Annotated in this window: 107 protein-coding genes and 2 tRNA genes (1 of these 109 cut by a window edge); 57 read left to right on the top strand and 52 right to left on the bottom strand. The window is 65.4% G+C overall.

Annotated features, from left to right (window positions below; translation table 11 throughout):
* Both ACY9XZ_RS06520 and ACY9XZ_RS06515 read left to right on the top strand, forming a co-directional pair.
* On the top strand, window positions 1-148 hold the 3' portion of the coding sequence (locus ACY9XZ_RS06520) for a hypothetical protein (protein ID WP_463456243.1). It extends 143 nt beyond the left edge of the window; only the last 148 of its 291 coding nucleotides appear in the window; the start codon falls outside the window, past its left edge; its stop codon occupies window positions 146-148.
* A gap of 8 nt (window positions 149-156) precedes the next feature.
* Window positions 157-606, top strand: coding sequence for a GIY-YIG nuclease family protein (locus ACY9XZ_RS06515; protein WP_463456242.1), 450 nt, complete (start codon window positions 157-159; stop codon window positions 604-606).
* Here ACY9XZ_RS06515 and leuS read toward each other — a convergent pair whose 3' ends face one another.
* From leuS to ACY9XZ_RS06490, 5 genes are all read right to left on the bottom strand, one after another.
* The gene (leuS, locus tag ACY9XZ_RS06510; protein ID WP_463456241.1) at window positions 607-3,291 is read right to left on the bottom strand and encodes a leucine--tRNA ligase; all 2,685 of its coding nucleotides are present in this window, start codon (window positions 3,289-3,291) and stop codon (window positions 607-609) included.
* Window positions 3,292-3,595: 304 nt separating this feature from the next.
* Window positions 3,596-4,642: an ABC transporter permease gene (locus tag ACY9XZ_RS06505; protein WP_463456832.1), complete on the bottom strand. Its 1,047-nt coding sequence runs from the start codon at window positions 4,640-4,642 to the stop codon at window positions 3,596-3,598.
* A 10-nt stretch (window positions 4,643-4,652) separates the two neighbouring features.
* Window positions 4,653-5,948, bottom strand: coding sequence for an ABC transporter permease (locus ACY9XZ_RS06500; protein WP_463456240.1), 1,296 nt, complete (start codon window positions 5,946-5,948; stop codon window positions 4,653-4,655).
* A complete protein-coding gene (locus ACY9XZ_RS06495; RefSeq protein WP_463456239.1) occupies window positions 5,945-7,501 on the bottom strand; it encodes an ABC transporter ATP-binding protein in 1,557 nt (518 codons plus the stop codon). Before ACY9XZ_RS06495 ends, ACY9XZ_RS06500 begins: the two co-directional genes overlap by 4 nt.
* 170 nt (window positions 7,502-7,671) lie before the next feature.
* Window positions 7,672-8,859: a BMP family lipoprotein gene (locus ACY9XZ_RS06490; RefSeq protein ID WP_463456238.1), complete on the bottom strand. Its 1,188-nt coding sequence runs from the start codon at window positions 8,857-8,859 to the stop codon at window positions 7,672-7,674.
* Window positions 8,860-9,017: 158 nt separating this feature from the next.
* Here ACY9XZ_RS06490 and ACY9XZ_RS06485 point away from each other — a divergent pair, with 158 nt between their 5' ends.
* A complete protein-coding gene (locus ACY9XZ_RS06485; protein WP_463456237.1) occupies window positions 9,018-10,211 on the top strand; it encodes an anion permease in 1,194 nt (397 codons plus the stop codon).
* A gap of 350 nt (window positions 10,212-10,561) precedes the next feature.
* Here ACY9XZ_RS06485 and ACY9XZ_RS06480 read toward each other — a convergent pair whose 3' ends face one another.
* Window positions 10,562-10,993 (bottom strand): universal stress protein, encoded by a 432-nt coding sequence (locus tag ACY9XZ_RS06480; RefSeq protein ID WP_463456236.1) that lies wholly within the window; start codon window positions 10,991-10,993, stop codon window positions 10,562-10,564.
* Between the two features lie 468 nt (window positions 10,994-11,461).
* On the opposite strand from ACY9XZ_RS06480, the gene ACY9XZ_RS06475 reads away from it, so the two are divergent.
* The 3 genes from ACY9XZ_RS06475 (at window position 11,462) to fer (ending at window position 13,603) form a co-directional block, all read left to right on the top strand.
* Entirely contained in the window at window positions 11,462-12,070 is a 609-nt protein-coding gene (locus ACY9XZ_RS06475; RefSeq protein WP_463456235.1) for an IMP cyclohydrolase, read from the top strand.
* An 82-nt stretch (window positions 12,071-12,152) separates the two neighbouring features.
* Window positions 12,153-12,851, top strand: coding sequence for a metallophosphoesterase family protein (locus tag ACY9XZ_RS06470; protein ID WP_463456234.1), 699 nt, complete (start codon window positions 12,153-12,155; stop codon window positions 12,849-12,851).
* Window positions 12,852-12,940: 89 nt separating this feature from the next.
* On the top strand, window positions 12,941-13,603 hold the full coding sequence (gene fer, locus ACY9XZ_RS06465) for a ferredoxin Fer (protein ID WP_463456233.1): 663 nt from the start codon (window positions 12,941-12,943) through the stop codon (window positions 13,601-13,603).
* A 4-nt stretch (window positions 13,604-13,607) separates the two neighbouring features.
* Here the strand turns inward: fer and ACY9XZ_RS06460 are convergent, their stop codons facing one another.
* On the bottom strand, window positions 13,608-14,783 hold the full coding sequence (locus tag ACY9XZ_RS06460; RefSeq protein ID WP_463456232.1) for an aspartate kinase: 1,176 nt from the start codon (window positions 14,781-14,783) through the stop codon (window positions 13,608-13,610).
* A 211-nt stretch (window positions 14,784-14,994) separates the two neighbouring features.
* Here ACY9XZ_RS06460 and ACY9XZ_RS06455 point away from each other — a divergent pair, with 211 nt between their 5' ends.
* Window positions 14,995-15,393, top strand: coding sequence for a hypothetical protein (locus ACY9XZ_RS06455; RefSeq protein ID WP_463456231.1), 399 nt, complete (start codon window positions 14,995-14,997; stop codon window positions 15,391-15,393).
* 52 nt (window positions 15,394-15,445) lie between these two features.
* On the opposite strand, the gene ACY9XZ_RS06450 is transcribed toward ACY9XZ_RS06455, so the two are convergent.
* The 3 genes from ACY9XZ_RS06450 to ACY9XZ_RS06440 all read right to left on the bottom strand — a co-directional run bounded on the left by ACY9XZ_RS06450 (window position 15,446) and on the right by ACY9XZ_RS06440 (window position 18,119).
* Window positions 15,446-16,120, bottom strand: a complete 675-nt coding sequence (locus tag ACY9XZ_RS06450) for a DUF4166 domain-containing protein (RefSeq protein ID WP_463456230.1) — start codon at window positions 16,118-16,120, stop codon at window positions 15,446-15,448.
* Window positions 16,121-16,279: 159 nt separating this feature from the next.
* Window positions 16,280-17,671 (bottom strand): threonine synthase, encoded by a 1,392-nt coding sequence (gene thrC / locus ACY9XZ_RS06445; protein ID WP_463456229.1) that lies wholly within the window; start codon window positions 17,669-17,671, stop codon window positions 16,280-16,282.
* Window positions 17,672-17,729: 58 nt separating this feature from the next.
* Window positions 17,730-18,119, bottom strand: a complete 390-nt coding sequence (locus tag ACY9XZ_RS06440; RefSeq protein WP_463456228.1) for a helix-turn-helix domain-containing protein — start codon at window positions 18,117-18,119, stop codon at window positions 17,730-17,732.
* 433 nt (window positions 18,120-18,552) lie between these two features.
* On the opposite strand from ACY9XZ_RS06440, the gene ACY9XZ_RS06435 reads away from it, so the two are divergent.
* Window positions 18,553-19,530: a phosphoribosyltransferase gene (locus ACY9XZ_RS06435; RefSeq protein ID WP_463456227.1), complete on the top strand. Its 978-nt coding sequence runs from the start codon at window positions 18,553-18,555 to the stop codon at window positions 19,528-19,530.
* Between the two features lie 77 nt (window positions 19,531-19,607).
* Entirely contained in the window at window positions 19,608-20,351 is a 744-nt protein-coding gene (locus ACY9XZ_RS06430) for an SDR family oxidoreductase (protein ID WP_463456226.1), read from the top strand.
* Between the two features lie 154 nt (window positions 20,352-20,505).
* Here ACY9XZ_RS06430 and argF read toward each other — a convergent pair whose 3' ends face one another.
* The 11 genes from argF to ACY9XZ_RS06375 all read right to left on the bottom strand — a co-directional run bounded on the left by argF (window position 20,506) and on the right by ACY9XZ_RS06375 (window position 31,980).
* The gene (argF, locus tag ACY9XZ_RS06425; RefSeq protein WP_463456225.1) at window positions 20,506-21,402 is read right to left on the bottom strand and encodes an ornithine carbamoyltransferase; all 897 of its coding nucleotides are present in this window, start codon (window positions 21,400-21,402) and stop codon (window positions 20,506-20,508) included.
* A gap of 1 nt (window position 21,403) precedes the next feature.
* A complete protein-coding gene (locus ACY9XZ_RS06420) occupies window positions 21,404-22,465 on the bottom strand; it encodes a [LysW]-lysine hydrolase (protein WP_463456224.1) in 1,062 nt (353 codons plus the stop codon).
* Window positions 22,462-23,589, bottom strand: coding sequence for an aspartate aminotransferase family protein (locus ACY9XZ_RS06415; protein WP_463456223.1), 1,128 nt, complete (start codon window positions 23,587-23,589; stop codon window positions 22,462-22,464). The genes ACY9XZ_RS06420 and ACY9XZ_RS06415 overlap by 4 nt, the downstream gene beginning before the upstream one ends.
* Window positions 23,586-24,446: an acetylglutamate/acetylaminoadipate kinase gene (locus tag ACY9XZ_RS06410; protein WP_463456222.1), complete on the bottom strand. Its 861-nt coding sequence runs from the start codon at window positions 24,444-24,446 to the stop codon at window positions 23,586-23,588. Before ACY9XZ_RS06410 ends, ACY9XZ_RS06415 begins: the two co-directional genes overlap by 4 nt.
* An 18-nt stretch (window positions 24,447-24,464) precedes the next feature.
* Window positions 24,465-25,502, bottom strand: a complete 1,038-nt coding sequence (gene argC / locus ACY9XZ_RS06405; protein ID WP_463456221.1) for an N-acetyl-gamma-glutamyl-phosphate reductase — start codon at window positions 25,500-25,502, stop codon at window positions 24,465-24,467.
* Window positions 25,499-26,395, bottom strand: coding sequence for a lysine biosynthesis protein LysX (gene lysX / locus ACY9XZ_RS06400; RefSeq protein WP_463456220.1), 897 nt, complete (start codon window positions 26,393-26,395; stop codon window positions 25,499-25,501). Before lysX ends, argC begins: the two co-directional genes overlap by 4 nt.
* An 84-nt stretch (window positions 26,396-26,479) precedes the next feature.
* Window positions 26,480-26,644, bottom strand: a complete 165-nt coding sequence (gene lysW / locus ACY9XZ_RS06395; protein ID WP_004517613.1) for a lysine biosynthesis protein LysW — start codon at window positions 26,642-26,644, stop codon at window positions 26,480-26,482.
* A 165-nt stretch (window positions 26,645-26,809) separates the two neighbouring features.
* Entirely contained in the window at window positions 26,810-28,309 is a 1,500-nt protein-coding gene (gene argH, locus ACY9XZ_RS06390) for an argininosuccinate lyase (RefSeq protein ID WP_463456219.1), read from the bottom strand.
* Between the two features lie 4 nt (window positions 28,310-28,313).
* Window positions 28,314-29,567 (bottom strand): argininosuccinate synthase, encoded by a 1,254-nt coding sequence (locus tag ACY9XZ_RS06385; protein ID WP_463456218.1) that lies wholly within the window; start codon window positions 29,565-29,567, stop codon window positions 28,314-28,316.
* Between the two features lie 392 nt (window positions 29,568-29,959).
* Window positions 29,960-30,751, bottom strand: coding sequence for a hypothetical protein (locus ACY9XZ_RS06380; RefSeq protein WP_463456217.1), 792 nt, complete (start codon window positions 30,749-30,751; stop codon window positions 29,960-29,962).
* Window positions 30,752-30,888: 137 nt separating this feature from the next.
* Window positions 30,889-31,980 (bottom strand): helix-turn-helix transcriptional regulator, encoded by a 1,092-nt coding sequence (locus ACY9XZ_RS06375; protein WP_463456216.1) that lies wholly within the window; start codon window positions 31,978-31,980, stop codon window positions 30,889-30,891.
* 158 nt (window positions 31,981-32,138) lie between these two features.
* Between ACY9XZ_RS06375 and ACY9XZ_RS06370 the strand changes: the two genes are divergently transcribed.
* The 7 genes from ACY9XZ_RS06370 to ACY9XZ_RS06340 all read left to right on the top strand — a co-directional run bounded on the left by ACY9XZ_RS06370 (window position 32,139) and on the right by ACY9XZ_RS06340 (window position 41,154).
* Window positions 32,139-32,327 carry a DUF7554 family protein gene (locus ACY9XZ_RS06370; protein WP_463456215.1) on the top strand — a complete coding sequence of 63 codons (189 nt, stop codon included), beginning with the start codon at window positions 32,139-32,141 and terminating at the stop codon, window positions 32,325-32,327.
* Window positions 32,328-32,367: 40 nt separating this feature from the next.
* A complete protein-coding gene (locus tag ACY9XZ_RS06365; protein WP_463456214.1) occupies window positions 32,368-32,877 on the top strand; it encodes a 2'-5' RNA ligase family protein in 510 nt (169 codons plus the stop codon).
* Between the two features lie 188 nt (window positions 32,878-33,065).
* Complete coding sequence (locus tag ACY9XZ_RS06360) at window positions 33,066-33,488, top strand: PPC domain-containing DNA-binding protein (RefSeq protein ID WP_463456213.1); 423 nt, start codon at window positions 33,066-33,068, stop codon at window positions 33,486-33,488.
* A gap of 1 nt (window position 33,489) precedes the next feature.
* The gene (locus ACY9XZ_RS06355; protein ID WP_463456212.1) at window positions 33,490-37,677 is read left to right on the top strand and encodes a DNA-directed DNA polymerase II large subunit; all 4,188 of its coding nucleotides are present in this window, start codon (window positions 33,490-33,492) and stop codon (window positions 37,675-37,677) included.
* A gap of 119 nt (window positions 37,678-37,796) precedes the next feature.
* The gene (locus ACY9XZ_RS06350; RefSeq protein WP_463456211.1) at window positions 37,797-39,845 is read left to right on the top strand and encodes a sensor histidine kinase; all 2,049 of its coding nucleotides are present in this window, start codon (window positions 37,797-37,799) and stop codon (window positions 39,843-39,845) included.
* Entirely contained in the window at window positions 39,838-40,881 is a 1,044-nt protein-coding gene (locus tag ACY9XZ_RS06345; RefSeq protein ID WP_463456210.1) for an ATP-binding protein, read from the top strand. Before ACY9XZ_RS06350 ends, ACY9XZ_RS06345 begins: the two co-directional genes overlap by 8 nt.
* Window positions 40,882-40,938: 57 nt before the next feature.
* Window positions 40,939-41,154 carry a hypothetical protein gene (locus ACY9XZ_RS06340; RefSeq protein ID WP_463456209.1) on the top strand — a complete coding sequence of 72 codons (216 nt, stop codon included), beginning with the start codon at window positions 40,939-40,941 and terminating at the stop codon, window positions 41,152-41,154.
* A gap of 35 nt (window positions 41,155-41,189) precedes the next feature.
* Here ACY9XZ_RS06340 and serA read toward each other — a convergent pair whose 3' ends face one another.
* The 3 genes from serA to ACY9XZ_RS06325 form a co-directional block, all read right to left on the bottom strand.
* A complete protein-coding gene (gene serA / locus ACY9XZ_RS06335; RefSeq protein WP_463456208.1) occupies window positions 41,190-42,776 on the bottom strand; it encodes a phosphoglycerate dehydrogenase in 1,587 nt (528 codons plus the stop codon).
* A gap of 112 nt (window positions 42,777-42,888) precedes the next feature.
* Window positions 42,889-43,482, bottom strand: coding sequence for an amphi-Trp domain-containing protein (locus tag ACY9XZ_RS06330; protein WP_463456207.1), 594 nt, complete (start codon window positions 43,480-43,482; stop codon window positions 42,889-42,891).
* A gap of 146 nt (window positions 43,483-43,628) precedes the next feature.
* Window positions 43,629-43,796, bottom strand: a complete 168-nt coding sequence (locus ACY9XZ_RS06325; RefSeq protein ID WP_463456206.1) for a DUF7556 family protein — start codon at window positions 43,794-43,796, stop codon at window positions 43,629-43,631.
* Window positions 43,797-44,169: 373 nt separating this feature from the next.
* Here ACY9XZ_RS06325 and ACY9XZ_RS06320 point away from each other — a divergent pair, with 373 nt between their 5' ends.
* From ACY9XZ_RS06320 to ACY9XZ_RS06305, 4 genes are all read left to right on the top strand, one after another.
* Window positions 44,170-45,015, top strand: coding sequence for a CBS domain-containing protein (locus tag ACY9XZ_RS06320; protein WP_463456205.1), 846 nt, complete (start codon window positions 44,170-44,172; stop codon window positions 45,013-45,015).
* Complete coding sequence (gene glyS, locus ACY9XZ_RS06315) at window positions 45,012-46,748, top strand: glycine--tRNA ligase (protein ID WP_463456204.1); 1,737 nt, start codon at window positions 45,012-45,014, stop codon at window positions 46,746-46,748. Before ACY9XZ_RS06320 ends, glyS begins: the two co-directional genes overlap by 4 nt.
* On the top strand, window positions 46,749-47,348 hold the full coding sequence (locus ACY9XZ_RS06310) for a dolichol kinase (RefSeq protein WP_463456203.1): 600 nt from the start codon (window positions 46,749-46,751) through the stop codon (window positions 47,346-47,348).
* Window positions 47,349-47,414: 66 nt separating this feature from the next.
* Entirely contained in the window at window positions 47,415-49,940 is a 2,526-nt protein-coding gene (locus ACY9XZ_RS06305) for a DEAD/DEAH box helicase (protein ID WP_463456202.1), read from the top strand.
* An 8-nt stretch (window positions 49,941-49,948) separates the two neighbouring features.
* Here the strand turns inward: ACY9XZ_RS06305 and ACY9XZ_RS06300 are convergent, their stop codons facing one another.
* Window positions 49,949-50,770 (bottom strand): Sjogren's syndrome/scleroderma autoantigen 1 family protein, encoded by an 822-nt coding sequence (locus ACY9XZ_RS06300; RefSeq protein ID WP_463456201.1) that lies wholly within the window; start codon window positions 50,768-50,770, stop codon window positions 49,949-49,951.
* A 128-nt stretch (window positions 50,771-50,898) separates the two neighbouring features.
* Here ACY9XZ_RS06300 and mdh point away from each other — a divergent pair, with 128 nt between their 5' ends.
* A complete protein-coding gene (mdh, locus tag ACY9XZ_RS06295) occupies window positions 50,899-51,813 on the top strand; it encodes a malate dehydrogenase (RefSeq protein ID WP_463456200.1) in 915 nt (304 codons plus the stop codon).
* Window positions 51,814-51,929: 116 nt separating this feature from the next.
* On the opposite strand, the gene ACY9XZ_RS06290 is transcribed toward mdh, so the two are convergent.
* From ACY9XZ_RS06290 to ACY9XZ_RS06275, 4 genes are all read right to left on the bottom strand, one after another.
* Window positions 51,930-52,055 (bottom strand): hypothetical protein, encoded by a 126-nt coding sequence (locus tag ACY9XZ_RS06290; protein ID WP_463456199.1) that lies wholly within the window; start codon window positions 52,053-52,055, stop codon window positions 51,930-51,932.
* A 123-nt stretch (window positions 52,056-52,178) separates the two neighbouring features.
* Window positions 52,179-52,865, bottom strand: coding sequence for a Zn-ribbon domain-containing protein (locus tag ACY9XZ_RS06285; protein WP_463456198.1), 687 nt, complete (start codon window positions 52,863-52,865; stop codon window positions 52,179-52,181).
* A complete protein-coding gene (locus ACY9XZ_RS06280; protein WP_004517591.1) occupies window positions 52,865-53,248 on the bottom strand; it encodes a DUF2073 domain-containing protein in 384 nt (127 codons plus the stop codon). The genes ACY9XZ_RS06285 and ACY9XZ_RS06280 overlap by 1 nt, the downstream gene beginning before the upstream one ends.
* A 4-nt stretch (window positions 53,249-53,252) precedes the next feature.
* On the bottom strand, window positions 53,253-53,894 hold the full coding sequence (locus ACY9XZ_RS06275; RefSeq protein ID WP_004590329.1) for an Era-like GTP-binding protein: 642 nt from the start codon (window positions 53,892-53,894) through the stop codon (window positions 53,253-53,255).
* 926 nt (window positions 53,895-54,820) lie between these two features.
* Here ACY9XZ_RS06275 and ACY9XZ_RS06270 point away from each other — a divergent pair.
* On the top strand, window positions 54,821-56,395 hold the full coding sequence (locus tag ACY9XZ_RS06270; protein ID WP_463456197.1) for a Cdc6/Cdc18 family protein: 1,575 nt from the start codon (window positions 54,821-54,823) through the stop codon (window positions 56,393-56,395).
* A 72-nt stretch (window positions 56,396-56,467) separates the two neighbouring features.
* Here ACY9XZ_RS06270 and ACY9XZ_RS06265 read toward each other — a convergent pair whose 3' ends face one another.
* On the bottom strand, window positions 56,468-57,121 hold the full coding sequence (locus tag ACY9XZ_RS06265; protein WP_463456831.1) for a S24/S26 family peptidase: 654 nt from the start codon (window positions 57,119-57,121) through the stop codon (window positions 56,468-56,470).
* A 122-nt stretch (window positions 57,122-57,243) separates the two neighbouring features.
* Complete coding sequence (locus ACY9XZ_RS06260; RefSeq protein ID WP_463456196.1) at window positions 57,244-57,948, bottom strand: S24/S26 family peptidase; 705 nt, start codon at window positions 57,946-57,948, stop codon at window positions 57,244-57,246.
* 88 nt (window positions 57,949-58,036) lie between these two features.
* Between ACY9XZ_RS06260 and ACY9XZ_RS06255 the strand changes: the two genes are divergently transcribed.
* Both ACY9XZ_RS06255 and ACY9XZ_RS06250 read left to right on the top strand, forming a co-directional pair.
* Entirely contained in the window at window positions 58,037-59,605 is a 1,569-nt protein-coding gene (locus ACY9XZ_RS06255) for a DNA-directed DNA polymerase II small subunit (RefSeq protein ID WP_463456195.1), read from the top strand.
* Window positions 59,606-60,002: 397 nt separating this feature from the next.
* Window positions 60,003-61,301: an O-acetylhomoserine aminocarboxypropyltransferase/cysteine synthase family protein gene (locus ACY9XZ_RS06250; protein ID WP_463456194.1), complete on the top strand. Its 1,299-nt coding sequence runs from the start codon at window positions 60,003-60,005 to the stop codon at window positions 61,299-61,301.
* 264 nt (window positions 61,302-61,565) lie between these two features.
* Here ACY9XZ_RS06250 and serB read toward each other — a convergent pair whose 3' ends face one another.
* Together serB and ACY9XZ_RS06240 are read right to left on the bottom strand one after the other, a co-directional pair.
* The gene (serB, locus tag ACY9XZ_RS06245; RefSeq protein ID WP_463456193.1) at window positions 61,566-62,198 is read right to left on the bottom strand and encodes a phosphoserine phosphatase SerB; all 633 of its coding nucleotides are present in this window, start codon (window positions 62,196-62,198) and stop codon (window positions 61,566-61,568) included.
* A 212-nt stretch (window positions 62,199-62,410) separates the two neighbouring features.
* The gene (locus ACY9XZ_RS06240) at window positions 62,411-64,588 is read right to left on the bottom strand and encodes an ATP-dependent DNA helicase (RefSeq protein WP_463456192.1); all 2,178 of its coding nucleotides are present in this window, start codon (window positions 64,586-64,588) and stop codon (window positions 62,411-62,413) included.
* A 76-nt stretch (window positions 64,589-64,664) separates the two neighbouring features.
* Here ACY9XZ_RS06240 and ACY9XZ_RS06235 point away from each other — a divergent pair, with 76 nt between their 5' ends.
* Window positions 64,665-65,414: a hypothetical protein gene (locus ACY9XZ_RS06235; RefSeq protein WP_463456191.1), complete on the top strand. Its 750-nt coding sequence runs from the start codon at window positions 64,665-64,667 to the stop codon at window positions 65,412-65,414.
* Here the strand turns inward: ACY9XZ_RS06235 and ACY9XZ_RS06230 are convergent.
* A complete protein-coding gene (locus tag ACY9XZ_RS06230) occupies window positions 65,393-66,364 on the bottom strand; it encodes a cation diffusion facilitator family transporter (RefSeq protein ID WP_463456190.1) in 972 nt (323 codons plus the stop codon). The genes ACY9XZ_RS06235 and ACY9XZ_RS06230 overlap by 22 nt on opposite strands.
* Window positions 66,365-66,430: 66 nt before the next feature.
* Between ACY9XZ_RS06230 and ACY9XZ_RS06225 the strand changes: the two genes are divergently transcribed.
* Window positions 66,431-66,940 (top strand): metallophosphoesterase, encoded by a 510-nt coding sequence (locus ACY9XZ_RS06225; protein ID WP_463456189.1) that lies wholly within the window; start codon window positions 66,431-66,433, stop codon window positions 66,938-66,940.
* A 63-nt stretch (window positions 66,941-67,003) separates the two neighbouring features.
* On the opposite strand, the gene ACY9XZ_RS06220 is transcribed toward ACY9XZ_RS06225, so the two are convergent.
* Window positions 67,004-67,687, bottom strand: a complete 684-nt coding sequence (locus ACY9XZ_RS06220) for an ArsR/SmtB family transcription factor (RefSeq protein ID WP_463456188.1) — start codon at window positions 67,685-67,687, stop codon at window positions 67,004-67,006.
* A 159-nt stretch (window positions 67,688-67,846) separates the two neighbouring features.
* On the opposite strand from ACY9XZ_RS06220, the gene ACY9XZ_RS06215 reads away from it, so the two are divergent.
* Both ACY9XZ_RS06215 and ACY9XZ_RS06210 read left to right on the top strand, forming a co-directional pair.
* Window positions 67,847-67,972, top strand: coding sequence for a DUF7859 family protein (locus ACY9XZ_RS06215; protein ID WP_463456187.1), 126 nt, complete (start codon window positions 67,847-67,849; stop codon window positions 67,970-67,972).
* Window positions 67,973-68,015: 43 nt separating this feature from the next.
* Entirely contained in the window at window positions 68,016-69,107 is a 1,092-nt protein-coding gene (locus ACY9XZ_RS06210) for an aminopeptidase (protein ID WP_463456186.1), read from the top strand.
* A gap of 261 nt (window positions 69,108-69,368) precedes the next feature.
* On the opposite strand, the gene ACY9XZ_RS06205 is transcribed toward ACY9XZ_RS06210, so the two are convergent.
* Entirely contained in the window at window positions 69,369-71,705 is a 2,337-nt protein-coding gene (locus tag ACY9XZ_RS06205; RefSeq protein WP_463456185.1) for a methyl-accepting chemotaxis protein, read from the bottom strand.
* Between the two features lie 143 nt (window positions 71,706-71,848).
* Between ACY9XZ_RS06205 and ACY9XZ_RS06200 the strand changes: the two genes are divergently transcribed.
* Window positions 71,849-72,223 (top strand): YccF domain-containing protein, encoded by a 375-nt coding sequence (locus tag ACY9XZ_RS06200; protein WP_463456184.1) that lies wholly within the window; start codon window positions 71,849-71,851, stop codon window positions 72,221-72,223.
* Window positions 72,224-72,244: 21 nt separating this feature from the next.
* On the opposite strand, the gene ACY9XZ_RS06195 is transcribed toward ACY9XZ_RS06200, so the two are convergent.
* Window positions 72,245-72,760, bottom strand: a complete 516-nt coding sequence (locus ACY9XZ_RS06195) for a CNNM domain-containing protein (protein ID WP_463456183.1) — start codon at window positions 72,758-72,760, stop codon at window positions 72,245-72,247.
* A gap of 107 nt (window positions 72,761-72,867) precedes the next feature.
* Between ACY9XZ_RS06195 and ACY9XZ_RS06190 the strand changes: the two genes are divergently transcribed.
* Window positions 72,868-73,191: a DUF7577 domain-containing protein gene (locus ACY9XZ_RS06190; protein ID WP_463456182.1), complete on the top strand. Its 324-nt coding sequence runs from the start codon at window positions 72,868-72,870 to the stop codon at window positions 73,189-73,191.
* On the opposite strand, the gene ACY9XZ_RS06185 is transcribed toward ACY9XZ_RS06190, so the two are convergent.
* The gene (locus tag ACY9XZ_RS06185; RefSeq protein ID WP_463456181.1) at window positions 73,192-74,031 is read right to left on the bottom strand and encodes a DUF1109 domain-containing protein; all 840 of its coding nucleotides are present in this window, start codon (window positions 74,029-74,031) and stop codon (window positions 73,192-73,194) included.
* 169 nt (window positions 74,032-74,200) lie between these two features.
* Window positions 74,201-75,232: a radical SAM protein gene (locus ACY9XZ_RS06180; RefSeq protein WP_463456180.1), complete on the bottom strand. Its 1,032-nt coding sequence runs from the start codon at window positions 75,230-75,232 to the stop codon at window positions 74,201-74,203.
* A gap of 134 nt (window positions 75,233-75,366) precedes the next feature.
* Between ACY9XZ_RS06180 and ACY9XZ_RS06175 the strand changes: the two genes are divergently transcribed.
* The 5 genes from ACY9XZ_RS06175 (at window position 75,367) to ACY9XZ_RS06155 (ending at window position 79,318) form a co-directional block, all read left to right on the top strand.
* Window positions 75,367-76,713 (top strand): MFS transporter, encoded by a 1,347-nt coding sequence (locus ACY9XZ_RS06175; protein WP_463456179.1) that lies wholly within the window; start codon window positions 75,367-75,369, stop codon window positions 76,711-76,713.
* Window positions 76,714-76,750: 37 nt separating this feature from the next.
* Window positions 76,751-77,251, top strand: coding sequence for a phosphate-starvation-inducible PsiE family protein (locus ACY9XZ_RS06170; RefSeq protein WP_463456178.1), 501 nt, complete (start codon window positions 76,751-76,753; stop codon window positions 77,249-77,251).
* Window positions 77,252-77,765: 514 nt separating this feature from the next.
* Window positions 77,766-78,863: a DUF373 family protein gene (locus ACY9XZ_RS06165; protein ID WP_463456177.1), complete on the top strand. Its 1,098-nt coding sequence runs from the start codon at window positions 77,766-77,768 to the stop codon at window positions 78,861-78,863.
* Complete coding sequence (locus ACY9XZ_RS06160; RefSeq protein ID WP_463456176.1) at window positions 78,863-79,159, top strand: hypothetical protein; 297 nt, start codon at window positions 78,863-78,865, stop codon at window positions 79,157-79,159. Before ACY9XZ_RS06165 ends, ACY9XZ_RS06160 begins: the two co-directional genes overlap by 1 nt.
* Before the next feature lie 54 nt (window positions 79,160-79,213).
* A tRNA-Arg gene (locus ACY9XZ_RS06155) sits at window positions 79,214-79,318 on the top strand.
* Between the two features lie 699 nt (window positions 79,319-80,017).
* Here the strand turns inward: ACY9XZ_RS06155 and ACY9XZ_RS06150 are convergent.
* Window positions 80,018-80,380 carry a group I truncated hemoglobin gene (locus tag ACY9XZ_RS06150; RefSeq protein ID WP_463456175.1) on the bottom strand — a complete coding sequence of 121 codons (363 nt, stop codon included), beginning with the start codon at window positions 80,378-80,380 and terminating at the stop codon, window positions 80,018-80,020.
* 129 nt (window positions 80,381-80,509) lie between these two features.
* Window positions 80,510-81,970 (bottom strand): M61 metallopeptidase family protein, encoded by a 1,461-nt coding sequence (locus tag ACY9XZ_RS06145; protein ID WP_463456174.1) that lies wholly within the window; start codon window positions 81,968-81,970, stop codon window positions 80,510-80,512.
* 145 nt (window positions 81,971-82,115) lie between these two features.
* On the opposite strand from ACY9XZ_RS06145, the gene ACY9XZ_RS06140 reads away from it, so the two are divergent.
* Window positions 82,116-82,568: a TRAM domain-containing protein gene (locus tag ACY9XZ_RS06140; protein ID WP_463456173.1), complete on the top strand. Its 453-nt coding sequence runs from the start codon at window positions 82,116-82,118 to the stop codon at window positions 82,566-82,568.
* A gap of 76 nt (window positions 82,569-82,644) precedes the next feature.
* Window positions 82,645-83,427 carry an SDR family oxidoreductase gene (locus ACY9XZ_RS06135; RefSeq protein ID WP_463456172.1) on the top strand — a complete coding sequence of 261 codons (783 nt, stop codon included), beginning with the start codon at window positions 82,645-82,647 and terminating at the stop codon, window positions 83,425-83,427.
* Between the two features lie 21 nt (window positions 83,428-83,448).
* On the opposite strand, the gene ACY9XZ_RS06130 is transcribed toward ACY9XZ_RS06135, so the two are convergent.
* Window positions 83,449-84,441, bottom strand: a complete 993-nt coding sequence (locus tag ACY9XZ_RS06130) for a mannose-1-phosphate guanylyltransferase (RefSeq protein WP_463456171.1) — start codon at window positions 84,439-84,441, stop codon at window positions 83,449-83,451.
* A gap of 82 nt (window positions 84,442-84,523) precedes the next feature.
* Window positions 84,524-84,808 carry a DUF7091 family protein gene (locus ACY9XZ_RS06125; RefSeq protein WP_463456170.1) on the bottom strand — a complete coding sequence of 95 codons (285 nt, stop codon included), beginning with the start codon at window positions 84,806-84,808 and terminating at the stop codon, window positions 84,524-84,526.
* Between the two features lie 177 nt (window positions 84,809-84,985).
* Between ACY9XZ_RS06125 and ACY9XZ_RS06120 the strand changes: the two genes are divergently transcribed.
* Window positions 84,986-85,930: a replication factor A gene (locus ACY9XZ_RS06120; protein ID WP_463456169.1), complete on the top strand. Its 945-nt coding sequence runs from the start codon at window positions 84,986-84,988 to the stop codon at window positions 85,928-85,930.
* Window positions 85,931-86,545, top strand: a complete 615-nt coding sequence (locus ACY9XZ_RS06115) for an RPA family protein (RefSeq protein ID WP_004590293.1) — start codon at window positions 85,931-85,933, stop codon at window positions 86,543-86,545.
* Window positions 86,546-86,591: 46 nt separating this feature from the next.
* On the opposite strand, the gene ACY9XZ_RS06110 is transcribed toward ACY9XZ_RS06115, so the two are convergent.
* Window positions 86,592-87,020 (bottom strand): VOC family protein, encoded by a 429-nt coding sequence (locus ACY9XZ_RS06110; protein ID WP_463456168.1) that lies wholly within the window; start codon window positions 87,018-87,020, stop codon window positions 86,592-86,594.
* Between the two features lie 135 nt (window positions 87,021-87,155).
* Here ACY9XZ_RS06110 and ACY9XZ_RS06105 point away from each other — a divergent pair, with 135 nt between their 5' ends.
* Window positions 87,156-87,590 (top strand): CopG family transcriptional regulator, encoded by a 435-nt coding sequence (locus ACY9XZ_RS06105; protein WP_004515935.1) that lies wholly within the window; start codon window positions 87,156-87,158, stop codon window positions 87,588-87,590.
* Here ACY9XZ_RS06105 and ACY9XZ_RS06100 read toward each other — a convergent pair.
* Window positions 87,582-88,034: a DUF5814 domain-containing protein gene (locus tag ACY9XZ_RS06100; RefSeq protein WP_306710074.1), complete on the bottom strand. Its 453-nt coding sequence runs from the start codon at window positions 88,032-88,034 to the stop codon at window positions 87,582-87,584. The two genes, ACY9XZ_RS06105 and ACY9XZ_RS06100, sit on opposite strands and share 9 nt — an antisense overlap.
* A 533-nt stretch (window positions 88,035-88,567) precedes the next feature.
* Between ACY9XZ_RS06100 and ACY9XZ_RS06095 the strand changes: the two genes are divergently transcribed.
* The 3 genes from ACY9XZ_RS06095 (at window position 88,568) to ACY9XZ_RS06085 (ending at window position 90,296) form a co-directional block, all read left to right on the top strand.
* Window positions 88,568-89,236: an HNH endonuclease gene (locus ACY9XZ_RS06095; protein ID WP_463456167.1), complete on the top strand. Its 669-nt coding sequence runs from the start codon at window positions 88,568-88,570 to the stop codon at window positions 89,234-89,236.
* 43 nt (window positions 89,237-89,279) lie between these two features.
* Window positions 89,280-89,558, top strand: a complete 279-nt coding sequence (locus ACY9XZ_RS06090; protein ID WP_463456166.1) for a hypothetical protein — start codon at window positions 89,280-89,282, stop codon at window positions 89,556-89,558.
* A 90-nt stretch (window positions 89,559-89,648) separates the two neighbouring features.
* A complete protein-coding gene (locus tag ACY9XZ_RS06085) occupies window positions 89,649-90,296 on the top strand; it encodes a phosphoribosyltransferase (protein WP_463456165.1) in 648 nt (215 codons plus the stop codon).
* A gap of 2 nt (window positions 90,297-90,298) precedes the next feature.
* Here the strand turns inward: ACY9XZ_RS06085 and ACY9XZ_RS06080 are convergent, their stop codons facing one another.
* Entirely contained in the window at window positions 90,299-91,504 is a 1,206-nt protein-coding gene (locus tag ACY9XZ_RS06080; protein WP_463456164.1) for a CBS domain-containing protein, read from the bottom strand.
* A gap of 100 nt (window positions 91,505-91,604) precedes the next feature.
* Here ACY9XZ_RS06080 and ACY9XZ_RS06075 point away from each other — a divergent pair, with 100 nt between their 5' ends.
* The 3 genes from ACY9XZ_RS06075 to ACY9XZ_RS06065 all read left to right on the top strand — a co-directional run bounded on the left by ACY9XZ_RS06075 (window position 91,605) and on the right by ACY9XZ_RS06065 (window position 96,520).
* Window positions 91,605-91,970, top strand: a complete 366-nt coding sequence (locus ACY9XZ_RS06075) for a cupin domain-containing protein (RefSeq protein WP_463456163.1) — start codon at window positions 91,605-91,607, stop codon at window positions 91,968-91,970.
* Between the two features lie 336 nt (window positions 91,971-92,306).
* Window positions 92,307-94,352, top strand: a complete 2,046-nt coding sequence (locus ACY9XZ_RS06070; RefSeq protein WP_463456162.1) for a DEAD/DEAH box helicase — start codon at window positions 92,307-92,309, stop codon at window positions 94,350-94,352.
* 80 nt (window positions 94,353-94,432) lie between these two features.
* The gene (locus tag ACY9XZ_RS06065; protein ID WP_463456161.1) at window positions 94,433-96,520 is read left to right on the top strand and encodes an MSCRAMM family adhesin; all 2,088 of its coding nucleotides are present in this window, start codon (window positions 94,433-94,435) and stop codon (window positions 96,518-96,520) included.
* Window positions 96,521-96,555: 35 nt separating this feature from the next.
* Here ACY9XZ_RS06065 and ACY9XZ_RS06060 read toward each other — a convergent pair whose 3' ends face one another.
* Complete coding sequence (locus ACY9XZ_RS06060; RefSeq protein ID WP_463456160.1) at window positions 96,556-96,729, bottom strand: hypothetical protein; 174 nt, start codon at window positions 96,727-96,729, stop codon at window positions 96,556-96,558.
* A 140-nt stretch (window positions 96,730-96,869) separates the two neighbouring features.
* Between ACY9XZ_RS06060 and ACY9XZ_RS06055 the strand changes: the two genes are divergently transcribed.
* Together ACY9XZ_RS06055 and ACY9XZ_RS06050 are read left to right on the top strand one after the other, a co-directional pair.
* Window positions 96,870-98,744, top strand: a complete 1,875-nt coding sequence (locus tag ACY9XZ_RS06055; protein ID WP_463456830.1) for an SLC13 family permease — start codon at window positions 96,870-96,872, stop codon at window positions 98,742-98,744.
* A 55-nt stretch (window positions 98,745-98,799) separates the two neighbouring features.
* Window positions 98,800-98,872, top strand: a tRNA-Pro gene (locus ACY9XZ_RS06050).
* Window positions 98,873-99,076: 204 nt separating this feature from the next.
* Here ACY9XZ_RS06050 and ACY9XZ_RS06045 read toward each other — a convergent pair.
* Window positions 99,077-99,463, bottom strand: a complete 387-nt coding sequence (locus ACY9XZ_RS06045; RefSeq protein ID WP_463456159.1) for a hypothetical protein — start codon at window positions 99,461-99,463, stop codon at window positions 99,077-99,079.
* Between the two features lie 199 nt (window positions 99,464-99,662).
* Between ACY9XZ_RS06045 and ACY9XZ_RS06040 the strand changes: the two genes are divergently transcribed.
* From ACY9XZ_RS06040 to ACY9XZ_RS06015, 6 genes are all read left to right on the top strand, one after another.
* On the top strand, window positions 99,663-101,759 hold the full coding sequence (locus ACY9XZ_RS06040) for a minichromosome maintenance protein MCM (protein WP_463456158.1): 2,097 nt from the start codon (window positions 99,663-99,665) through the stop codon (window positions 101,757-101,759).
* Between the two features lies 1 nt (window position 101,760).
* Window positions 101,761-102,033: a DUF7854 family protein gene (locus ACY9XZ_RS06035; protein ID WP_463456157.1), complete on the top strand. Its 273-nt coding sequence runs from the start codon at window positions 101,761-101,763 to the stop codon at window positions 102,031-102,033.
* 171 nt (window positions 102,034-102,204) lie between these two features.
* Complete coding sequence (locus ACY9XZ_RS06030) at window positions 102,205-102,540, top strand: DUF7855 family protein (protein WP_463456156.1); 336 nt, start codon at window positions 102,205-102,207, stop codon at window positions 102,538-102,540.
* The gene (locus ACY9XZ_RS06025) at window positions 102,537-103,346 is read left to right on the top strand and encodes a DUF7856 family protein (RefSeq protein WP_463456155.1); all 810 of its coding nucleotides are present in this window, start codon (window positions 102,537-102,539) and stop codon (window positions 103,344-103,346) included. Before ACY9XZ_RS06030 ends, ACY9XZ_RS06025 begins: the two co-directional genes overlap by 4 nt.
* Before the next feature lie 32 nt (window positions 103,347-103,378).
* On the top strand, window positions 103,379-104,143 hold the full coding sequence (locus ACY9XZ_RS06020; RefSeq protein WP_463456154.1) for a DUF7857 domain-containing protein: 765 nt from the start codon (window positions 103,379-103,381) through the stop codon (window positions 104,141-104,143).
* A complete protein-coding gene (locus tag ACY9XZ_RS06015; RefSeq protein WP_463456153.1) occupies window positions 104,140-104,856 on the top strand; it encodes a MinD/ParA family ATP-binding protein in 717 nt (238 codons plus the stop codon). Before ACY9XZ_RS06020 ends, ACY9XZ_RS06015 begins: the two co-directional genes overlap by 4 nt.
* Here the strand turns inward: ACY9XZ_RS06015 and ACY9XZ_RS06010 are convergent.
* Window positions 104,835-105,695 (bottom strand): transcription initiation factor IIB, encoded by an 861-nt coding sequence (locus tag ACY9XZ_RS06010; RefSeq protein WP_463456152.1) that lies wholly within the window; start codon window positions 105,693-105,695, stop codon window positions 104,835-104,837. The genes ACY9XZ_RS06015 and ACY9XZ_RS06010 overlap by 22 nt on opposite strands.
* Before the next feature lie 170 nt (window positions 105,696-105,865).
* Between ACY9XZ_RS06010 and ACY9XZ_RS06005 the strand changes: the two genes are divergently transcribed.
* Window positions 105,866-106,360 (top strand): DUF7858 family protein, encoded by a 495-nt coding sequence (locus tag ACY9XZ_RS06005; protein ID WP_463456151.1) that lies wholly within the window; start codon window positions 105,866-105,868, stop codon window positions 106,358-106,360.
* Window positions 106,361-106,539: 179 nt separating this feature from the next.
* Here ACY9XZ_RS06005 and ACY9XZ_RS06000 read toward each other — a convergent pair whose 3' ends face one another.
* On the bottom strand, window positions 106,540-106,884 hold the full coding sequence (locus ACY9XZ_RS06000) for a hypothetical protein (RefSeq protein WP_463456829.1): 345 nt from the start codon (window positions 106,882-106,884) through the stop codon (window positions 106,540-106,542).
* Between the two features lie 89 nt (window positions 106,885-106,973).
* On the bottom strand, window positions 106,974-107,492 hold the full coding sequence (locus ACY9XZ_RS05995) for a DUF7342 family protein (RefSeq protein WP_463456150.1): 519 nt from the start codon (window positions 107,490-107,492) through the stop codon (window positions 106,974-106,976).
* A gap of 203 nt (window positions 107,493-107,695) precedes the next feature.
* On the opposite strand from ACY9XZ_RS05995, the gene ACY9XZ_RS05990 reads away from it, so the two are divergent.
* On the top strand, window positions 107,696-109,216 hold the full coding sequence (locus tag ACY9XZ_RS05990; protein ID WP_463456149.1) for a hypothetical protein: 1,521 nt from the start codon (window positions 107,696-107,698) through the stop codon (window positions 109,214-109,216).
* Window positions 109,217-109,218: 2 nt separating this feature from the next.
* Here ACY9XZ_RS05990 and ACY9XZ_RS05985 read toward each other — a convergent pair whose 3' ends face one another.
* Entirely contained in the window at window positions 109,219-109,803 is a 585-nt protein-coding gene (locus ACY9XZ_RS05985) for an NADPH-dependent FMN reductase (protein WP_463456148.1), read from the bottom strand.
* Window positions 109,804-109,931: 128 nt separating this feature from the next.
* On the opposite strand from ACY9XZ_RS05985, the gene ACY9XZ_RS05980 reads away from it, so the two are divergent.
* Window positions 109,932-110,849: a DUF7351 domain-containing protein gene (locus ACY9XZ_RS05980; RefSeq protein ID WP_463456147.1), complete on the top strand. Its 918-nt coding sequence runs from the start codon at window positions 109,932-109,934 to the stop codon at window positions 110,847-110,849.
* The last annotated feature ends 14 nt before the right edge of the window (window positions 110,850-110,863 follow it).

Here is a 110,863-nt window from a genome sequence, read left to right as displayed (position 1 = left end):
CGCCGACGCGCCCTACGACGGGTTCGACCGCCGGTTCAACTGGGTCGTCGGCGAACTCGCCGCCGAAAACGAGGACTGCACCGATTCCCGGGAGTTCCGCATCGACGGGTTCGGCGACCTCGCGGCCGACCCCGATATCGGGACCTGAGCGGGCGCATGCCTGGCGGCACCTACACGCTGGTGCTCGAACGGGACGCCGGCGGGCCGATTACGGTCGGTGCGCTGGGCGAACTCGAATTCCCGGCAGGCTGGTATGCCTACACCGGGAGCGCGCTGGGTAGCGGCGGCTTCGGCCGTATCGACCGCCACCGCGCCGTCGCCGCCGGCGACAACGACACCCGCCACTGGCACATCGACTACCTGCTCGGCGACGCGGCGACGACCGTCGAGCGGGTCGTCACGACCGAGGCCGACATCGAATGTGCCGTCGCCCGGCGGATCGACGGACCGACAGCTGAGGGATTCGGCCGCGTCGACGACTTCGGCTGTTCTGACTGTGACTGCCGCTCGCACCTGATACACCACGAACAGCGGGACCGGCTACTTGAGGCAGTGACCGACGCCCACGAGGCCGCAGAAGACGAATCCGCAGCCGCGACCGAGTAGTCAGGAGATGTGAATCGCGGGCTTGTTCGGCCGCGCTTTAGCCGACAGATCGTCGTCAGGTGCGGCCCGCCGGACGACCACGTCGCAGTCGAACTCGTCCTCGAACAGCCAGGCGGCCTGCCGGAGCGTGTCGAGTTCGCGCGTGCCGTCGATGATCGGTTCGAGTCCCGCCCCGCGGTCGGCCAGTCGGTCGGCGAAGTCGGCAGCGTCGTCGCCGTGCCGTTTGATCTCCTCGTCGGTCATGATCTCGCCGACGATGGCGTCGTCGGGATCGGACTCGCGGGCGATCTCGTAGGCCCGGTACTTCCAGTCGGCGGCGACGACGAGTTCGATCTCGTTCGGGGCCTCGATGTCGACGACCTCCGTGATCTCGCGCACGTCGTCGAGGGTCCGGCGGACGACCTGGCGCTCGATGCGGTAGTCCTCCACGTCCCGCAGCGGTTCGGGCCAACGGCTCTCGGCGACGAGGCCGCCCTCGTCGAGTAGCTGCCACATCTCCTCGGCGAGGAACGGCGCGATGGGCGCGACCAGCGCGGCAAGCACCCGCAGGCCGCGGCCGTAGGCGAACTGGTAGGGGTCGTCGTAGCTGGCGTAGCGCCCCAGAAGGCGGGCAAAGCGCTGGAGTTCGCTGACGACGCGGTGGAAGCGGAAGCGGTTGTACTCCTCGGTGACGGCCGCGATGGTCCGGTCGATCTCCCGCTCCAGATAGGCGTCGTGGTCGGTGCTCTCGGTCCGGGTCTCGGTCCGGTCGGTGTACTCCGTGACCAGCCGGTACAGCGTCTGCTGGAACTCATACGCCGTCGAGACGTCCTTGACGGTCCACTCGAAGTCCTGTGATGGGTGGGCCGCCGAGAGAACGAACAGCCGCGTCGTCTCGGCCCCGTACTCGTGGGGTGCGATGTCGTTGCCCTTCGACTTGGACATCTTCTCGCCGCTGTGGAGCACCGTCCCCTGATTGATGAGTCGCTCGACCGGTTCCTCGCGGTCCAGCAGGCCGATATCCGACAGGGCACGAGTGAAGAAGCGAATATAGAGGAGGTGGAGCACGGCGTGTTCCTCGCCGCCGACGTACACGTCGACCGGGAGCCACTCGTCGGCCGTTTCCTGGTCGAACGGTGCGTCTTCGAAGTGTGGCGACAGATAGCGCAGGAAGTACCACGAGGAGTCGACGAACGTGTCCATCGTGTCCGTCTCCCGCACCGCGTCGGCCCCACAGTCCGGGCAGGTCGTCTGCTTCCACTCCTCGGCCGCATCAAGTGGGTTCCCGGTCGTCTGGACGTAATCGGGCAGTTCCACCGGCAGGTCCTCCTCGGGAACCGGGACGTGGCCGCAGTCGTCGCAGTGGACGATGGGGATCGGCGTCCCCCAGTAGCGCTGCCGGGAGATGAGCCAGTCCCGCAGGCGGTAGGTCACCGCGGATTCGGCGGCCTCGTGCTCGCGCAGGCGCTCGCGGGCAGCGGAGCTGGCGAGGCCGTCGTACTCGCCGCTGTTCGTCAGCATTCCGTCGTCGGTGTAGGGCGCGTGTGGCAGGTCCGTCCCGCTGCCGTCGACCGGTTCGACGGCTTGCTCGACGGGGAGGTCCTGTTCCGCGGCGAAGGCATGGTCCTGCTCGTTGTGGGCCGGCACGCCCATGACCGCGCCCGTGCCCACGTCGTCCAGTACGTACGCCGCGACGTAGACGGGCAGGGCCTCGCCGGTGTAGGGGTGGGTCGCAGTGATGCCCGTCTCCACGCCGCTCATCCCGGCGTCGTCCGTGCTCGCTACCGACTCTACGTATTCGGCCACGGCGTCGTCCTCGTCGGCCAGTCCTCGGGCGAGGTCGTGTCCCGGCGACAGCGCCAGATACGTCGCGCCGTAGGCCGTGTCGAGTCGCGTCGTGAACGCCTCGACGGTTTCGTGACCGTCGTGGTCGACCTCGAAGGTGACCCGCGCGCCCTCCTGGCGGCCGATCCAGTTTCGCTGGCTGTCCCGGACGCCGTCGGGCCACCCCTCCAGGTCGTCCAGCCCGTGATACAACTCCTCCGCGTAGTCGGTGATGGCGAAGAACCACTGGTCGAGGTCCCGTTGCTCGACGCCGGTCCCGCAACGCCAGCAGACGCCGCCACCGTGGGTGTGGCTGTGGTCGGCTTCGGTGGTCGTCTCGCCCGCATCCGCCGTCAGATCCGGCGGCGTTTCGACCTGTGCGTCTGCCAGCACCGTCTCACAGTCCGGACACCAGTTCACCGTCGCCGCGCCGTAATCGACCAGCCCCTCCTCGTAGAACTGGGTGAACAGCCACTGGTTCCACTGGTAGTATTCGGGATCGCAGGTGGTGATCTCCCGGGACCAGTCGTAGCCAAAGCCCATCTCCCGGAGGTCGTCTCGCATCTGGTCGATACACGTCCGGGTCCAGGACTCGGGGTCGGTGTCTCGTTCGTAGGCCGCGTTCTCCGCCGGCAGGCCGAACGCGTCCCACCCCATCGGGTGGAGTACCTCCTCGCCGGCCATCCGTCGGTACCGGGCGTACGCGTCGGTGATGGCGTAGTTCCGGATGTGTCCCATGTGCAACGAGCCGGAAGTGTAGGGGAACATCCCCAGCACGTACGTCGGGTCGTCGGCGTCGGTCGGGCACTCGAAGACGCCCTCCCGCTCCCAGGCCTGCTGCCAGTACTCCTGGACCCTCGCGTGGTCGTATCGGCGCGACATTTGCTACCTCGTCCTGTGCCTGCCGCGCACATGAGTGTTCGGCTAGGAGAGGTAGCTGATCGTGACGGGAGCGCCCTTGTGTACCGCCAGAAAGTCTCACCCAAAGCCGGTTGGACAATCCAGATTGGATGGGATTGAAAGGGGCCGCACTCTCAACGAACCTCGACGACGTAAGCACTGGATGAGCGACCAGAGGGAGCGAAGAAGCGCGCAGCGAGTCGCGGGAGTTGAGAGTGCGGGGGCTTTCTGACTGGTCGGACCGTCAATGGAAACTGCGGTCAGACAACAGCCACCAGTTCCTCGCTCATTCCTCGCCCGATTCGTAGTGCTCGCCGGCGGCTTCTGGCAGGCGGGTCTTGCCAACCAGGGCGAGGACGACGATGACGGCGACGAACGGGATAGTCTGGACCAGCGAGTCCGGGACGGCGATCACGTCGGCCGTCTGGAGGCGCAGTTGGACGGCGTCGAGGCCGGCAAACAGCGTGGTCGACAGCAGCGCGCCGACCGGATTGTAGTTGCCGAACAGATAGGCGACGATGGCGATGAACCCCTTGCCGTTGACCATCGTCGGGCCGTTGCCGGTGAACTGGCCGATGTTGATCGCCAGCGCGGCGCCGCCCATCCCCGAGAGCACACCGGAAAGCAGGACGGCGGCGTAGCGGACGCGGGACACGTCGACACCGGCGGTGTCGAGCGCCTTCGGATTCTCACCGGCGGCCCGGACCCAGCGGCCGAAGGTCGTGCGGTTCAGCACGTACCACGACGCCGCCACGGCGGCGAACATGATGTACACCGCGGGCGAGGCGTCGAACAGCGCGCCGAAGAAGGGGATGTCGGCCAGTCCCGGGATCGTTATCGTGTCGAAGGTGCCGACGCTGCTGGTGTTTGGCCCGCCGTAGAACACCTGCGAGGCGAACGGTGCGAGGCCGAGCGCGATGAGCCAGACGGCCAAGCCGGCGATGATCTGGTCGGCGCGGAACTCGATACAGACGGCGGCGAACACCCCCGCGAGCAGCGTCGAGGCGACGATCCCGACGAGGAAGCCGGCCCACAGCGAGCCGGTAGCGTCAGCCCCGAAGATGGCCGCGAAGGCCGAGATTATGAGCAGGCCTTCGAGCCCGATATTGATGATACCGCTCTTCTCGGCGAAGATGCCACCGAGGGCGGCCAGTACGATCGGGACCGAGAGCCGCAACGTCGAGGACAGCGTGGACTTCGAGGCCAACACCCAGAAGATCTGGCCGGGCGTCGACCCCGGCGCGAGCAGGCCGAAGCCGGCCAACACGACCAGCGTGAGGACTGCCACGCCGGCGATGAACAGCCGGCCCGAGGCCGAGTGGAGGCGGTCCATGGCGCTGTCGTTAGTCATCGGCACCACCTCCCGCGGTCACGGTGGCCTGTCTGTCGCTCTGTCCCCTTGCGAGCCGTCGGCCGATGATGCGGAAGAACTCCGGCATCGCGACGAACAGAATGATGAGCCCCCGGAGGACGCCGACGAGCTGTGGCGGCACGTCGGTGGCGAACGCCACCACGTTCGACCCGGACTTGAGAACGCCGAAGAGGAACGCGGCGAAGACAGCGCCGATGGGGTTGTTGCCGGCGAGGATAGAGACGGTGATCCCGTCGAAGCCGTAGCTCGGGATGCCGGTCTGGAACTTCCCGAGCGTCATCATCACGAACACGGCCCCGCCGATGCCGCCGAGCGCGCCCGACAGCGTCAGCGATGTCAGGATGGTCCAGGCGGAGTCGACGCCGCCGTACTCCGCGGCAGCAGGCTGAATGCCGGCGGTCCGGAGGTCGTAGCCGAAGGCCGTGTGTTCGAGGAGGTAGTAGACGCCGCCGACGAACACGAGCGCGAGCAACAGCGCGAGCAGCGAGAAGTCCGTCCGCGGGTCGAACAGGACCGAGGGGAACTGCCCTTCGATGGGCAGCGTGCGGGTCTGTGTCGCCTGGCTCGTCGGGTCGGCGAAGTGGTTCCGGACGAGATACAGCGTCACCCGCACGGCGACGAAGTTGAGCATGATGGTGGTGATGACCTCGTTTGCGTCGGCATACGCCTTCAGCGCGCCGGGAATCGCGCCGTAGAAGCCGCCACCGACCGCGCCGGCGAGCAGGCCAAGCGGAATAAACAGGACGAGCGCGAGCGTCCCCGAGACCAGCGAACCGGCCCACAGCACCGTCAGTGCGGCGGCCAGCGCACCGACGATGAGCTGGCCCTGTGTCCCGATGTTGAAGATACCCGCGCGGAACGCTAAGGCCACCGACAGGCCGGTGAACACCAGAATCGTCGTCTCCCGGAGCGTCGCTGCGAACTGCGCGTTTAGCGGCGACCAGCCGCCGGCGAAGGGGTCACCCAGCGCGCCGAGGAACAGCCGGTTGAACACGTAAAAGGGGTCGTAACACAGCGTCGTGGAGCCGAAGGTGAGCACCGGGGACCGACAGGTCGCCATCAGCCCCGCGACGGTGACGATGACCGTCCCGACGACGATAGAGAGTACCAGCGCCGAGAGGGCGATGAGAATCCGCTCGCCGACCGAGGTCTGCCCCAGTCTGATGAGTCGCTGTCGGTACTGTGACCAGCGGTCATCCGGGTCCGGCGTCGGCGGGTCGTCGCTTCCCGGCGGGTCGCCGTTTTGCGACGGGCTGTCGTCGCTCATCGGCGGCCCTCCCCGTCCGCCGCGATAGTCGGGACGGCGTCGGGTTGCTGCCCGGCCATCAACAGGCCGAGCTGTTCCTCGGTCACGCGCTCGGGGTCGACGATATCGATGAACTCGCCCTCGTAGATGACGGCGAGACGATCCGAGAGCGACTGGACCTCATCGAGGTTCGAGGAGATGAGCAACACGGCCCGGCCCGCCTCGCGGAGCGCGTTGATGCGGTCGTGGATGAATTCCATCGACCCCACGTCGACGCCGCGGGTGGGGTGGGAGGCGACGACGAGGCGCGGGTCCCGCGCGAACTCCCGGCCGACGACGAACTTCTGTTGGTTGCCCCCGGACAGCGATTTCGCGTGGGCGTCGGCGTCCGGCGGTCGGACGTCGTACTCCTCGATGATCTCCTCGGCGTGGTCGCGCGTATGGTCCCAGTCGATGCGCCCGTTCGAGGTGTAATCGGGCGCGTGCTGGCTGCCCAGCAGCCCGTTCTCGACGAGGTCGAAGTCCATCACCAGCCCCCGCTCCTGTCGGTCCTCGGGGATGTAGGCCATCCCAGCCTCAATGCGTTCCCGGCGGCTGTCGGTGGTCCGGTCGACGCCGTCGTACGTGATCGTCCCCTCGTCGGGCATCTGCAGCCCGGTGATCGCCTCGACCAGCTCCGACTGGCCGTTCCCGTCGACGCCGGCGATACCGAGCACTTCGCCGGCCCGGACGTCGAGCGAGATGCCATCGACCGCACGAACACCCCGGTCGTCCTCCACAACGAGGTCCTCCACATCGAGGACGGGCCGGCCCGGTTCGGCCGGTTCGCGGTCTACGTCCAGCAGCACCTCACGGCCGACCATCATCTCGGCCAGTTCCTCGCGGGTGATGTCGTCGGCCGGCACCGTCCCGACGTTTTTCCCCTCGCGCAGGACGGTGATCTCGTCGGCGGCTTCCATCGCCTCGCCGAGCTTGTGCGTGATGAAAATGATCGTCTTGCCCTGGTCGGTCAGCTCTTCGAGGACTCGAAAGAGGTCGTCGACTTCCTGTGGCGTGAGCACGGCCGTCGGTTCGTCCAGAATCAGGACGTCCGCGCCGCGATACAGGGCTTTGAGGATCTCGACGCGCTGCTGGACGCCGACGCCGACGTCTTCGATACGTGCGTCGGGGTCGACGTCGAAGCCGTACCGTTCGGACAGTTCGCGGACCTGTTGCCGGGACTGTTCGCGGTCGACAGTGAGCCCGAGCCACTTCCGGGGCTCGTTGCCCAGCGTGATGTTCTCGGTGACGGTCATCGGATCGACCAGCATGAAGTGCTGGTGGATCATGCCAACGCCTTCGTCGATAGCGTCGCGCGGCGAGTCGAACTGCTGGACCTCGCCGTGTACGTTGACCGTCCCCTCGGTGGGCTGGTAGAGCCCGTAGAGGACGTTCATCAGGGTGGTCTTGCCCGCACCGTTCTCGCCGAGCAGTGCGTGGACCGTCCCCTTCTCGACCGCCAGATCAACATCGTCGTTCGCGACGACCCCCGGGAACCGCTTCGTGATACCATCGAGGTGGACGGCCTGTTCCATACTCAGAGCGGTTAACTGCCCGTAGTTTTAACTTCACGGTTCCACACGTCTGGCAAAGATATGCGGTAACTGCGTGTGGCTGACACGGTGACCCGTCCTGGTGGACGTGCCGTCAGACGGATATTCGCTACCCCGGGGCCGAATTTTCGAAGGGGTTCCGTCCGACAGTATCAGGCGTTGTCGGGGTCAGTCGGCACGCTGATGTCGCCGTCGATGATGCTCTGGCGGACCTCGGACACCTCGTCTTTGACGTCCTGCGGGATCTCCGACCCGAGCTGCTGGCCGTACACCGCTTCGACACCGTTCTGTTCGAGACCGAGCGTGTTCACAGCGCCGCCCTCGAAGTTGTCGTTGGTTGTAGACTCGATTGCGGTGTAGACAGCGTTGTCGACGCGCTTGACCATGCTCGCGAGGATGACGTCGCTGAAGTTCTCTTTCGTGACCGACTGGTCGCGGTCGACGCCGATTGCGAAGCGCCCCGCCTCCTGGGCCGCCCGGAACACGCCGGTCCCGGTGTTGCCGGCCGCGTGGTAGACGATGTCCGCGCCGGATTCGTACATCGAGAGGGCCGCCTCCTGCCCGCCGGAGGGGTCGTTGAAATCGCCGACGTAGGCCGTCTGGATATCGATGTCCTCGTTCGCGTGCTTGACGCCGGCCTTGTAGCCGGCTTCGAAGCGCCCGATGAGGTCGCCCTCGACGCCGCCGACGAAGCCGACGTTCGTGGAGTCGCCCTGCGTGGAGCCGGCCCCGGCCGAGAAGTCCTGGCTGGACAGCCGAGCAGCCATCAGGCCAACGAGGAACGAGCCCTGGTGCTCGCCGAACACGTACGAACCGACGTTGTCCGCCTCGACGACGGAGTCGACGATCATGAAGTCCTGCTCCGGGTACTGTTCGGCGTTCTCCGTGAGGGCGTCGGCCTGCAGGAAGCCGATACAACAGACCAGATCGTAGTCCGGGTTCGACGACTGTGCGTACTGCTGCTGGAGGCTACCGAAGTCCTGGACCGCCTCTGGCTGGGACTCGTCGTATTCGATGTTCAGTTCGTCCGCTGCCCGGATAGCGCCGGTCTGGGCCTGGTCGTTGAACGACCCGTCGCCGAGTCCGCCCGTCGCGTACACCATGCCGATACGAGCGGCCGGGCCGCTGTCACCGTCGCCGCTGTCGCCGTCACCGCCGTCGCCGCCATCGCCGTCAGTGTCTCCACCGTCGCCGTCGCTGCCGTCACCGCCGTCGCCACCGAGGCACCCGGCTAACCCGATTGCGGTTGCGGTACCGACACTACTGATGAACGTGCGTCTCCGTTGTGACATGTCCCACCAGCGGTGTCGATAGGCGTTAAAGACTTCGGTGTCGCACATCGGCCACATCGGCGACAAACCGTGGCAAGGCGGAGTCAGCCGGACTCCGACACCGACGCCGCGGACATTTTATGTACTGGGTGTGAACGGCTGCCAATGACAGTCTGGTCGCGTTCACACAGCAGCAACTGGCAGGCCCTGGCGGGGCCCAGCACGCGGTGACCACCGTCGTCTTCTGGGCGCTGGTCGCCCTCGCGACGATCACCGGCCTGGTGACGGCCTGGACGCTCGGTGCGAACAGCAACTCACCGCCGTTCGCCCCGGCTATCGGCGCCAACGCCATCTCGACGATGCGCGCCGCCTTCCTGATCGGGATCCTCGCCGCGCTGGGCGCGCTGACCCAGGGCGGGAGCATCTCGGAGACGGTCGGCGCTGGCCTCATCGACGGCGTCGCCATCACGTCGCTCGCGGCCGTCGCCGGTCTGCTGACCGCGACGGGGTTCATGGCCTTCGGTATCTACTCCGGCTACCCCGTGCCGGCGGCGTTCGCGACGACCGGCGCGATGGTCGGCGTCGGTCTCTCGCTGGGCGGCCAGCCGGTTTTTGACACCTACCGCCGCATCATCACCTTCTGGCTGCTCGTCCCGCCTGTTTCCGGTGGCCTGGCCTACCTGACTGCGACGGTCCTCCGGCGGGACGACATCCCCGAGACGGTCGGGGTGCCGCTGCTCGCCGGCGTCGTCGGCGGGATCGTCGCCAACGTCCAGTTGAGCATCATCCCGTCGCCGGCCGGTACCGACCAGGGGTCGCTGGCCGGCTTCGCCGCGATGGTTACCGGCACGGATATCGCCGCCGTCGCCGCGACGCTGCTGGTCGCCACCGGGAGCTTCTACTACATCCGCCTGCAGACCCAGGCGTCCGTCGACAAGGGCATCAAGACCTTTCTGGTCGTTCTCGGCAGCGTCGTCGCCTTCTCCAGCGGCGGGAGCCAGGTCGGCCTCGCGACCGGGCCACTGGAGAACCTCTACCGCGCCGAACTGGGCCTGCCCGGGTTTGTGTTGCTGGCCCTCGGGGCGGTGGGCATCCTCGGCGGTGCGTGGATGGGCGCGCCCCGCCTGCTACAGGCGACCTCCCGCGAGTACGCGCAACTCGGCGTCCGCCGGTCCATCGCGGCGCTGGTCCCCGGCTTCATCATCGCGCAGGCCGCCATCGCGCTTGGCATCCCCATCTCGTTCAACAACATCATCATCTCCGGGGTCATCGGCGGCGGTCTGGCCGGCGGCTCCGCCGGCGTCTCCCGCCGGAAGATAGGCGTGACTGTCGGGTTCTGGCTCATCACGCTCGTCACCAGCGTCGTCATCGGCTACGGCGTGTATCAGGTGCTGGAGGCCGCCCTCGGCAGCCAGGCCTGATACGCAGCGGTGTCGCGATGTACCGGCCTCCACCGACCGCGAATGGTCTGCACAGGGTTTGAATGTCCTGCTGCAGGGGACGAACCCAGTCTGGAAGCCCCGACGGTTTGATTCGCACCCACGTGGCTTGATTCGCCAGCCGAGTTGGGCGGGAACGAAAGGGGCCGCTGGCTCGCGTTTATACAGTCGACTGAGCGGGCTACTATCCGAGCAGAGCGAGGATATCCCGGTCAGCGACCGCGAGCCAGCGGGGCTTTCTGGCTGTCTACGGTGTCCAGTACTCAGAAGTTGCGCTGATCACTCGGGATCAGTGGAAACCCGAAATAATCTACGACAATCCGTACGCGCCGCTACCGGACGACCGTCACTGTCACCGGCGCTTCGCTGACGACCGCCGTCGCAACGGTCCCCAGCAACCGCCGGGCGATCTCGTTTCGTGTCCCGCCGTGACCGCCCATCACCACCTGCTCGACGTCGGACTCCGCGACGTAGTCCAGAATCGTCTCCGCCGGATTACCGGTCTCGACTGCCGTCTCGACCTGTCGGCCGGCCTCGTCGGCCTGCCGTGATGCCCGATCGACGAGGTTCGCGGCCCGCTCGTCGGCCGCCTCCCGGCGGTCCGCGTCCGGTTCGAGCATCCCGCCTTCGCTCATCCCCGTATCGAGCGGCGCGACGACGTTCAGAACTGTAATCCGACAGTCGAACGTCTCCAGCGCGTACGCCAGCGCCTCGTCAGCCAGCGGTGACCCGTCCAGCGGGACGAGGACGTGCGTCGGTGCCATATGTTCTCTCTGGAAGGGAACTATAAGTAGCCAGTGGCGAGGCAAGCGGCCGGCAACCGCGCTCGGAATCGGTAATCACGGTTCTCTCGCTCACGGATTTGCTCGCCACAAAAATAGTCCATCCTGGATTCGAACCGGAGCCAGACGTGCTCGCTTCGCTGCGCGCGACTGGCGGGGTTCGAATCAGTAATTACGATTTCGCGGCTCGCGAGTTTGCTCGCCGCAGAAATAGTCCATCCTGGATTCGAACCAGGGTCGAAGCCCCCAGAAGGCTTCAGGATTGGCCTCTACCCCAATGGACTGTGCGCACTCTACAGTATCGGGTGCCCCTTTGTAAGCGTTGCGCGATTCATCGCCGCATGGCCTGTGCCACCAGCTCTCAAATGCTCGGCCTGATTCCACAGCAGGTGGCACCACGCGGCGCCGAACATCGACAGCGCTTTTTCGTGGTGCCGTGCACACTCGCGTATGTACGTCGGACGATTCGTCGTCGTCAGTCCCGAGGTCGGCGCGTACCGCGTCTCCTCGCGCTCGTTCCCCAACCGCCAGGCAGTACAGCGCGACGGCACGGTCACCGTCGAACCGACGCCGGACGCGCCGGAGACGGACAATCCCTACATCTCCTACAACGGCGTGCGCGTCACCGAGCGCGGCGCGGTCGTCGGGAACGGCTCGCACGTCGATCCCATCGCCGAAAAGCTCGAACTGGGCTATCCGGCGCGGGACGCCATCGCCGAGCCGCTCCTGTCGCTTGACTTCGAGAAGGACGACTACGACACGCCGCGGGTCGCCGGCATCGTCGGCGTCGACGCGGCGGACCCGACGACGAACGCCGACGGGCCGGGTGCAGTCATCGGCACCGTCCGCCGGGACGCGCTGCTCGTCGAGGAGGTCACCGAGCCGACGCTGGTGGCGACCTACGAGGAGAACAGTCCAACGGCGTTCGACCTGGCCGCGACCGACGCGGGCGAAGCGGCCCGCGAGGTGTACGACCACGAGTACGAACACGCCGTCTGTTCGGCCGGCGTCGCTGGGTCGGCGGACGAGTTCGACGTGGCAGTGTACAACGGGGAGTGAGCAACTGGCCGCAAGCACACAGCGGACACAAATACTGAGCCAGTACCGACACTCAAGACCCCACAGGGGGTAGACACTAGCAATGAGGCTCGGCATACTCTCTGATATCCACGGCAACCGGGTGGCGTTAGCGGCGGTGTTAGCGGACATGCCGGCGGTCGACGGACTGATCTGTGCGGGCGACGTGGTCGGCTACAACCCCTGGCACGGTGACTGTGTCGACGCGATGCGCGGGCACGCCGACGCGCTCCCGGACGACGTTCCCTGGCCGACCGAGGAAGTCCCGACGGTGATGGGCAACCACGACAGAGCCGTCGCTGTCGAGACGCCGTTCGCGTTCAACGGAATGGCCCAGGCCGGCGTCGAACACGCCACAGAACAGTTATCCGGCGAACAGATGGCGTGGCTGGCGGCGCTGCCCGACGAGCGCCGCGTGTGTGACGGCCGGGTGAAAGTTGTCCACGGCCATCCGGACGACCCGGACCACTACACGTTCCCCGAGGAGTTCGGCCCGGGCCTGCTGGGCGAGGAGGACGTGTTGGTGATGGGCCACACACACCAGCAACACCACGAGGTGTACGACGACGGGATCGTGATGAACCCCGGCAGCGTGGGCCAGCCCCGCGACAGGGACCACCGGGCCGCCTACGCCGTGCTCGACCTCGCTGACCTGGCTGTCGAGGAGCACCGCGTGGAATACGACACGAGCGCGGTGATCGACGCGGTTGAGGACGCCGGCCTCCCGCGGGAAATCGGTTTTCGGCTGACGCAGGGCCGGTAATGACACAGGTCGCAGGTCGCCCGCGCCGGCAGCCTGCAGATACTGCAGCGGGACGAGGGAATTTATGTCCGTGACCGCTACTATAGCGTGTGGATTCCCCATTCGAGGTCCTCGGAATCACGCCGGACGCCGACGACGGGGAGATCGTCGACGCGTACCGCGAGCGGGTGAAGGAGGCCCATCCGGACCAGGGCGGTTCGACGGCCGAGTTCCAGGCGGTGAAAACGGCCTACGAGCGGCTGCAGAACGGCTACGAGCCCGGCGACCCGCTGCCGGACGAGACGCCCGAATCCGAGCCCGAGGCCGAGGAGGCTCCACCGGAACCGGACGATCCACTGGTGGAGTTTCTCAACTTCGAGGTGCTTGAGGACCACGGCTGGGCGCTCGGCGACGAGGACCTGTTCGAGAAAGCCGCCGATGCGGGCCTGCGTTCGACCGACTTCGGCCGCTTCTACGTCGACCCGAACGACACGCTGCTGGAGGCGGCCGAGAAGAACGGCTTCGCGTGGCCCTTCGCCTGCCGCGGCGGCGCGTGTACGAACTGCGCGGTCGCGGTGGTCGAGGGCGAGATGCCGTCGCCGGCGAGTCACATCCTCCCGCCGGACCTCACCGAGAAGGGGATTCGGCTGTCCTGTATCGCCGCACCGATCTCTGCCGACGCGAAGATCGTCTACAATCTCAAACACCTCCCCGAAGTCAGCGAACTCCTGCTGCCCGCGAGCCGGTTCGAACAGGCCTCCTCGACCGATTAAAAACTCAGAACACGTCCTGGACGAGCGAGAGGGCCTGTTCGCGGTCCTCCCACGGGACGAACACGGAGACCGATGTCGCGGACGTAATCACGTCGTAGAGGTGGATGTGGGCGTCGGCAAGCGGTGCGACGACCTGGTGGGCCAGCGCCGACTGGCTCGGGTCGCCGCCGGTGACGCGGATGACGGCGATCTCGTCTTCGACGGTGACCGACGAGAGCGTCTCGTCGTCGACGATACGCGCGTGGAGCAGCGCCTCGGCCTCCTCGGCGTCGTCCTCGTCGACGTAGAACGTCAGCGAGTCCATCCCCGAGGAGTTGGCCTCGATGTTGATCTCCTCGTCCGCGATGGCGCTGGCGAGGTCTGCGAGGATACCCGGGCTGTTCCGGATGGCGCGGCCGGCGACGGTCACGCAGGCGATGGGCTGTTCCTGCAGGTCGATGAGGTTCTGGAACTCGCCCTCGATAGACGTGCCACCGGAGAGCAGATCGCCGTGCTGGTAGTGGACGACGCGAACCCCGAGGTCGCCGGTCTTGTACGACAGCGCCGACGGCGCGACCACCTCGGCCCCGCGGAACGACAGCGAACGGAGTTCGTCGACGGAGATCTTGCCGACGTTGCGAGCGCCCTCGACGACGCGGGGGTCCCCGGTCATGACGCCCTCGACGTCAGTGACGATGACGACCTCGTCGGCGTCCATGTAGTCGCCCATCATCACGGCACTCGTGTCGGAGCCGCCGCGGCCGAGCGTCGTCACGTTGCCCTGGTGGTCCTCGGCCAGGAAGCCGGTAATGACCGGGACGACGTCCTTGAGCTGGCCGGCCAGCGCGTGGGCGCGCTTCTGGGTCTCCTCGACGTCGACCTCGCCGTACTCGTCGGTGATGATCGGCCAGTCCTCGCTGCCGGGTTCGAGGAACACCGCATCGATGCCGCGGGCGGCGAGTGCGCCCTTGAGCATCCGGACGGAGGTCCGTTCGCCCATCGAGACGATCTCCGCGCGGTCGGCGGAGTCGGCGTCGTAGTTGATCTCTTCGAGCAGTTCGTCGGTCGTGTTGCCCATCGCCGAGGCGACGACCGCGACCTCGTGGCCCTGCTGGACGGCCGCGGCAATCGAGTCCGCGGCCCGGTTGATGCGGTCGCCGCTGCCGAGACTCGTCCCGCCGAACTTGGCGACTACGCGCATGCTACCACCGTGTCCGTGTGCATGTGAACCATTGCCCTCGCGTTAACCGTCGCTCGGGATAACTGTGTTCATCTGTGACCGCACCACACCGTCGACGGTGACCGGTCGATTCCGTCGTGTGAAGCCCTATCCTCGCGGAGGTGAGCGCAACCAGGGGCGTCCGGCTGCCGCCGACACACGGTTTATTTGCGTGGGGTTCCCACACACAGACATGAATATCCGTGACGCTGTCGAGGACGACGCCGAGCGACTGGCCGCCCTCGCCGACGGGCCGCCGGACGTGATGCGGAACCTCGTCCACGACCGCACCGTCCGCGTGGCCGAGGAGGACGACGACATTGTGGGCTTCGTGAGCTTCGACGCCGAGCGTGGGACCGTCCACGTGACCCAACTGGCCGGGTCGAGCGACGCCTGCGAGGAACTGCTTTCCGACCCTATCGAGTTCGCCCGCCGGGAACACATGTCTGTGGAGCTACTGCTTCCGGAAGACGAATCACAGGTCCAGGCCGCCGTCGAGGCGGTCGGGTTCACCTCCACCGGAACCGGCCCGCGGTTCGACGGACGGGAGACGACGCGCTATCGGTTAGAGCCCGAGCGCGCGGAACACTGAGCGCCGCGGACAGGATTGTGACGGGACCGCTACGGGTGGCTGGCACGGTCGCTCATCGCGGCGGCAGTTGGTCGAGGCCGCGGACGATACGTAACTCGTCGGGCGTGCCCTCGCCGGCGGTCTGCTCCTGCGTGAACGTCCCGTGATAGCCAAGCATGTGGCCCACGAGGCCGTTCTCGACAGTCGCAGTGACGTGGTACCGCTCGTCGCTTTCGTCGTAGCGGTCGCGCACCTCAACGTCGGCGGCCAGCGGCCCCGGCAGCGGGACGTACCGGTTACCCAGACGGGCCCACTGCCGGCCGCCGGCGACCACGAGCGCGCCGTCCTCGACCCGCGGGTGGAGTTCGCTGGCGATTCGGCCGTGGGTTCCCAGAAAGTCGAGCAGCCGCTCGGCCTCGGCGTCCCAGACGGTCAGCGAGTCGAACAGGCGAGTGGTGTCGCCGAAGTCGAACGCGCGGCGAGTCGTCATGGCCTCGTTCCCTCCGGCCGTCGTGTAGGCCACCGTCGTCACGGAGAACGGCACGCGCTCCCCGGATTCTGGAAACAGCATGTTCTGGGTCGTCATCGCGTACAGCGCCGGCAGGACCAGCGTTCCGCGGGTGATATCCATCTCGCCGCGGCCGACACAGACCGTCCCGTCGTCCGCCCCGAGGCTGTACCGGTCGCGGACCTTCGGATGGAGTTCGGCCGCGGCCTCACCCAGCGCCCGCTCGTAGACGCCCGTCACAGCGCCACCTGAGCCGGTGCTGTCGGGAATCCTCTGTCCGGAATCTGCCCCACCGCACGTACCACCGGTCTCTGTCTGGTCATTGCCTCGGCATTCCCGAGCCAGATAGATATGTCTGCTGGGCTGAAACGGCGAGTAGAGAACCCTTGAGCGCCGCGGTTACTCCTTCGAGCGGAGTTTGCGATACAGATACGCCAGGCCGAGCCCGCCGGCGACCAGCCCCGGGAGCAGCGGCGAGTCGGCGACCTTCGACGCCTGTCGCCGAACCGTCTCACCGACTGACGCCGGTTCCTCGATGAGCTCCAGCACGGCCTCGGTGCTGTTGGCGACCGGTTCCGGTTCGTTCCCGGCCTCGGCGGCCGCTTCGGGATCCTTGAGCAGGTGCCCCGTCGTCAGGCAGACGACCGACTCGTCCCCGCCGACGACGCCCTCGCGGCGGAGCTTCCGGAGGCCGGCGACGGAGGCGGCGGAAGCGGGCTCGACGCCGACGCCTTCCCCGGCGATGTCGCGCTGTGCTTCGGTGATTTCCTCGTCGGAGACGGCGACGGCGGTGCCGCCGGTCTCCCGGATACCCGGCAGCGCCTTCGGCGCGTTGACGGGGTTGCCGATGCGGATGGCGGTTGCACGGGTCTCGACGTCCTCCCAGCGGCGGGTGTCCTCGTAGCCGTTCTCGATGGCCTCGACCATCGGGGCGGCACCCTCCGCCTGGACGCCGGTGAGTTTGGGGACCTGGTCTTCGGTGATAGCGCCGGCCTTGACGAGTTCGCGGAAGCACTTGTACAGCGCGGCGGTGTTGCCGGCGTTGCCGACCGGCAGAACGATGCGGTCCGGGTACTCGCCGTGGTCGGCGTAGAACTCCTCCATGATCTCCAGCCCGATGGTCTTCTGGCCCTCCAGGCGGAAGGGGTTCAGCGAGTTCAGCAGGTAGGCCTCGCCGCGGGCCGCCAGATCCTGGACGATGTCGAGACACTGGTCGAAGTTGCCGTCGACTTCGAGGATGCGCGCGCGGTGGAGGCTCGCCTGTGCGATTTTGCCGGCCGCGACCTTCCCGGCGGGCAGAAGGACGAGCGTCTCCATGCCGCCGCGAGCGCCGTAGGCCGCCAGCGCGGCGGAGGTGTTGCCCGTCGAGGCACAGGCCAGTCGGTCGACGCCGACCTCCTGGGCGACTCGGACGCCGACGGTCATGCCGCGGTCCTTGAACGAGCCGGTGGGGTTCATCCCCTCGTGTTTCACGCGGAGCGCGTCGACGCCGATGTCGTCTTTCAGGCGCGGCATCTCGTGCAGCGGCGTGTCACCCTCGGGGAGCGTGACGCCCTCCTCGAAGGGCAGGGCGGCGTTGTACCGCCAAACGCCCGACCCATCGAATTCCTCGAAGGTCGGCAAGTCATCGTAGCGGACCTCAAGCAGGCCGTCGCAGTCGTCGCAGGTGTAGCGGATCGCGTCGAAGGGAGCGAACGTCTCACCACACTCGATACAGGCCAGCCAGACGCCGTCGTCGGCAACCGGCGGCACGTCGTCGGTGAGTTGTAGGTCAGCCATTGTCGGGACCATGCCCCCAGTGGGCAAAAGTCGGACGGTTGCCAGCCACACCGCCGGCGCTCACGGCGTGTCACTCGCTGGGACTGGCGTCGAACTCGTCGATGCGGTGATGGACCGCGGCGGTCCACTCGTCGAGTGTCTCGTGCATCAGTTCGCGGGCCTCCGACAGCGGTGTCGCGGTGTACTGGTACACGTGGCCGCCGCCGTCGAGCAACCGCCGTTTCCGCGTCGCGAGCCCCTTCTCGCGGAGCGTCGACAGCGACCGGTTGACGTTCGAGCGGTCCCGTCCAAGTTCGTCAGCGAGTTCCTCAACGGTGCTTGCAGGTGTCTCAAGCAGCGTCTGGTACGTCCGTACCTCGTGTTCCTGCACGCCGAACACGCAGGCCATCACGTCAGAGAGCGCCGGTTCGTCGTCGACCATGAGTTCGTGAAACTGGTCCGGAGACGGGTTGACAGACATACCCACCTGTATTGTTCCGACCCGCATAAACTGGGTCGTTACCTCAACCTCACCGCTTCGGATCCCACTCTTTCCGCACCCATGCAGTTCCGACCGGTCGGGAGAGCTACCGTGCAAACAGTTACCAATAATAGCAAAAGTGCGACCGTTTCAACTGGAACCGCCGGCTGTCGGGGCCACAGCAACAGCGATTACTGTGAGAGATGTTGACAAACTCATCGAAAAGGGTGCTGTTTCGGGTGGAGAAGTACCCTGATACGGATTAGGGGACACGGCCTGGCGGTCAGGTCGATCTGACTGTTGTGAATAATTTCAAAATCAAAAGCATTAATACTCACCCACTAATGTCATTTGAGAGAGAGGTAAGCGCATTTCTCTTCGTGGATTTCGAGCTACGGCGAGGATGCTAATACTTCCTAATCCTTGAAAACCAATGAATTACAGGAGTTTCGCCCATCTCAGTGCCGATACGCAGGAGTGGATCGTTGACTTACCAGACGATCTAGATCTGATTGTTGGGATACCCAGAAGCGGGATGTTAGTGTCGAATTTACTCTCGCTATATCTCAACCTCCCGATGACAGATATCGACGGCCTCCGGGAGGGGCGACTCCTCCAGACGGGAGAGCGATACGACGGTGAGTTCGACATCTCGGCGTTCTCGAAGATACTGGTCGTCGACGACACTGTCTACACCGGGAACGCAATGACCGACGCACAGTCGACGATTAACGGGTTTCAGCTGTCCGCTGACGTGTATTACGGCGCTGTGTACGTCGATAACGGTTCCGAGCGGTTCGTCGATACGTACGCACAGACCCTCGAATTCCCCCGGGTGTTCGAGTGGAACATGATGCACCACGACTTCCTCACGCAGTCCTGCGTCGACCTGGACGGCGTCCTCTGCCGTGACCCCACGCCGGAAGAGAACGACGACGGGGCGAAATACCGGGAGTTCATCGCGACTGTCGACCCGATCTGCGTGCCCTCGGTGACAATCGGGAAGATCGTCACCTGTCGGCTGGAGAAGTACCGCAGCGAAACCGCCGCCTGGCTCGACGAACACGGGATCGAGTACGACGAGCTGGTGATGATGCAGTATCCGGACAAGGAAACACGAATGGCCGCGGGCAACCACGGCGAGTACAAGGCCGAGGTGTACCAGTCCTCGGACGCAAAGCTATTCATCGAGAGTTCCCACTCCCAGGCGCGGACGATTGCCATGCAGACGAGCAAACCCGTCTACAGCAAGGAGCAAAACCGCATGCTCCAGCAGGGGTACCTGAACCGCGTCGCCAGAAACGGCCGGCTGTCTATCGAGGCCGTCAAATCCGACCCGCTCAGATACGTCGAACAGCTCCGGTCCGATCCCGTCGACTTCGTCAAGCGGGCCTCGTCGGTCTTTCTCTGACTCGCGGCGGTCGGCCGTCGCCGCGTCGTGAATCGCCGGGCCCAAACGCTAACCCCGAGACGCCCGTGGGTCAGACCATGGCTTCGGGACCACTATCCGGGACGACTGCACTCGTCACCGGCGCGAGTTCGGGAATCGGCGCGGCGACCGTCCGAAAGTTGGCACGCGACGGGGCGGACGTGGCGCTGGTCGCCCGCCGGGAGGACCGCCTCGCTGAACTGGCCGACGAAATCACCGCCGATCACGACGTCGACGCCCACGTCGTGCCGGCCGACGTGAGCGACCGGGCACAGGTCGCGGCCGCCGTCGAATCGACCGTCGAAACGCTCGGGTCGCTCGACGGCGTCGTCGTCAACGCCGGCGTCGGTCGCGGTTCGGACGTGGAGACGCTGTCCGACGAGCAGTACCGGACGATGATGGGCGTCAACGTCGACGGCGCGTTCTACACCGCCCGCGAGTCACTGCCCCATCTCCGGGCGACCGCTGGCTCGCTCGTGTTCGTCGGCAGCTTCGCCGGTCAGTATCCGCGACCGTTCAACCCCGTCTACGCCGCCACGAAGTGGTGGCTTCGCGGCTTCGCCCACAGCCTCGCGGGCCAGGTCGGCGACGACGACATCGGCGTCACCGTCGTCAATCCCTCGGAAGTCCGGTCGGAGTTCGGCTCCGCGGAAGGGACCCCCTTCGAGGAACGGTTCGAACCGGGCGAGGTGACCGAACCCGGGGAGGTGGCCGACGCCATCGCCTTCGCCATGGGGCAGGACCCGCCGACGACGATCAACAGCATCGACGTGTTCCGGCGGGACAAGTTTAGCCACTTCTAGACAACCACCTTTTTCATCGTCGGGTTTCCTCGCGGCGCGAAGCGCCGCTGTGGGAACCCTCCTCGAAAAACGTGGGCGAAAAAGGCGGAATCGCCGCGAGCGGCGATTCCGTGAACCGCGGCCTTCGGCCGCGGATAGTCTCGTACAGCCCGTTTTATTTTTGCTCGGCCAGCCACGCGAGCAGCCCCTTCTGGGCGTGCAGGCGGTTCTCCGCCTGATCCCAGACGACGGCGTTCTCCGACTCGATGGCGTCGTCGGTGACCTCCTCGCCGCGGTGGGCGGGGAGGCAGTGCATGAACGGCCGGTCTCCGAGCAGTTCCGTCGTGATCTGGAAGCCCTCGAAATCTTCGAGCTTCTGGCCGCGCTTGTCCTCCTGGCCCATGCTGACCCACACGTCGGAGTACACCACGTCGGCGTCGGCGACGGCGGTCCCGGGGTCGTGGGTCGTCTCCGGCGCGTTGCCGAAGGCAGCGGCGCGGTCGGCGACATCGTCAGAGATGCCGTAGCCCGCCGGGGTGGCGACAGTGAGGTCGAGACCGACCATCGCCGCGCCAATGACGAAGGACTGGCAAACGTTGTTGCCGTCACCGACCCACGCCACGGAGACGTCCTCGAAGTCGCCAAACCGCTCGCGAATGGTCAGCAGGTCGGCCAGCGTCTGGCAGGGGTGGGCGTCGTCGGTCAGGCCGTTGATGACCGGGACTTCGGCGTATTCGGCCAGTTCCTCGGCATCGGCGTGGTCGAACACGCGCGCCATGATGAAATCGACGTAGCGGCCGAGCGCGCGGGCGGTGTCCCTGACTGGTTCGCCGTGACCCAGATGGATGTCGTCGGGGCCGAGGAAGACAGCGTGCCCACCTAACTGGGTCATCCCCGTCTCGAAGGAGACCCGGGTCCGCGTCGAGGGTTTCTCGAAGATCATCCCCAGTGTCTGCTGGTCCAGCAGGTCGCTCGGACTCCCCTCGCCGTGGTCGGCCTTGATCGCCGCGGCGCGGTCGAGGACGGTCGTCAGTTCGTCGGTCGTGAGGTCGTCGACATCGAGTACGTCCATGTCAGTCCTCCAGCAGGCGTTCGGTGGCGGTTTCAAGCACCGCAACGGCGCGGTCGTATTCGCCGAGCGGGAGGTGCTCGTTCGGTGCATGATCGAGATCGGAGTCGCCGGGACCGTAGGTCACCATCGGGCAGTCCCACGCTTTCGCGAAGACGTTCATGTCGCTGGTGCCGGTCTTGCGAAGCAGCGTCGGCTCGCCGCCCTGTTGTCGAATCGCAGCCCGGAACGCTCTGGCGGCGCTGGTCCGGGGGCTCTGCATCACCGGTTCGACTCTATCGTTCCAGTTGACGGTCCCGTTGGTCAGGTAGCCGTCAGCTATCTCTCGAATCTCGTCAGTGGTGTACTCCGGCGGCACCCGCAGTTGCACGTCCATCGTCGCCTCGACACTCAGCCCGTCGGTGGAGGGGCCACCCTCGAACTCGACGGGCTTGCAGGTGACCTGCTCGAACACCGGATGCCACTCGTCGTCGTCGAACTCGTCGTCGACCGCCGACCACCAGTCGATGGCGTCCTGAATCGCGTTGTTCTCCGGGCGCGATGAGTGGCCGGATTCGCTGGTCGCGACGTAGGTGCCCGCCAGCAGGCCGCGGTAGCCCAGCGTGATGCCCTCCCAGCCGGAGGGTTCGCCGTTGATGACTGCGTCGGGTGCGGTGTCGCGGTCCTCCACGAGGAACCGGGCACCCTTCGAGTCGACTTCCTCGCCGACGACGCCGACGAACGAGGCCCCGGTGCGGACCGCGGCGACGGCCATCGCACACAGCGGTCCTTTCGCGTCGACGCTCCCGCGGCCCCACAGCACGTCGCCCTCGTCGGTCTCCTCGACACGGACCGGAATGTCCCCCGGAACCGTGTCGATGTGCGAGGTGAGCAAAACGCCGTCATCTGCGGGCGCGCGGACGTTGCCGACCTCGTCAAGCCACGCCTCGCGGCCGTGGGCCTCGAAGAACTCGACCATCCGTTGGGCCGCCTCGCCCTCGTTGCGCGAGACCGACGGGATGCGGACGACCGCTTCCAGCAGGTCCCGTGCCTCGGTGTCGGCCTCCCGGCTCGCGGCTTCGCTCATTCGACCACCTCCGCCATCGCCTCGACGACAGCGTCGGCGTGGGTCTCGTCGATGGTCAGCGGCGGGAGCAGCCGGACGACGGTCCGGCCGGCCGGCAGTGCGAGCACCTGGTGGTTCAACGCGAGTTCCTTCAGCGCCGCGTTCGCGCCGCGGCCAACCTCGACGCCGATCATCAGGCCCTCGCCGCGGATGTCCCGCACCTCGTCGCCGATGGCCGCCTCAAGTTCCGTCTGGAGGTAGTCGCCCATCGCAGCGGCGTTTTCGGGAACGTCGTCCTCGACGACGGTCGAAACCGTCGCGCCGGCGGCCGCGGAGATGACCGGCCCGCCGGAGAACGTCGAGGCGTGGGAGCCGTAGTCTTCGGCGATCCAGTCACGGCAGAGCGTCGCGCCGACGGGGAGGCCATTGCCCAGCCCCTTCGCCGCGGTTATCATATCGGGGGCAACATCGGCCCGCTGGGAGTTCCACAGCGCACCGGTCCGACCCATCCCGGTCTGGACCTCGTCGAAGATGAGCGCCGCCCCGGCGTCTTCGGTAATCTCCCGCGCGGCTTCGAGGTAGCCGTCCGAAGCCGGGTTGATGCCGCCCTCGCCCTGGACGGGTTCGACGATGAACGCGGCCGTGTCCTCGTCGATAGCCTCCTCAAGCGCCTCGCTGTCGTCGTAGGGGACGAACTCCACGTCGCCGATGAGCGGCTCGTAGGGCTTCTTGTACTTGTTCTTCCACGTTGTCGCGAGCGCACCCATCGTCCGGCCGTGGAAGCCCTGCATCGTCGCGACGATTTTGGAGTTGCCCGTCGCCGAGCGGGCGAACTTCAGCGCGGCCTCGTTGGCCTCGGTCCCGGAGTTACAGAGCCAGGTCTTGTCAATCGGGTCCGGGGCAGTGTCGGCGAGCAGTTCGTACAGGGCCGTCCGCTCGGCGTTGGGGTACGACGCCTGGACGTACGTGATCTTCTCTAGCTGCTCGCTGACGGCGCTCTGGACTGCCGGGTGGCCGTGACCCAACGGGACACAGGCGTAGGATGCGCCCATGTCCAGGTACTCTGTGCCGCTGTCGTCGTAGACGTAGGCACCGTCGCCACGTTCGATCTGGATGGGTTTCTCGTTGAAGACGAATCCGCTCATTGTTCCTCCGTCGCTGTCTGGTCTGTGTCCTGTTCGAGTGCGCTCGCGTACACGTGGGTCCCGCCGCCGTCGAGCGCCGACAGAATCGGCGACTCGGCGTTGGCGTCGGCCACCACGACCTCGGGTGCGCCGCCGTCGAGCGCCTCCTCGGCGGCCATGATTTTCCGGCCCATGAAGCCTTCCGCGGCGGCTTCGAGAGCGTCCCAGTCGGCCGCCGTCTCGACCGATTCGATGAGCGTCGACGGGTCATCGGGGTCCGCGTAGACGCCCTCGACATCGGTCAGGAGGACCAACTGCGCGTCGAGTTCGCCGGCAATCGCCGCGGCCGAGCGGTCGGCGTCCGTGTTAACGGGAATGATTTCGCCGTCATCGTCCCCGGCCATCGGCGGTGCGGCGACAGGTGTGTAACCATCGTCGAGCAGCGACTCCAGCAGGTCGCCGTTGACCTGCTTGATCGTGCCCGAGTGGTCGCCACGTCGGATCTTCTTCTTGCCGTCCTCGACGACCCGCACTGCGGACTTCCGCGGTCCGTAGAGCAGTTTGCCGTCGACGCCGTTGAGCCCGACCGCGTCGACGCCCTCGCTCTGGAGACCGGCGACGAGCTGGGTGTTGAGGTGGCCGAAGGCCATCTCGAACACCTCCATCGTGGTCTCGTCCGTGAACCGGCCGACGACGCCCGACGGCGTCTCGACGTACTCCGGTTCGACGCCGAGCCGTTCGAGCGTCTCGTCGACTTTGGTGGAGCCGCCGTGAACCACGACGACCTGTTCACCATCGGCCACGAGCGATGCCACGTCCGCAAGCGCCCCCGCGGGGTCGACCGCGCGAGCGCCACCGACTTTGATAACGACTGTCATAAGAACTCAGGTCAGGGGTTACGGTGCACCGACGGGGTGGAGCCCCTGGAACTCCAGGCCCGCCGTCTCTTCGATGCCGAGGGCGACGTTGGCGGCGTGGACCGCCTGGCCCGCCGACCCCTTCATCATGTTGTCGATGGCCGAGAACACGACCAGTCGCTTGTTGCCGGGGTCGAGTTCGAAGCCGACCTCGGCGCGGTTCGTGCCCGCGACCGACTTCGGTTCGGGGTAGCGGTAGACGCCACCGCCGCCGGCGACGAGTTCGACGAAGGGTTCGTCCTCGTACTGCCCGCGGTAGGCTCCCCAGAGGTCACCCTTCGAGACCGGGCCCTCGGGGAAGACGTGACAGGTCGCGCTCGCGCCGCGGATCATGTCCACCGCGTGGACGGTGAAGGACACGTCGATACCGAGGAACTGCTGGATCTCGGCCTCGTGGCGGTGGCCCGTGGGCGCGTACGGGCGGACGACGCCCGAGCGCTCTGGATGCGAGGAGGCCTCGCCGCCGCCGGCCCCGCCCTCGCTGGAGCCGACCTTCACGTCGACGACGACCTGCTCGTCGCCCGAAAGGATGTCGGCCTCGAACAGCGGGAGCAGGCCCAGAATCGTCGCCGTGGCGTTACAGCCGCCGGAGGCGATGAGGTCAGCCCCTTCGAGGTTGTCGCGGTTGAGTTCCGGCAGCGCGTACTCGCTCTGTTCGAGCAGTTCCGGGCGCGTGTGGCCGTCGTACCAATCGTCGTACTGGGCCTCCGAATCGAGGCGGAAGTCCGCCGAGAGGTCGACGACGGTCCCGGCGGCCTCCTGGAAGGCGTCGATCTGTTCCATCGAGACGCCGTGGGGCGTCGCGGCGAACAGCACGTCGACCGACTCCAGGTCCGCCGGCGAGGAGAAGCGCAGGTCCGAATGCCGGAGGTTGGGATGGGAGTGCCCGATGGTCTTGTTCTCCTTCGAGCGGCTGGTGGCCTGTTCGAGTTCGAACTCGGGGTGGCCGTCGAGGATGCGAAGCAGTTCACCGCCGGTGAAACCGGAACCGCCGACGACGCTTGCCGTGTACGTCATGCTGTCACCTCGGCGTCGGCCTCCGTCGCCGCCTTCTGTTCGAGCCAGTCGACGACCTTCGCGGGCACGTCGACGTCGGTGACCTCGTTCAGCGCTTTGAACTCGACGGTGTGGTTGACCTCGTGGACGGTGTAATCATCGAACTCACCGGTGTCCTCGTCGATGCCGACTTCCATCAGGTCGATACCCAGCAGCCCGCCGCCGACCGCGTCGGAGGCCTTCTCAACCAGTTCCAGCGCGCGGTCGTCCAGTTCGAACTCGGCGGTTTCGGCACCCTTCGCGGCGTTGGTGAGCCAGTGGTCCGAGGAGCGGACCATCGCCGCGATGGGCTCGCCGTCGACGGCCAGCACGCGCATGTCGCGGCCGGGCTTGTCGACGAACTCCTGGACGTAGAAGATCTTGTGCTCGTAGTGGCCGAGCGTCTCCTTATGTTCGAGGATGGCCTCGGCGGCCGAGCGGGAGTCGATCTTCGCCATCAGGCGGCCCCAGGAGCCGACGACCGGCTTGAGGACGCAGGGGTAGCCGAACTTCTCGATTGATTCGAGCGCCGCGTCCTTCGTGAACGCCACGTCGGTGTTCGGCGTCGGCACGCCCGCCGCCTCAAGTGCGAGGCTATTGTTGACCTTGTCCGCGCAAGTGTTTGCGACCTCGGGGCCGTTGACCACGGGGACGCCGTAGGCCTCTGCGAACTTCGTCGCGTACACGCTGCGGCTGGTCGCCAGACAGCGGTCGACGACGATGTCGAGGTCCTCGAAGGCTTCGGGGGCCTCGTGGATGTTGAACTGCTGTTTGCGAACGTCTATCTTCTCGATCTCGTGGTCGCGCTCGCGCAGTTCCGACAGCAGGAGCTTCTCGTCCCGGCGGATGCGCGAGTAGAGGAGTCCGACTTTCATACTGGGTCCTCCGTGCGTTCGCGGCTCGCGGCGTCACGCGCCACGGGTACGTACGGCGTCGAGCGCCGCGGGACCGCGAACACCTCACTCACCCCAGTCCTCTTCGAGCTCGGGTGCGCTGTCGAGCTCGACGGGGTCGGCGCCGACGACTTCGAGTTCGGCACCGCAGGTGGTACAGTCAACGATCTCTCCGACTTCGAGGTCGTCGTGCAGGGACACGTCCGCCCCGCACTCGATGCATTCTGCCATTGTAGTTCATCCTGTGATAGGGATCCACTTAAAGCCTTCGAACATATCAGAATAAATTTACTACACAGACTGTACTCTAATGGTGTGAAAAGCCCGAATCCGCTACGTTTCTGAGTCGTGTATCAGAATTATGGTATAATTGTCCCACGAGGGGACGGTGGTCGCTCAGACATATCGGTCCACCTCCGTCCGGCGGCGGTCGGCCGCCTGTGAAACCGCGTGCCGGCAGTCGGCAAGTTCCTCGTCGTCGGCCGCGAGCACGTCCTCGGCTGTCGATACCTGCTCGGCGACAGCGCCGGGGGCCGGGCCACCGCGAGAGTCCCGCATGGCGACACTTTCGGCCGGGTCGAGCGCGGCCTCCAGGGCCTCGCGGTCGACGTAGGCCGCCAGGGGCTCGCCCAGCACGTCCTCGGCGACGGCCGACAGCGCCGCGTAGTCGGGCGCGTCTTCCTCGGGCCCCAGACCGGCGGCGCCCTCCGCCACGACCTCGTGGGCCGTCCGGAACGGGACGCCGGCCATCGCCAGCAGGTCGGCCACGCCGGTCGCCGTCGAGAACCCGTCAGTGGCCGCCGCTTCCAGCGTCTCGGCGGGCCAGTCTGCGGTCGCGACCGCGCCGGCCGCGACCGCGACGCTCTCGGTGACGCTGTCGATGGCGTCCCAGGCGTGGCGACCGGCGCGCTGCAGGTCGCGGTTGTACGCCCGGGGCTGGCCCTTCAGGTTGGTCAGCAGGCCGTTCAGCCCCCCGACAGCATCGCCCGTGCGCCCGCGAACAAGCTCCAGCGTATCCGGGTTCTTCTTCTGGGGCATGATCGACGAGGTCGAGGCGTAGTCGTCGTCGAGATCGACGTGACCCTTGCTCGCCATCACGACCACGTCCTCGGCCAGCCCCGACAGGGTCGTCGCCAGCGTGGCGACGGCGCTGGTCGTCTCGACGAGGAAGTCACGCGTCGCCGAGGCGTCCATCGAGTTCTCGACGACGCCCGCGAACCCGAGCAGTTCAGCTGTGCGCTCGCGGTCCACGTCAAAGGGCGTGCCCGCGAACGCGGCGGACCCGAGGGGGTTCTGATTGACGCGTTCGTAGGCGTCCAGCAGGCGCGCGGTGTCGCGCTGGAGTGCCTGCTCGTAGGACAGCACCCAGTGGGCGACCGTCGTCGGCTGTGCGGGCTGGAGATGCGTGTAGCCGGGCATCACCGTCCCGTCCTCGGCACGAGCGACCTCGATGAGTTGCTCGCGGGCTCCGACGACGGTCTCGACGAGGTTCAGAATATCCTCGCGCAGGCGATAGCGGATGCAGGCCGCCACCTCGTCGTTGCGCGAGCGGGCGGTGTGCATCTTCCCGCCGGCGGGGCCGACACGCTCGATGACGGCGCTCTCGATGGCCTCGTGGACGTCTTCCCCGTCGGGGAGCGCACCGTGGCCCGCGTCCTCGACGGCCGCCAGCGCGGCCAGCACCTCGCCGGCCGTCTCGCGGTCGATGATCTCCCGTTCGGCCAGCATGACGACGTGGGCGCGGTCGACGGCCAGGTCGGCCGCAAAGATGCGCTCGTCGTCGGACAGCGAGGAGAGGAACGACCGGGCCGGCCCGCCCGCGAAGCGGTCGCGGCGGACGACCGTCTCGTCGTGGTCGCCATCGTCCACCGTCTCGTGATCCCCGCCGTCGCTCATTGCGTTACTCCTCCGTGTCCTCGCTGTCGCCGCTGCCGTCCGTCACGGCGGCGCCCTTCTTCGCGTCGGCCAGGATCTTGTTCGCGAGGCGGGACTGGAAGCCGTGGTACTTCGCGACGCCGGTGGCGTCCTGCTGGGTGATCCCGCCGGAGACGTCCTCCTCGTTGAACGAGGCCGCGGACTCGCTGTAGACGGCGTAGTCGGACTCACGCGAGACCGCACGGCAGTGACCGCCTTCGAGTTTCACCGTCACAGTACCGGTGACCCGCTCGTTCGTATCGTCGATGAACGCTTCGAGCGCGCCCGTCAGCGGCGCGTCGACGAGACCCTGGTAGGCCTTCTGGGACCACTCCTGGTCGACCTGGGCCTTGAACTGGCGCTCCTCCTGCGTGAGGACGAGGCCCTCCAGCGCCTCGTGAGCGGTCAACAGGACGGTGGCCGCGGGGTGTTCGTAGTTCTCGCGGACTTTCAGCCCGAGCATACGGTCTTCCATCATGTCCGTGCGGCCGATGCCGTGGGCACCCGCCTGCTCGTTGAGTTGCTCGATGAGTTCGACGCCACCGAGTTCGTCGCCGTCGACGGCGACCGGGATGCCCGCTTCGAACTCGACTTCGACGAGTTCGGCTTCTTTCCCCGAGGGGTTGTCAGTCCACTTGTAGATGTCGTCGGACGGGATGGTGCTGGGGTCTTCGAGTTCGGAGCCCTCGATGGAGCGACTCCAGAGGTTCGTGTCGATGGAGTAACGGCCGCCGTCGCCGCCCTCGACGGGCAGGCCCTTCTCCGCTGCGTACTCGTTCTCCCACTCGCGGGTGAGGCCGAGTTCGCGCACCGGCGCGATGACGTCGAGGTCGGAGTCGCGCCAGACCGCCTCGAAGCGCAGTTGGTCGTTGCCCTTGCCGGTACAGCCGTGCGCGACGGCCGAACAGCCCTCTTCCTCGGCGACCGAGAGAATTGCCTTGGCGATGACCGGGCGCGCGAGGGCGGTCCCGAGCGGGTAGCCCTGGTAGTCGGCGTTGGCCTTGACGGCCTCCATACAGAGATCCGCGAACTCCGCTTTGGCGTCGACGACGTGCTGTTCGACGCCCAGCGCCTCGGCGGTCTCCTCGGCCTCCTCGAACTCGTAGTCGGGCTGGCCAACGTCGACGGTGACGCCGATGACCTCGTCATAGCCGTACTCCTCTTTCAGCAGCGATACGCAGACTGTCGTGTCGAGCCCGCCCGAGAACGCGAGCGCGACGGTTCCGTTTCCTTCTGGCATGGGTGTGTTCTGGATTGGTTCCGTGGTGTGCCTGTCGGTTTCCGGTCAGACAACGGACCGAGAATCCCGTCGAACCGACGACGACGGCGTCTAGCGACGAAGCGAACCTGTCAAATGAAGAGTGAGTAGTAGTGGGCCTAGAAACGGCCCGGTCGTCGTCGCCGTGGGGAGAAACGGAGGGACCCCTCGCTATCCGCAGCGAGCATCGTAGTCGAAGGGGTCCGCGTCATGTACTTGCTGCTGTGTGATTCGAGTACTAATAGTTTCCGTGTTAGCAGTGGCGTGGGTATGGGCCACAGACACATGGTTCGGCGGTACCAGTACCGCCCATTACGGCCAGTAGCGACACACGGGAGGGCGTGTGACGGCCATCAAGGAATCGCTATCTCACGCTAGCGGCCAGCGTCGGTGCTGTCGGACCCGTCGCCGTTTGTCGGCGGTTCGGTTTCCCCTGCGTCAGTCGCCGTCTCGTTGGTCGGTGTGGCGTCGGTATCGGTGGTCCGTTCAGTAGCCGGGGTTCGCTCCCGCTCGGTCCCGGGGCGGTCGTCCGTTTCGGTTCGGTCCGCCGCATCGCCGCCGCGGTCGCCGGCGACGTCAGGCCGGGCCTGCTGACCGACGTTCGGGCCGGCGATACCCTGTGCGATAGCGGCGACTTCCGGCCCGCTCAGTTCGCTCGCACGCTGTGAGAGGGTCTGGATCGCCGCTGCGTTGATCCCCTTCTTCTCTAGGGCTTCGGCCGGGAGCCGGCTGGCTGTCTCGTTCGTCTCGTTCGCCAGCCGCTGGACGTTGCGCGTCTCGGCGTGGAGCTGTGCCACCTTCGCGCGGTACTCGCCCTCGCTCATCGACCCGTTCTCGCGGGCCTCGTCGAGCGCCTGTTTGCGCTGCTGGAGGGCTGTGAGCCGCGCTTCGGAGTCGTTCAGCTGGTCGGCGACGACGGTGGCTTTGGCGTCGTCGGTGTTCGCCTGTGTGATACGAACCCCGAACGTCCGGGACTGGACCTCGCCGTCTATTTCAGCCCCTTGGACGCTGACGACGCCCGCCAGCTGTGCGCCGGGGGGCGTCGCGTTCGCGTCGGCCTGGTCCGTCACCGTTTCACTTTCCTGTGCCATCGTTGCGGCTGGCACCGCAGCAAGCGTGCTCATTACGAGCACCAGCACCACCAACAGCGGGGTCACTCGTCTCATTACACCAGTTGCTTGGCCCCCGAACACCCTATAAATAGGCGTCAGTGATCCCGGATTAGCGTCGGTTAAGCCGGATTAAAACCGCAGTACGTCGGTGGAGATAGCAAACAGATCCCGATAAACCGTCGACAGCTTTATTACTGAGTGTCGTCGCCGCTGTCGGCCCCGTCGCCTTCGTCGCTGTTCCCACCGGTCACGTCAGTATCGGGGAGCGTCACAACGTTCTCCCGGCCGATGCGGAACGTCTCGACCTTGTCCTCCTCGCGGAGACCGCCGATGACCTGGCTCGTCTTGGCGTCGGTCCAGTCGAGGTCGCCGGCCACCTGCTGCTGTTTGAGTCGCCCGCCGTTCGATTCGAGCAGTTGCAGGACCTGCTCCTCGTTGCTCAGGAGTTCGGCCGGCGGTGCGCCGGCGTCGGCGTCCGTGCCGGCGGCGGGTACCACGTCGGAATCGTCGGATTCGGTCATCGACGCCGGCGGCTCTGCCGGTTCACCGCCGCCGAACACACCGTACCGCTGAAGCGCGTACGCTGCAGCGGCGATGGCGATTAGCGCGAGGAGACCGGCGATGAGCGGTCCATTACCACCGTCCCCGCCGGCAGCGTCCGCTGGACTGACGATTACTCGTGGCTCGTCTGTCCCGAACTCCTGTTGGCCGCGCCAGGTGACGGAGGCATTCCCCCGTTCATCGGCCTCCGGTGCGACGGAGGCGGCCTGGTAGTCCGCCGGCCAGCGCACGGTCAGCGAGGTCTCGCTGTCCAGAAACAGCCCCGAGAGCGCGTCACCGATTTCGAGTCGATCACCGGAAACGGCGGCGAAGTTCGTCCACTGGAACCGGTAGGTGACGACGCCGTACGTCTGGCCGAACGTCTCCTCGCGAGTGCTCACGGTGACGTTCTCGATAGCCATCTCGCGGCCGGTCGTGTTTTCCGCTGCCCCGGCGGTACGTTGCATCCGACTCTCGAAGCGGTCCGTATATGCCGACGGGTTGGCCTGAATGTCCGCCTGCAAATCCTCGAACGCTTGCGTGGCGTTGTCGTCGTCCAGCCGGATTCGGTAGGCGACCGTCCAGTCGGCGCTCCCATCCGAGCCCACGTCAGCGGTCATCACGACCACGTCTGGGTCGACTGACTGCTGTTCGAGGCCGCCGAAACCAACCCCGGTCGCTGTCGGTACAAGCAGTGCTATCGCGACGATGACGACTACCAGCGTTCCAGCGGTCCGGCCCATCCTACCGCGGCTATCCCCTCGGCAGGTATATCGTTTATTGCCGATTGTGCGAACTGATAGTCGGCGGCCTTACATTCCAGGCCGTGTCCGTGCCCGAATCCCAACCGCCAGCCCCCACGGCCACAAGGGGTTTGCCCCGCGAGGTAGAGCTATCGAGCATGGACAGAGCCAAACTCGACGTGGATTCCCTGCTGAAGATCGTCCTCGTCCTCATTGTGGTCTGGTTGGTGCTCGAGGTGCTCGATACGGCCCTCGGGCTGTTGACCGGTCTGCTCGGTATACTACAGCCGTTCCTCGGCGTGATTCTGGTCGTTCTCATCGTCCTGTGGCTGCTCGACCGGCTGTAGGACCGCGCTCTTTTTGTTCGCAGCAGGCGACTCACGCGTTGTGTACAGCATCAACGTCCCGCTCCCGTCGGCAGTCACGTCGCTGGCGGCCGACCTCGCGGCCGACCTGCCGCTCGCACAGCGGCGGGGGCGGGGCGAGCACACGCTGGTCGCCAAGCGGTTGGGCGACGGCAACCACACGGCTTACGCGCGGCTGGAAGCGCAAGGGCGCGAGGCGCTTCGCGGCCAGCCGGCGTTCGAAGCGCGAGTTTCGGGCGTCGAGCAGTTCGAGACGGCCGTGACCGGTCCGTCACCGGTGGTGTATCTCGCCGTCGAGAGTCCCGGACTGGTCGCCCTGCACGAACGGCTCTGCGAGCGGTTCGACCCCGTCGACAACATGGAGGGTGACGAGTACGTCCCGCACGTGACCGTCGCCCGCGGCGGGGACCGCGACGCGGCCGCGCGGCTGGTCGAACGGGACATCGAGCCGGTCCGGTGGACCGTCGACGAGCTCTCCTTCTACGACGCCGACCGAAACCAGCCGGTCAGTCGGGTGTCGCTGCCGGCATAGGGCCTGTCTGGCAGCGTTCCCAGCGCAGTAGCGAACAGGCGGCACAAGTCGGTCCTGGCGCGGTGTGCCGCGCAATCGCTGAACGCGCCGGGCGGTGACTACGTCACAGCGGCGGTGGCCCCGGCTTCGGATATAAACGGTTGGGTCGAAAGCAACGCTTTTGGAGCGGCCTGTCATCCACTACAGATATGGATTACCGCGAAGTCGACAGTACGTCCGAGTTCGTCTGCCGACTGGAGCACGGTGCGGACTGGCGCGCCGAGATCGAGGCCTTCGCGGACGAACAGGGCATCGACGCCGGTTTCTTCTACGGACTCGGGGCGGTCCAGGACGCGGAACTCATGTTCTACGATCAGGACCGAACCGAATACGACTCGCTGGCGTTCGACGAACCGCTCGAGGTCGCCGCCTGCATGGGCAACATCTCGCATCTGGACGGGGAGCGATTCGCCCACACCCACGCCGTCCTCTCGCGGCCCGACGGCGAGGCGGTCGCCGGCCACCTAAACGCCGGCACCGTCTGGGCGGGTGAACTGTACGTCCGGGGGTTCGACACGGAACTCCGGCGGGAACACGACGAGCCGACCGATCTGGACCTCTGGAACATCTAAGATGCGGGAGGCCGACGAACAGTACTTCGAAACGCTCGAAACCCAGCTCGAATCCGCTTTCGACGTTGCCGAACGGGCCAAAGAGCGCGGCGGCGACCCGAAGCCGGAGGTCGAGATCCCGACAGCGCGGGACATGGCCGACCGCGTCGAGAACATCCTCGGCATCGACGGCGTCGCCGAGCGGGTCCGCGAGTTAGAGGGCGAGATGTCCCGCGAGGAGGCCGCGCTGGAACTGGTCGATGATTTCGTCGAGGGGACCGTCGGCGACTACGACAGCCGCGAAGGGAAAGTCGAGGGCGCGGTCCGGACCGCCGTCGCCCTGCTGACCGAGGGTGTCGTCGCCGCCCCCATCGAGGGAATTGACCGCGTTGAACTGCTGGAAAACGACGACGGGACTGAGTTCATCAACGTCTACTACGCCGGCCCGATCCGGTCGGCCGGCGGGACGGCACAGGCGCTCTCCGTGCTGGTCGCCGACTACGCCCGCGCGCTGCTTGGCATCGACCAGTACAAGGCCCGCGAGGAGGAGATCGGGCGCTACGCCGAGGAGATCGACCTCTACGACAAGGACACCGGGCTGCAGTACTCGCCCAAGGAAAAGGAGACGAAATTCATCGCCGAGCACATGCCGATCATGCTCGACGGCGAGGCGACCGGCGACGAGGAGGTATCTGGCTACCGGGACCTCGAACGCGTCGACTCGAACTCCCCCCGCGGCGGGATGTGTCTGGTGCTGGCTGAGGGAATCGCACTGAAAGCGCCGAAAATACAGCGCTACACCCGGAACTTAGACGAGATCGACTGGCCGTGGCTGCAGGACCTCATCGACGGGACCATCGGCAAGGACGAGGCCGACCAGGGAGACGGCTCGGAAGACGAGAGCGGCGACGACACGAGCGAGGGTGATGACGACGACGGCGAGGACGGCTCTTCCGAGCAGGCTGGCCCGCCGCGCGTCGAGCCCGCCGACAAATACCTCCGGGACCTCATCGCCGGCCGGCCGGTGTTTTCCCATCCGTCGAAGGCGGGCGGGTTCCGGCTTCGGTACGGGCGGTCCCGGAACCACGGCTTCGCCACGGCGGGCGTCCACCCGGCGACGATGCATCTGGTCGACGACTTCCTCGCGACCGGCACGCAGATCAAGACCGAACGGCCGGGGAAAGCCGCCGGCGTCGTGCCGGTCGACACCATCGAGGGGCCGACCGTGCGGTTGGCCAACGGCGACGTGCGACGCATCGACGACGCCGAGGAGGCGCTGGAAGTCCGCAACGGCGTCGAGAAGATACTCGACCTGGGCGAGTATCTGGTCAACTACGGCGAGTTCGTCGAGAACAACCACCCGCTCGCGCCGGCCTCCTACACCGTCGAGTGGTGGGAGCAGGACCTCGACGCCGGGGGCGCGGACGTACAGGCGATGCGGGACTCGCCACACATCGACCTCGCTGACCCCAGCGCCGAGGAAGCCATCGAGTGGGCGACCGACTACGACGCCCCGTTGCACCCGAAATACACCTACCTCTGGCACGACGTGAGTGTCGACGGGGTGTGTGCGCTCGCCGACGCTGTCGAGGACGGCCGAGTCGCACAGACAGACGGCGCGTACGCCGACCCGGAAGTTGACGGCACAGCGGGCGAGACGTACAGCGACGACGGCGCGCTCGTCTTGCCCCGGACCGACACCGTCCAGCAGACGCTGGAGCACCTGCTCGTCGAGCACACTCAAGACGACGACACGATTACCGTCACCGACTGGGTGCCGCTGGTGCGGACGCTCGGCTTCTCCCGGTCGCTGGAGCGCGACTGGGTGCCGTCGGACCTCTCGGAGCGCGCCCGGACCTACGGCGACAGCGAATCGCTCGACGCAATCGGCGTCGCCGAGGACGCCGAGCGCGAAGACGGTCAGAACGCTATTGTGGCAGTCAACGAAATCGCCCCGTTCCAGGTCCGAGAGCGCGCGCCGACCCGCATCGGCAACCGGATGGGTCGTCCCGAGAAATCCGAGCGCCGGGACCTCTCGCCGGCCGTCCACACGCTCAGCCCCATCGGCGAGGCCGGCGGCGCACAGCGGGACGTGGCCAAGGCGACGAAACACGCCGAGGGGATGAGCGACACGCCCGGCCGCGTCGAGGTCGAAATCGCCCGCCGTCGCTGTCCCGACTGCGGAACCGAGACCCACAACGCGGGCTGTCCCGAGTGCGGCGGGACCACCGAGCCGGTGTACGTCTGTCCCGACTGCGAGGCCGAGGTCGAGCGCGACGAGTCCGGCCGCGCGGAGTGCTCGCGGTGTGAGACGCTCGCTTCGCCGACCCAGTACAAGGTGCTCGACCTGCAGGAAGCGTATCGGGAGGCGCTACAGAACGTCGGCGAGCGCGAGACGGCCTTCGAGCAGCTGAAAGCCGTCAAGGGGCTCACCTCCGAGGAGAAGGTCCCGGAGCCGATGGAGAAGGGCATCCTCCGGGCGAAACACGACGTCTCGGCGTTCAAGGACGGGACGGTCCGCTACGACATGACGGACCTGCCGGTGACGGCGGTCCGAGCCGCGGAACTGGACGTCTCCGCCGAGCGACTCCGTGGGCTGGGCTATACGGAGGACATCCACGGCGACCCGCTCACCCACGACGACCAGCTGGTCGAACTGAAGGTCCAGGATATCGTGCTCTCGGACGGCGCGGCCGAGCACATGCTCCAGACCGCCCGCTTCGTCGACGACCTCCTGGAGCAGTACTACGGCCTGGAGCGGTTCTACGAGTTCGACGACCGCGAGGACCTCGTCGGCGAGCTCGTTTTCGGCATGGCTCCCCACACCAGCGCGGCGACGGTCGGCCGCGTCGTCGGCTTCACCTCCGCCGCCGTCGGCTACGCGCATCCGTACTTCCACGCCGCCAAGCGCCGGAACTGCTTCCACCCGGAGACCCGACTGTGGTACGAGGGCGAGGGCGGCGACTGGGAGTACGGCACCATCGAGGAACTGGTCGAGGAGCGCCTGGATGACCCCGAAGAAGACGACTTCGGGACGCTCGTACAGGAACTCGACGGCGACCTCACCGTGTCGTCGCTTGGTGCCGACGGCCCCTGTCGCAAGCCGGTCGACGCCGTCTCGAAACACCCCGCGCCGGACCACCTCGTCCGCATCGACGTGGGTGACCGGACACTCCGGGTCACGCCCGACCACACGATGCTCCGGGCCGGCCCGGACGGTATCGAAGAGATCCCGGCCAGCGACCTGATCGCCGGCGACGAACTCCCCGCCTACGACGGCGGCGAGACGACGACGATGACGGCACGCGATGCAGAATCGACGGCAGCCGCTGACGGGGCGGTCCCGACTGACACCGTCGCCGCCGTCGAGTACGTCGAGAGCGACGTGGACCACGTCTACTGTCTCACGGTCGCCGACACCCACCGCGTGGCCGTCGAGGGAACCTACGTCGGCCAGTGTGACGGCGACGAAGACTGCGTGATGCTCCTGATGGACGGCCTGCTGAACTTCTCGAAGTCGTACCTCCCGAACCAGCGAGGGGGCCAGATGGACGCCCCGCTGGTGATGTCCTCGCGGATCGACCCCAGCGAGATCGACGACGAGGCCCACAACATGGACATCATGGAGACCTATCCTCGCGAGTTCTACGAGGCTACCCGCGAGATGAAAGACCCGACCGAGGTCGAGGACATCATGAAGATCGCCGAGGAGACACTGGGGACCGACCGCGAGTACACCGAGTTCCGCCACACTCACGACACGACGAACATCGCCGCCGGGCCGGACCTCTCGGCGTACAAGACGCTCGGTTCGATGGAGGACAAGATGGACGCCCAACTGGAGATTTCCCGCAAACTCCGGGCCGTCGTCGAGAGCGACGTGGCCGAGCGCATCATCGAGTACCACTTCCTGCCGGACCTCATCGGGAACCTCCGGGCCTTCTCCAGACAGGAGATGCGGTGTCTGGACTGTGGCGAATCGTTCCGGCGCGCGCCCCTGACCGGCGACTGCCGGGAATGTGGCGGCCGGGTCAACCTCACTGTCCACGAGGGGTCGGTCAACAAGTACATCGACACGGCAATTCGGGTCGCCGACGAGTTCGGGGCCCGCGACTACACGAAACAGCGGCTCAAGATCTTAGAGCGGAAAATCGAGTCGGTGTTCGAGAACGACCACAACAAGCAGTCAGGCATCGCGGACTTCATGTAAGGCGGGTCGGCGGGCGCAGGAGTACGTGTTCGGGACTCCATTTAAAACTGGTTCGTGTTCTCAGCTGCTCATAATCCCAGCGAGATATATGATGAATACTGATAGAGAGGGGCCAAGGAATGGACCGAGACGTGCTGGTCATCGACGATGCAGTCGATCACCGGGTGTACGAGACAGGCCTCGACCCGTCATACAGCTACACGCTGGCCGAGACAACGGACGAGATCAGGCCCTCGTTTGCTCGGTCGGATATCGTCGTCTACGACCACGGACAGCCGGGGATGGCGTTTCGAGAACTGAAAGAGACGGTACAGACCACCGGTGTGTCGGCCTACGTGATTGTCGTGACTGGGGCAGAGCCGACGCCGGAACTCCTGTCGCTCGCGTGTGACGAGTATCTCCGCAAACCGATCGACGCGGCGACGCTCGGGCAGGCAGTCGACCGAGCGATGGCGCTCGGGAACGGCGATTCCCGGGAAGCGGTGTCGCTAACCCGAAAAGTGGAGGTGCTTGACGCGGCCCGGTCTGGCAGCGAACAGAGCCCGGCGGTCAATGACGCGCGTCGGCGACTCCGCGAACTCGCGAGGCCGGACGTCCTGTGTGAGATCGAACGGATCGACGCCGATATCCTCTCCGTCCACCTCGACCTGATACGAGGACTCACTGACGAGCGACAGGCACCGCGGGCCGACGGCGGCAGCCGCGTAGCGAACGCTGATATCAGCCCGTGGAAGTTCCGGGAGGCCGTCGAGAGCGCGGGCCATGCCGTCGTGTTCACCGACCGTGACGGCGTCATCGAGTACGTCAATCCGGCGTTCGAGGAGTTGACCGGGTACGCCGCGTCCGAGGTCATCGGCCACACGCCGCGGGTCCTCAAGTCGGGTGAACACGACGACGCCTTCTACGAGAACCTGTGGAATACCATCGACGCCGGCGACGTGTGGCGGGGCGAACTGGTCAACGAGCGCCCCGACGGTGAGCGGTACGTCATCGAACAGACGATCGCGCCGCTTCCACGCGGCGGCACGCCGCGTGGCTACGTCGCTATCAACACGGACATCACCGAAAAGCGGCGGCGTGAGGAGAAAATAAAGGCGCTGCACGAGGCCACACGGGACCTGCTCAGTGCTGACAGCCCGTCAGCGGTTGCCGCCGAAGTCGGCGCGGCCATCGAATCCATCCTGGAGTTCCGCATCAATGTGATCCGGGTCCTTCGGGACGGGGAACTCCAGCCGGTTCACGTCAACGACAAGGCCGAGGAGTTGCTGTCGGAGCGGCCGACGTACGCTGTCGGCGAGGGGTTCCCCGGCGAGGCCTTCGAAGAGCAGCAAGCGAGGGTCTACACGGATATCCGTGATCACGACGGGGGCAGTGAGCTCGAACCAGTCGTCTCGTGGCTGTACGTCCCGATCAGTGATTACGGCATCATCAGCGTGGGACAGACGGAGCCGGACGCGTTCGACGAGACCGACCTGAACCTCGTCCAGATCATCGCCAGCAACGCCGAAATCGCCCTGCAGCGGCTCCGCAAAGAGCGGGAGCTACAGCGGGAGAACGAGCGGCTCGAACAGTTCGCCAGCACCGTCTCACACGACCTGCGGAACCCGCTGCAGGTCGCCAAGGGGACGCTGAGCCAGCTTGAGGAGTGTCCCGCCGGCCTCGACCGGATACGCCAGTCCCACGAGCGGATGGAGGAAGTCATCGAGGGCGTGTTGACCCTGACCAGACAGGGGGACCGCGTCGAAGACCCGACGCCGGTCGACCTCAGTGCGGTCGCGCGTGCCTGCTGGGCTCACGTCAGTTCCTGTGAGACCGAGCTGGTCGTCGAGGAAGACAGCCTCGTCGTCTCGGGGGACGACACCCGTCTCAAGCACCTCTTCGAGAACCTGTTCCGGAACGCCGTCACGCACGGCGAGGCATCCACCGTCTGGGTCGGGGCGCTCGACAACGGGTTCTACGTCGCCGATGACGGGGTCGGTATCCCCCCGGCGGACCGGGACGGGGTCTTCGACAACGGCTACACGACGAGCGACGACGGGACGGGGCTCGGCCTGACAATCGTCGAGGAGATCGCACACGCGCACGACTTGGCCGTGTCTGTCACCGAGAGCGAAACGGGCGGTGCCCGTTTCGAGTTCGTCGCTGCCAACCAGTACAGGGATGAGTGAAACAGACGGCACGCGCTTCGAGGCGCTGTTTGAACACACCGGCGACGCTGTCGCCGAGGTGGAGTTCGTCGACGGCACGCCCATCATCCGAGCGGTGAATCCGGCGTTCGCCGAGCTGTTCGGTGTCGACGGCGAACGGGTACGCGGGGAGCCACTGAGCGAGTACGTCCCGGCAATCGAACGCCGGGACGACTCGGGATGGTCCGACCACGGGTCGGACAGTGCCCAACTGCGGCAGGGGCCCGTCACGGGACAGACAGTCACGGGTGCCCGGCAGTTGACCTGTCGGGTCGTCCAGACGACAGCGGGCCGGGCACTGGCGATATACACCGATCTGACCGACAGACAGCGGCGAGAGCAGCACCACCAGGTGCTCCACCGCGTCCTGCGGCACAACCTCAGAAACAAGCTCGTGCCCTTGCTCGACGGCACGGAGACGCTGTCGGCGGAGCTCTCAGGCGACCTCGGCGAGCAGGCGTCCCTGATGGCGATGGCGGCGGACGAACTGGCCGAACTGAGCGAGATGGCCGGCAAGATGGAGTACGTGATGGACTCCGCGGCGACGACGGAGTCACGGACTGACCTGGTCGAGAGCGTCCGGTCGGTCCTCGGAGAGCACGACACCGCGACAGTTGACCTTGCCGTCGAGGCGTCCGAAGCGATGGTCGTCGCTGCCGACGACCGACTGAATATCGCGCTGGCACAGCTCGTCGAGAACGGGGTCAAACACACGGACGGGGAGCTGTCGGTTACGGTGCGGCGCGAACGGGCGGACGCGGTGGTCGAGATCAGCGACGACGGCCCGGGACTGCCGGAGAACGAGCGGGCGGTGCTGTTCGGTGACGAACCGATAACGCAACTCAGACACAGCACCGGGCTGGGGCTGTGGCTGACCAAGTGGATCCTTGACTGTCACGGCGGGGGACTCTCCTACGACCGGCGCGACGGGCGAACAACGCTCACGCTTCGGGTCCCACTCGCAACGGAGTTCGCTGTCGGTAGGGAGCGGGAGGGCCGGATCTCTCAGGGCGACTGACGGGCGCGTGACAGCCGTCCGACGGGTGTTTTTGCACGTGGCGATCCTGTCACGGGTATGGCCTCGTCCCGCGATTCAGCGCCGCCGTTCGACTCCGGGGACCGGTCGGGTTCCCCGTTACCACCGCCCCGACGGACGCCCAGCACGCTCTATCAGATACAGATCGCGTTACTCCGTTCGCAGGTGGCGACACTGGAAACCGCGCTCGAACGGGAACGCGAGCACCGGCAGGCCGTCGTCGACCGGTACGAGCGCCTTCTCGACGGCGAGTAACCGCGACTGGCTTTCAGAAAAAACTCCGCTCTGCGTTACTCGTCGCCGAGTTCGACGTACGTCGTCTCGATGATGCGGCTGTCACCGTTTAGCCGCTCGATGATGTCCTTCGGGGGCTGCTCGTCGAGGTTGTAAACGGACAGGGCCTCCCCGCCAATGGTTTCGCGGCCGTTGAACATCCCCGCGATGTTGATGTCGGCATCACCCAGCACGGTCCCGATGAAACCGATAGTGCCCGGCTCGTCGCGGTTGCGGACGACCAGCATGTGGCCGTGGGGGACGGCTTCGATGCGGTGGTCGTCGATGCGGACGATGCGCGGCTCCTCGCCGCCGAACTGGGTCCCACAGACCGACACCGATTCCGCACCGTCGGAGACGGTGACGGTGATGAGGCTCTGGTAGTCCTCGGAGGTCCGGGTCTTGGATTCGGTCACGTCGATGCCCCGGTCTTGAGCAATCTGCGGGGCGTTGACGGCGTTCACCTGGAGATCAGAGGGCGCGAACACGCCCTTCAGTGCGCTGGCGGTGACGTACTCCACGTCCTCCTCGGCGATGTCGCCCGCGTAGGTGACCTCGACTTCGGACATGTGACCGCCGAACAACTGGACGGCGATGCGGCCGGCGGTGTCGGCGAGGTCCAGATACGGGCCGACCTGCTTGAACGTCGCCTCGTCCAGCGACGGCGCGTTCAGAGCGTTGGCGACCGGCTGGCCGTTGGCCGCGGCGATAATCTGGTCGGCCGTGGAGGTAGCGACGTTCTCCTGGGCGGCCTCGGTCGATGCGCCCAGGTGGGGCGTGACGATGATGTCCTCGACATCGAGCAGCGGGCTGTCCTCGGGCAGGGGTTCCTCGCCGAAGACGTCGAGCGCTGCGCCCTTCAGGACGCCGTCCTCGACGGCCTCAGCAAGCGCCGGCTCGTCGATGATACCGCCGCGGGCGCAGTTGACGACGTAGCCGCCTTCGAGTTCGGCGAGCTCTTCCTCGCCGATCATGTTCTCGGTCTCGGGCGTCAGCGGCGTGTGGATCGTGATGAAGTCGGACTTGGCGAGACAGTCGTCGAGATCGTCGACGAGTTCCGCGCCGAACTGGTCGGCGCGCTCCTGGCTGATGTACGGGTCGAACGTGACGATGTCCATGCCGAGGCTGCCCAGCCGCTTGGCGACCTGCTGGCCGACGCGGCCGAAGCCGACGACACCCAGCGTCTTGTTGTTGACTTCCGTGCCGAGGAACTCGCCTTTGGCCCACTCGCCGCTTTTCAGGCGGTCGTGGGCCTGCGGGATGGAGCGAGCGGTGGCAAACGCCATCGCGACGGAGTGTTCCGCGGCGGCGCGGACGTTGCCCTCGGGGGCGTTGGCGACGATGACACCGTGGTCGGTCGCGGCGTCGATGTCGATGTTGTCCACGCCGATGCCGGCCCGGCCGACGATGATGAGGTCGGACGCGGCCGCGAACACTTCTTCAGTGACCTCGGTGCCCGAGCGGACGATGAGCGCGTTCGCGTCGGCCACCGCATCGAGGAGTGCGTCGCCCTCGACCTCGTAGGCTGTTTCGACGTCGTGACCCGCCTCACGGAGCCGCGTGAGACCGGCGTCAGCGATAGGATCCGTAACGAGTACCTTCATACCGAATCGAACTTACTGGGGCGGCATAACGCTTGTTTTCTCCGTCCGGGCGGAACGGCGTCAGTACTGGTGACCGGCCGAGAGACCGCAAAACCTCTGTGCGCCGTCGTGTCTACTCCGTGGATTCTTCGACGACAGCCGCCTTCGGCGAGTTCGCCATCACGCTTCGCAGTCCCTTCGAGGCGTTGTGTTTGCGGGTGTACCCCTCGCCGCTGGTCGCGATGACGTTGCCGTTTCGGTGGCGAAGCCGCCAGCGCCACTCCTCGCGCCTGTCTCGGAACACCTCGAACTGAGCGAGCGACTGTGACGCGTCGGCCGCGGCTGCCGGGATGGTGCTGGCCTCCGGAAGCCTGTCGTCAGAGTCGTGCGAGCGGTCGATTTCCGCCTCTACCTCCCCGTCCGGCCGCTCCTCAGCCGTATCTGTCAGGGCTGTCTCGGTGTCTGGCGACTCCTCGTCCGACCCAGCCTCGGCGGCGTCCACCGCACCAGCGCCCCACTCCAGTTCGAGTTCCAGGCTCACCTCGTTGTCGTCCGATTCGAGTTCGATTTCGAGCGAGAGCGATTCCGGCGTCTCGACGGTGACAGAGTCCGCGTCGTCACCGAGGCGGATAGCGCCCGCGAGCACGCCGTCTGCCACACCGTGTATTGCTGCCGCGATGTCCGCACGATTGCCTGTTAGTTCTGTTTCGTACTCGTCCTGTGACACTCATAGGCACATGCGACACAGCGGCTTAAACTAACTCGCTGCGAGTCCGCGTCTGGCCCGAGCTAGCGACAAAGGGGTTCACGGCATAGCGGCCGCTATTCGGGGGATAAATCGGCCAGCAAAAATCTGAGACTCGGTCGGCCGCCCTACCGCCAGGCCGGGAGCGAGGCAGCGTCCGCGAGCGGGGTTGTGAGATAGGCGTCGTCTCGGGTCACGTCAGCGACGATGAACTGGTCCGTTGGACCCTCTTCGACGGACGCCATGATTTCTCCGTCCGCGGCCATCTCAATCGGAGCGACAGTATCCGACTCCATGCATGATAATATGTAACAACCCTATAAAAATTTAGCGAAACCCGTAGAAGGGAGGGCTCCGAGTCCCGGCCAACGGTCTGACAATAGTTCGAGTCCTGTCAGGATAGCCACAGACTGGTCCGTGGGCTAGCATGGTTAAAGCCTTATATCTCAACCATCAGACTTCGAATCGGTAATTTCGCTCAGGTCCGAATATCGTGGATTAATATGGCAGCAGACGTATTTGTTTTCGAAACGTCACCGTCCATCGGCTTCCCGGAGAGCGCCAGCACGGTCTCCGGCAACGACCGATGCCCGCCCGGCCTGTGGCCCGGGTGCGGAAAACCGACGGATGTTAAGGACTTAGTAGATGCGGGGAGGAAGTTCTGGCAGTATGAACGTCGCAGACGCTATGACGCCACGCTCGGAGGTCGTCACGGTCACCATACCCGGGACCCGTGACGACGCACTGGAGTACCTCCAGGAGCAGGCCTTCTCGTCGGTTCCGGTCATCAAGGAGACCGACGAGGGCGAGGAGTTCAGAGGGATTATTTCACGCGATGCGCTCATCGAGAGTCCGGACGAAGACCAGCTCGCCATTCTCGTCGAGGAAGTGCCGACGATCAGCGGGGACACGTCTATCGAGGCTGCCGCACGGGTGATGGTCGAGGACGGCGAACGACGCCTGCCCATCGTCGACGGCCAGCTCAACGGTATCATCACAGTGACCGACGTGATCCGGTCCATCGCCAACGGCGACGTCGACGGCGACGCGGTCGTCGGCGAACTCGCCAACCGCGACATCAACTGCGTGTACGAGGACACGCCGCTGACCGTCGCCGAACGAGAGCTCTCCCACGCGAACGTCCCCTACGGCGTTGTGCTCGGCGACGACGGCGACATGTCGGGGATGCTCACCGAGGTCGACATCATCGCGGTCGCCCGCGTCGTCGAGGGCGAGGACGACACCGGCGACTCCATCGCGAACCAGGACGACGACTGGGCCTGGGAAGGTATCAAGGCGGTCGGCGGTCGGTACATGCCCACCCGCAACGTCGAACTCCCGGTCGAGCCCGTCCGGGAGTTCATGACCGACGACGTCGTGACGGTGAACAAGCGCCGCACCGCACAGGAGGCGGCCCAGCTGATGATCGAGCACGACATCGAACAGATCCCGCTGCTGTCGGGTGACGAACTCACCGGCATCGTCCGGGACATCGACCTGCTGCGAGGCCTATGAGCGAGGGTGAGCGCCTCACCGAACTGGCCAAGCGCCGCGGCTTCTACTTCCCGTCCTCGAGCGCCTACGGCGGCGCGGCGGGCTTCTGGACCTACGGGCCACAGGGCGCTGCGCTGAAATCGAACATCGAGGACGCCTGGCGGGACCGCTACGTCGTCAAGGAAGGTCATCAGGAGATCTCCGCCCCCGACGTGATGCCCGAACCCGTCTTCGAGGCCTCGGGCCACCTCGATGGCTTCGATGACATGATCGTCGAGTGCGGCGAGTGCGGCGCGACCCACCGCGCGGACCACCTCGTCGAGGACAACACGGACATCGAGGAGGCCGAATCGCTCCCCAACGAGGAGGTGATGGACCTCATCGCCGACCACGGCATCGAGTGTCCCTCCTGTCACACCTCGCTGGCCGACCAGCCGGTCGACAACTTCAACCTGATGTTCGAGACGAACATCGGGCCGGGGTCGTCGTCGCCGGGGTATCTCCGCCCGGAGACCGCACAGGGCATCTTCGTGGAGTTCCCGCAACTCTCGGAGTACGCCCGCAATCAGCTTCCCTTCGGCGTCGCCCAGATCGGGAAGGCCTACCGGAACGAAATTTCCCCGCGGAAGTCGCTGGTCCGCGTCCGGGAGTTCACCCAGGCCGAACTCGAACACTTCATCGACCCCGAGGAGGACGAACCGCCGCTGGCCGAGGTGGCGGACGTGACGCTGCCGCTGTACTCCGCCGCCGAGCAACAGGCCGAGGACGGCGGCATGCAGGAACTCACCGTTCGCGAGGCCGTCGACCAGGGCGTCGTCGCAAGCGAGTGGGTCGCCTACTATCTGGGCGTCTCCAAGGAGTGGTACGAGCGCATCGGCGTGGATATGGATCGCTTCCGGTATCGCCAGCATCTCGCCGGCGAGCGCGCCCACTACGCCTCGGACTGCTGGGACGCCGAGAGCGAGGTCGACGGCGACTGGATCGAGATCACCGGCTTCGCCTACCGGGGCGACTACGACCTCTCGAAACACGCCGAACACTCCGGCGAGGACTACACCGTCTTCAAGCAGTACGACGAGCCAATCACCGTCGAACGGGCGACTGTCGACCCCGACATGAGCTATCTCGGGCCGGAGTTCGGCGGCGACGCCGGCGCGGTCGCCGACGCGCTCGAAGCGCTGGCCAAGCGGAATCCGGACGCCTTCGACGGCGACGAGGTCACCGTCGAGGTCGACGGCGAGTCCCACACCATCCCCGTCGAACAGACGAACTTCAGCGTCGACGAGGTCACCGAGAACGGGGAACACATCCGGCCACACGTCGTCGAACCCTCCTTCGGCGTGGGCCGGATCATCTACACGGTCCTCGCACACGCGTACGAGACCGACGAGGTCGACGGCGAGGAACGGACGTACCTCGACCTCCCGCCGGAGCAGGCCCCGACGACGGTCGGCGTCTTCCCGCTGATGGATAAGGACGGGATGGCCGACCTCGCGACCGACATCGCCGAGGACCTCCGGGCCGCCGGCCTCTCGGTCACCTACGACGACTCCGGGGCCATCGGGCGGCGCTATCGCCGACAGGACGAAGTGGGGACGCCCTACTGTGTCACCGTCGACTACGAGAGCCTTGAAGACGATAAAGTAACAGTCCGGGAGCGGGACACGACCGAGCAGAAACGCCTCTCCATCGACGGCCTTGCCAACCGGCTCGAACAGCTCGCGAACGGCGACCGCACCTTCGACGACCTGTAGATGGCCGACGAGGTCTCCCGCCGGCTGGTCCACGTCACCGGGTCGGCGGTGCCGCTCGCACACCTGCTCCGGCCGGACCTGATTACGTGGCGCGTCGTACAGGGGTTCCTGGCCGTGGCGCTGGTCGTCGTGTGCATTCTCGAAGCAGTGCGGCTGACGACCGGGCTGGACTGGGTGGTGTACGACCGGCTCACCCGCGAGTACGAGCAGGACAACCCCGCCGGCTACGCGCTGTATATCGTCGGGATCGCCATCGTCGCCTTCGCCGTGGGACTCCCGGGCCTGACCACCGACATCGCCGTCCCCGCAATGTTGATGCTCGCCATCGGCGACCCCATCAGCGGCCTGCTTGGCTCGACCGACGCCAGTAACGTCAAGCAGGCCTGGGTGCTGCTGGTGATGTTCGGCGTCTGCACGCTGCTTGCGGCTCCGTTCGTCCCCCCCGCGGCAGCCGTGCTCGGCGGGGTCGCGGCGACGTTCGCCGACGGCGTCAAACCACGTATCGCCGGCTACGTCATCGACGACAACTTCTCGATTCCGGTGCTTGGCGCGCTGGCGATGTGGGCCGGCGTCCAGTACCTGCCCGGTTTCGGCCTCTGAGGCCGTCCGTTCACTTTCACCCCGGTATCTGAACCCTTAACCACCGCGGGGCCGAACGCGTGGGTAATGGCGACCACCGACGCCGGTGGCGAGTACGTCGAGCGCCCGCTGGTAACGCCCGAGTTTCTGGAGAACCGCCGCTACCAGACCGAACTGGCGGCGACGGCGAGCGACGGCCACACGCTCGTCTGTCTCCCGACCGGGCTGGGCAAGACGACCGTCTCGCTGCTGGTGACCGCCGACCGACTGAACGCCGTCGGCGGGAAAGCACTCATGCTGGCCCCGACGAAGCCGCTGGTCCAGCAACACGCCGAGTTCTACCGCGAAGCGCTGGAACTGGACGACGATGACGTCGTCGTGTTCACCGGCGAGGTCCGCCCCGACGACCGCGCCGCGCTCTGGGACGACGCCCGCATCGTCATCGCGACGCCGCAGGTCGTCGAGAACGACCTCGTGGGCAACCGCATCTCCCTTGCCGACGTGACCCACTGTACCTTCGACGAGTGCCACCGGGCGACCGGCGACTACGCCTACAACTACATCGCCGACCGCTACCACGCCGACGCCGAGAACCCGCTGGTGACGGGGATGAGCGCCTCCCCCGGCGACGACGAGGAGGCGATACTCGAAGTGTGTGAGAACCTCGGGCTGAACGAGGTCGCGGTGATGACCGAGGACGACGCCGACGTGGCCGAGTTCACCCACGACACCAGCGTCGACTGGAACCGCATCGAGTTACCCGAAGTCGTCGTGGAAATCCGCGACGCCATCAACGAGGTCATCACGGACCGCCTGTCGCAGTTGAAGGAACTCGGCGTGACGAACAAGTCCTCGGCGGATATCTCCGAGCGCGAGATCCAGCAGATTCAGGGCCAGTTGCGTGACCTGATGAACAACGACCAGAGCGAGGGCTACCAGGGGATGAGCCTCCTCGCGGAGATCCGCAAGCTCCGGACCGCCGTCACGTACGTCGAGACCCAGAGCGTCGAGTCCCTGCGGCGGTACTTCGAGCGGCTGAAGGAGGCCGCCCGCTCTTCCGGGGCGTCGAAGGCCGACCAGCGCCTCGTCAGCGAGCCGAAAGTCCGCGAGGCGATACGGAAAGCCAACAGCTACGACGACCTCCATCCGAAGTTCCGCCAGACCCGGATGTTGCTCGCCGAGACGCTGGGCATCGAGAACGGCGAGCGCGTCATCGTCTTCACCGAATCGCGGGACACCGCCGAGACGCTCGTGGACTTCCTCTCGGATCACTTCACGACCCAGAAGTTCGTCGGCCAGAGCGACACCGACGGCAGCGAGGGGATGACACAGAGCCAGCAACAGGAGACGCTTGACCGGTTCCGCAACGGCGAGTTCGAGGTACTGGTCTCTACCTCCGTCGCCGAGGAGGGCCTGGACGTGCCGGAAGTCGACCTGGTGCTGTTCTACGAACCGGTGCCGACCGCCATTCGGGCCATCCAGCGGAAGGGCCGGACCGGCCGGCAGGCCGAGGGCCGGGTCGTCGTCCTGCTGGCCGAGGACACCCGCGACGAGGCGTACTTCTGGAAGGCCCGCAACGACCAGAAGCGGATGAAACGCGAGCTGAACGAGCTGAAAAGCGTCGCCGGCGAACTGGAGGCCCGCCTCGACCAGACCGGGCTCGACGAGTACGAAGGAGGGGGCGGCGACGGCGCATCCGACGCCGAGGGGACCGCTTCGAGTGGAACCAGCGGAGATGAAACCACCACACAACGCGGTGATTCCACTGGAAACGGGAGGGGTAGCACAGCTAACAAGTCAATCGATGAGAACGACGGCGGCGACGGCCAGGCCGGGCTGGACGCCTTCGCAGAGGACCCGTCGGAGGCCGCCGACAGCGACGAGAGAGCAGGAGAGGAGGGAAGTAGCGAGACGCCGGACGATGCGACGGTCGCCACCGCCGGACGCGACGACGAGGACGACCCCGTCGAAATCGTCGCCGACCAGCGCGAACTCGATTCGAACATCGCTCGGGACCTCTCGACGCGGGACGGTATCGAGACCCGACTCGAAACGCTGGCCGTCGGGGACTACGTCCTCTCGGACCGCGTCGTCGTCGAGCGCAAGACCGTCGCTGACTTCATGGACACGCTGACGGGCGGCGACCGGTCGATGTTCGAGCAGGTCGGCGACGCCACCCGCCACTACGCCCGCCCGGTCGTCATCATCGAGGGCGAGGACCTGTTCGGCGCGCGCAACGTCCACCACAAGGCGATTCAGGGCGCGCTCGCGTCGCTGGCGGTCGATTTCGGTGCGAGCGTGCTGCGGACCAGCGACGAGGACGAGACCGCCGACTTGCTGGAAGTCATCGCCGGACGCGAGCAGGAGACGGCCGACCGCGAGGTGAGCGTCCACGGCGAGAAACAGTCCAAGACCCTGTCAGAGCAACAGGAGTACGTCGTCGCCTCCATCGCCGAAGTCGGGCCGGTGACCGCGCGCACGCTGCTGGAACACTTCGGGAGCGTCGAAGCGGTGATGACCGCCGAAAAAGACGACCTGCTGGACGTGTCCGGTATCGGCGACGTGACCGCCGACCGGATCCGGGAAGTCATCGCCAGCGACTACGCGCCGTAGCGTTCCGTTCAGAACCGCGTCGCGTCCAGCGCTTCCGCCGCTTCTCGGGCTGCCTGCAGATGTTCGCGAGCCTCGCGTGGGTTCTCGGTCGCGGCGGCGCGCTCGGCGAAGCGGTGGACGGTCTCGGCCAGCAGCGCCGACGCCGCGTCCAGATTTGCCGCGATGTCGTCGGTACTACTGCCGGACGGGGCTGTCTGTCGAGCGGAAACAGGGGGGTTCTGTGTCGCTGTCCCAGACGCCTGTTCGTTCGGGGTCTGGGGGTCAGGTTCCGAGGAAGTGGCTGTTCCAGCAGTCTGTGGCGCTGGCTCCGAGCGGTCGGACTGCTGGGTCGACCCGGCACCCCCCGCTTCGGGTGGAGCGGCCGGATCGTTCGTCGCCGGTGTCGTTGCGGATTCCGTTTCGGATGACGACTGCGGAGCGGATTCGGCCTGGGCGGCCGTCGCCTCCTGCTGGGTGGGTTCGTCCACCGCGTCCGGCCCGCTCCCGGCCGTCGCCTCGTCGGCGTCGCCGAACTGCACGCGAGCCTCGTTGCTGGGATCGGCGACTTCGATCCCGTCCCCGTCGTCGGCCTGGCCCCCCTCGTCAGCGTCCGACGCATCCGCGCCGTTTTCCTGCGTGTCGCGAGCGACCGGCTTCTGACAGGTGGGACAGAACTCCTGGCCGTCGTAGCGGAAGATGGGGTCGCCACACTCGCTGCAGTGGGCGTTGGTCATCGTCGCGCCCTTCAACAGGAGTTCACTCATCTGTTCGGTCGCCGCCCGGTTGTCCTTCTCGTTCTCGAACTTCTCGCGGAGTTTCTCGCGTTCGGCTTCCTTGTCGAAGTCGCTCATACGTGTCACAACGCCACGGGGCTGAAAACAGTTTACGGGTACACGACAGGTGATACTGCCTGAACGATACCCGGTGGAATCGGGGTTTCGACACGTTTAACGTTCGCGCCCGAGCTTTTGCGAATGGTATGACAAAGGTAAGCGTAGTCGGCGCAGCCGGAACGGTCGGCGCAGCCGCAGGGTACAACATCGCGCTCCGTGACATCGCTGACGAAGTCGTTTTCGTGGACATCCCGGACAAGGAAGACGACACGGTCGGGCAGGCCGCCGATACGAACCACGGTATCGCCTACGACTCGAACACGCGCGTCCGCCAGGGCGGCTACGAGGACACCGCCGGCTCGGACGTGGTAGTCATCACAGCTGGGATCCCGCGCCAGCCCGGGCAGACCCGTATCGATCTCGCCGGCGACAACGCGCCGATCATGGAGGACATCCAGTCCTCGCTGGACGAGCACAACGACGACTACATCTCGCTGACCACCTCCAACCCGGTCGACCTGCTCAACCGCCACCTCTACGAGGCCGGCGACCGCTCGCGCGAGCAGGTCATCGGCTTCGGGGGCCGCCTGGACTCCGCGCGGTTCCGCTACGTCCTGAGCGAGGAGTTCGACGCACCGGTCCAGAACGTCGAGGGGACGATTCTCGGCGAGCACGGCGACGCACAGGTCCCCGTGTTCTCGAAGGTCCGCGTCGACGGCACCGACCCCGAGTTCAGCGACGACGAGAAGGAGCAACTGCTGGGTGACCTGCAGGAGTCCGCGATGGACGTCATCGAGCGCAAGGGCGCGACCGAGTGGGGGCCGGCCCGCGGCGTTGCACACATGGTCGAAGCCATCCTCCGCGACACCGGCGAAGTGCTGCCGGCCTCGGTCAAGCTAGAGGGCGAGTTCGGCCACGAGGACACCGCCTTCGGTGTTCCGGTCCGCCTGGGGAGCAACGGCATCGAGGAGATCGTCGAGTGGGACCTCGACGACTACGAGCAGGACCTGATGGCCGACGCCGCCGAGAAGCTCTCCGACCAGTACGACGAGATCTCGTAACGGTTGCGACCGGCGGGTTTCGGAACGTCGCTCTCCCGAGCTATTTTTTCCCGTTGCAAACAGTGTGAGAGACGCGACCGTAACTGCGAGTGGTGCTACCCGACGAGGCGTGACTGTTACGCGGGGTCGTCCTGGTCGTCAAGCAGTTCGCTGTCGCGCCCATCGTCGTCGATATCAGCACCGAGGAGTGACGCCCACTCTTCGAGGTGTGAGTCCGATGTCGAGCGTTCTCGGTGGCTCATGGCGTTATCCGAAGCATCCACGGCATATTATATAATGGTTGTGCCCGCGTTGATACACAATGGTGTGTGCAGCGGTTCTACGGCGTAATTCGGGACGAGCGGACGGTGAGAAGGCCGTGCCGGTCACTCGGACCGGATGGTTTCCGGGACCTGAATCGAGTAGTGCCCGTCCTCCTGCAGCGCGATGATGTACTCCTCGCGGTCGTACAGTTCCATCAGGTTCAGTTCGTACTGACCGGGTTCCAGCACCTTGATGGACTCGAACTGGTCGTTGAGTTCCGCACGCAGTTCCTCCAGGTCGGGGCGGTCCTCCTGGTCCGGTTCCGACGGTGGGTCAGGATCCGCACCGACGGGGCGGAACTGGTGTTCGGATTCAGAATCCGACGGCACGTCGGACGGGAGTTCGTCTGGCTCGACGATGTCGCCGCGGGCACTGGCCTGTGCCGAATCTTCAGTCGCCGACGTGCGGTCTGGTTCGGTCGACGGCGAGTCGGGAGAGTGGGATGGGTCACTTGGCTGTGACTCGGCCGACGGCTCGGCGTCGAGGCGTGACTGCTCAGCGGAGTGGTCCCCGTCCGCGGCGGAGCCGCTGACGAAGTCACGCACCGATGCGGCGGTCTTCCCGACGGTCCGGGCGACAGTGCTGTCGGGTCCCGGTGGTTCTGGTGGCTCCGCGTCCGGCGTCTCGGAGATGTCGGCACCCTCGGGCTGGTACTGGAACTTGTTCCCGCCGCAGTTGGGACAGCCCGAGAGCATCTCTTTCGACCCGTCGTCGAAGCCACGGCCACAGTCCGTACACTGGTGTGGCATTATTTCCGGGAGACGAGGGCGCTGATGAGCGTTTCGTCCTTGTGGAGCGTCTCTATCTGGTTCGCCGGTCCGATGACCGTCAGCTTCTGGGTCGACTGCTTGCCCATCAGCCGGTCGAGGATGCTGGCGTCGGCGGCCTCGGACTTGGGGTAGGTCTCGATCTCGATGCCGTTGAACTCGTCGGGGCTGATTTCGGTCATCGTCACTTCGATGAGTCGGGACTCCTCGTCCGGCGAGAGTCCCTCTTCGAGGATGACGATGTTGCCGTCGCGAACGCCGTCGAGAATCATCCGGATCTTCTCCATCGAGGCAAGCCCGGCCATGCGTTCGCCGCTGATGAGGTCGATCTGGACGCCGTCGTCTGGGTCTTTGACTTCTGCCATTATATCACCCGAAGTACTCCGCGATCTTGTCGTAGACCTCGTCCATGTTGTCTCCCTCGAGCGCCGACAGCGGGATCGTCTCGTGCTGGGGGTAGGCGTTTCGGATACGCTGGACGGAGGACTCCTCCAGATCGATCTTGTTGGCGAGAATCAACACCGGGAGGTCCTGGCTCTCGATGATACCGATGAGCATGGTGTTGACCTGCGTGAACGGGTCGGTCGCGGAGTCCAACACGTAGATGACGCCGTCGACGTCCTCCCGGAGCCAGTGCATCGCTTCGGCGACACCCTCCGTCGCTTCGCGGGAGCGGCGGACGGCGTCGTCTTTCTCCATGTCGTGTTCGAGAAACTCGGTGTAATCGACTTTCGTCGTCACGCCCGGCGTGTCGACGATGTCGATTGTCACTTTCTTCCCGTCCCGTTCGATCTCGACGTTCTCCTTTCGGCGCGCACGACGCGTCTCGTGGGGGACGTGACTCTCCGGCCCGACGGCGTCGCCGGTCCAGTCCCGTGCGATACGGTTCGCCAGCGTCGTCTTGCCGGCGTTCGGTGGCCCGTAGATTCCGATACGTTTCGGATCCTCTTCGGAGAACAGCGTCGATGCCGCGCGTGAGATGCTATCTTTGAGGTTTGTTAACAATCCCATCCTATCCTCCCGCCGCCCGGAGTCGTCCGGTATGGCGGCTCTGCCCGTAAAAGATAGGCGAATTCACTTAAGCCTACGTCAGACATCAGTATTATTATTGATATAATATGGAAGCGCATCGAATAGCGTGGACGAACGTGTGAACGTTGGGACGAGTGCAGTTGGAGGGGCTGGTCGGGTGGAACCCGATCTCCCGATCTATTGAGTCGGATCGTCGATGAGGGTCCTAGCCCCCCACCCCTTCGTTTCAAGTGGAACGACCCAGCCCCGTGGGGAGGGGTGGGGAAATCCTCGATCGAGCCGGGAACGGACCAGCTGTTCAGATTACCGCGAGCCGTGATTACACTAGCTAGAGCCGCCTAGACACTAGAAAAACGAATATAGATCCCTTCTAGCTATTTGTTTTATCTAGTGCGGCTTTGGTTTATAAGACACTCTATTAAATCTTTCCTCTTGCTAGAGAGTAACGTCTGCATCCCCTCCCCCCCACCCCCGGGCCTGTTTCCCGTTCCACCGGAAACGAAGGGGTGGGGGGGGGGTTCCCGTGTTTCAGTGGATTCGCCCTTCCGGTTCCGGTCCTTTCTGGGTCCTCTATTTCTCGAATAAAGCCGTTACAAAACCTGTTCCGTCACATCTGTTTCCACCCGTTCCCGTTTTTACATCATGTCCAGCCTGTCCCCGTACACTGAAGCCCTACTTATGCCAACAACACTCATTCGTCTGGAAACATCAGTATAACAACATATATCTTTCATGGGTGGTGTACCGAAATATTTAATATCCACTCACGGTACGGTTCATGTGGTTCAACTGGACGCACCGGAGAGCGTTGATGCTCACTAACGACGGTCCTGACGCACTCCTCGCTCCCTCTGTTCCGGTGTCTCCAACTCTCTCCACACGAAACGAAGGGGATCCTCTCGACTATGACTGACGAAGGCGACAACTCGCCCCCGGAATCCGATCCATCGATGACAGAGACGTCGAACGACGTCGACGGGTCCGACGGGCAGATCGACGTCGAAACGGACGCCGAGGCCTCGACAGGACCCTCAGATCTCGATGACGTCATCCTCGACAATCTCGATGCCGGCTCCGACGATCCCTCCGACGAAGCGTCCCGCGGCCTGTTCGATGACCTCCTCGAAGGGGAGCCGATCTTCGAGAACAAGGAGGTGCTTCGCCCCTCGTATACCCCGCACAAACTCCCCCACCGCGAGGAGCAGATCAACAACATGGCGACGATTCTCGTCACGGCGCTGCGCGGTGACACGCCGTCGAACATTCTCATCTACGGGAAGACGGGGACGGGGAAAACCGCGTCCGCGAAGTTCGTAAGTGAGGAACTCGAAACGACCTCACAGAAGTACGAGGTCCCCTGTGAGGTCGAGTACATCAACTGCGAGGTGACCGACACCCAGTACCGCGTGCTGGCCCAGCTCGCGAACAAGTTCATCGACAAGAACGTCCAGCTCATCGACGACCGCATCGCCGAACTCGAAGATCTTCGGTCACGCGCACGCGAGGACACGGCTGCACTCGAAGAGACGGCCTTCGACTCGCTCGACAACATCGAAACCGAAATCGAATCGCTGGAAGCGGACAAGGCGGAGTTCGAGGAGGTCCCGATGACTGGGTGGCCGACGGACCGGGTGTACAGTTCCTTTTTCGACGCCGTCGACTACCACGAACGCGTGGTCGTCATCATGCTCGACGAGATCGACAAACTCGTCGAGAAAAGCGGCGACGACACGCTGTACAACCTCTCCCGGATGAACTCCGAACTAGAGAACTCCCGCGTCTCGATCATGGGCATCTCGAACGATCTAAAGTTCACCGACTTCCTCGATCCCCGGGTCAAGTCCAGCCTCGGCGAGGAGGAGATCGTCTTCCCGCCTTACGATGCGAACCAACTCCGGGACATCCTGCAGGCGCGCTCGGACGTGGCGTTCAAAGGCGACGCGCTCACCGAGGACGTCATCCCGCTGTGTGCGGCTTTCGCTGCACAGGAACACGGGGACGCCCGGCGCGCGCTTGATCTGCTCCGGACGGCCGGCGAACTCGCCGAGCGCGACCAGACGGACAACGTCCTCGAAGACCACGTCCGGCAGGCCCAGGAGAAGATCGAACTCGACCGCGTCGTCGAGGTGGTCAGGACCCTTCCCACGCAGTCGAAGATCGTCCTCTTTGCCATCATTCTGCTGGAGAAAAACGGCGTCCACAACATCAACACCGGTGAGGTGTTCAACATCTACAAGAACCTCTGTGAGGAGATCGACGCCGACATCCTGACACAGCGCCGCGTCACCGATCTCATCTCGGAACTGGACATGCTCGGCATCGTCAACGCCGTCGTCGTCTCGAAGGGTCGCTACGGCCGGACCAAAGAGATCTCGCTGTCGGTTCCGACCGAAGAGACGGAGGCGGTACTCCTGTCGGATTCACGGCTCGGCGATATCGACGACGTCCAACCGTTCGTCCAGGCCCGGTTCGACAACTGACCTGTGAACTGTATCGGCGCTCGAAAGTATCCCTGTTCCAGGTGAAACAGTCCCCTCTCGGGGTGATACGAGCTATCCGGCCGCGGTCGCGTCCACGGCTGCGGGTCCTGTTTTGTTCGTTACCGCCGGTCCCGTTCCGTTCGTTACTGTGTCAGCCGCGCCGGCCTGGTTCCACTGGAGGCGAACCTGGCCCAGGAACGGAACCCGTAGCTCCGCGGTGCCGACGACCCAGCTGGCTTTGACCGGTTCGCTGATGGGGGTGGAGCCGACCTGATCGTAGCGGCCGTTGTTGTCGCCCTTGGTGATGAACCCGGCGTGGTCGGCCGGACAGGAGGTGAGTTCCTCGCAATTGTCCGCACTACCGATGTAGTTCTTGTTCGCGCGGTCGTACCAGTTCTCGCCTTCCTCGACCCACAGCATCGCCCGATGGATAATCGGCGTTTGCCGGCTGTTGCCGTCGGGTTCGTACACGATAACGTCGCCCGGTTGCTGGAACTTCCGATAGCTGTCGTCACTCGCGGCCGTGACGACGCCGGAACGGTCGCCCGGGCCGGAGAACCGCTCCTCCTCCATCACGAACACCAGGTCGCCTTCCTTGATATGGGGGTCCATGCTCGGGCTTTCGATGGCGACGAGCGGGGGCCAGACCCCGCTGACGGCGAACAGCAACACCCCAACGAGCAGGACTGAGCCGGCGCTACTGACGATATCGGTCACGTACATCATACCACCCGGTCCCGTGTCGCTGTCCGACGACCGACGGTCTGGCCCGGCCATTCGTACCACGAATACTCGGAGGCGACCAATCAACTTTCTGTTGTCCGACCGAACGCTGTGTTCCGGTTTGGTCAGGCCGCCGGTGCTGAACTCCCTGCGGCCGGCATCGGCGCTGATGGTCGCCATAGCTGGGACGGCTGTACCCGGACGTAGCCGAGCCGCGGGATCCGAAAGACGCCGGTTCCGACGACCCACTGCGGGCGGACGACGGTGCTTGCTCCGCTCACCTGATCGTATCTACTGTTGGAGATCTCGTTGTCGCCTTTCGTGATGAACCCGGCATGCGGTGCCGGGCAGTGCCGGAGGTCCTCGCAACTGTCCGCGCTGCCGACGTACTCCGGGTTCGCGCGGTCGTACCAGTTCTCGCCTTCCTCGACCCACAGCATCGCCCGGTGGATGACCGGCGTTCGCTGCTCGTTACCGTTGGGTTCGAAGACGATGACGTCCCCGTGTCCCTGGAAGGTCCGATACCCGGACTCCGTACCGGCGGCCGCAGTGACGACCCCGTGGCGGGCGTCCTGGCCCGGGAAGCGATCCGCGTCCATGAGAAACACCATGTCGCCGGTGTCGATGTGCGGTTCCATGCTCCCGCTTTCGATGGCGACGAGCGGTGGCCACACGCCACTGACGGCAAACAGGAACGCGCCGACGAGCAGGACCCCCCCGATGCTCGCTCCGATGTCACGGAGGTACAGGCCGAAACGAAACCTCGGGGTTGGGTCAACAGACGCATCTGTACCGTCCGGCGTGCTGTTGGTCGATTCGTCCCGGCCCATCCTATCTCGGATTGCCGACAACGGCGTATCAATCTTGTGACGGCTGTCGGTCCGCTATCCTTTTGCCCGCAGACACTGAGTGTGGAACGTGCCTCTGGAGACGCCGGCACGCATCGTCAGCGAACTCGCGAGCCGCGGCTACAACGCGGAGCGCGAGGCAGTGACCCTGATCGCCGACACGCCGGACCCATCGACGACACTGGAACGCGCACTCGAAACCCTCCCCGACGAGGCGCTGAAGCTGACAACCGACCACGTCGATTCTGTGATTGAAGCGACAGAAAACAGCGATAGCCCGCCGAACACCGAACCCGACCCCGGCGACGAAACTGCCAACGCCCAGAGCCAATCACACCCCTCTGTTTCAACTGGAACGAACGCAGCCGCGTCGACCGAACCGAGTACGCACGTTCCACCTGAAACGGAGGGGTCACGGGACGTTGACACATCCCTCCGAGCTATCGAGGTCTCGAACGACATGACCGGCCAGTCCACCGGAACCGGCGAGTACTCGGACTTCGTCGCGGTGTTTCGGGACCGCTACGAGAAACTGGCGGGCAAACTCCGGGGCCGAGTGAACCACCGCCCGACCGACGCCATCGAGAACATGGGCGGCGGCAGCGACGCCGCGCTGATCGGCATGGTCTCGGATATCCGCTCGACCGCCAGCGGGCACTGGCTGGTCGAACTGGAAGACACGAACGGGACCTTCCCCTGCCTCGTGATGAAAGACCGCCCCATCGCCGACCTCGTCCAGCAGTTGCTCATGGACGAGGTCATCGCCGTCGAGGGGACGCTGGCCGACGACGCCGGCATCCTGTTCGTGGACTCGCTGTATTTCCCGGACGTGCCCCGAACACACAGCCCGTCGACCGCTGACCGGCACGTCCAGGCGGCGCTCATCTCCGACGTTCACGTGGGCAGCCAGGAGTTCATGGAGGACGCCTGGCACCGCTTTACCGACTGGCTTCACACGCCCGAAGCCGAAACCGTCGAGTACCTGCTCATCGCCGGCGACATGGTCGAGGGCGTCGGCATCTACCCCGAGCAGGACGAGGAGCTGGACATCATCGACATCTACGACCAGTATCGCGCCTTCTCGGAGTACCTCAAGGAGGTCCCGGGCGACATGGAGATCCGGATGATCCCGGGTAACCACGACGCCGTTCGGCTGGCCGAGCCCCAGCCCGGGTTCGACGAGGAACTGCGGGACATCATGACCGCCCACGACGCCCAAGTCCACTCCAATCCGTCGCTGGTCACTGTCGAGGGCGTCACGGTGCTGCTGTACCACGGCGTCTCGCTGGACGAGGTCATCGCCGAACTCCCCGACGAGGAAGCGAGCTACGAGGAACCCCACAAGGCGATGTACCAGCTCTTGAAAAAGCGCCACGTCGCGCCCCAGTACGGCGGCCACACCCGCCTGGCCCCCGAGGACCGCGACTACCTCGTGATGGAGGAGGTCCCCGACGTGTTCCACACCGGCCACGTCCACAAACTCGGCTGGGGCGAGTACCACAACGTCGTGGCGTTGAACTCCGGGTGCTGGCAGGCCCAGACCGAGTTCCAGAAGAGCGTCAACATCGACCCCGACGCCGGCTTCGCGCCGATTCTGGACCTGGATACGCTTTCGATGACGGTTCGGAAGTTCTCCTAACCCACCTTTTTGCTGCGAGGGGTGTCCTCGGCCGCGGAGCGGCCTGCGGGCACCCCCCTTGCAAAAACGTGGGCAAAAAAGGCCGGTCGCTCACTGCGTTAGCGACCGGGGAAACCGCGCGCCGCTGGCGCGCGGTATGCTTGTCAGTTGCGTCTGGAGATCACTGATGCAACCCTGCCCTTCCCCGGGTCGCTTCGGGTGCGACAGTCGTCGCACCACTCGCTCCCGGCCGTCCGCGTGTTTGCGCGTTGTCTGACAGCATTCCATCGACCTGTCCCCTGACTACCCATGGACGAATGTATTCGGTATTAGTGCGAAGAATCACCGCTATCTCGTAGCAGTGGCGGGGCTGACCGGTGTGGCTGTTATTAAGACCCATCAGGTGAAAGCGGAGTGTATGAGCGACGACCGAGACCACGGATTCGAAACCGACGCCTTGCACGTCGGCCAGGAAGAGCCAGACGCCGAGACGCGCTCCCGCGCGCCCCCGCTGTACCAGACCACCTCCTACGTCTTCGAGGACGCCGAGGACGCCGCAAAGCAGTTTGCGCTGGAGAAGCCGGGCCACATCTACTCGCGCCTGATGAACCCCACCGTCGGGATGCTACAGGAGCGGCTGGCGGCGCTGGAGGGCGGTGTCGGCGCGGTCGCCACCGCTTCGGGAATGGCGTCGCTGAACCTCGCCACCTTCCTGCTCGCGGACGTCGGCGACAACGTCGTCACGGCGTCGTCGCTGTACGGCGGGACCTACACCTACTACACCCACACCGCGCCCCGTAACGGCGTCGAGACCCGATTCGTCGACACGCTCGACTACGACGCCTACGCCGACGCTATCGACGAGAACACGGCCTACGTCCACTGCGAGACTATCGGCAACCCGGCGCTCGTGACGCCCGATTTCGAACGCCTCGCCGAAATCGCCCACGACCACGGCGTCCCCTTCTTCGTCGACAACACCTTCGCGACGCCGTACCTCTGTAACCCAATCGAGCACGGGGCCGACCTCGTCTGGAACTCCACGACGAAGTGGATCCACGGCCACGGCACCACCGTCGGCGGCGTTCTCGTCGACGGCGGCTCGTTCCCGTGGGAGGAGCACGCCGACAAGTACCCCGAAATCGCCGGCGACAACCCCGCGTACCATGGCGTCAACTTCCGGGAGCGATTCGAGGACGCGGCCTTCACCTACGCCGCCATCGCCCGCGGGCTCCGCGACCTGGGCTGCCAGCAGTCGCCTTTCGACGCATGGCAGACGATGCAGGGCCTGGAAACGCTGCCTGCCCGGATGGACCGCCACTGCGACAACGCCATGGGCGTCGCCGAGTTCCTCGCCGACCACCCCGAAGTCTCCTGGGTCACCTACCCCGGCCTCGAAGACCACGAGACCCACGACACCGCCAGCGAGTACCTCGACGGCGGCTACGGCGGCATGATAACGTTCGGCCTCGAAGCGGGATACGACGCCGCCCGAACGACCGTCGAATCGACGGAGATCGCCTCCCTGCTGGCGAACGTCGGCGACGCGAAGACGCTCATCATCCACCCGGCTTCGACCACCCATCAGCAACTCACCGACGACGAAAAGGCCGCCGCCGGCGTCACCGACGACATGGTCCGCCTCTCCGTCGGCACCGAGTCCGTCGAGGATATCAAAGCCGACCTCGATCAGGCTATCGGCCAGGCAACCAAATAACTAAAGATACGGTTTTCTACTGGATATATCTGGACACTCGTACCAAAGCTATGCAATAATTCACCTATTCACTAGGTTTATTACGGGAGAGAACAATGTATTCAATGAACCGTCGCCGGTAGCGAGCACGCGTCGGTTCATGCTCAACCATACTCTGTCATTGGTCCGACAACGACTGCTCGCATCCGTGGGGAGCGTGCCACTCCCTGTTTTTGGTATTGACCCACAGTGTACGGTACGGAGCGTGGCGAAAACGCGACTGCGCTACAGGATTCCTTCGGCTTTCAGCAGCTCGGACAGTTCGTCCATCGTTTCGACTGACGTGTCACACGACGGCGCGACGGCCGGCTTCGGGTCGAAGCCGATAGCGAGGTTCGCGACTTCGAGCATCGGCAGGTCGTTGGCGCCGTCCCCGACGGCGACTGTCGTGTCCCGGTCTTCCCCGGTAACGGCAGTCACGACCTCCATCGCGTCGTCTTTCGTCCCGGAGATGAGCGGGCCACGGACCTCGCCAGTTAGTTTGCCGTCCTCGACCAACAGACGGTTGGCGACGATGGCGTCGACCTCGACCCCCTCCGTTTCGAGTGCAGCCGCGACCCCGCGCTCGAACCCGCCGGTGAGGATGGCGACGTAGACGCCGGCGTCCCGCAGCGCCGCGATGACTTCGGCCGCGCCGGGCCGCAGGGCGACCTCGTCGAAGGCGGCCCGGGCTTTCTCGTCGGGGAGGCCCTCCAGCAGCGCACACCGCTGGCGGAGGCTCTCGGCGTACTCGATCTCGTCGTTCATCGCGCGTTCGGTGATATCGGCCATGTCCTCGGCCGTCCCGTTCTGGTTCCCGAGCAGGACCGTCATCTCCGAGTCGGAGAGCGTCCCGTCGAAGTCGAAGGCGACTAGCATTACCCGCCCGTTTCGCGTGGAGGGTTTCAAACTATCCGGTTTCCGGTCGGTCGCTCCCTATGGCTTCGGCGGCGGCCCGTCGTACGCCCCGGTATCCACCTTTTTCAGCGTCGCCGTTCCTCACTCGCTCCGCTCGTTGCGGGACGACTCCTCGAAAACCCTGGGCGAAAAAAGGGTGTGTTCTCACTCCGTTCGAACACAGGGTCATTGATTTAGGGCTTCGGCGGCGGCCCGTCATAGGCGTCCATGTCCTGGTAGAAGTTCAGCATCGCGAACTTGAGCTTCTCGGGGCCGATGTCGACCATCTCCCGTCGTTCCTCCGGCGGGAAGGTCCCGCGGACGGCGTAGTCGTGCATCTCCATCTCGGCGGCCTCGGTGTAGCGCTTGTCCAGCAGGATGCGCGCCCCGAAGTCCTCGGGCGAGCGGACCACGCGGCCGAGGGCCTGCCTGGTCTTGCGGACTGTTGGGATTTCGACGGCGTAGCGCCAGCCCGCGTCGTCCTCGTCGTCGCCGAAGGCCACGTCGTAGGCGTCCTGGACGGCGTCCATCCGGTCGTCGAGGTGGGGGTAGGGGACGCCGACGACCACGACGGTCCGGGCGTCGTCGCCGTCGTAGCTCACCCCCTCGCCTAGCGTCCCCCACAGCGAGGTGTAGAGGACGCCGTCGTCGCCGTCGGTAAAGGCCTGCCGCAGGTCACGCGCCTGGGTTCCCGGTTCGTCCAGATACCGGGTTGCGCTCACGGCGGTCATATCGTGGTAGCGCTCGGCCTCACTGTAGGAGGGACAGAACACGAGCGTGTTGCCGGGCGTGAACCGAACGATGTCTTCGAGGGTGCGCGCGATACGCTGCTGCGTCTGGGGGTCGTCCCGCTCGCTCGAAAACAGCGCCGGGCCGTCGACGGCGTAGGTTCGGCGACGCTCCTCCGGGAACTGTGCGCCGTAGGCCATCGTCACCGGATTCTCGACGCCGACCACGTTTTCGGTCACGTCGAAGGGCCGCAGCGTGGCGCTCATCAGCACCGCCGCGTGCAGGTCCTCGAACAGGTCGCGGGTGACCTCTTCGGGGATGCAGGTGTACAGTTCCGCGCGGCCGTACACCTCGTCGGTCGACTCGTCGCGGCGGACGCTGACCACGGGATACTGGCCGGTCTCGTCGGATTCGTCGAGCCAGTCGGCGATGAAGCCGGCAGCTTGCAGGGTCTGGCACTCCTTTCTGGTGTCCAGCTCCCCTTTCTTGAACGCCTCCTGGTACCGTGCGTCCAGATCACGACCGAGTTCCAGCGCCCGGTCCAGTTCCTCGTGGAAGCCGGGGCCGGTGTACCCCTGGAGGAACGCAAGCGTCAGATCGTCTTTCCGGTCGTCGTTGGCGATGGTGATGTCGTCCCAGTGCTCGTCGACGGTCGCCCGTGCGCCGAACTCGAAGGCGTCCTCGTAGGCCTCGATGAGCGCGTCCCGGAACGTCTCGATGACGTTAGCCGCGGCGTCGGTCCGGGCGTCTTCCTCGCCGTCGAGTTCCTCTATGGCCTGGTCGAGCGTGTTTTCGGTGAGTGTCCGCCGGGCGTGGTCGCGGGCGGCCGATTCGACGTTGTGGGCTTCGTCGAAGACGGCGATGATGTCCTCGGGGTCACGGCCGATCCAGTTGAAGAACTGCTCGCGGATGGTCGGGTCCAGCAGGTGGTGGTAGTTACACACCACGAGGTCGACGCCGTCCATTCCCTCCTTTAGCAGTTCGTAGCCACACAACCCCTGCTGGTGGGCGTACTCGTACACGTCGTCGGGCGTCCGCACGTCGTCGAACAGCCACGCGTAGAACTCGCTGGTGTCGACAGTGAGGTTCCGGTAGTAGTGGTCACACGTCGACCGCTCGGTCTCGATCTCCTCGCGCTCGTCCTGGAGATCCCGGAGTTCCTCGACGACGGCGTTGCGGGCCTCCATCGCCTCGCTGCTGCCGGCCTGCCCGTCCGAGAGGAGTTCCCCCTCGCGCTGTTCGAGTTCGGCGATGTCGCTCTCGACCTCGACGAGGTCACGGGTCGTGTCCCGAAGCGCCTGGCACTCCTCGTAGTCTACGTCGATGTGACACATCGACCCCTTGCCGCGGAAGACGACCGCTCGCAGGCGTTCCTGGTCGGTTATCGCTCTGGCGTCCTCGACGAACTGGCGCATCTGCTGGTGGACGTTCGTCGTGATGACGACGGTCTTGCCCGTCTCGCGGGCGTGTTCCAGCGCGGGGACCAGCGACGCGAGCGTCTTGCCGGTCCCGCAGGCCCCTTCGAACAGCACGTCACGGCCCTCCTCGAGCGCGTCGTATATCGTACCCATCGCCTCCTGTTGATGGTCGTACGGCTCCTCGAAGGGGAAAAACCGCATGTAGCCGTCGTCCGTCGTTGCCACGTGCCCCGATTGGCCGTTCACCGGCAAAAGGGTTCGCCCCCACAGCTACTTGCCGGGAGCGCCCCTCCCGTAGGATATGTGGCGCGTCGCGCTTACCGTCGCCGTTGCGCTTCTCGCGGGGTGCTCGGGCTTTCTTCCGGCCGGCCCGACGGCGGGCGACGGCGATTCGGTGACGCCTGCCCCAGTCCCCACTAGTTCGCCGGACGTGACGGTGACAGTGCCGACCAGCGACGGGGCGGTCGACGTGGCTCGACTGCTCGACCGCCACGAGCGGGCGCTTTCGACCCGGAGTTTCCACCGTCACGTCGAACAAGCGGGCCCACAGAACACGCTCGACGTTTGGATCGACCGGGAGCGGGAGGTCCGGCGTGTCCGGCGGCGGTTCGGCCCGATATCCGACGACGTGGTTCTCGCCAACGAGACAGTGTACACGAACGTCCGAGACGATCCCGATACGCCGTACTCGGCCACGCCCGCGACGCCGAATACGTCGCTGATCGCCTCGCCGGCCGGCGTTGACCTGCTTCGACAGCTCCTGTCGAATACCCAGTACCGGCAGGTCGACGCCTTCCGGTGGAACGGGCGGCCGGTCGCCGTTCTGGCCACGGCGGACACGGTGACACCGACTGCCGAGAACAGGTCCGAAATCGGGCGGTCACGCGTGTACGTGGACCGACAGGGGATAATCAGATACGTCGAACACACCGAGCGACGACCGGACCGGCCGGACATCGACACGACGATGACGGTCGCGACCGACACCGAGCGCGTCCCGATCCCGTGGTGGCTCGAAGAGAACGATCCCTACAGCTCCGGCTCGATGTAGACTTTCCTGATGTCGTCGTTGGCGTCCTGCATCGCCGATTCGAGGGCCGTTATCTCGTCGTCCATCGACTCCGTGTCGAGAGTCGGGTCGAACCGCAGGTCAGCGAAGACGATGACCTCTTTCGGGCCGAAGTACACCGTCCGGAAGCCGATGATTTCGTCCACGTGCTCGTTCGCCGTGATGACATCGCGAAGCCGCTGTTCCTCGTCCGGCGGGAGGCTCTCCCCCAGCAGCAGCCGCTTGTTCTCCCAGGCCAGCGCCAGGGCGAAACCCATCAGCATAATCCCGATAAGCAGCGCGGAGATCCGGTCGAAAAACGGGTTGCCGGTCTGCTGTTCGAGGAACAGGCCGACCAGCGCGATGACGATGCCCGCGAGCGCGATGGCGTCCTCGGTCAGCGCGGTCAGCGTCGTCACGTCGCTGGTCTTGCGGAACGCCTCGCGGTAGCCCGACCAGTCGTTCCGGTCGATCTGGCGTTTCATCTCCGCTCGCGCCTTGTACAGAGCCCACGTCTCGAAGACGAACGCGCCGAGCAGGACGGTGTAGTTGACCCACAGCGGGTCCAGCCACGCCGGCGGCTGGTAGGTGAAAAACAGGAACTCGACCGCCTCGCCGGCGTGTTGCTCGCCGCCGTGGCCCCCCGAAGTCAGTTGGTCGTAGCCGTGTTTCGCGCTCTCCCAGCCGGCGATGCCGAACAGGAAGACGGAGACGAGAAAGCTATAGAAGAACTGTGCTTTCCCGTACCCAAACGGGTGACGACGGTCCCGCTTGCGCTCGCTGAATCGAATCCCGATGAGTAGAAAGACCTGGTTTCCGGTGTCCGAAATGCTGTGGTACGTCTCCGACAGCATCGCCGCACTCCCGGTGAGAAGGAAGCCGAAGAACTTCAGGATCGCAATTGCGCCGTTGGCGACCAGTGCGGCCATGACGACTGATTTGCTCCCTGCCATTATTTTTCCGTCACGACCGTGACGCAAAATGCTTCTGGATTTATACTTGGCTCCACTACCGCCGGTATGCTCGCCGTCATCTCCGATACCCACGGGACCGACGACCATCGACTGACAGGTCGAACGCTCGACGCCGTCCGTGAGGCCGATCAGGTCCTCCACGCGGGCGATTTCATGACCGAACAGGTTCTCGATGCCATAGACGCCGAATGCGACGAACTGACCGGCGTCGTCGGGAACAACGACCGGCCGGCGGTCCGTGCCCGACTGCCCGACGTTGCGACCGTCTCCTGGGAGGGGCTCACTATTGTCGTCGTTCACGGCCACGAACACACCGAAACCGCGCTCGGGATGCTAGCCCGACAGGAAAACGCCGATGTCGTCGTCGTCGGTCACTCACACAGACCCACACTGACTGATTTCGGCGGCTGGACGCTGGTCAACCCGGGCAGTTACGCCGACCCGCGGCGCTATCAGCCGGCCCACGCGGAACTGGACGTCGTGGCCGGGGACGTTCGCGTCCGCCTCCGCTCTCCGGACGGCACGCCGATTTCGACGACTATCGTTGAACGGTGAGTGTACCGCAGAGAGGTTTCTGGGCGGTTCTATGTATCTTGGAGCAAATGTAATCCCAGGCAGCTACTGTCGCATGTACCACAGCGCCGCCATCCCCGCGATGACGAACGCGCCGCCGGCGAAAAACGCCAGCCCCGGTGGGATCGCAGCGGCGGCGGCCTCGGCACCGCCCTGTGCGGCCGTATCGAGCGCGCCAGCGGTCGCCTCGAAGCCCCCGTCGGTCACGGTCGCGTTCTCGGCGTAGAAACTGGGGTCCCGCGTGCCTGTGTCCGCACTCCCGGATGACACTGCTGGGCCGCCAAACAGCGACCCGAACCCGCTCCCGAACACCTGCTGGACCAGCAGGCTCGCGAAGCCGATGACGGCGAGACCGCCGATAATGTTTGCCAGTGCCGCCCGCAACCCCGACGTCTCCTGTTCGTCACCGGCACAGATGACGAGTGGCTGGTTGGCTGGTGCGAACACGTCCATCTCACGGCCCTTCTCGGAGTAGGCCGTATCGACCACCTCGACCGCACCGGCGTTTTTGAGTTTCTTCAGGTGGTACTGCGCGTTCTGCAGCGACGTATCTACCCGGTCGGCCAACTCTGACGGCGGCGCTGGCTCCTTGTTCAGTTCCGACAGTAAGTTTCGCGCTGTCTCTGCCGAGAGTGCCGACAGCACGTCGTCCGCATCATCACTGTCGACACCGATGACTCGGGGTTCGGCGTCCGGGGTCGCCGGGTCCCGAGAAGGCAGCAACGACATGATTGTCCGTATGTTCTATGGGATTATGAGTCTTTGCCAAAGTTCAGTACTCGTTGTAGCTATCGGTCAAACCCGTATTTTACCCTTCAAAATCGTCCGGTAGGCGCCCGAGGACGGGGCTCCCGAAAGGATTTTCTTGTCGGCTGGACAATCGTCGATATGGCTGACACGCTCACGTACGCACTCCTCGCTGCCGTCCTCCTGTTTTTCTTCTTCATGTACCTGATGCTCCGGCGGACGTTCCAGGGATTCAAAGAAGGGTTCCAGCAGAGCAAGAAGAAGTAGCCGGGAGGGCAACGGTTAGGGGCCGCCGGCGGTGCCTATCTGTATGGACCCACGCATCCGCGAACACGCGGAGGTCATCGTCGACCACTCTATCGACCTGAGCGAAGGCGATAACCTCGTTATCGACGCCCACCCGCAGGCCGAGAACCTCGTCGTCGCGCTCCACGAGTTCGCCGCCGACCGCGGCGCGAACCCGCTGGTCGTGCAGGACCGCCTCGGCGAGCGGTTCCGCCGCGCCTATCTCCGCAACCGGGACGAGTTCGAGACGCCGAGCCACGTCGAGGCGCTGTACGAGGAGATGGACGCGTATATCGCTATCAAGGGCAGCGACAACGTCACCGAAACGAGCGACGTGGATCCCGAAACGACGGCCGCCTACCAGCAGTCCCAGCAGCCGCTGCTGAACGAACGGCTCTCGAAGACCTGGTGTCTCACGCAGTACCCCGCGCCCGCCAACGCCCAGCTCGCCCAGACCTCCACTGAGGGGTACGAGAACTTCGTCTGGGACGCCGTCCTCAAGGACTGGGACGCCGTCCGCGAGCACCAGGCACAGATGGTCGAGATCTTAGACCCCGCCGACGAGGTCCGCATCGTCTCCGGCGACACGACGGACGTGACGATGTCTATCGCCGGTAATGAGACGCTTAACGATTACGGCGAGAAGAACCTCCCCGGCGGCGAGGTGTTCACCGCGCCGGTCCCCGACAGCGTCGAGGGCGAGGTCCTGTTCGACAAGCCGCTGTACCACCAGGGCCGTGAGGTGACCGACGTCAGCCTCCGGTTCGAGGACGGCGAGGTCGTCGAACACAGCGCCGGCAAGAACGAGGACCTCTTGTCTGAGGTGCTGTCGACCGACGACGGCGCGAACCGGCTGGGCGAACTCGGCATCGGGATGAACCGCGACATCGACCAGTTCTCCTACAACATGCTGTTCGATGAAAAGATGGGCGACACCGTTCACATGGCGGTAGGGAGAGCCTACGAAGAGACTGTCGGCGCGGACAACGAACAGAACGAGTCGGCAGTCCACGTCGACATGATCGTCGACATGAGCGAGGACTCCTTTATCGAGGTCGACGGCGAAGTCGTCCAGCGGAACGGGACGTTCGTCTTCGAGGACGGATTCGAGAGCTGAGGTTGCTAGCGGTGCGGCTCTGTCTGGAGGTTCTGTACCGAGCGCGAGCGGAGCGAGCGGTCGGCTTTTTCATCGACGTTTTTCGAGGGGTGGTCGCCGAAGGTGACCCGACGATGAAAAAGGTCGGTGCAGGTCGTCCAGCGGGACGGGACGTTCGTCTTCGAGGACGGGTTCGAGAGCTGAGACTGACAGCGGTGCGGCTCTGTCTGGGGATTCTGTACCGACTGCGGATGGCGCGGGCGGTCGGCTGGGGACGGGAAGTCAGTCGTCGTTCGCCGTCTCCGCGCCCCCGCGGTCCTCGGTTGTCGCGTCGAACACGTCCGTGTCATCGTGAACTGTGCCGTCTTCCTCGACAGCGAACGTTTCGAGTACTGCCCCGAGGTCGTCGGCGCGGTCGGAGAGCTGTGCAACGGCAGTTTCAACGCTATCGACGGCCCCGACTTGCTCGGTCGCCGCGTCGGCGACGGCGGTTGCCTCGGCTGCCGTCGCGTCGCCGATCTCGCCGACCTCCTCGACCATCGAGACAACCTCCTGCGTGGACGCCGCCTGCTCGTCGGTCGCGCTATCGATCTCCCGCATCCCGGTTGTCGCGTCCTCGATATCGTCGACAATGCCGTCGAACGCCGACAGCGCCTCGCCGACGGTCTCGGTCCCGGTGGCGACCTTCGACTGGGTTGCGTGCATCTCCTCGACGGTGCGTTCGACCTGTTCGCGCATCTCGCCGATGGCAGTCTCGATGTCTTCGGTCGCCGCGACCGTCTCATCTGCGAGGATCTTCACCTCGTCGGCGACGACGGCGAACCCGTCGCCCTCGCCACCGCTGCCGGCGCGGGCGGCCTCGATGTTGGCGTTCAGTGCGAGCATCGTCGTCTGGTCCGCGATGTCCGTGATGAGGTCTGTCACGGCCTCGACCTCGCTCATCAGCCCGTCGAGCGCTTCGACCTGCGTGACGGTCTGTCCGGTCGAGGTCTCGATTTCGTCGAGGGCCGTCGCCGCGCGCTGGGCTGCTGTCCGGCCGTCCCGAGACCGGTCGAGCGCCTCGTCGGCGCGGTCTCTGACGGTATCGGCGGCGGTCGAAACCTCCTCGACGGTGGCGGAGAGGTCTTCTAACTCCCCTAAGACGGTCTCGAGCTTCGCCGACTGGGCTGCTGCGCCGTCGGCCATCTCCGTCGCCGACGCTTTCACGCCGGCGCTGCGGTCGTGGACCGCGGTGACGTTCTCGGAGACGGTCCCGCTGGCGGCCTGGACCGACTCACTGAACGTCCGGACCTCGCGGATGGTGTCCTCCCACTCGTCGAGCATCGCGTTGTACGCCGTCGCGATGTGGGCCATCGACTCGTTCTCCGCGTCTGTCGCCATCCGCGCCGTCAGGTCACCGTCGGCACAGGCGTTCATGACCTCGCTGTAGGCTGTAGCCCGAGCCTGGAGTTGCTCGCTTAGTTCCAGTGCGTCCTCGCGGGCGGTTTCGGCCTCCCGCTTGGCCGATTCCGCTTCGCTCCTCGCGGCCTCTGCGTTCTCTCTGGCCCGTTCAGCGTCGGCAATCTGGTCCCGGAGCGACCGGCGCATCTCATCGAAGGCGTTGAACAGGCGGCCGATCTCGTCGTTTCGCGAACTTTCGATACTCGCTTCGAGGTCCCCATCCCGGAGCCGTTCTGCCTTCGACACGAGGCTGTTGACGGAGCGGACGGTGTTCCGACCGATCGTCACGCCGATGGCGGCGAGGCCCACGAGCAACACCCCGAGCAACTGGAGTATCTGTTCGGAAACCGTGTCCCGGAGCGCGTAGGCCTCTGCGGTCGGTTCACTGTTGGTTACGACCCAGCGCGTGTCCGGGACGGCCGCGTAGGCCACTGCGAGACCGTCGTTCGTTTGTTCGACGAACCCGGTACTGTTCCCGATGTGCTCTGCGCTCGGGTTCGACGTGAGTATTCTGTCGGGATCGCTCGCGAGCACGACTGTCCCGCTCTCGTTGATGACCGCGACGGTCGCGCTATCTGCGGCCGCTCGGTCTGACCTTGCCACCTGCTCTGAGAGGTCGCGCAGGTCGACAACGCTGAAGACGGCCCGCCCGTCGTTGGTCGGTGTTCCGACCGCCACGAGCATCACGGGCGTCCCGTCTTCCAGTCGAAACGGCTCTGAGTACACAGCGCGTCCGGCCGTGCCGTGGACTGTTCGGTGCAGCTTCGTGGCGACGTTCGGTCGTAACTTGTCGCCGTCTACGGCCTTCCGGTCGCCAGTGCTGACGGCGGCTGTCCCCGCGGTTGCGTTGGCGAGATACGTCCCCGTTATCGCGTCTCGGTTCGCAATCCGAACCAGCAAGTCCCCCGCCGCGTAGGCGTCGCCGCTCCGGACGGCCGAGGTCTTTGTTACCGAACCCAGTTGCTGGTTTGTCAACGCGAGCCAGCTGTGGAGTCGGTCGGCGTCGCTCGTGGCGGTCGCCGTCAGATGCCGCTGGGTCTCTTCGGTTATCTGTGTGTCGACAGTCGCGTGTATCGAGTAGCCGACCCCACCGCTCACTACCATGACAAGCATGAGGAGCGCGGCGAACTTACGACCGTAACTGTTCGTCACCCCACGAACCCGATGCGACCAGTCCATCGTCCGGACTGTGGCCACCGCTGTATTTTTACCCTGATATTTCCTGTACATACCGCTCTATATTCACTATAGCCGTTCTAACGGCAGGCCGTCCTGTCGTCAGCACAGGCAGGACTTATGCCGTCAGGTGAGGTAGATCAGCTATGAGCGATCAACGGTCCCTGCTCGTCCGTGCGGTGTGGTTCGTCTTCGTCGGCTGGTGGGCGACCGGCATCTGGCTCTCGGTCGCGTGGTTCCTGAACGTCACCATCATCGGCATCCCGTTAGGTATCAAGATGATTAACAAGGTGCCGCTGGTCCTGACGCTCAAGCGGCGGGACCGGCTCGTCACAGGGAACAACGGGGGATCGCAACACTCGCTGCTCGTCCGCGCGGTGTGGTTCGTCTTCGTCGGCTGGTGGGCCAGCGGCGTCTGGACCGGCGTTGCGTACGCGCTGTCCGTGACAATCGTCGGTCTCCCGCTGGCGATCTGGATGTACAACAAGCTCCCGTTCGTCGTTTCGCTGTACCAGTACTGACGGACGATCTCGGTCAGTAGGTCAATCCATGTACGGCTTCTCGATGTCCGTCTCGACTGGAATGAGGGCATTGATGCGACTGGTGATGCCGTCGAACAGCGTGATAAGTGGCGAGAGGACGCGCTCGACGATCCGGACCGGCGTTGCGACGGTCAGCGCCCACGCCTCGGCGTTGCCGAGGCCGAACGCCTTCGGCACGATTTCGCCGAAGATCAGGATGAGGAAGCTGGTGACGACCGTAGTCGCGACGACCGCCGGCCCCGGCGAGAGGTAGCTGGCGACGAGGACGGTGATGATGCTCGAAATCGCGATGTTGACGATGTTGTTGCCGACAAGCAGCGTCACCAGCAGCCGGTGTGGGTTGTCGTACAGTTCCTGCAGCACCTGGGCCCGTCGGTCGCCCGTCGCCGCCTCCTGTGTTATCCACTCTTTCTGGAGCGAGAACACTGCTATCTCCGAGCTCGAGAAGAACGCGCTCAACCCGAGAAGCAAGGCCACAGCGAGTCCGCCACCGACTGCCACGATAGGGCCACTCATAGCCTGTCTTCGGCAAGGTGGGGAAAGAAGGCGTCGACGCGGCCTGACGGCCCGCGAGCCGACGGACGGGGCGAAGGATACTCCACGCTCCAGCACCTTGTGACTGTATGCCACTCGGCCAGGTGGAACTGGCGTTGCGCGTCATCGCAGGCCTGTTCGTCATTGTTGCGCCGACACTGCTGTTTCTGGGACTGTGGCGCGGCCTCGAAGCGATGCGTGACGACGAACTCATCCAACAGGCCCACCAGCGCGCCGAGATGCGGGACCGGTCGCCGACTGACGCTGACTGGCCGGTCGATGTACTCGCCGACGAGGCGGTGTCGCCGCTGTCGGAGACCAACCTGTCGGTCGTGACCTGTGGCACCTGTGGCACGCCGAACATGCGAAACGCCACCTACTGCCAGGAGTGTCTCACGGAACTGGACGACTAATCAATCGAAGTCGCCGTTTTCGTCGACCTGAATCGCTATCGTCGGCTCGGACCGCACGGCGCTGCAGTCGGCGTCTCGCTCGACGGCAAACGTAACCTGCTCTGTCCGGTTCGTGTCTAGTCGGAACTCTCCCGTAATCGCGTACGATTTCGTGGTTGATCCGGCAATCGTGTCTTCGTCCCAGTCCCGTTCGACGTTCACCCACATGTCCTCCCGGGGGTTGTCCGCAGGCCCGACCAGACAGCCGGAGAGGGACGGCAGATCGAGCGCTCGCAGGAACGGCGACGGGTTCGAAGCCGTGATTGTTCCGATCTGCTTGTTGACGGGCGGGTACCCGCCCGCCCCTTGCTCCGTTTCCGGGACCGACACGGTGACCGATTCGTTCGTCTGCACATCGTAGGTCACGCCGCCGCTGAGCGCATCGCCTCCCACGAGCAGGACGCTCACGACGAGGAGGCCCCCGAGCGCGTACCCGGCGGTGCGACGCGACGGCGTCGGAATCCCTGCCCGAAGCGCGTAGCCGAGGCCGACGAACAGCCCCGCCGACGCGGCGAGCAACAGGAACGTTCCCGTTTCGCCCGGCGAATACCGAACGACGACGTAGCCGACGAATACGACGTAGGTCACCCCGCTGAGGGCGAAGGCCACGACGTCCAGTACGTCTCGTTCGAGTGCCACGCCCGCGACGAAAAACGCGACGAAGCCAAGCAACAGCAGCGCCGCTTTCACCGTTATCGAGAGATTGAACACGACGTCCCGAACGAAATACAGGAGCGCCGCCGTGGCGAACAGGACACCGAGTACATACAGGAGTTTGCCGCTGTCAATAGCCAAGCGCATGGAGGGTCACCGGCATTTCTCTTAGCTGATAAATAAAATTCCGCCCCACCTTTTTTGCGTCGCCTGTCCTCGTGCGCTCGCTTCGCTCACTACGGGAACTACGCCTCAAAAATCTACGTTAAAAAAACCAGACGTCCCAACTGCTTCGCTCGTTCGCGTCCGGGACAGATCAGTCCCCTACAGCCGACTGCTCCGACTGTGAATTCGAAGCCGACAGCGGCGTCCGCTCGACCACAGTCCCGTCGTAGGTCGGGTACTGCTCGACGATTTCACCCTTCTCGACATCACCCTCCTCGACCATCTCTTCGAGCAGCCACCAGGCCAGTTCGACGTGGTCGGATTTGACGGTGTAGTACTCCTCGGGAACGCCAAGGGCTTCGAGGCGAGATTCCGTGGTCCACGCCTTCCCGTAGACGAGGGTCCCGTCGTCGGTCACGTCGTCGAACGGGCGGCGGATGTTGCGGGCCATCCGCTTGAGCCGCGAGCGGTGCTGGGCGGCGTCTTTGAACACGCTCGTACAGAAGTACACCTTCTCGTGGTCGCCCATCTTCTCCAGGATGTCGTGGGACCCCTCGACGGCGCTCATGTGGTCCTCTTTCAGTTCGAAGCCCTCCTCCTGCATCCGGCGGTAGTTCCCGTCGGACATCTCGAACTCGTTGATGTTACAGAAGTCGGCCGCGCCCTCGTCTAAGAATTCGAGGAACTCCTCCTCGGCGCGGATGCCGGGAATCTCGAAGGCGGGGGTCAGCCCCTCCTCGCGGGCGATGTAGAGGATGTCCTCCCACTCGGTGCCGTGGAGGTCGCCCCACTGCTCTAAGGGCGGGTGGAAGCGGATTTCGTCAAGCCCCGCCTCGGAGAGGCGGCGCATGTTTTCGCGGCCGCCAGGGATGCCGGTGTAGAGGTGGGTGTGGTGGTCCTCGCCGAATTCGTCTTTCAGCAGCTCCAGGTAGTGGCAGGTCCGGTCGAGTACTTCCTGGGGTTCGCCACCCGTAATCGACGTGCCGAGCGCGCTCATGCGCTTGGCCTCCTCGATGACGTCCGAGTCGTCCTCGATGGGGCGCTCGTTGGCGTACATCTGGGTGACGTTCTTGCGGTTTTCCCCGAGGGGACAGTAGAAGCAGTCTCGCTGGTCGCAGTAGCCGTAGACGAACAGCACCATCTTGCCGCCTTTGGCGCACTGTTCGCAGCCCTCGGAAATCATTGTATCTAGCCACCGCTCCCAGCGGGAAAAAGCGTGCGCATCGGGTCCAGCGTGGGACGTGACGGCATGGGTCGGCTCCCTGGGCACTCCGGATTCCCGTGGTGCTTATCCCACTTCCCGACGCAGACGGTGGTATGACAGACACCGGGACCGGAATCACCGGGTCCCGCCGCCGTCGTGGCCTCGCGGTCGTCTTCTTCGTCGTCTTTCTGGACCTGCTGGGGTTCGGCATCATCATCCCCATTCTGCCGTACTACACGCGCACGTTTCCGGGCGGAACGGAGTTCGTCATCGGGCTGCTCGCGGCATCGTACTCCGCGATGCAGTTCGTCTTCGCGCCGCTACTGGGGTCGCTGTCGGACCGCGTCGGCCGCCGGCCGGTGCTGGTGGTATCGCTGTGTGGCTCCGTCGTCGCGTGGACGGTGTTCGGGCTGGCCGACGCGCTGTGGCTCCTGTTCCTGTCCCGACTGCTGGCCGGCGCGATGGGCGGGAACCTCTCGACGGCCCAGGCCTACGTCGCCGACGTGACGCCGCCGGAGCGCCGGGCCGCCGCGCTCGGCTTCATCGGGGCCGCGTTCGGCCTCGGGTTCATCTTCGGGCCCGGCATCGGTGCGGTGTTGAGCTTCGACGCCACGGTCGCCGCCGTCGACGGGTTCCTGCCGGCGGCCGTGCCGATTACCCGGTTCTCGCTCCCGAGCTTCGCCGCCGCGGCCGCAAGTCTGGCTGGTGTCGTCGTCGCCCTGTTCTTTCTTCCCGAATCCAGAAGCGTCTCCGAGTCCGCGGGCGCGACCGCGACAGCACGCACGTCGTCGATTTCCCAACTCCGGGCGGCGGTGGCGACCCCTGGGCTCCGGCCGCTGCTCGCGGCCTTCTTCCTCGTTTCCTTCGCCTTCTCCGGCGTGCAGGTGATGTTTGTCCCCTACGTCGCCGACATATACGGCTACACGGCCGCCCAGAGCGCGCTCCTGTTGACCTACATCGGTGTCGTCGCGGTCATCACGCAGGGCGTCCTCGTCGGCCGGCTCTCGGCCCGCTACAGCCCGGTCCGGCTCTCGCTGTTCGGGACCGGACTGCTCGTCGTCGGCGTCGGTGCGATTCCGGCTTCGCGGGCCATCGGATCGGTGCTTCCTGACCTGACCGCACTCACCCCGTTTCTCACTGCTGACCTGCTCGGCCTCTTGCTCGTGTTGACGCTGCTGCCGCTCGGCAACGGCGTCCTCTCGGTGACGCTGACGGCGCTCGTCTCCCAGCGGGCCAGCGCAGCCGTCCAGGGGAGTGCCTTCGGCATCACACAGGGTGCTGGCAGTTTGGCCCGGACGGTCGGCCCGCCGGTCATGGGCGGGCTGTACTTCGCCGTCGGTTACTGGTCGCCGTTCGTCGTCGGCAGCGTCCTGCTACTCCCGGTGCTGTGGCTCGTCGCCGGACTGGGAACGCCGGACACCTACGAGCCGCGGCCGGCGGACCCGGGCCACGCCAGATAGGGACCGCTTTGAATTGGCTGGAAGCCGTGTCTCGTGTATGGACGACGAGGAGGAAGACCCGGTCGGCGGAGCGCTGCCGGTGGCAGAGACGCTCGACGACAGGGTGCTGGGATTCAGCGAGACGGCTATCCGGTACGTCGAAGTCGTCGCGGCGCTGGTCCTCGTTCTCCTCTTTGCAATCGGCGTGTTCGACCTTGGGCTGCAGATATTCCAGAGTGCGGTCCGTGGCGACATCACCGACCCGCTGGTCGTCGTCGGCTTCATCGACACCGCCCTCCTCCTCTTTATCATCGTCGAGGTGTACCAGACCGTCGTCGCGTACACGCAGGAGAGCGAAACCCGGCGCATCGTCCGTCTGGTGATCTATACCGGCGTCATCGCGATGGTCCGGAAGGCTATCATCTTCCGCACCGGCGAGTACAGCTCCGAACAGGCCGCGCTCACCGCCGCAGCGGCGTACACGCTCATCATTCTGGGCCTTGCCGCACTGTTGCTCGTCGAACGGCGAACGCGTGGGACGCTGCCGGAATCCGGGTAAGGCTGGCGGTATTTAGACGAAATCAGGAAGTAAACAACCAGAAAGCCCCGACTGGCTGCACTCGGGGGACTCGCTTCGGTCTCTGCTCACGGCGCGAACGCCGTTTGTATGGTCCGAGGGACCGTCGGTCCCTCGCTACTCACTGCGTTGCGGTCCTTTCGTCGTCCGCCGTCCTCAGAAATCGAAGATTTCTGATGGGCTGCGCAAGAGCTTCGCTCTTGCGAACGTCGTGCAGCCAGCCACCGGGAGACCCTTGGTCTCCCGAGCAGTCGGCGCACAGCGCCGACAACGCCCCCTTTCAGTCCAACCCATGCCGGCTGACCAACCGGCTACGGGCGGGACTGAAAGGGGCCGTGCTCTCGGCGAACCTCGGCGACGCAAGCACCCACGGGAGCGCAGCGAGCCGCGGGAGCCGAGAGCACGGGGGCTTTCTGGCTCTCCGCAACTGCTGAACTAAACAGTACCATGTGACGGTCCCGAAAGAAGTTAAACACAGACGGCGTAGCGCCGGTAGATGCTGCTGGTGCTGTGTATCGACCTCGACGACGACCTCGGCCGCAAGACCGGCATCGACACGCCAGTCATCGGGCGCGATGCCGTCGTGGACGCAGCGGTGGCGCTGGCCTCGAACGACCCGGAGGACTCCGACGTGAACGTTCTCTTCGAGGGCGTTCACATCTACGACGACATCACCGACGAACCGGTCGAAGTCGCGGCTGTCACCGGTGTCGACGGGAGCGACGTCGCCGCCAACCGGGCCGTCGGCGAGGAGGTCGATACCGTCCTCGCGTCGCTGGCCGCCAGCGAGGACGTGCGGGCGCTCATTGTCACCGACGGCGCACAGGACGAATCCGTCGTCCCCGTCATCCGCTCGCGGGTCCGCATCGACGGCGTCCGCCGCGTCGTCGTCCGTCAGGCCCAGAACCTCGAATCGATGTACTACACCATCAAACAGGTGCTCGATGACCCGGAGACCCGCGGCACGATTTTGGTCCCGCTCGGTATCCTCTTGCTCATCTATCCGCTGACAATCGCCGTCGAAGCGCTGGGGTATCCCGGCTCCGCGCTGGGCGTCATCTCCGGCCTGCTGGGCCTCTACATCCTCGCACGCGGCCTCGGCGCTGAGAAGATACTGGACGACGCGGTCGAGCGAACGCGGTCCGGACTGTACGCCGGCCGCGTGACGATTATCACCTACGTCGTCGCGGCCGCACTGCTCGCCATCGGCGGCGTCAGCGGCGTCCAGGAACTCGACCGACAGACCGACCCTGACGCCCTCGAAGTCATCGCGTCGCTGGTTTCAGGCGCGATCCAGTGGTTCGCCGCCGCCGGCATCACCTCCAGTCTCGGCCGCGTGACCGACGAGTACCTCGACGGGACCTTCCGCTGGCGATATCTGAACGCCCCCTTCTACGTCCTGTCGATTGCCGTCGTGTTACACGCCGTCAGCGCCTTCTTCCTCGGCATTCAGGACCTCCAATACCTCGCCGTGATGCTCACCGGCGGGACGCTGCTCGGCCTGGTCAGTACGCTGGCGTTCGCCGTCGCGGAGGCCCGCTTCGACCGCCCCGAACAGCACAATCAAGACCCCGGCGGCCCCTCATCCGAGTGATGTACGTCTCCCGTGCCGTCGAGAGTCTCCGTGCGGACCCGATCGAGGGCGAACCCGTCGACCTGGTTCTCGAAACGGCCCCCGGCGTTGACCCCGAGCCTGTTGCCGCCGCCGCGGAGGCCGCCGGCGCCACCGTCGAGCGACACCTCCAGTTCGACGACCTGCTGGTCTCGACGACACAGGACCGAATCGACGCCCTCTGTGACCTGGACGGGCTGACGGCGGTCCAGACCGGTAATGTAAACGCCATCACGACCGCCGATGACGTCGAAGAGGACCTCGACCACGGTGACTGACCGGCGACCGTGTTTCGCATTTCTTTTGTCACCGCCGGAAGTATAGGACAGCGAGGGCACGTAGCTCAGTCCGGATAGAGCGTCGGACTTCTATCTCCGCTGGCTGTGCCACCGGGGGAAGCCATCCGACGGTCGTGGGTTCGAATCCCACCGTGCCCGTGAAGCCGCCGAGCGATACGAGGCGTGCTGGACCGCAGCACGCAGGCGATTCGAACTACGCGAGACCAGCGAAGCGAGTCTCGCCATCGAGCGAGAATCCCACCGTGCCCGTTATCTGCGTGCTAGTAATGTAGACAGCAACGCTATCCCGAAGCGTAGCGATACGTCAAAGCGAGCGATCCATCGGTCCCACCCGGCCACTCCCGTGTTCTCCTTCGCAGGTTCGCTGTCGGTTATCCGCTCGGAAAAAGTCTGCCGCCACGGAGGAGTCCTCCCAGCAATGCGTCTCGGAGTATCACAGTGAAGGGTCACTACTGCCGGATACCGAGTCGGTTTGTACGGTTGTCAGCGGCACAGCAACCCGACTTGGGGGGATGGTACCGGTTTCGTCCCCTTCACACGCCGGGCTTTTCCCGCAAAACGTATGAAACAACGACATTTTGACACCCGACTATTGTTTTGAAAACATGGGTGAACCACCGGTACTGCGGTTGGCGCGTTGATCCCTGTTTGTGGGGTCGGGAAGACAACGCGCTCGCCGCCGCTGCACAGTCTGTTTCGGTCTCCGGACGGCTTCGATGCTGTTGCTGAGTACATGCCTGACACGGATCGTTATCGGTTAGTTCCGGAGTACGCCGACCTGGGGTCGGCGGACGCTGAGACATTGCGACAGTGATCCGAATGCACCCCGGCGGCCGGCTACCCCTCCACGATGTCGTCTTCCATGGCGGCGACCTCCGCGAGAATCGCTTCGACGTCATCGTCGGGCACGCCGTTCGCCCGGAGCGCGGCTTCGAGGTGGGCTGCGACCTTGGCGAACGCGTCCTCGGTGATGCCCAGTCCCTCGTGGGCGGTTTGCATGTCGTCGCCGTCGTAGTCCACTGGCCCGCCGGTGACGACGCTGATGAACTGAGTCTGGTGACTGCGGAGCTGGTCCATGTCGGTCTCCTCGAAGTACGGTTCGAGCACCGGATCGTCGAGCACCCGGTCGTAGAAATCCGAGACGACCGCTTCGACCGCGTCGCGCCCACCGATCCGCTCGAAGATGGATTGTGATGCCATTGTCGGATGGCAAGTAAGCGGTCGGCATGACAGTTGTGGAAATACGCCTTCGGCTCGGAACCCCGCGACGGTGCCTGGACGCGGCCTAGGGCTGTGGGGCACCCTCCCAGATGACGGGGCCCGTGATCGCTACGGCCGCTCGCACCGTCGCTGCCGACGGACCAGTAACACTGACAGCATGCCGAGCGTCCCGAGCACGGTCCACTCCCCGTGGCGGTCGGTGACCGGCCGTGCGGTAGCGCCACTGTGCGTGGTCTCGTCGCCGGCACTGGTCGCTGTGGTCACGCTGTTATCGGCCGCCGGCGCGAAATTCGTCCGCCGACCGGTCGTATCTGCCGCGCCGCGTCGCCGCGAATCGTGCTCGGTGAGCGCGTCGACTGGGACCAACGGCGCGGGGCCGGTGACGGCCTGTCGGACGAACCCATCGAGGTCGTCCCCGGCGACGGCTGACACCGCTTCCGCGAACAGTTCGAGCGTGATTCGTTCGTCCTGCCGGGTCAGTCTGTCGAGGACCGCCTCGAACGTTCGGCTGCCGTCAGTCGCCTGCCGGAGACGGGCATCGATGGCCGCGACGACGCGCGTTCCCTTGTGGTACTGTGCGCCCGGCCCGTGCCAGCTATCGGGCCGTGTCAGGTCGGCAGTTTCGTGGCGCTCGGTCGTAACCCTGTCCCGGAACTGGTCTCCGTCGATCTCACCCGCGCTGTAGGTGAGTGCTGCGGTGTGGTAGTCCGCGCTCCCTTCGCTGAGCCAGTCCATCGCCGGCGCTGTCTCGAAGGTCTGTCGGGTGTGGCGGTACTCGTGGACCCAGACGTTGACCGGGGATCGGACGGGTTCGCCGGCGTTGACGATGACGTCCGACTCGCCGTTCGACGGGGTGTATCCACCCGCTGCGAGGCTGTTCGGCGCGACGAACACGCGGATGTGGTCGTGATCCGTTCCGGCGGTCGAGGCGCGCTTCGCATGGCTGATGGAATCGAAGACGGCAGTTCGGTTGGGTCGTAGCTCCGCATCCGCCGGGACGATCACGGTGATGCGGTCGCCGTCGACCGTTCTGGTCGCTGTCTCGTGGGGGCCGATGTAGGCGGCTGTGGTCCCGGCGACACCGTCCTGGCCGGGCGCGAGTGCCAGCGACTCGTTCCAGGCTGGCCGCGGTCCGACGTGCCAGCGCCAGCGGGCACGCAGCGACACTTCCTGTCTGGCAAGCAGCGTTCCGTTGTGGGTGTCGGCGGTCCGCTGGCCGAACGTCGTCGAGAGCCCGACAGGCACCGTGTAGGTCAGCTGTGGCGTCCCGGTCTCATCGCTGACACGCCAGCGGTCACCGTCGGGCTGGAGCCCGTCGGCTCGATGCACTGTCGTCGCCGCCGGCGTCCGTACCGACAGTCCAGTGACGTGCTGTGGTCGCTGAATCGTCGCGGTTACGCGTACTCGACCGGTCACGTTCGGTTCCCTCTCGACCGTGTACCGGACATTAATCGAGCTGTCGCCGACAGCGCCGACCTGTTCCGGCGGCCCCGACTCAACGCCGAGGGCCGCCGGAGACGTACAGATCAAAAGGAAGCAAACCAGCCCTGCCGACATCTGCGTTCTCATAGCTTTGGGTGCTGCCGAATGCTACGCGACAACCAGCGAGTAGCGGTAAAATGCGTGCCGGTGAAAATCTCAAACGTAATAACAGGCTGTGTGGGGTTAGAGTGGGGTCGCAAGCGTTTTGCCAGCGGCCGCGCTATCCCCTGATATGGCCGACTGTCCGCTCGCAGACGACTGTCCCAAATTCACCGAACGAATCCAGGGGATGGGCTGTACCCACTACGGCGACCGCGGCGGTGCCGAGTGGTGCAATCACTACAACCAGCCGATCTCGGAACTCAAGAGCCAGCCGGTCAAGATGGGCGAGGAAGTCACCGTCGACGTCGAGGACATCCACGAGAGCGGTGCCGGTGTCGGGCGGACCGAGGACGGCTTCATCATCATGGTCGACGGCGTGCTCCCGCCGGCCCGCTCGCTGGTCAGGGTGACGAACGTCCACTCGAACCACGCCCGGGCCGAGGAGATCGAGCGACTGGAGATGGACGAGGAGCTCTCGGAAGCCGAAACCGACGAGGGCGACACCGACGCCGACGAGACGGGCGACGACGCGGACGACGACGGCCGGCGTCTGGGCAGTCGGGACAACTTCTGGGGCAGCTAGGACAGTCCGCGAGTAACCGTCCACAGGACAGTTTGCGAGCGGGACTTCTTTGGGACAGTCGGTACTTCTTCCGGACATGGATCTCGAACTCGAAGGTAACGCAGCCCTGTGTACAGCCGCGACCAGCGGACTCGGCCTCGCGAGCGCTGAAGCGCTCGCCGCCGAGGGCGCGAACGTCGCAGTCTGTGGTCGGACGCCGGCCCACGTCGACGAAGCTCGCCAGCGGCTCGAATCGGTCGGTGACGGCGACGTGCTGGCCGTCCAGGCTGACATCACCGATCCGGACCAGATTGAAGCGCTCGTCGAAGAGACCGTCGACAGCTTCGGCGGCCTCGACCACGTCGTCACCAGCGCCGGCGGCCCGGCCCCCGGCCCGTTCATGGAGACGACTGAGCGGGACTGGTACAGCGCCTACGACCTGCTGGTGATGAGCGTCGTCTGGACGACCCAGACCGCCTACCCCTACCTCCGGGACTCCGAAGCCGGCACTATCGTCAACATCACCTCTCGGTCGGTGCGGGAGGTCATCGACGACCTGGTGCTCTCGAACGCTGTCCGCCGGGCCGTTATCGGCCTGATGAAGACCCAGGCCCGCGAGTTCGCGCCGGAGGTCCGCGTGAACGCTGTCTTGCCCGGTGAACACGAGACGCCCAGAATCGAGGAACTCATTGAGGCAGGTGTCGAGAGCGGCGAGTACAACTCGTACGAAGAGGGTATCGAGTCGTGGTGCACCGCACCACTGGGGCGCGTCGGCCAGCCCGAAGAACTCGGGGACGTCGTCGCCTTCCTCTCGTCGGCCCGGTCCTCCTACGTCACTGGGACCGCCCTACCAGTCGACGGCGGATCGATGCGGAGCTAACAGTCCTGGCCACCAGCCCGATCAGAACCGTCCGTCGTCCCGCAGTTCTGCGACCACTTCACGGACGCGCTGGGCCTCGTCTTTCGGGACGACCAGCGTCCGGTCGTCGAAGGACGCCACCACGAGGTCGGACACGCCGACGGCGCTGACGTGGCCGTCGCTCGCCAGCACGTTCCCGTCGGCGTCGATGGTGAATGCCTCGCCCAGCACCGCGTTCCCGTCCTGGCTGTCGAGGACGCGCTCGAAGGCGTCCCACGAGCCCAGGTCGTCCCACTCCAGCGCCGCCGGGACGACGAAGGCGTTGTCGGCCCGTTCGAGCACCGCGTAGTCGATACTCACCGGGTCGACGGCGTCGAACGCCGCATCAGGGTCTGTGTCCAGGCGGTCGATCATGGGTGCAAGTGGCGAGGACTCTGCGGCAGACAGGAGCGCCGTCGGCGTCCACGCGAACAGCCCGGCGTTCCAGAAGAACCCCTCCCGGACGTACCGCTCTGCGGTCTCCCGGTCAGGTTTCTCGTGGAACGTCTCGACCGGCGCGAAGCCGTTCTCGGACGCTCCGGGCTTGATATAGCCGTAGCCGGTCGCCGGCCGGTCCGGCTCGATGCCGACGGTGACGAGCCCCTCGGTTTCCACTGCGACCCGCGCTGCCGTGCGTGCGACTTCCGCGAACGGCCCCGAAATCCGGTGATCGCTCGGTAGACACAGCAGGACACAGTCCCCGACCTGCTCGCGGATGCGGTGGGCCGCGTACGCCAGCGCCGGCCCGGTGTCTTTCGGCTCCGGTTCGGTCAGCACCGCCGCGTTCGGGGCGCGCTCTCGCACCCCGTCGGCGAACGACTCCCGGGTCAACACGTAGGTCTCGTCCGCGAATCCGACGCGGCTGACAGTCTCAGCAAGTAGGGACTCGCCGTCCCCGAACGAGAGAAACTGTTTGGGCCGGTCGCTCCGACTCGCCGGATACAGGCGCTTTCCGGTTCCACCGGCCAGGACGAGTGCGACGAGCGGTCGTTCCATACCTCGGCTTCACCCGGCCGGTGCTAAAGTGTTGTACCGGCGAGCGCGTTGCAGAACGGTCGAATCCGCTGCCCGCAGCCGCTTACCACGTCTCTATCGTCCCGTCCCTGATGTCCTCGACACAGCCCTGGCAGTCCGGGTTCTCCCCGTCGTAACAGACCGGCCGCCGCTGTTCGTCCATCGACACCGCGCGGTACTCAGCGTGGCGGCGACAGACGATGCGGGCCCGCCCCTCCTCGTCCCTGGGTAGGCCAGCCTCCGCGGACCGCTTTCCGTTCTGGTAGGCCTTCTTCGCGTCGGAGAGTTGCTGCTCGGCCGACCGCAGGGTCTCCCGGATGAACCGCGCGAGTCGCTCGTCGTCGGCCATACCGACCGTTGTGCCCGCCGACAAATCAATCTTCTCGCGTGGCTCTCACAACGAAATTCGGGGCCGCGATGTCCCCACGCAGTTTCACTTTCACTCCGCTGGGCGAGTGTTTATAACCGAAGGCGACCAACTGTCGATTGTCTCCCAACGAAAACCAGGCGGAGACAGTGAAAGCCAATGACTGAGTCAGATTTGCGTACCCACGCGACAGAGATACACGAGCAGTTTTCCGACCAGCTAGAGATCGAGGTCGACGACGTCGTCGAGCGGCTCGATACGCTGGTGAACGACTACCAGGTCCCCATCAGCGAGGCCCGTCGAAGCGTCGTCAACACGTACCTCGACGAGGCCGGCATGGACCGCGACCAGCTGGGCGGCGGCGACGGCGGCGGCAACGAACAGGTCAACGTCGCCGACGTCGACGCCCCCGAGGAGTGGGTCGACATTCGCGCCAAAGTCGTCGAACTCTGGGACCCGCGCGCCGACGCTGTGGCCCAGGTCGGCCTGCTGGGCGACGAGACGGGCACGATCAAGTTCACGAAGTGGTCGAAGTCCGACCTGCCCTCCCTGGAGGAGGGCAAATCCTACGCCCTGCGCAATGTCGTTACCGACGAGTACCAGGGCCGCTTCTCCGTGAAGCTCAACCGGACGACCACCATCGAGGAACTGGACGAGGACCTCGAGGTCGGCGACGACAGCGTCGAGGCCGAGGGCGCGCTGGTCGACATCCAGTCGGGATCCGGGCTGATCAAGCGCTGTCCCGAGGACGACTGCACGCGCGTCCTCCAGAACGGCCGCTGTAGCGAACACGGCGAGGTCGAAGGCGAGTTCGACCTCCGGATCAAGGGTGTCCTCGACGACGGCGAAGAGGTCACCGAGGTCATCTTCGACGAGGAAGCGACAGAGGAGCTGACCGGCATCGCCCTCGAAGAAGCGAAAGAGATGGCGATGGACGCGCTCGATACGACTGTCGTCGCCGACGAGATGCGACAGAAGATCCTCGGCCGGTACTACCGCGTCCAGGGGCCGACGTTCGGCCGCTACTTGCTCGCCGACGAGCAGGAGCGACTGACCGGGGCCGTGGATGCAGACGAGATTCTCATCAAAGCGAGGTCGATCTAAATGGCGAGCACACCCACCCGCGAGGTCGCACGGCGCGTCTTCGCACGCGAGTTCAACGACGCGAGCTACACGTTCAAGGAATCCGACGACGACCGCGCGCCGGTGTACGTCCTCCTGCCGACTGGCCAGCGAGCCAACCGCGTGTTCCTGGTCGGCACCCTCACCGAGACCGAGGACGTCGGTGAGGACAGCGAGTACTGGCAGGGCCGGGTCGTCGACCCTAACGGCGACACGTTCTTCATGTATGCCGGGCAGTACCAGCCCGACGCGGCGTCGATGCTGCGCGAACTAGAACCGCCGGCCTACGTCGCCGTCGTTGGCAAGCCCCGCACCTACGAGACCGACGAGGGCGAGGTGAACGTCTCGATTCGCCCCGAATCCATCTCGGAGGTCGACGAAGCGACCCGGGACCGCTGGGTCGTCGAGACGGCGGAGCGCACCCTCGACCGGGTCAAGCGGTACAAGGAGGCTGACCTCGAGGACCCGGCCACCGACGAGTACATCGCGATGGCCGACGAGGAGTACGAGCAACTGTCAATCGAGAACTACCGGCAGTCGGTCGTCGGCGCGCTTGAAAGCTTACAGGACGAACAGGCCGAAGCCAGCGCGGACTGACCGCGGCGCGTCTTCGAATTTTTTGCTGCTGGCAAGTTTGCCGGCGCTACGGCTCCAGTAGCTCGATTCGGTTCCCCTCGGGATCGACGACAAACATGATTGTCGTCCCGCTCTCGGTCGTCTTCGGACTGCTGAGTGTTTCGACATCGTCGGGGAGTCGGTCGGCCACGGCCTCCAGGTTGTCGACCTCCAGCCCAGGGTGGGTCGACCCCGGACGATTGAGCTCCGGGTCCGGCATCTCTTCGCCTTCCGGCTCGTAGGTGGCCAGCTCCAGTCGCGCGCCGCCGGCGTCGAGGTGGACCAGCTCGGCGCTGGCTCCCTCGATGTCGACGGCGGTGCCAAAGGCCTCGTCGCCGACCGAAAAGCGCGTGAGTACGTCGAGTCCCAGCACGTCGCGGTAGAACTCGACGGCGCGGTCCAGGTCACTGACGATGATACCGAAGTGGTGAGCGGTTGCGTCGAAGTCTGTTTCCATCGCTGTCCGCAACCGGGGACGGCCGGCTGTTAAATCACAGCGGTTCGCCCATCGTTAGAGATGGCTGCCCGACCGCCAGACGCGGTAGCGTCTGACAAACGATTAAATACGTTGCTACTAAAACAGTACATAACTATGGGCAACAAAAACAAGACCATCTCCTTTCGCGTCAGCGAGGACAAATTCGAAACCCTGCGCGAAATCGCCGAGGAGCGCGATATCTCGCTGTCCGCGGTTTTCCGGGACTACGTCGACACGCTCGTTTCCCACGACGGCCAGGTGAAGGTCGCCCCGGAACACGAGTTCGAGGACGACGCAACCGAGACCAGCACCGAGAGCTTCCCACCGAAAGTCGAGGTCCCGAAGAGCTTCGTCCGGGAGCACGAACGGCTCGAACTCGAAGCCGAGCACCTCCGCGAACAACTGGAAGAACACAAACGCTACGTCACGAAGCTCCGCCAGCAACTCGACGAGATGGACCAGGACGAGGTCATCCACCTCGAAGACTTAGACCAGGGCGAAGAGGAAGACGCCTCCTACCGGATCGGCAGCTTCGACGACCTAGAGTAACCGCTGGCGTTTCCGCTGTACGTCCTCGGCCACGTCGTCGCGCCCATCGACATCGGCCAGCGTTTCCACGGCTTCTAATGTTCTGACGGAGTTATCGAGGAAGGAGAGCACGTCGCCCGGATACGCGTACAGCATGTAGTCGTCGCTCATCACATCGACGATGGCGTCCGGCCCCATCCCCTGCTCGCGCAGTTCCAGCAGATACGAGATGAACTTCCGCTCGGCACAGCCACAGTGGGGGTTGGCCTCACAGTCACAGTCCAGGAAGTCTTCGGCAAAATCCAGCACTCGCTCTCTGGAGGCTTCATCGAGCTTTGCCAACCCCTCCCCCTGAAAGAGGATGTCCAGCGTCGCACCCTTGAACGCCCCCTTCGGAAAGCTCGTCTCTAGCTGGGAGGCGAGTTGCTGGTGGTTTTTGACGTATATTTTGTCCGTGATGGCCACGCGTACCAGTCTGTACGCGTCGGCCGTGTAAAAGCGTCTCGAAGCAATTGGTGGACTGATGAATGTCGTTCCACCCCGAGGGGCCACCGCTGTCACGCGCTCTCACGGCCCACTGGTTCCCAGATTCGTAACGTATTTCTGTTCCAGCGGAATATCTATGAATGCTTCAGCGAGCGTGTCCGGGCTGGGGTAGTGGCATCCTTTAGCCTTGTGGTGGCTAAGAGGCGGGTTCAATTCCCGCGCCCGGACTTAGACTTTCTACCTGCTAATTTCGACAGTTTTGGTATATTGACACCCTTATTTCTACCACCGATTCCATCGATTTATGATGTATCAACAGGACACATTTTCACATGGTAAATCACGACTGCCCGTCCTGTGGCCGAACGTTTGACTCTCGACGAGGACTTGGCGTTCATCACAGCAGTGCCCACGGCAAACGGCTGCCGAACCGGGAATGTGACAAATGCTCGGACCGGTTTTATTCCGAATACGAGAAGCGCTACTGCTCCGACGAATGCCGTGACGTCGCAGTGTCATTCTCGGGGGCCGACAACCCGAACTACTCCAATGCGAAGGAGGAGACGACCTGTGACAACTGCGGTACGACTTTCAAGTACTACCCGTCGGAGAAAGAGGGGTGTTACTGCTCGGAATGCGTCGAAACTGCCGAATGGCGACACACACGACGGATTTCCGGAGGTGACAACCCAAACTGGAACGGCGGGAAACTACGATTTGACTGTTCTATCTGTGAGAGCTCCGTTGAGCGGTATCCGAGCGACGTGACCGGCGAAGTCGTCCTCTGCAGTCGGGACTGCCACGCCGAGTGGCTCTCGGAGACGTTCACCGGCGACGGACATCCGAACTGGCGCGGCGGTGGCGTCGGCGACTACGGGCCGGGCTGGCGGGCAGTACGCGAGCAGGCCTTAGAGCGGGACGGCCGCGCCTGCGTGCTGTGTGGCACTGCTGCCGACGAGTTGGGGCGGAACCCGGACGTACACCACATCGTGCCGGTCCGGCTGTTTGCCGCGCTGCCGGCGCTTGCCGTCCGGGACGCACACACGTTGGACAACGTCGTCTCCCTGTGTCCGAGTTGCCATCGTGAGGTGGAGTTCGGTCGCGTTTCGCGTGCGGAACTGCGCTGGCGGGCCGGTATTCGGCGGTTGGATGCGCCTGCTGCCCGCGCCGCGACGGCGTAACCGGACCGGAATCTACACAACCGGTCCCGCCGCCAGTACGCGTATGTCACCGACCGTCGACGAGTTGCGGAACGAAATACGGCAGGCCGTCGGGCGGTACGAACGCCCGGTCTCGACTGCCTTCACCAAGGAAGCGCTGGCCGCAATCTGTGAGGCTGTGGGGTACGACATCGACACGGATCGGCTGCCGTCGAAGCCACAGATGCGAGCGGGCATTCTCTGGAGGATTGGGGAGCGGGACGACGACGACCCGGCGGAGACGGGGTCTCCGTTTCGGAAGGGAGAACTCGAAGCGATTGCCGCGGCGCTGGCCGACGAGTAGCGGGAGTCCTTCGCTGGTACTGGTCCACGGGGTTACCTGACGCCCGCCAGCATGCGGAGCTATTTGCGTCCCGACAGCGAACTAACTAGTATGGTACGCAACCGCTCCCCGCCGTTCGAGAACAGGCGCGCCGCCGGTCGACGGCTCGGCGAGGCGTTGCGCGAGCGGGACATCGCTGCCGACATCGTCCTCGCGATACCGCGCGGCGGACTGCCGGTGGCGCGTCCCGTCGCCGACGCGCTCGACGCGCCGCTGGACATCGCGGTCGCAAAGAAGATCGGCGCACCGAGCAACCCCGAGTTCGCCATCGGCGCGGTCGCCGCCGATGGGTCGGTCTGGCTCAACACCGATGTCATCGAACACCGGGAGATCCCCCGCGACTACGTTGCGAGAACGCGAGCGGAGATGGCCGACGCCGCCCGACAGAAAGCCCAGCGCTACCGCGACTCAGAGTCGTCGCCGGCGCTCGCAGGCAAGCGGGTGTGTCTCGTCGACGACGGCGTGGCGACGGGCGCGACGGTGCGGGCCTGCATCGAACAGATCCGACAGGCGGACCCCGAGCGACTCGTGCTCGCGGTGCCGGTCGGCTCGCCGTCGGCGATTTCGGAGCTCGAAGCACTGGTCGACGAGGTCGTCTGTCTGGAGATGCCGTCGGATTTCCGGGCCGTCGGCCAGTACTACGAGCAGTTCGAACAGGTCTCGGATGCGGAAGCGATGTCGTATCTCGCCGACGAATGACGCTACCGCTCGATTCTGGACTCCGGCCGGACGGTCTCGGTTTCCGACTCGCCGATGACGGTGTAGTCGCTGCTCGATTTGATAATCGAGAGCGCCGTCATGATGTCAGACCGGGTGAGCAACCCCTCGAATGAGTCGTCCTCGGCAGTGACGAGCAGGCGACCGACGGAGTTCTGCTGGAGGGAAGTCAGCGCATCCATCACGTCAGTGTCCGGGCTGATCGTGATGATTTCCGTCGTCATCACGTCGCCGACGGTGTACGCCTCGCGCTCGACCTCCTGGACGGCGCGGGCGTCTTCGAGCGTCACGAGGCCGACGACTTCGCCGCCCCGCTCCACCGGGTAGCCGGTGTGGCGCTCCCTGAACATCGTCTGGATGAGCTCCCGGACGGACATGTCTTCGGGGACCGTCGTCACGTGGTCGGCCGGCGTCATCACGTCAGCGACGGTGACGCCCTCGAAGGCGGCCCGCATCGAGGTCTGGCGGGACTCGCCCGCCGCACCGATGTAGATGAAGAAGGCCAGGCCGGCGAGGAAGATGTTTCCGAGGACGAAGATGCCAAAGAGGCCGAGGAAGACGGCGAATATCTTCCCGACCTCGGCGGCGATGGTGGTGGCCCTGGCGTAGGACCGACGGCGGGCTAACAGTGCCCGCAGGACGCGGCCGCCGTCCATCGGGAAGCCCGGGAGCATGTTGAACGCCGCCAGCGCGATGTTCATCAGCGCGAGATAGCCGAGGATGAACCGCGCTGACTCGATAGGGGTCGCCGCGCCGCTCGGGAGAATCTGGAACGCGACGAAACAGACGGCGCCGACGGCGATGCTGACGATGGGGCCGGCGATGGCGATGACAAGTTCCTGCTTCCAGTCTTCGGGCATCTCGCTGAGCTGGGCGATGCCGCCGAACAGCCAGAGCGTGATGGAGTCGATGGGGAAGCCATAGCGGATCGCCACGAGGGAGTGGCCGAGTTCGTGGAGGACGACGCCGGTGAACAGGCCGACCGCCGCACCGATACCGAGCACCCACACGAGCGCGCCGTCGGTAAGGACAGCCGCGTCCAATCCGGCGTTCAGCGTCCCGTTCAACAGCTCGGTCGTCTGTTCGATCTGTGTCCCGATAATCCAGGCGAACAAGGGGAGCACGAGGAGAAACGTCAGATCCAGCTGTATGGGGATTCCGAACGCGCTTCCGATGCGAAACCGGCGCATACCCGTCGCTTGTCGGGGGACGGTCTTAAGCCCCCTTGGCTGGAGTGGTGCGGACAGTGTCGCCGGTACGCCTTTGCGCCGAGCCCGCGATAGAGCGACCATGAGCGAGCCACTGATTCGCCGGGCCGCGGATATCGAGTACGATGCCGTCGACGCAGCCGACGGGCTGGAGAAGGGCGTCCTCATCGGCGCGGAACAGGGCGGGGGCAATCTCGCGATCCGCCGGTTCACGCTTGCCTCCGGCGGCAGCGTGCCGAAACACACCAACGATATCGAACATGAGCAGTACGTCCTTTCGGGCCGCTACACCGTCGGCATCGATGGCGAAGAGTTCGAGGTCGAAGCCGGCGACAGCCTCCACATCCCCGCCGGCGCTGTCCACTGGTACCGTAACGACGGTGACGAACCGGGTGCGTTCCTCTGTGCGGTTCCCGCCGGCGACGACGAAATCAAACTACAGGAGTGACTGCCATCATCAGTTATACAGGAACAGCAACGCCTGAGCGCCAGAACGCACAACCTGAAGCTGGCTAGATATTCCACGGTGGGTGGGACTGAAAGGGGCCGAGCGCTGCGAGGGCGAACACAGTGAGCCCTCGCGTCGCGTGAACGGAGAACGAAGTGACCCGTGAACGGAGGGCGAGTCTGACGACTGTAGCACCGCAGCGAAGCGAGGAGCGCACGGAGTCAGACGAGTCGTCCGCGAGGGGGCTTTCTGGCTGTTCAACTCACCGGCACCAACAGTAGAGACCCCTACATCTAGTCCGAACCGCTCAAGTAGCGCAGTCGCCTCTAGACGACTGTGTCACAGCAGGCCGCACAGGTAGAGACGCTGTTCCTCCACGAACACGGCGAGGAGTTCCGCGTCGCCGCCCACCGGGACGGCGAGCGGCTCTTCCACGGCATCCTCGAACTCAAGGAGACCGATGCCGGCCCCCGCCCGCGTCGCCTCCGGGTGAAAGACGGGACCAGCGAGGAGCTTCGCTCGCCCGACCAGTTCGTCGACCTCGCCCGCCGTGCGGCCCGCATTCGTATCTCCGAGCAGACCGCCCCGCTCGCACGCGAGCGCATCCGCGAGATGCTCGACGCGTACCAGATCGAGGCCAAGGTCGTCCGGACCTGTCGGCTGTGTGCCTCCGACGGCCGCTATTCGCCGATTACGAGCGAGACGGCCATCGAAACTGACGACGAGACTATCTGTCCGGAGTGCGCTCGCCAACAGCTCGACCGCGAACTCGCGTTCAAGGGGAGCATCGGCAGCGACGCGCGCGACCGACTCGAAGAGCTGCTGCTCGAAGTGCAGGACCTCGACCGGGTGACGAACCTCCTGTCGGGGCAGCTGGACCCGGACCTGACGAAGTTCGACGAGATTTCGGCGACCGTCGACGAGGTCGACCCGGTCCGCGTCGACTCGCTGGACCTCCATCCGGGGATGCAGGAGCACCTCGAATCCCGATTCGACACCCTGCTACCGGTCCAGAGCCTCGCCGTCGAGCACGGGGCCACGGAGGGCCGCGACCAGCTGGTCGTGAGCGCGACGGCGACGGGGAAGACGCTCATCGGCGAGATGGCCGGCATCGACCGCGTCCTGAACAACAAGGGCACGATGCTGTTTCTCGTCCCGCTGGTCGCGCTGGCGAACCAGAAATACGAGCAGTTCCAGGACCGCTACGGCGACATGGTCGACGTGTCCCTGCGCGTGGGTGCGAGCCGGATCGCCGACGAGGGCGGTCGCTTCGACCCCGAAGCCGACGTCATCGTCGGGACCTACGAGGGGATCGACCACGCGCTCCGGACCGGCAAGGACCTCGGCACCGTCGGCACCGTCGTCATCGACGAGGTGCACACGCTCGGCGAGGACGAGCGGGGTCACCGGCTCGACGGGCTGATTTCGCGGCTGAAGTATTACTGTGAATCCGGCGGCGCACCCGACAGCGGCGACACGCAGTGGATCTACCTCTCGGCGACGGTCGGTAATCCGGGCCAGCTGGCCGACCAGCTCCGGGCGACGCTCATCGAGTTCGAGGAGCGGCCGGTCCCCATCGAGCGCCACGTCACGTTCGCCGACGGCCGCGAGAAGATCGAGACCGAAAAGAAGCTCGTCAAGCGGGCCTTCGACAACAAGTCCAGCAAGGGCTACCGCGGCCAGACCATCATCTTCACGAACTCCCGACGGCGCTGTCACCAGATCTCGCGGAAACTGGAGTACAGTTCCGCGCCGTACCACGCCGGCCTGGACAACCGGAAGCGCCAGCGGGTCGAGCGGCAGTTCGCCGATCAGGACCTCGCGGCGGTCGTGACGACGGCGGCGCTGGCCGCCGGGGTCGACTTCCCGGCCTCACAGGTCATCTTCGACTCGCTGGCGATGGGTATCGAGTGGCTCACCGTCCAGGAGTTCAGCCAGATGCTCGGCCGGGCCGGCCGTCCGGACTACCACGACAAGGGCACCGTCTACATGCTGGTCGAACCCGATTGCACGTACCACAACAGCATGGAGATGACCGAGGACGAGGTGGCCTTCAAGCTCCTGAAAGGCGAGATGGAGCCGGTCATCACCCGCTACGACGAGGGCGCGGCCGTCGAGGAGACGCTGGCGAACGTCACCGTCGCCGGCAAGGAGGCCAAGCGGCTCAACGACCGGATGGTCGGCGAAGTGCCGACCAAGCACGCACTGGGGAAGCTACTGGAGTACGAGTTCATCGACGGCCTCTCGCCGACGCCGCTCGGTCGGGCCGTGACCCGGCACTTCCTCGCGCCTGACGAGGCGTTCCAGTTGCTCGACGGCATCCGGAAGGGGCAGCATCCCTACGAGATCGTCGCCGACATGGAACTGCGCGACGAGCACTGAGCGGCCCGCGCCCGCCCGGACCTGTCGGCCGAGTATCCTTTCGGCGTACATTCTTGTAGCGGCACGTTCTTCCGGTGTCCATGGGCCTGTTCGATACCATCCGTCGCGCCGTCGGCGGCGGCGATTCGTCGACCGACGGGGACGAGACGACGGCCGGAACCGACCGGGCGTCCGACGACGGGCCGGAACTGCTGGACACGGCGACGCTCGACCCGCCAGCCTTTCGCGAGTACGCCGAGCGCGTCGTCGACGGCGCGGACCCGCTGGCGTTCGACCCCGCTGCGCTCGCGCGCCTCGATACGGCTATCGAAGAGAGCTACGGCGGCGAGACTGTCGGCGACGCCGCGGGCACGACGACGTACACCGAGAACACGGTGCGGTTCGGGAGCTATCTCGGCGAACTTCTCGTACGGGCGTACGACGGCGAGTGGGTCCAGTCCGACGGCCGCTGGGGCGTTACCGTCGCCGGCCCGGACGACGAGGTGGCCGTCGCGGTGTTCGACGTGGCCGCCCGTTCCTTCGGCGACGAGCCAGTGTTCGCGGCCGTCGTGACCCGTCTGGAATCCGAACTGGCACTCGATACCCCACAGGGAACTGACGACGACGGGGGGGCAGCGGATGCGGACGAACCCGACGCCGACGGCGTCGGTTCGGAACCGACACGGATCGTTAGCCGCGTCGACGACGGCCAGGCGGACGAGCGCGACGAACCACCTGAATCGACGCCGACGGACGAGCGAGGTGAGGCAACTACCGGCGATACCGCTGATCCCGATTCGTCCCAGGCCATCGAGACGGAGCCGACCCGCGTCGTCCGGCCAGTCGAATCAGAGTCGGAGGGCGACGACCGGTCCGACGACACCGACCCGACGCCCGTCGTCAGTCGGGTCGCTGACGAGCCAGCGAACGAGGCACCACTGGACGACGAAACCGATAGCCTGCCCTCCAATAGTAGCGGGGATGCAGACCCCGATACGACCGATTCAGCGCCGGACGATGCCGGCAGCGAGCCGTCGGCCGCTGAAACCGTCGGCGAGGGATCGACTGACGACTCACTCGACGCGGGGCCGGCCACCGACACCGCCGCCGAGCAGTCGGTGGATGGCACCGCCGACGAGCAACCAACGGCCGAGACACCACCAGCGGAATCAGCCCTTGACGCCTCTGCGGATGAACGGTCTGTCGACACGACTGATGCTGTCGAGACGACGGCCGATGATACGGTCACGACCGACGAAGCGGCCACCTACATCGACGAAGCGGAGCCGGCGTCTGACAGTGCTACAGCGGACCCCTTGGACGAAGCGCCGGCCTCCGAGACACCTCCCGAAGACTCGACTGCCGACGCTCACGACGAGGACCGGACTGTTGACACCGCGCCCGCGGGGGGTGTCACTGACACGTCTGACGGCGAACCGGCGACCGACACAGCCGACGACGGAGCGGCCGGGGCATCGATAGACGACGAACCGGCCCTCGATAGCTCGCCGGATACGCCAGCAGACGCCGCTACAGACGCGGAGGCGGTTTCCGAAACGACGGGTGACGAGTCGCCTGCGGACACCGCTGACGCCGCGGGGGCCGATGACACGCCGACGGCCGTTGCGGAATCCGATGCTGGGGACCTGCCCGATGACGGCCCCGACACATCGGCCCCTGCCGAGGATGTCGAGGCGTCCGGTGCCACTGATGATGCACCGTCACAGGGTTCGGCCGCTGACGCGATGGATCACTCGTGGGACGCCGGAACGGTCCGCGCGGACCACGCCGAGACCGCCGTCGAGTTCGCCGACTTCTGGGGCGAGCACGACCTCGATTTCTCGCCGGCCTCGCTTTCGCGCCTCGACGGCCTCGTCGATGCAGAGTGGGACGACGAGCGCTTCGCCGAGACGACGTTCGGGAGCGACGCGTCCTTCGACGACCGCGCGTTCACCAGCGTCGTGCGGGAACTCGGCGGCTACTTCGGCGAGGTGCTGGTCCGACGACTTGACGGCGAGTGGACCGACGAGACGGCCCACGAAGCGGCCGTCGTCGTCGGCGGTCCGGGCGGGCAGTTCGCCGTCCCCGTCTTCGAGGTCGCGATGACGTCGCTCAGAAAACAGGCGGTGTTCGGCCGGAGCTACGACGCCCTGCTCGAAGATCTCGGCCGTGACGGGCCGACGCGGTAGCGACGTTACTCAGGCCAGGTGGTTTCTCGCTGTTGCTAGTCAGAGATGGGTATGACTGACGTGCTCTCACATTCGGGACACTCGTCGTGGTCCGTGTAGAGGAGCGTGTCACACTCGATGCACCGGTGGGTCGCTTCGTCGTCGGTCGCGTTCCCGACCTCCTGTTTCAGCTCCTCGACTTTTCGACCGAGATCGTTGAAAAGGCTCATTGCTGTTCGTTCGGCCCGGACAGGGATAAACGTCGGCCGCCGGTTCGGCCGTCCGGGACGCCCCCGCTCGCAAACGACACATCCTTTTGTCACTGGCTGCGCAGGTGCCAGACGTGTCGCTGCCACCTGTCACGCCGGGGATGTTGTTCGTGTTCGCCGTCATCGTCGCCGCGCTGGTGCTGTTTGCGACGGAGGCGCTGCCCGTTGACGTGACCGCTATCGGCGTCATGGTCGCGCTGATGCTGGCCGAACCGGTGACGACGCTCGCGGCCGATGTCGGCCTGCTCGCCGAGCCGGTGTACGTGTTACACCAGGCTGGCGACGGGATTTCGCCGCTGGATCGCGGGCTCTCGGGCTTCGCCTCGACGGCGACGATCACGGTGCTTGCGATGTTCATCCTCTCGGACGGCGTCCAGCGGACCGGCATCGTCCAGATTCTCGGCGCGAAAATCGCCTCGCTGACTGGGGACAGCGAAACGAAACAGCTCAGTGCGACCGTCGGACTGGTCGCGCCCATCTCCGGGTTCATCAACAACACCGCCGCCGTCGCCATTCTCCTGCCGATGGTCACCGACATCGCGCACAAGGGCAAGCTCTCGCCGTCGAAACTCCTCCTGCCGCTGTCCTACGCCTCGATGTTCGGCGGGATGCTGACGCTCATTGGTACCTCGACGAACATCCTCGCCTCGCAGCTCTCGGCCGAACTGATCGGCCGCCCGTTCAGCATGTTCGAGTTCACCCAACTCGGGATCATCGTCACCATCGTCGGGACGATCTATCTCCTCACCGTCGGTCGCTATCTGGTTCCGTCGCGTATCCCGGCCGAAGAGGACCTCACTGAGGAATTCGAGATGGGTGAGTACCTCACCGAAGTCGTCGTCCGGGAGGACTCCCCGCTTATCGGTCGGACGGTCGGGGGTGCCCTCTCGACCTCCGAGTTCGACGTCGATGTCGTTCAACTGGTTCGGGGCGGGCGGACCTTCCTCGAACCGCTCGGCCAGAAGGCCATTCAGGGTGGCGACGTCTTCGCCGTTCGGACGGACCGTGACACGCTCGTCGACCTCCTCGACGCCGAAGGACTCGATATGATCCCGGAGGTCGAGGTCGACGAGGCCGAACTCGAAACTGCCAGTGAGCGAAAGAACCTGGTCGAGGTCGTCGTCGCTCCAGGGTCCTCGCTCATCGGCGAGACGCTCGTCTCCTCGAACTTCCGCCAGCGCTACGACGCGACCGTGCTGGCGCTTCGCCACGGCCAGGAACTGTACCGCCAGCGGATGGACCACGTCAAACTCCGCATCGGCGATACGCTCCTGGTGCAGGCCACCCCCGAGAGCATCGAGCGGCTCAACCTCAACAACGACTTCATCGTCGCCCAAGAGGTTCAGCGGCCGGATTTCCGCCGGTCGAAGATCCCCGTCGCGGTTGGTGTCGTCGCTGCCGTCGTCGGCGTCGCGGCGTTGACCCCGATCCACATCGTCATCTCGGCGCTGGGCGGCGCGCTCGCGATGGTCCTCACCGGCTGTCTCCGCCCGCAGGAACTGTACGACGCGGTCCAGTGGGACGTCATTTTCCTGCTTGCGGGCGTCATCCCGCTTGGCATCGCGCTCCAGGAGACCGGCGGCGCTGATCTGCTCGCGGAACTGTTCGTCATGGGTGCCGGCAGCGTCCTCACCGCCGGGGGCGGCCTCGCAGTGGTTCTCGGGCTGATGTATCTCGTGACAGCGCTGCTGACGAACATCATCTCGAACAACGCCTCCGTCGTCCTGATGATCCCCGTCGCCATCGAGACCGCCCAGCAACTGAACGCCAATCCATTCGCGTTCGTCCTCGCCGTCACCTTCGCCGCCTCGACGGCGTTCATGACGCCGGTCGGCTACCAGACGAACCTCCTCGTCTACGGTCCCGGCGGCTACCGCTTCACTGACTACCTGAAGGTCGGTGCGCCGCTACAGGCCGTCTTCGCCGTCGTGACGACGCTCGGCATCGCGTACTTCTGGGGCCTCGCTCCCGCGTGACACGGCCGTCTCGCAACGAAACCCTTTACTCGCTGTCGGGTCGATTGGTGGGTACGGGATCGTGGGGTAGCTTGGTAACCTTCGGGCCTTGGGTGCCCGCGCCCCTAGTTCAAATCTGGGCGATCCCATACCCGCGACACTGGAAGCGGCCTTTTCCCGCTTCTGCCGTCGATCTCCTTCCGGAAAGTCTCCGCGAGCCGACGCGCCCGCGGGAACGAGGGTCGGCAGGCGGTCCGCACCCGGTGTATATCATAGTGATTATTGCGATTGTTTGCCGCTCCGACCGCACGCTGTCGTGCGGTCGATGTGGTACTGACTCGCAATAATCACTATCAGGCCCGCATGTCCTGCGAGAGGTCGAAAACCAGGTCAACGACGGCCAGCCACAGCGCCACCTCTCGGGCCGGGACACCCAGCACGGTGCCAGTGGGGTCAACGAATCCCGACAGGAGGAAGCCGATGAGAACCGCGTTCGACGGGGCGTGTTCGATACCGGCGTAGGCGAACGGCTGGCGCCCCCGTCTGAGTCGGAATTCGTCGTACACGTCTTTGAGCAGTGATACAACAAGCACGCCGAACAGCAGCCACTCCGGGAACCGCCCGAGTGAGACACGGATACCACCGTACAGCAGGAGGAAGAAGACGGTGTACCCGAGGTAATGCCAGCCCCGTGCGACGAGCCGCTGACGTGGTGACAGGTTGGGTGTTCCGTGTGGCATTGGTTCGACAGACGCGGAGTGGACACGAAAACATTGTCCCGCCGTCGTCCCGAGGTGGCTGGGCTCGACGACTCGGCGGCGGGATAGGGGTGTGCCGGAGGAGACACCAGCGAGGGGGCAGCCCCCGAGCGCATCGTTTCAGTTCCACCCCGGTTTGCGAACCTTCTTAGGCCAGTGGGCATAACCACTGTCCACTCAAATGGCGACCGCCGAGAACACCGAACTCATCGACCGCTTCGAGGAGTTCTACCGTAACTACTATCGCAACGAGATCGGTGAGCTCGCCCAGAAATACCCCAACGACCAGAAGTCGCTGTACATCGACTGGGACGACCTCTATCGCTTCGACCCGGATCTGGCCGACGACTACCGCACGAAGCCCGAACAGATTCAGGAGTACGCCGAGGAGGCCCTTCGGCTGTACGACCTCCCGGTCGATGTCTCGCTCGGACAGGCCCACGTCCGCGTCCGGAACCTCCCTGACTCGGAGGACATCCGTGACCTGCGACACGAACACCACGGGAACCTCGTTGCCGTCAGAGGCATAATCCGGAAGGCGACCGACGTGCGCCCGAAGGTTATCGAGGCGGCCTTCGAGTGCCAGCGCTGTGGGACGCTCACGCGCATCCCCCAGACCGCCGGCGATTTCCAGGAACCCCACGACTGCCAGGGCTGTGAACGGCAGGGGCCGTTCCGGCTCAACACCGACCAGTCCCAGTTCATCGACGCCCAGAAGCTCCGGGTGCAGGAGTCCCCCGAGGGGCTGCGTGGCGGGGAGACGCCCCAGTCCATCGACATCAACATCGAGGACGATATCACGGGCCACGTCACTGCCGGCGACCACGTCCGCGTGACCGGGATCCTCAAACTCGACCAGCGGGGCAACGACAACGAGAAGTCCCCGATGTTCGACATCTACATGGAGGGCGTCAGCGTCGAAATCGAGGACGAGCAGTTCGAGGACATGGAGATCACCGACGCCGACAAGAAGGAGATCGTCGAACTCTCCAACGAAGCCGACATCTACGACAAGATGGTCGGCGCTATTGCGCCCTCTATCTACGGCTACGAGAAGGAGAAGCTCGCGATGATGCTCCAGCTCTTCTCGGGGGTGACCAAGGAGCTTCCTGACGGATCGCGAATACGTGGTGACCTCCATATGTTGCTGATAGGGGACCCGGGAACCGGGAAATCTCAGATGTTATCATATATCGAGAATATCGCACCACGCTCTGTCTACACCTCCGGGAAGGGGTCTTCGAGCGCGGGGCTTACAGCGGCCGCCGTTCGCGACGACTTCGGCGACGGCCAGCAGTGGACGCTGGAGGCGGGCGCGCTCGTGCTCGCGGACCAGGGCATCGCCGCCATCGACGAACTGGACAAGATGAGCCCGGAAGACCGCTCCGCGATGCACGAGGCGCTGGAACAGCAGCGTATCAGCGTTTCCAAGGCGGGAATCAACGCAACACTCAAATCCCGCTGTTCGCTGCTGGGCGCGGCCAACCCCAAGTACGGGCGCTTCGACCAGTACGAGCCTATCGGGGAGCAGATCGACCTCGAACCGGCGCTCATCTCCCGCTTTGACCTCATCTTCACCGTGACGGACAAGCCCGACGAGGAGAAAGACCGCAACCTCGCCGAGCACATCATCCAGACCAACTACGCCGGCGAGCTCCACACCCACCGGACGGAGAACCCCACTTCGAACTTCAGCGAGGAGGAGGTCGGCACGGTCACCGAGGAGGTCGCACCGACCATCGAGCCGGACCTCCTCCGGAAGTACGTCGCCTACGCCAAGCGAAACTGCTTCCCGACGATGACCGAGGAAGCGAAAAGTCGCATCGAGGACTTCTACGTCGACCTGCGGATGAAAGGACAGGACGAGGACGCGCCGGTACCCGTCACGGCCCGAAAGCTGGAGGCGCTGGTCAGGCTGGCCGAGGCGTCCGCCCGGATTCGCCTCTCGGACACCGTCGACGAGGCCGACGCCGACCGCGCGGTCGACATCGCGCACTACTGCCTGAAGGAGATCGGTGTCGACCCCGAGACCGGCGAGTTCGACGCCGACGTGGTCGAGACGGGGCAGTCGAAGACCCAGCGCGACCGCATCCAGAACATCAAGGGCATAATCTCGGACATCGAGGACGAGTACGACGAGGGCGCGCCCGCCGACGTGGTCATCGAACGCGCCGAGGAGGTCGGCATCGACGAGTCCAAGGCCGAACACGAGATCGACAAGCTGAAACAGAAAGGCGAGGTGTACGAGCCCCGTACCGATCACCTCCGAACGACCTGATATGGATCGGATCTCCGCACTGCGCAACATCGAGGAAGCGCTGGCCGAGTTCGAGGCCGGGTCGCGGTCGCTGGCTGATCTCGAACGGGACGTCCGCGGGACGCTCCGGACCTACGCGACCGAGTTCGAGGGCGACCTGCAGGCCTATCGGGCCAGCGGCGGGGCTGCCGTGGATGGCCTCGTCGTCCTCGCGCCGTCCGAAACGGCGGCCCGCGACCGGGTGCGGGATCTCGTCTCGGACGCTGGCGAATTCACCGTCTCACCCGTCGAATAGGTCTTTCCAGCATCGGTAGTTGTTCTCGGTTCCCGCTCCGACACGTGTCTGCAGTGGCGAGTCTCGTGTCCGGCCGTTGCCGCTATTTTCCGCCTGCATTACTGTATATATTCATGCCAGATAAAATTCAATTCAGTAAAATTTTATAGTAATAATACCAATGTCCAGCCAGTGCTACTCGTCGTCACCTACTCCCGGGCGGCACGCAGAGACCTGCGGAACGTCTGTCGTGCCCACGAAGACTGCGTCGTTCGACAGTTCGGGAGAGCAGCGCTGGTCTCCGGAACCGAGTTCGGGGCCTTCCAGGCGCTCCGGCTCCACGAGAAACACGGGCTTGACGTTCAGATCGAGCACGTCGAGCCGTTCGAGCCGGCGGATGTCCCCGATCACGTCCGCGAGGCAGCCAAACGGTACGAGGCACGCGAGGAACCGGCGACGCCCTACGAGCGGTTCGCGTCGGGCCGTGACCTCCCGGACCCGGACCAACTCCGAGGCGTCGACCTGTGAAGCTCCGCGTCGCTGGAACCACGTACACGGGTGCGGTCGTCGACCTCAGGGCGAGAGATATCGGCGGCAGGGCTCTCGCCGAGAGCATCCGCGGCCAGCGATGTCTCCCGGCCGTTTCCTGTCCGGAGCCGTCGTCCGTGTACGCCTACGCCGGACACGTCCACCCGTCGATGGGGTTGCGAACGCGGACTGCGCTCGCGGCCGCCGCCCGATCACAGGGCCACGCGACGCCCCAGGACGGGGCTATCGCCGACTGTCGGGAGCGACTGTCCGAACTTGACTGCCCGCCGCCGGACCTCCCGGAGCCTGTGGATCCGGTCCCGGATGCGACTATCGACGGCCTGCAGGAAACGGTAGCCACCCATCGCGGCCGGCTCACCGCTCGACAGGCGGTCGGTGCGGACGACGGAGCAGTACGAACCGAGCTCCGGGATGCGGCGGCGGAACTGAGCGAACGGGAGACGCGCCGGACTGCCGCCAGAGAGACCCGCGAACTCCGCCGGGAGCGGGCACGCGCCTACCGGGACACGCTGGAGGAACAGCGACGGCTTGCCGACGAACTGGCGAACCGCCGGCGGCGCGCTCGGGCAACCCTCGTCGACCGGCTCTCCGGTGCGTTCGCTCGGGCGGTCGAAGCGGCTCCGGGGCCGGTTCCCGACGACCCGTTCGACGCCGATCCCGTGACAGCCGCCCTGGCCGTGCTTCGGATAGCTCGAACGCCCGCACCGGTCGTCCTCGGAACGAATCGGTTCGGGACGCCAGCGGCTGCCGCGGACTGGCTCGATGCGCCAGTCGTCCGCTACTGAGTTTTAAATCGGAAGGCCGGGCCACCACTCCTATGGTTAGCTTCGACTGTCGCGCCGAGCGAGTCGACGACGTGACCCTCGTCACGGCGACCGTCGGCGACATCGCCGAACCGACTCGGATCACCGTCCGGAACTGTCTCGATGGCCCCCTCTGGCCGCCGAGACGGCAGGGTGTTCCCGAGGCCGGCTGGACCGAGGACGGGTTCGAGGGCGTTGTCGGCCCGGGTGTACACGCGCTCGGTTACGCGACGCCGGCTGCACCGGGCGACAAGCCGGCAGAGCTGGTGAGTGCCGAGCCCGCGGATAGTACCGTAGCGGACGAGCGGTTCGACTCTGCCGACGCTGTGCTCCGAGAACTCGGCGACCCGTCGCCGCCTGCTGACGCCGTGCCGACACCCGAACCGGCACGGGCGGCCGATTCTCCGAGCCGCCGGTCGGGCGCATCCGCGGTCGAACAGGGGACGGAACCACGGAGACCCGCTGTCCAATCGCCAGCCGAGTCGCGAATCAGGTCAGGGCAGCGGTCGGCCCAGCAACTCCCCGATACTGTCTCGCAGTGGCTCGAAGCGGTTGCTCGGCGCGTCGACCGTGCCGAGCGGCTGGCCGAGGCGGATTCGCTGTCGGCGGCAACGGCTGCGGTTCGCGCGACGGACGGCTTGACGGGGGTCCGGCGGGTCGCCGCACGCGGCGATGCGGACGAACAGATGCTTCGGGCGCTGGCACGGCGGGCCGAGCGGCTCGCTGACCGACGGGCGGCCGCCACGGTGCCGACCGAGACGCTGTCCCGCCTCGCATGATTCTGGCAGTCACCGGTGGCAAGGGCGGCGTCGGCAAGTCGACCATCGCGTACAATCTCGCGGCGGAACTCGACGCGCGCGAACGGCCCGACAGCGAGGCCCCGCGCTCGAAAGTGAACGCTGGGAGCGTCGTCGTCGACGGCGACCTCGGGATGGCGGACCTCCCGTCCAGCCGCGGCCCCGATCTGCACGACGTTCTCGCCGACCGTGCCGACCCGCACGAAGCGATCCGCGAAGACGGCCCCGTGACGGTCGTTCCCTGCGGGCGCACGCTGGCCGGCGCTCGCAGCGCCGACTTGCAGGGCCTCACGGACGTGTTCGCCGCGCTGGAGCGGACCTATCGCTGGGTCATCGTCGACTCGCCGGCCGGCCTGCACGCCGATGTCGGTCTGCCCCTCTCGGCCGCCGACGCCGCGATACTCGTGACGACGCCGGAGAGCGCAGCCCTCGCCGACGCGCTCCGGGTCCGGGCACTGGCCCGTGAACTCGACGCCGGCCTCTGTCGGGTCGTCCTCAACCGCGCTGGTCCGAACCCCGCGACAGGGGCCGTCGCGGACCGGTTCGGGGCGCCAGCCGTCGCTGTCCCGGAGAGCGAACCGCTGGCGACGGCACAGGCGCACGGACAACCGCTTCGAGAAACAGCACCGAACGTGTCAGCGCGGCACTCGCTCGAATCGCTCGCCGACGCCGTTTACTCCTGTAGCTCGGTGTAGGTCCCGCGGAGCGTGACCGGCGTCACGTCCGCCGTCTCCGCCGCTTCGGCCTGCGTGAGCGCGACGTCCTGTTCCTGGGCCGCGGTGTACAGACACGCTGCCGCGACGCCGGCCGGATTGCGTCCACTGACCAGGCCACGGTCCTGTGCCTCGTCGACGAGTCGCTCTGCGCGCTGGCGGACCGCGGTCGGCAGATCGAGCGTCGTCGCGAACCGGGGCACGTACTCCCGCGGATCTATCGGACCGGTCGGCAGCCCGAGTTCCCTGTTCAGGGCGTCGTAGGCCGCGCGAAGCTCCGACTGATTCGCTTTGGCGACGGTACAGAGTTCGTCGACGGTTCGGGCGACGCCTTCGGTCCGGCAGGTCGCGTAGATGGCTGCGGCCGCGAACCCCTCCAGCGTTCGTCCCTGCAGCAGGTCCTCGTTCTGTGCGGATTCGAACAGCACGCACGCTCGGTCCCGGATGGCGTCCGAGAGCGCCATCGAACTGATGATACGCCGGATCTCGGTGAAGGCGTACACCTTGTTTCGCTCGCGTTTCGAGCTGATCTGTGCGCGGTTGTGCTCGCGGCGGAGGCGGGCGAACTGTCGGCGCTTGCGCCCTTTCAGCCGCGTCGATCGACCGATCTTCGTCGAGAGACCGCGGTCGTGACGCGACCGCGTCAACGGCGCGCCGGTGCGTGCTCGATTGTTGTCTTCGTCGTCGAACGACCGCCACTCCGGGCCGGGGTCGATGGCGTCCTCGCCGACGACCAGCCCACAGTTGCCACAGACCGATTCGACGCCCTGCTGTTTGATCGACCCGTTACACTCCGGACATTGCGTCACCGTCGTGCTCATGTTTCGACCTACGCCCGGACGGAGGGTTAAAAAGACGATGCAGAGCCGGGTTTACGGGCGATTTCCGGCGAATTCACCTACCGGTTATCGGTAGGTTACGGTTCGATCAGACCATGGTGCGTATCGAGATACCGACAGTATTAAATTCCAGATACGGAAAGAATATTTTAATGGCATTGTCGGATATCGCTGCCGGTGTCGAGGTCACGACCCGCCAGCGTGACCGCGGCGTCGCCGCTGTCGACGAGACGGACGCGTCCCTCTCGGAGCGGCTGGCTCCGGTCGCCGACGAGCTCCCGTGTTCGGCGGCGACGGCGGCGACCGTCGTCGAGGCCTACGCGGCCGGCAGGAGCGTCGGCGACGCGGGCCGCGCTGCCGGGATTGCGCCCGTGACCGCCGCCAAGACGCTCCATCTCGTCGGCGAGCACGTGTCGCCGGTCGGTCCGCAGGGCCGTGAGCTGGTCGCCGATTGGCTTGCCGGGGAGCTCTCCCGCAGCGACGCTATCGCACTGGCCGGCGTGACCGAGCAGGAGTTTGCCCTGGCGGCGTACATCGAGACCCACGAGCCGCTGCCGGCGGCCCGCGATGCGGTGGAGGGGGCGCTTACGACCGAGGAACGGGACCCGTTAGGGGAGACGATGAGCGATGTCGGCGAGCTGCTGTGAGCGGTGTGCGAATCGCTCTCTCGGCGAGGGCGGGAGTGAGCGACGTCGACGAGCTGCTGTGAGTATCTGCTCACTGTTCTCTCGGCGAGGGCGGGAGTGAGCGACGTGGGTGAGCTGCTGTGAGTATTTGCTCACTGTTCTCTCGGCGAGGGCGGGAGCGAGTGACCGAATTCGTCTACTTACCGTCGCTCCCACAGTGTCTCGATGCGGTCCACAACGTAATCAATGACGAGGCGACACACGTCTCGATGATCGTCCGGCCACTGCGCATCCTCTGCGGTTGTACGACTGGCATCCGGCGGCGGATGAAAGTGTCCGCGTGAGTTGTGGCTGTTCGGATGTCGATCCCACCGACACTTCCAGACACTTTCTCGCCGCGCTTCCTGATAGTGAACGTTGAAGTCGTCGTTGCGGTACCAGCGAATCTCCAGCCGAGTCGACGTTTCCGCCGGGTAATAGTCGCTGGAGAGTTCGACGCGGAGACACAGTTTCTCTTCCGTGATGATCTCCGCTGAATCGAACATCCGGCGCCCGACGAACCGAGACCGCATTTGATCCAACACCGAGCGGTCGATTGGCGCGGGGCTTGCGCCGTCGTCTACGGGGACCATCGTCAGCCGTGTGACGGGGCCGCTGAGCCGGTTGCTTTCTGCCGGGCGCGCTCGTAAAGACGGCGTTCCTCGATAGCAGTGGCCCAGTCACCGAGATCGACGTACACGTCGTCGACCTGCTCCGCATCGAATTCGAGGACATTGACTGCAGCGGGCGAGTCGCGACCGTACTCATCACGGTAGCGCTCGATCCTGTCCGTTAGCTCTGAGACGCGGGCCTGTAATTCGTCGACAGTGTTTTCCTGTGCCAGTTCGTTCGTCCGCCGCCATTCGAAGTAGTCGTCGTTTCGCTCGTATCTGACCGGGCGACCGTCGTGCCGGATGACGATTCCCAGCTCGGCATAGAATGAGAGGTGTGACCGCGCGGACTCTTCGGAGCAGTCCGCTCGCGTGGCGATTTCGGCGACCGTCATCGGCTGTCGGGCGTGTAGCACCGCGCTGTAGACCCGTTGCTTCGTGTCTTCGTCTTGGAAGGGTCTATCGAACGGCGGCGGGCCGTCACGGTGAGCACCGTCTGCCATATCTCTATCAACGAATCGGACACACATATTCCTTTCTTCAGCCAAAATATATGGCTTACTCTCGACGCCTTCCGCATTAGACTTCGTTCGCTGTTCTCTCGGCGAAGTGGGGTAACGACGTCGGCAAGCTGCCGTGAGTGGGCAGACCTCGGGCCCGGCCTCTCTGGGGCACGCTTAACACCCGTGACTGCAAACCCGGTGATATGTCGGCTTCGGAACTGGCAGACCGGGTGGCCGAGGCGCTCACGGTGGACACCGAGGCGTTCAACGACAGGGCTCGCGAGGAGGCCGAAGCGCTCAAGTCCGCGGTTCGTGACGGCACCTTCGACAACACGGAAGCCATCGTCGGCATGGAACTGGAGCTGTATGCCGTCGACGACCAGACTGACGCGCTCCAGCGGGTCCCCCGCCAGTTGCTCGAACTCATCGGATTCGAGAAGGAACTCGGGCTGCACAACGCGGAGATGCAGACGAGCCCGCAGCCGCTGAACACCCACGGGCTGGCGGCCCAGCGCAACGAGCTGAAGGCGTCGCTGATGCCGGCCCAGCAACGGGTGCGCAACGAGGGTATCCGCCTCGTCTCCGACGGGATGTGGACTGTTCCACCCGCGGGCGAGACGGCCCGGGAGTACCTCTGTGACTGCGTCGAACAGAGCGGCGTCCGCATCGGGACGAACATGTCGGACTCCGTCCGCTATCACACGATGGCCAACACGGACTACCCCTCGGCGTTCGAAATCGACGCGCCACACGCCTCGCTGCAGGCCGAGACGGTGATGCCGGAGTCGCTCATCACCTCGATTCAGCCCCACTACCAGATCCCTCACGCGCCAGACCTGCCGGAGTATTTCAGCTACGCGCTCCGTATCGCCGCGCCGTTGCTAGCGCTTGGCGTCAACTCCCCGTTTTTCCCGCCGGACCTGTACGACGATGCGCCCGACCCGGAGATCGTCGCCGGGGCGCACATGGAGAACCGCATCGGCGTCTTCGAGTCGGTGCTCAATCCGCCCGACGGCGACCCGACGCCGCCGAAAGTCTGCTTCCCACCGGATTTCGACACCGTCGAGGAGGCTATCGACGACATCGTTGCGGACGACACTATCGTCCCGGTCGATCTGCAGCCAGGGACCCGTTTCGACGACGACTTCGTTCACTTCCGGCACAAACACGGCTCGTACTGGCGGTGGATCAGGCCGGTGTTCGAGGGGGCGACGCGGTCGGCGGCCAACGCCCGCATCGAGTTCCGCCCGCTGGCCGCACAGCCGACCGTCGACGACGCCATCGGCTTCGCGGCCGTCTTCGCCGGGCTGATGGAGAGCCTGCCACAGCTCGAACACCCCATCCGGTCGCTGGACTGGGAGACGGCAGAGCGGAACTTCTACACCGCCGCGCGGAACGGCCTCCGAGCGAAAATCGAGTGGATCACCGCCGACGGGGCGACGACGACCAGCACCGAGGAGATATACGGCGAACTGTTCGAGCACGCCCGGGAGGGCCTCGAACAGCGTGGCCTCTCGGCGGAGGAGGCCCACAGCTACATCCGACCGCTGCGCGAGCGCGTCGACCGCCGGCTGACGCCCGCGCGCTGGAAACACGACTACGTCCGCCGCCGCGTCGAGGAGAACGTCCCGCTTGCCGAAGCGATCTGGGGGATGCAGGCCACCTACATTCGCCACCAGGAGGAGACGCTGCTGGACGGCAGTTTCGTCGACTGGTTCGAGTAAACTCAGCCAGTCGTCGTCGGTTCCGGTTGGGTCGTCGCGCCGGGCCGGTCCGCGACGCCTGCGTACGCGACGACGTCCATTCCCAACTTTTCGACGCGTTCGGCGATGTCCTCGTCGGCGATGTGTCCGTCCTCGAAGGCGGCCCACGAGTCGGGGATGGCGACGTCGTCGGGGAGCGGCCATCCCTTCAGTTCCAGCACTGATGCCCGGAGGTGCCGGAGCGCCGGCGTGGGGAACCCGCCGCCGGCCACTGCGAGGAGGCCGACGGTCATCCCCTCGACGTCGTCGATACTGCAGTAGTCGAGGGCCGTCTTCAGCGGCGAGGCGATGGTGCCGTGGTACATCGGGGTCCCGAGAACGAGGGCGTCGGCCGCCCGGACTCGGGCGGCCAGTTCCGGGCCGTCTCCCGCCTGCGTGTCAGCTGCATCGGGGTCGAACAGCGGGAGATCCCACGCCCGGAGGTCGATGTGCTCAGTCGTCGCGCCAGCCCCCGCTGCCGCATCGAGGGCACGCTGGACGGCGATCCTGGTTCCGCTGTCGTCACGCAGACTTCCGCTGATACCGATAACGTGTGGCGTGTCGTGCATCGTGTACCTGTTCGTAGCCGCCGTTGATTAGTAAGTATTCTGAGAACTCTGTTTCAGTATATATTCTGACAGGTGGTTTGATACGTGGACGGCTAGACGTTTTGTATCGACCTGCCGAAACAGCCGCTATGCCCGGCGATACCGACAGTGACGCGGACACCCAGCGGACGCCCGCCGACGCGTTCGCGCTGTTCAGCCACGACCTCCGTGTGGCGATTTTAGACGCCCTCTGGGCCGCTGACCGGCACGCCCTCCCGTACGCGGAGCTCAAGCGGCGGGTCGGCGAGCGCGACAGCGGGAAGTTCAACTACCACCTCTCGCAGCTGGTCGGGCAGTTCGTCGGGAAGGACGGCGAGGCGTACGAACTGCTGTATCCGGGCCATCGCGTCCTCGATGCGATACACAGCGGCGTCCTCCATCAGACCGGCGGCGTGGATCCGGTGTCGCTCGACGCCGACTGTCGCCACTGCGGGACCGCGCTGACGTTCACGCTGGACGAGTACATCGGCCACGTCGGCTGTCTGGCCTGTGACGACACCGTCATGGCGTTCCCGTTCGACCCCGGTGGCGTCAGCGGTCGTACCGACGAAGCGGTCGCCGCGGCGTTCGACCGGCGAACCCGACTGTTCTGGCGGTTCGCCGTCGCCGGCGTCTGTCCGGTCTGTGCGGGCGCCATCAGCGCGGGGGTAACGACGGAAACCGGGCCGGAACTGGACTCCCACTACGCGACCGATCACCCGGTGATGCTCGATATCGACTGTCAGCAGTGTAGCTTCTACAACTACCCGCCCGCCGCGGTCGTTGCGCTCTATCACCCCGCGGTAACCGGCTGGCTGTACGACCACGGCGTCGACCCCCGGACGACCCGCGCCTGGGAACTCGATTTCGTCGTCAACCCGTCACGGACGACAGTGCGACGCCGGGACCCGTGGGAGATCGCCGTGACGGTGGCGACAGCTTCCGAGCGGCTCCGAGCGACCATCGACGGAACCCTGTCAGTCACTGCGCTGGAGCGACGACCGGCCGATACCGACGAACACCTGTGATTGTGAACTCGGTT

The sequence above is a fragment of the Haloarcula sp. HT12 genome (assembly GCF_055271655.1).
This window is presented reverse-complemented; position numbering and strand designations above follow the sequence as displayed.

What these genes read in the sequence shown, in the direction of transcription:
- ACY9XZ_RS06000 (WP_463456829.1), bottom strand. Translation starts at nt 106,884, where the DNA reads ATGTTCGATTCAGCGGAGATCATCACGGAAGAGAAACTGTGTCTCCGC.
- ACY9XZ_RS06120 (WP_463456169.1), top strand. Translation starts at nt 84,986, where the DNA reads ATGACTGAGTCAGATTTGCGTACCCACGCGACAGAGATACACGAGCAG.
- ACY9XZ_RS06210 (WP_463456186.1), top strand. Translation starts at nt 68,016, where the DNA reads ATGGACCCACGCATCCGCGAACACGCGGAGGTCATCGTCGACCACTCT.
- ACY9XZ_RS06115 (WP_004590293.1), top strand. Translation starts at nt 85,931, where the DNA reads ATGGCGAGCACACCCACCCGCGAGGTCGCACGGCGCGTCTTCGCACGC.
- lysW (WP_004517613.1), bottom strand. Translation starts at nt 26,644, where the DNA reads ATGGCAGAATGCATCGAGTGCGGGGCGGACGTGTCCCTGCACGACGAC.
- ACY9XZ_RS06285 (WP_463456198.1), bottom strand. Translation starts at nt 52,865, where the DNA reads ATGCCACACCAGTGTACGGACTGTGGCCGTGGCTTCGACGACGGGTCG.
- ACY9XZ_RS06230 (WP_463456190.1), bottom strand. Translation starts at nt 66,364, where the DNA reads ATGGCAGGGAGCAAATCAGTCGTCATGGCCGCACTGGTCGCCAACGGC.
- ACY9XZ_RS06260 (WP_463456196.1), bottom strand. Translation starts at nt 57,948, where the DNA reads ATGGGCCGGGACGAATCGACCAACAGCACGCCGGACGGTACAGATGCG.
- ACY9XZ_RS06060 (WP_463456160.1), bottom strand. Translation starts at nt 96,729, where the DNA reads ATGAGCCTTTTCAACGATCTCGGTCGAAAAGTCGAGGAGCTGAAACAG.
- ACY9XZ_RS06190 (WP_463456182.1), top strand. Translation starts at nt 72,868, where the DNA reads ATGCCACTCGGCCAGGTGGAACTGGCGTTGCGCGTCATCGCAGGCCTG.
- ACY9XZ_RS06085 (WP_463456165.1), top strand. Translation starts at nt 89,649, where the DNA reads ATGGTACGCAACCGCTCCCCGCCGTTCGAGAACAGGCGCGCCGCCGGT.
- ACY9XZ_RS06090 (WP_463456166.1), top strand. Translation starts at nt 89,280, where the DNA reads ATGTCACCGACCGTCGACGAGTTGCGGAACGAAATACGGCAGGCCGTC.
- mdh (WP_463456200.1), top strand. Translation starts at nt 50,899, where the DNA reads ATGACAAAGGTAAGCGTAGTCGGCGCAGCCGGAACGGTCGGCGCAGCC.
- ACY9XZ_RS06170 (WP_463456178.1), top strand. Translation starts at nt 76,751, where the DNA reads ATGGACGACGAGGAGGAAGACCCGGTCGGCGGAGCGCTGCCGGTGGCA.
- ACY9XZ_RS06055 (WP_463456830.1), top strand. Translation starts at nt 96,870, where the DNA reads ATGTTGTTCGTGTTCGCCGTCATCGTCGCCGCGCTGGTGCTGTTTGCG.
- ACY9XZ_RS06355 (WP_463456212.1), top strand. Translation starts at nt 33,490, where the DNA reads ATGCGGGAGGCCGACGAACAGTACTTCGAAACGCTCGAAACCCAGCTC.
- ACY9XZ_RS06320 (WP_463456205.1), top strand. Translation starts at nt 44,170, where the DNA reads ATGAACGTCGCAGACGCTATGACGCCACGCTCGGAGGTCGTCACGGTC.
- argH (WP_463456219.1), bottom strand. Translation starts at nt 28,309, where the DNA reads ATGAGCGACGGCGGGGATCACGAGACGGTGGACGATGGCGACCACGAC.
- ACY9XZ_RS06220 (WP_463456188.1), bottom strand. Translation starts at nt 67,687, where the DNA reads ATGTCGTTGCTGCCTTCTCGGGACCCGGCGACCCCGGACGCCGAACCC.
- ACY9XZ_RS06265 (WP_463456831.1), bottom strand. Translation starts at nt 57,121, where the DNA reads ATGATGTACGTGACCGATATCGTCAGTAGCGCCGGCTCAGTCCTGCTC.
- ACY9XZ_RS05980 (WP_463456147.1), top strand. Translation starts at nt 109,932, where the DNA reads ATGCCCGGCGATACCGACAGTGACGCGGACACCCAGCGGACGCCCGCC.
- ACY9XZ_RS06110 (WP_463456168.1), bottom strand. Translation starts at nt 87,020, where the DNA reads ATGGAAACAGACTTCGACGCAACCGCTCACCACTTCGGTATCATCGTC.
- leuS (WP_463456241.1), bottom strand. Translation starts at nt 3,291, where the DNA reads ATGTCGCGCCGATACGACCACGCGAGGGTCCAGGAGTACTGGCAGCAG.
- ACY9XZ_RS06040 (WP_463456158.1), top strand. Translation starts at nt 99,663, where the DNA reads ATGGCGACCGCCGAGAACACCGAACTCATCGACCGCTTCGAGGAGTTC.
- ACY9XZ_RS06375 (WP_463456216.1), bottom strand. Translation starts at nt 31,980, where the DNA reads ATGGGCCGGACCGCTGGAACGCTGGTAGTCGTCATCGTCGCGATAGCA.
- ACY9XZ_RS06420 (WP_463456224.1), bottom strand. Translation starts at nt 22,465, where the DNA reads ATGAGCGAAGCCGCGAGCCGGGAGGCCGACACCGAGGCACGGGACCTG.
- ACY9XZ_RS06010 (WP_463456152.1), bottom strand. Translation starts at nt 105,695, where the DNA reads ATGAGCACGACGGTGACGCAATGTCCGGAGTGTAACGGGTCGATCAAA.
- thrC (WP_463456229.1), bottom strand. Translation starts at nt 17,671, where the DNA reads ATGGTCCCGACAATGGCTGACCTACAACTCACCGACGACGTGCCGCCG.
- ACY9XZ_RS06500 (WP_463456240.1), bottom strand. Translation starts at nt 5,948, where the DNA reads ATGAGCGACGACAGCCCGTCGCAAAACGGCGACCCGCCGGGAAGCGAC.
- ACY9XZ_RS06300 (WP_463456201.1), bottom strand. Translation starts at nt 50,770, where the DNA reads ATGAGCGACTTCGACAAGGAAGCCGAACGCGAGAAACTCCGCGAGAAG.
- ACY9XZ_RS06460 (WP_463456232.1), bottom strand. Translation starts at nt 14,783, where the DNA reads ATGCGCGTAGTCGCCAAGTTCGGCGGGACGAGTCTCGGCAGCGGCGAC.
- ACY9XZ_RS06235 (WP_463456191.1), top strand. Translation starts at nt 64,665, where the DNA reads ATGTGGCGCGTCGCGCTTACCGTCGCCGTTGCGCTTCTCGCGGGGTGC.
- ACY9XZ_RS06350 (WP_463456211.1), top strand. Translation starts at nt 37,797, where the DNA reads ATGGACCGAGACGTGCTGGTCATCGACGATGCAGTCGATCACCGGGTG.
- ACY9XZ_RS06125 (WP_463456170.1), bottom strand. Translation starts at nt 84,808, where the DNA reads ATGGCCGACGACGAGCGACTCGCGCGGTTCATCCGGGAGACCCTGCGG.
- ACY9XZ_RS06275 (WP_004590329.1), bottom strand. Translation starts at nt 53,894, where the DNA reads ATGGGATTGTTAACAAACCTCAAAGATAGCATCTCACGCGCGGCATCG.
- ACY9XZ_RS06160 (WP_463456176.1), top strand. Translation starts at nt 78,863, where the DNA reads ATGTACGTCTCCCGTGCCGTCGAGAGTCTCCGTGCGGACCCGATCGAG.
- ACY9XZ_RS06005 (WP_463456151.1), top strand. Translation starts at nt 105,866, where the DNA reads ATGGCATTGTCGGATATCGCTGCCGGTGTCGAGGTCACGACCCGCCAG.
- ACY9XZ_RS06020 (WP_463456154.1), top strand. Translation starts at nt 103,379, where the DNA reads ATGGTTAGCTTCGACTGTCGCGCCGAGCGAGTCGACGACGTGACCCTC.
- ACY9XZ_RS06130 (WP_463456171.1), bottom strand. Translation starts at nt 84,441, where the DNA reads ATGGAACGACCGCTCGTCGCACTCGTCCTGGCCGGTGGAACCGGAAAG.
- ACY9XZ_RS06200 (WP_463456184.1), top strand. Translation starts at nt 71,849, where the DNA reads ATGAGCGATCAACGGTCCCTGCTCGTCCGTGCGGTGTGGTTCGTCTTC.
- ACY9XZ_RS06105 (WP_004515935.1), top strand. Translation starts at nt 87,156, where the DNA reads ATGGGCAACAAAAACAAGACCATCTCCTTTCGCGTCAGCGAGGACAAA.
- ACY9XZ_RS06415 (WP_463456223.1), bottom strand. Translation starts at nt 23,589, where the DNA reads ATGAGCGGATTCGTCTTCAACGAGAAACCCATCCAGATCGAACGTGGC.
- ACY9XZ_RS06475 (WP_463456235.1), top strand. Translation starts at nt 11,462, where the DNA reads ATGTACGTCGGACGATTCGTCGTCGTCAGTCCCGAGGTCGGCGCGTAC.
- ACY9XZ_RS06515 (WP_463456242.1), top strand. Translation starts at nt 157, where the DNA reads ATGCCTGGCGGCACCTACACGCTGGTGCTCGAACGGGACGCCGGCGGG.
- ACY9XZ_RS06310 (WP_463456203.1), top strand. Translation starts at nt 46,749, where the DNA reads ATGGCCGACGAGGTCTCCCGCCGGCTGGTCCACGTCACCGGGTCGGCG.
- ACY9XZ_RS06035 (WP_463456157.1), top strand. Translation starts at nt 101,761, where the DNA reads ATGGATCGGATCTCCGCACTGCGCAACATCGAGGAAGCGCTGGCCGAG.
- ACY9XZ_RS06180 (WP_463456180.1), bottom strand. Translation starts at nt 75,232, where the DNA reads ATGATTTCCGAGGGCTGCGAACAGTGCGCCAAAGGCGGCAAGATGGTG.
- ACY9XZ_RS06385 (WP_463456218.1), bottom strand. Translation starts at nt 29,567, where the DNA reads ATGCCAGAAGGAAACGGAACCGTCGCGCTCGCGTTCTCGGGCGGGCTC.
- ACY9XZ_RS06195 (WP_463456183.1), bottom strand. Translation starts at nt 72,760, where the DNA reads ATGAGTGGCCCTATCGTGGCAGTCGGTGGCGGACTCGCTGTGGCCTTG.
- ACY9XZ_RS06505 (WP_463456832.1), bottom strand. Translation starts at nt 4,642, where the DNA reads ATGGACCGCCTCCACTCGGCCTCGGGCCGGCTGTTCATCGCCGGCGTG.
- ACY9XZ_RS06205 (WP_463456185.1), bottom strand. Translation starts at nt 71,705, where the DNA reads ATGGACTGGTCGCATCGGGTTCGTGGGGTGACGAACAGTTACGGTCGT.
- ACY9XZ_RS06165 (WP_463456177.1), top strand. Translation starts at nt 77,766, where the DNA reads ATGCTGCTGGTGCTGTGTATCGACCTCGACGACGACCTCGGCCGCAAG.
- ACY9XZ_RS06430 (WP_463456226.1), top strand. Translation starts at nt 19,608, where the DNA reads ATGGCTTCGGGACCACTATCCGGGACGACTGCACTCGTCACCGGCGCG.
- serB (WP_463456193.1), bottom strand. Translation starts at nt 62,198, where the DNA reads ATGCTAGTCGCCTTCGACTTCGACGGGACGCTCTCCGACTCGGAGATG.
- ACY9XZ_RS06015 (WP_463456153.1), top strand. Translation starts at nt 104,140, where the DNA reads ATGATTCTGGCAGTCACCGGTGGCAAGGGCGGCGTCGGCAAGTCGACC.
- ACY9XZ_RS06470 (WP_463456234.1), top strand. Translation starts at nt 12,153, where the DNA reads ATGAGGCTCGGCATACTCTCTGATATCCACGGCAACCGGGTGGCGTTA.
- ACY9XZ_RS06340 (WP_463456209.1), top strand. Translation starts at nt 40,939, where the DNA reads ATGGCCTCGTCCCGCGATTCAGCGCCGCCGTTCGACTCCGGGGACCGG.
- ACY9XZ_RS06280 (WP_004517591.1), bottom strand. Translation starts at nt 53,248, where the DNA reads ATGGCAGAAGTCAAAGACCCAGACGACGGCGTCCAGATCGACCTCATC.
- ACY9XZ_RS06380 (WP_463456217.1), bottom strand. Translation starts at nt 30,751, where the DNA reads ATGAGACGAGTGACCCCGCTGTTGGTGGTGCTGGTGCTCGTAATGAGC.
- ACY9XZ_RS06455 (WP_463456231.1), top strand. Translation starts at nt 14,995, where the DNA reads ATGAATATCCGTGACGCTGTCGAGGACGACGCCGAGCGACTGGCCGCC.
- ACY9XZ_RS06440 (WP_463456228.1), bottom strand. Translation starts at nt 18,119, where the DNA reads ATGTCTGTCAACCCGTCTCCGGACCAGTTTCACGAACTCATGGTCGAC.
- ACY9XZ_RS06410 (WP_463456222.1), bottom strand. Translation starts at nt 24,446, where the DNA reads ATGACAGTCGTTATCAAAGTCGGTGGCGCTCGCGCGGTCGACCCCGCG.
- ACY9XZ_RS06490 (WP_463456238.1), bottom strand. Translation starts at nt 8,859, where the DNA reads ATGTGCGACACCGAAGTCTTTAACGCCTATCGACACCGCTGGTGGGAC.
- ACY9XZ_RS06140 (WP_463456173.1), top strand. Translation starts at nt 82,116, where the DNA reads ATGGCCGACTGTCCGCTCGCAGACGACTGTCCCAAATTCACCGAACGA.
- argC (WP_463456221.1), bottom strand. Translation starts at nt 25,502, where the DNA reads ATGACGTACACGGCAAGCGTCGTCGGCGGTTCCGGTTTCACCGGCGGT.
- ACY9XZ_RS06175 (WP_463456179.1), top strand. Translation starts at nt 75,367, where the DNA reads ATGACAGACACCGGGACCGGAATCACCGGGTCCCGCCGCCGTCGTGGC.
- ACY9XZ_RS06250 (WP_463456194.1), top strand. Translation starts at nt 60,003, where the DNA reads ATGAGCGACGACCGAGACCACGGATTCGAAACCGACGCCTTGCACGTC.
- ACY9XZ_RS06080 (WP_463456164.1), bottom strand. Translation starts at nt 91,504, where the DNA reads ATGCGCCGGTTTCGCATCGGAAGCGCGTTCGGAATCCCCATACAGCTG.
- argF (WP_463456225.1), bottom strand. Translation starts at nt 21,402, where the DNA reads ATGGACGTACTCGATGTCGACGACCTCACGACCGACGAACTGACGACC.
- ACY9XZ_RS06290 (WP_463456199.1), bottom strand. Translation starts at nt 52,055, where the DNA reads ATGAGCCACCGAGAACGCTCGACATCGGACTCACACCTCGAAGAGTGG.
- ACY9XZ_RS06480 (WP_463456236.1), bottom strand. Translation starts at nt 10,993, where the DNA reads ATGGCACCGACGCACGTCCTCGTCCCGCTGGACGGGTCACCGCTGGCT.
- ACY9XZ_RS06345 (WP_463456210.1), top strand. Translation starts at nt 39,838, where the DNA reads ATGAGTGAAACAGACGGCACGCGCTTCGAGGCGCTGTTTGAACACACC.
- ACY9XZ_RS06150 (WP_463456175.1), bottom strand. Translation starts at nt 80,380, where the DNA reads ATGGCATCACAATCCATCTTCGAGCGGATCGGTGGGCGCGACGCGGTC.
- ACY9XZ_RS06270 (WP_463456197.1), top strand. Translation starts at nt 54,821, where the DNA reads ATGACTGACGAAGGCGACAACTCGCCCCCGGAATCCGATCCATCGATG.
- lysX (WP_463456220.1), bottom strand. Translation starts at nt 26,395, where the DNA reads ATGAAAGTCGGACTCCTCTACTCGCGCATCCGCCGGGACGAGAAGCTC.
- ACY9XZ_RS05990 (WP_463456149.1), top strand. Translation starts at nt 107,696, where the DNA reads ATGTCGGCTTCGGAACTGGCAGACCGGGTGGCCGAGGCGCTCACGGTG.
- ACY9XZ_RS05995 (WP_463456150.1), bottom strand. Translation starts at nt 107,492, where the DNA reads ATGGCAGACGGTGCTCACCGTGACGGCCCGCCGCCGTTCGATAGACCC.
- ACY9XZ_RS06045 (WP_463456159.1), bottom strand. Translation starts at nt 99,463, where the DNA reads ATGCCACACGGAACACCCAACCTGTCACCACGTCAGCGGCTCGTCGCA.
- ACY9XZ_RS06305 (WP_463456202.1), top strand. Translation starts at nt 47,415, where the DNA reads ATGGCGACCACCGACGCCGGTGGCGAGTACGTCGAGCGCCCGCTGGTA.
- ACY9XZ_RS06145 (WP_463456174.1), bottom strand. Translation starts at nt 81,970, where the DNA reads ATGAGAACGCAGATGTCGGCAGGGCTGGTTTGCTTCCTTTTGATCTGT.
- ACY9XZ_RS06135 (WP_463456172.1), top strand. Translation starts at nt 82,645, where the DNA reads ATGGATCTCGAACTCGAAGGTAACGCAGCCCTGTGTACAGCCGCGACC.
- ACY9XZ_RS06185 (WP_463456181.1), bottom strand. Translation starts at nt 74,031, where the DNA reads ATGCGCTTGGCTATTGACAGCGGCAAACTCCTGTATGTACTCGGTGTC.
- ACY9XZ_RS06370 (WP_463456215.1), top strand. Translation starts at nt 32,139, where the DNA reads ATGGACAGAGCCAAACTCGACGTGGATTCCCTGCTGAAGATCGTCCTC.
- ACY9XZ_RS06225 (WP_463456189.1), top strand. Translation starts at nt 66,431, where the DNA reads ATGCTCGCCGTCATCTCCGATACCCACGGGACCGACGACCATCGACTG.
- glyS (WP_463456204.1), top strand. Translation starts at nt 45,012, where the DNA reads ATGAGCGAGGGTGAGCGCCTCACCGAACTGGCCAAGCGCCGCGGCTTC.
- ACY9XZ_RS06065 (WP_463456161.1), top strand. Translation starts at nt 94,433, where the DNA reads ATGGGCCTGTTCGATACCATCCGTCGCGCCGTCGGCGGCGGCGATTCG.
- ACY9XZ_RS06075 (WP_463456163.1), top strand. Translation starts at nt 91,605, where the DNA reads ATGAGCGAGCCACTGATTCGCCGGGCCGCGGATATCGAGTACGATGCC.
- ACY9XZ_RS06325 (WP_463456206.1), bottom strand. Translation starts at nt 43,796, where the DNA reads ATGGAGTCGGATACTGTCGCTCCGATTGAGATGGCCGCGGACGGAGAA.
- serA (WP_463456208.1), bottom strand. Translation starts at nt 42,776, where the DNA reads ATGAAGGTACTCGTTACGGATCCTATCGCTGACGCCGGTCTCACGCGG.
- ACY9XZ_RS06215 (WP_463456187.1), top strand. Translation starts at nt 67,847, where the DNA reads ATGGCTGACACGCTCACGTACGCACTCCTCGCTGCCGTCCTCCTGTTT.
- ACY9XZ_RS06435 (WP_463456227.1), top strand. Translation starts at nt 18,553, where the DNA reads ATGAATTACAGGAGTTTCGCCCATCTCAGTGCCGATACGCAGGAGTGG.
- ACY9XZ_RS06360 (WP_463456213.1), top strand. Translation starts at nt 33,066, where the DNA reads ATGGATTACCGCGAAGTCGACAGTACGTCCGAGTTCGTCTGCCGACTG.
- ACY9XZ_RS06495 (WP_463456239.1), bottom strand. Translation starts at nt 7,501, where the DNA reads ATGGAACAGGCCGTCCACCTCGATGGTATCACGAAGCGGTTCCCGGGG.
- ACY9XZ_RS05985 (WP_463456148.1), bottom strand. Translation starts at nt 109,803, where the DNA reads ATGCACGACACGCCACACGTTATCGGTATCAGCGGAAGTCTGCGTGAC.